We start from the raw sequence: 113,796 nt of genomic DNA on the forward strand, positions 1-113,796 counted from the left end.
TCATTGAGGTGGAGGGCGAGCTGATCAGCCGTCCCTACGTGGAGATCACCCTCAACCTGATGGAGCGCTTCGGCGTCTTCGTGCAGCGCGAGGGCTGGAGCCGTTTCATCGTGCCGGCGGGCCAGCGCTATACGTCGCCCGGCCGCATCGCGGTGGAGGGTGACGCGTCGACGGCCAGCTATTTCCTGGCTGCGGGTGCGCTGGGGGCCGGTCCTGTCCGCGTGGTCGGCGCCGGGCGCCGCAGCATTCAGGGCGACGTCAAGTTTGCCGAGGCGCTGGCGACGATGGGGGCGCAAATTGTCTGGGGCGAGGACTGGATCGAGGCGAGTGCGCCGGCATCTGGCCGCCTGAAGGCTTTTGACCTCGACCTGAATCACATCCCCGATGCGGCAATGACCCTGGCGGTCGCTGCACTGTTCGCAGATGGGCCCAGCGTACTGCGCAACATCGGCAGCTGGAGGGTCAAGGAGACCGACCGTATCGCTGCGATGGCGGCCGAACTGCGCAAGCTCGGCGCCACGGTCGAGGAGTATCCGGAAAGCATCAAAGTCATTCCGCCCGCGCAGCTCAAGCCGGCGGTGATCAACACCTACGACGACCATCGTGTGGCCATGTGCTTCTCGCTGGTAACGCTGGGTGGGCCCTATGTGCGCATCAACGAGCCGAAGTGCGTGAACAAGACCTTCCCGGCTTACTTCACGACCTTCGCGGGCATCGCGACGCCGGTTCCTGTGGTGGCCATCGATGGTCCGTCGGCCTCGGGCAAGGGGACCGTGGCGGCGCGGGTGGCTGAGGCGCTGGGCTTCGATCATCTGGACAGCGGGGCACTGTACCGGCTGGTGGCGCTGGCCGCTGCGCGGCAGGGCGTGGCGCTGGACGACGAGCACCGCCTGGAGAGTATCGCGGCGGCACTACCGGCCCGTTTTGACGGTGATCGCGTATTGTTGGGTGGTGATGACGTGACCGAAGCGATCCGCAGCGAGGAATGTTCGGCTGGTGCCTCCAAGGTGGCGGTGCTGCCAGCGGTGCGCGACGCGCTGTTCTGGCGCCAGCGGGCCTACCGCAAGGCGCCTGGTCTGGTGGCGGAAGGGCGTGACATGGGGTCGGTGGTTTTCCCCGATGCGGGCCTGAAGATCTTTTTGACCGCTTCCGCGGAGACGCGTGCGGAACGGCGCTATAAGCAGTTGATCGATAAAGGAATGGCTGCTAACATGACAGATCTGCTCAAAGACTTGCATGAACGTGACGCGCGGGATTCCCAGCGTGCCGTCGCGCCTTTGACGCGGGGCGAAGGCGTGGTGCTGCTCGATACTTCCGGAATGACTGCCCAGCAGGCTGTCGATTTCGTGATCGAGCGGGCCGTGTCTCATAACTGATTTTTTCGCTGTAAAGGATCTTCCCGAACCATGAGGGGCGGGAGGGTATGTTCAACCAGGAGCCGTTTCGCGACGGTTGTAAGGTTCTTTTTTCCAATATGTCCACTGCCACCCCTGTTTCCTTCGAGGAAAGCTTTGCCGCCCTGTTTGAGGAATCCCTCAATCGTCAGGAAATGCGTGCCGGCGAGGTGATCACCGCTGAAGTCGTGCGGATCGATCAGAACTTCGTTGTCGTCAATGCTGGCCTCAAGTCCGAGAGCTACATCCCCATCGACGAATTCCGCAGCGATCGCGGCGAAGTGACCGCTCAGGTCGGCGACTACGTTCAAGTCGCGATCGAGCAACTCGAAGACGGCTACGGTGAAACCCGCCTGTCCCGCGACAAGGCCAAGCGTATCGCCGCCTGGAACGACCTCGACAAGGCGCTCAACGACGCCATCCTGGTCAAGGGCGTGATCACTGGCAAGGTTAAGGGTGGTCTGACCGTCATGGTCAATGGCATCCGCGCCTTCCTGCCGGGTTCCCTGGTGGACATGCGTCCTGTCAAGGACACCACCCCGTTCGAAGGTAAGGAATTCGAATTCCGCGTCATCAAGCTGGATCGCAAGCGCAACAACGTCGTCGTTTCCCGTCGCGCCGTGCTTGAAGCTTCCATGGGTGAAGAGCGTCAGAAGCTCCTCGAGACCCTCAAGGAAGGTACCGTCGTCAAGGGTATCGTCAAGAACATCACCGACTACGGCGCATTCGTGGATCTGGGCGGTATCGATGGCCTGCTGCACATCACCGACCTGGCCTGGCGCCGTGTCCGTCACCCGTCGGAAGTCCTGTCCGTTGGCGACGAACTCGAAGCCAAGGTGCTCAAGTTCGACCAAGAGAAGAACCGTGTCTCTCTGGGTCTCAAGCAGCTCGGTGAAGATCCGTGGGTCGGCATCTCCCGTCGTTACCCGCAAGGCACCCGCCTGTTCGGTAAGGTCACCAACATCACCGACTACGGCGCATTCGTTGAAGTCGAGCAGGGTATCGAAGGCCTGGTGCACGTGTCCGAAATGGACTGGACCAACAAGAACATTCACCCGACCAAGGTTGTCCAGCTGGGCGACGAAGTCGAAGTGATGATCCTGGAAATCGACGAAGACCGTCGCCGTATCTCCCTGGGCATGAAGCAGTGCATGTCCAACCCGTGGGACGATTTCGCCATCAACCACAAGAAGGGCGACAAGGTCCGCGGCCAGATCAAGTCCCTGACTGATTTCGGTGTGTTCATCGGCCTGGAAGGCGGCATCGACGGCCTGGTTCACCTGTCCGACCTGTCCTGGTCCCTGACCGGCGAAGAAGCCGTTCGCCAGTACAAGAAGGGCGACGAAGTCGAGGCCGTGGTGCTGAACATCGACGTCGAGAAGGAGCGTATCTCCCTCGGCATCAAGCAGCTCGATGGGGATCCGTTCACCAACTTCATCGCCACCCACGACAAGAACACCCTCGTGACCGGCACCGTGAAGTCCGTGGATGCCCGTGGCGCCGTGATCGCCCTGAACAGCGATGTGGAAGGCTACCTGCGCGCGTCTGAGTTCTCCCGTGACCGCGTGGATGATCTGTCCCAACTGCTGAAGGTCGGTGAGTCCGTCGAGGCCCTGATCGTCAACGTCGATCGCAAGACCCGCGGCATCAACCTGTCCATCCGTGCCAAGGATCAGGTCGAGCAGAACGAAGCGATGAGCAAGCTGGCTTCTGATAGCGCGTCCGCCGCCAGCGGCACCACCAACCTCGGTGCGCTGCTGAAGGCCAAGCTCAACGAGCAGAAGTAAGCGGTTCGGGCATGACCAAGTCGGAGCTCATCGCCCGGCTGGCGGAGCGTTTTCCCCAGCTGGTTGCGAAGGACGCCGAGTTCGCGGTCAAGATGATTCTCGATGCGATGACTGACGCCTTGTCGCGGGGTGATCGCATCGAGATCCGCGGCTTTGGCAGCTTTGCCTTGAATTACCGCCCCCCGCGCGTTGGGCGCAATCCCAAGTCGGGTGAAAAGGTACAAGTGCCGGAGAAGTATGTTCCGCATTTCAAGGCAGGCAAGGAGTTGCGGGAGCGCGTTAACATGATGGGTTGATCCCGTCAGCGATGCGGTCTCGTCCGGTGGCCAGAAGCTCGAGCAGGAAGGCGGCGCAAGCCGCCTTCTTTTTTTTGTCTGCGTCGGGGATAATTTCGGCCATGCGTGCTCTCATATGGCTTATCAGGCTCTTTCTCTTCTTGGTGCTGTTTGGCTTTGCACTGAAGAACGACGAAGTGGTGGTCCTGAATTTCTTCTTTGGCGGACAGTGGCAAGCGCCCTTGGTGCTGGTCATCCTGCTCTTTGTTGTCATCGGCGTGCTGATCGGCCTGAGCGCAACGTTCGCGACCGTGTATCGCCAGCGTCGCGAGATCAGTCAGCTTCGCGGCAAGGTGGGTGCTAGTGGTATGCCGGAGGTGCGTAGCGGCGCCCCGGTGGTTAGCGGCCCTGATCTTCCCGAGAGCTACTAGTCCCTATGGAATTCGAACTTTGGTGGTTGCTGGCCTTCCCCCTGTTTTTTGCGCTGGGGTGGTTGGCGGCCCGCATTGACATCAAACATCTGGTCAAGGAGTCGCGGGTATTGCCGCGGACCTATCTGACCGGGCTCAACTTTTTGCTCAACGAGCAGCCGGACAAGGCGATCGATGCCTTCATCGAGGCGGTGAAGATCGACAATCAGACCGTCGAGCTGCATTTCGCGCTTGGCAGTCTGTTCCGCCGTCGCGGAGAGACCGACCGGGCCATCCGAATGCACCAGAACCTGGTCGATCGCGATGACCTGTCCGAGGATCAGCGTCTCCAGGCTCTCTCCGAGCTCGGTCTCGATTTTCTGAAGGCGGGCTTGCTCGACCGTGCGGAGGCTGTTTTCCTGCAGCTGCGCGGCAGCCGGGTGAACGATTTTGCGCTGAAGAACTTGTTGGACATCTACCAGCAGGAGAAAGACTGGCGCAAGGCGATCGACACGGCCAAGGCCTTGCCGGAGCATGAGAGTGTGCTGTGGGAAAAGGAGGTTTCGAACTTCCATTGCGAACTCGCCGCCGCTGATCTCGCCAATTCCCGCTTTGATGACGCGAAAGAGAGCCTGACGCGCGCGCTTGAAATGAGCCGGAAATCGGTGCGTGCGAGCATGTTGCTGGGCGATCTGCACGCGGCACAGGGGGATGACCGGGCGGCGCTTGATGCTTGGAAGCGGGTTGAGAGCCAGAATCCTGTTTATCTCGCGCTGGTTGCGGAGCGGATCATGGATGCCTATCGGCGTCTGGGTGAGCTGGAGCAGGGGATGCAGCTGCTGCGCAGCTACCTCGATCAATATCCATCCCTTGATTTGCTGGATGCCTTGTTTCAATGGGAGTTGCAGCAGGAAGGCCCGCAGGCTGCATATAACCTCGTGCGCGATGAACTGCGCCGTAACCCGACATTGTTGGGGCTCGACAAGTTGCTGGAGGCTGCGCTTCTCACTGCTCCGGTGGCGCAGCGGACCGACATTGAGCTGGTGAAAGGGTTGGTTCATGGTCATACACGACGGGTGGCGCGTTATCGCTGCGAAGCCTGCGGCTTCAAGGCCCGGCAGTTTTACTGGCGCTGTCCCGCCTGCGGTGGCTGGGAAACCTATCCTCCAAAGCGGACCGAGGAATTCGATCTGGCCCCATAGCTCCACTGAAGGGGCGCAGTTGGCACGTTTTCTGGATTCTTCATTGGAAATAAGCGTATGAAAATCACTGTAGTCGGTACTGGGTACGTAGGCTTGGTGTCGGGGGCCTGTCTGGCAGAGATGGGCAACGACGTGCTGTGCCTCGATCTGGATCCCGAGAAGATCCGGATTCTTGAGGAAGGCGGGATTCCCATTCATGAGCCGGGCCTGGATCAGGTCGTTGCGCGTAACGTGGCTGCGGGGCGTCTGCATTTCACGACGGATGTCCAGGCAGCGGTGCAGTTTGGCACCATCCAGTTCATAGCCGTCGGTACGCCGCCGGATGAGGACGGCTCCGCTGATCTGCAGTACGTTCTGTCTGCGGCTCGCGCAATCGGTCGGCATATGACCGACTACAAGGTGATCGTCGACAAGAGCACCGTGCCGGTTGGTACGGCGGACAAGGTCAAGGCGGCGGTGCAGGCTGAGCTCGATGCGCGTGGCGAGGCCATTCCGTACAGCATCGTGTCCAACCCGGAGTTCCTCAAGGAAGGTGCCGCGGTTGAAGACTTCATGCGCCCGGACCGCATCGTAGTCGGTGCGGAGGATGATCAGGCGATCTTCCTGATGAAGGCCTTGTACGCACCCTTCCAGCGCAACCACGAGAAGCTGCTGATCATGGATCTGCGCAGTGCGGAGCTGACCAAGTACGCCGCCAACGCGATGCTGGCCACCCGCATCAGTTTCATGAACGAACTGGCCTTGCTGGCTGAATCCCTCGGGGCCGACATCGAGCTGGTTCGTCAGGGTATCGGCAGCGATCCGCGTATCGGCTATCACTTCCTGTATGCGGGCTGTGGCTATGGCGGCTCCTGTTTCCCGAAGGACGTCAAGGCGCTCATCCGGACCGGTGCTGACGAAGGTCATGCGTTGCGTGTGTTGAACGCAGTGGAGGACGCCAACGACGCGCAGAAGCTCGTGCTGGTGAACAAGATCGTCGCCGAGTTTGGTGATGATCTGTCCGGCCGTAACTTCGCCATCTGGGGCCTGGCCTTCAAGCCGAATACCGACGACATGCGCGAGGCACCCAGTCGGGTGATCATCGCCGAATTGTTCCGCCGTGGTGCGACTGTAACGGCTTACGATCCGGTGGCAATGGCCGAGACGCGCCGGATTTTCGGCGATGAGCCGCGCCTGCGTTACGCCGAGCGCCCGATGCAGGCCCTCGACGAAGCGGATGCGCTGCTGATCGTGACGGAGTGGAAGGAGTTCCGCAGTCCCGACTTTGCGGTCATCAAGGAAAAGCTGAAGACGCCAATCATCTTCGATGGGCGTAACATCTTCGACCCGAAGCTGCCGCGTCAGGCCGGCCTCACTTACCTGAGCATCGGCCGGCCGTAAGTCTGGCGTAAAACTGACAAATTGTTTCGGGGGCTTCCGTCGGAAGCCCCTTTTTCATCCGGCGGAGCCAGGCGCACGTGGAGCTGAACGGATGGCTCAGGGTTTGCTTGTCTGGCTTGGGGCGGCATTCTGTATCATCGCTTCAATCCGGCATCCCATTGGACGGAATCATGGAATTCAAAACACTCGAGGACTACGTGGGGCAAACCCCGCTGGTCCGTCTCAAGCGCATCACCGCAGGGCAGAACAATGTCATTCTGGCCAAGCTGGAGGGTAACAACCCGGCGGGCTCGGTGAAGGACAGGCCGGCCATGTCGATGATTCTGCATGCTGAATTGCGCGGTGACATCCGCCCCGGCGATACGCTGATCGAAGCAACCAGCGGCAACACCGGCATCGCGCTGGCAATGGCGGCGGCTATTCGCGGCTACGGCATGATCCTGGTCATGCCGGAAAACCAGAGCATCGAGCGTCGGCAGACGATGCGGGCCTTCGGTGCCGAACTGGTACTGACTCCGAAGGAGGGTGGCATGGAGCTCGCCCGCGACGTGGCCGAAAAAATGCGCGACGAGGGGCGCGGCGTGATCCTCGACCAGTTCGCCAATCCGGACAATCCTCAAGCGCACATTGATGGCACCGGGCCGGAGATCTGGCAGCAGACCGGCGGAACGATCACCCACTTCATCAGCAGCATGGGCACCACCGGTACCATCATGGGCGTCTCCGCGTACTTGAAGGCGCAGAACCCGGCGATCCGGATCATTGGTTGCCAGCCGACCGAAGGTGCGCAGATTCCGGGGATTCGCAAGTGGCCCGAGGCTTACCTGCCGAAGATCTACGACAAGAGCAAGGTCGATCACCTGGAGTACGTGGCGCAGGCTGACGCCGAAGAAATGACCCGTCGCCTGGCACGGGAGGAGGGCATCTTCGCTGGCATTTCCTCCGGTGGCGCCATGCATGTCGCGCTGCGTCTGGCTGAACAGGTCGAGAATGCGGTCATCGTCTCGGTTGTCTGCGATCGGGGTGACCGTTATCTGTCCACCGGGGTATTCCCTGCCTGATGGCTGCTCTGGCTACCACCCTCGTCTTCGACATCGAGACGATCCCGGATGTCCAGGGGATTCGCGTCCTGCATGGGCTGCCCGCTGAACTTCCAGACGAGGAGGTGGCTGAGTTCGCGTTTCAGCAGCGGCGGGCGGCGAACGGCACGGACTTTCTGCCCCATCACTTGCAGCGGGTCGTCACGATTTCCTGCGCGTTGCGGGATGCAAGCCAGTTCCGGGTCTTTTCCCTGTCGGAGCCGGAGTGCACAGAAGGGCAGTTGATCCAGCGCTTCTTCGACGGCATCGAGCGCTTTACACCGCAGATCGTGTCGTGGAACGGCGGTGGCTTCGATCTGCCAGTGCTGCATTATCGAGGCATGCTGCATGGCATCGTCGCGCCGCGATATTGGGATCTTGGAGATGGGGACTTTCATGACTCCCGTGACTTCAAGTGGAACAACTACATCAGCCGCTACCACACCCGCCACCTGGATCTGATGGACCTGCTCGCGCTGTATCAACCGCGTGCGAATGCGCCGCTGGATGATCTGGCCAAGCTGATGGGGTTTCCGGGCAAACTTGGTATGGATGGTTCGGCGGTCTGGAGGGGGTACTGCGAAGGGCGCATCGGCGAGATTCGCGATTACTGCGAGACCGATGTGGTCAACACCTACCTGGTATTCCTGCGTTTCCAATTGATGCGCGGTGCGCTCGACAAGACGCAGTACGACGTGGAGATCGCCTTCGTGCGGGAGTCTCTCGGCCGTGTGGCGGCTCCCCGTTGGCAGCGCTTTCTGGCGGCATGGCCGCAGGTGGAAGAGGGAAAGTGAAAATAGTGTTGACAACTTCTGAAGTTCATCTATAATGCGGGCTTCTTAGGCGCGTAGCTCAGCTGGTTAGAGCACCACCTTGACATGGTGGGGGTCGTTGGTTCGAGTCCAATCGCGCCTACCAAACACCTAAGAGGAAAACGCAATGTTTCGAACTTGCAGTGCCCTTGACTAAATAGTGTCGAGTCAGCCTGTAAGGCGTTTTTCGGTAGAGAAAAAAGTGCGGCTCGGCCGCACTTTTTTTTTGCCCAGATTTTTCCTTTGAGCGAGCCACCATGCCCAACATCACCTTGCCCGACGGTTCTGTTCGCAGTTTTGAGCAGCCTGTAACCATTGCCCAGGTTGCTGCGTCGATTGGTACCGGCCTTGCCAAGGCAGCTCTTGCCGGCAAGATTGAAGGCAATCTGGTCGATACTTCCTGTTTGATCGAGTCCGATGTGGCGTTGTCGATCGTTACGGACAAGGATCCCGACGGTCTGGAGGTCATTCGCCACTCGACCGCCCATCTGCTGGCCTATGCGGTCAAGGAGCTGTTCCCGGAGGCGCAGGTGACCATCGGGCCTGTGATCGAAAACGGCTTCTACTACGATTTTTCCTACAAGCGCCCGTTCACTCCGGAAGATCTGGTGGCGATCGAGGCGCGCATGGCTGAGCTCGCCAAGCGTGATATTCCTGTCGAGCGCAGCGTGCTGCCGCGGGATGAGGCGGTGGCGTACTTCAAGTCCATCGGTGAGCACTACAAGGCTGAAATCATTGCGTCGATCCCGGAGGATCAGGATGTCTCCCTGTATCGGGAGGGTGATTTCACCGACCTGTGTCGTGGTCCTCACGTGCCGTCCACTGGCAAGTTGAAAGTCTTCAAGCTGATGAAGGTGGCTGGCGCCTACTGGCGCGGCGACTCCAAGAACGAGATGTTGCAGCGCATCTACGGTACCGCCTGGGCCAAGAAGGAAGACCAGGAGGCCTACCTGCACATGCTGGAAGAGGCCGAGAAGCGGGATCATCGCCGTCTGGGCAAGCAGCTCGATCTCTTTCATCTGCAGGAAGAGGCGCCGGGTCTGGTGTTCTGGCATCCCAATGGTTGGACGGTCTGGCAGGCGGTCGAGCAGTACATGCGTGCCGTCTATCGCAATAATGGCTATCAAGAGGTGCGCTGTCCGCAGATCCTGGATCGTTCGCTGTGGGAGAAGTCTGGTCACTGGGAGCACTACAAGGCCAATATGTTCACCACCGAATCGGAAAGTCGAGATTACGCGGTGAAACCGATGAACTGCCCGGGGCACATCCAGATCTTCAATTCCGATCTGCGCTCCTATCGCGAGTTGCCGCTCCGCTACGGCGAGTTCGGGGCCTGTCATCGCAACGAACCTTCCGGTGCGCTGCACGGCATCATGCGGGTGCGCGGCTTCACCCAGGATGATGGGCATATCTTCTGTACCGAAGATCAGATCGAGGCCGAAGTCACCGCCTTCAATGCCTTGGTTCGCAAGGTGTATGCGGATTTCGGCTTCAAGGATGTGGCCGTCAAGCTCGCCCTGCGTCCGGATAGCCGGGTGGGTTCGGACGAAGTGTGGGACAAGGCCGAGAGCGGCCTGCGTTCCGCGTTGCGTGCCAGTGGCCTGGAGTGGGATGAGTTGCCGGGCGAGGGTGCCTTCTATGGTCCGAAGATCGAGTTCCACATCAAGGACGCGATTGGTCGCTCCTGGCAGTGCGGTACGGTCCAGGTGGACTTTTCCATGCCGACTCGCCTGGGGGCTGAGTACGTGGGCGAGGATAACGGCCGCCATACGCCGGTGATGCTGCACCGGGCCATCCTGGGTTCGCTGGAGCGCTTCATCGGTATCCTGATCGAGAACTACGCGGGAGCCTTGCCCATGTGGCTGGCGCCGGTACAGGCGGTCGTGCTGAATATCTCCGAATCCCAGGTGGATTACGTCACGGATGTGGTCAATTCCCTGCGTGCTCGCGGCTTCCGCGTCGAAGCTGATTTGCGCAACGAGAAGATTACTTATAAAATACGCGAACATAGCGTGCGTAAGTTGCCGTACATCCTTGTCGTGGGCGATAAGGAAAAGGCAGCTAATGTAGTGGCCGTGCGCGCCCGAGGAAATCAAGACCTCGGTCAACTGACCCTAGATTCGGTTGTTGAGCGTTGGCAGTACGAGGTTTCCTCGTTTGCTGGCACGGCCTGATTTTTTTGTTTTCATAGGAGACTTGAACCATCGCTCAGGAAAAGAAGCTGCGCATCAACGGCGAAATTAGTGTGCCGGAAGTGCGCTTGACGGGTGAGGACGGTGAGCAGATCGGCATCGTTTCTCTGCGTGCTGCACTCGAAGCGGCGGAAGAGGCCGGTGTGGATCTGGTAGAGATCGCACCGATGGCCAAGCCGCCGGTGTGTCGCTTGATGGACTTCGGCAAGTACAAGTACGAAGAAGCCAAGCGCGCCCACGAGGCCAAGCAGAAGCAGAAGCAGATCCAGGTCAAGGAAGTCAAGCTGCGTCCGGGTACGGACGAGAACGATTACCAGATCAAGCTGCGTAACCTGATCAAGTTCCTGAACGATGGTGACAAGGCCAAGGTGACGCTCCGTTTCCGCGGTCGCGAAATGGCTCACCAGGAGTTCGGCATGCGCCAGCTCGAGCGTATCAAGGCCGACTTGGACGAAATCGCCCAAGTCGAACAGATGCCGAAGATGGAAGGGCGCCAGATGATCATGGTTATCGCGCCGAAAAAGAAGCACTGAGGATTTTCGGGGCCTTCGGGCTCCGGAGTACGGCGGACAACATAGTCCGCCGGAACAAGTGGTGACGGGTTGTTGAAGCGTTTCCGAAAGTCGGAAGCCACCTGGTGCCATGATATAAGTGGAGTACTTCATGCCCAAGATGAAGACCAAGAGCGGCGCCGCCAAGCGGTTCAAGATCCGCGCTTCCGGTAGCATCAAGCGTTCGCAGGCGTTCAAGCGCCACATCCTGACCAAGAAGACCACCAAGAGCAAGCGCCAGCTGCGCGGCATGACTGCCGTGCATGCTTCGGACGAAAAGTCCATCCGCGCAATGATGCCTTACGCTTGATTTAGGAGAACGCAATGCCCCGAGTTAAACGCGGTGTAACCGCTCGCGCCCGCCACAAGAAGGTCCTCGATCAAGCCAAGGGCTATCGCGGCCGTCGCAAGAACGTATATCGGATCGCCAAGCAGGCGGTGATGAAGGCCGGTCAGTACGCTTACCGTGACCGTCGTCAGCGCAAGCGTCAGTTCCGTGCCCTGTGGATCGCCCGTATCAATGCGGCCGCCCGTGAAGTTGGTCTGACCTACAGCCGCTTCATGAACGGTCTGAAGAAGGCCTCCATCGAAGTGGATCGCAAGGTTCTGGCCGACCTGGCCGTGTTCGACAAGCCCGCTTTTGCGGCGCTCGCCGAACAAGCCAAGGCCAAGCTCGCTGCGTAATCTTGCGTAGCACGAAAAAAGGAGGCCTAGCCTCCTTTTTTTTGTCCTGAACCCGGGATAAGACAGGAAAAATGGATCAACTCGATCAACTCGTCGCGCAGGCTGGCGTGGATTTCGCCGCCGCCGCGGACGGAGCAGCCCTGGAGGCCGCCAAGGCGCGCTACCTGGGCAAGGGCGGTTCTCTCACCGAACTGCTGAAGGGCCTCGGCAAACTCGATCCGGAAGCCCGCAAGACGGCCGGTGCCGAGATCAACAAGGCCAAGGCCGCCATCGAAGCGCAGCTCAACGCGCGCCGCGATGCGCTGCAACAGGCCGCGCTCGAAGCGCAATTGGCCGCCGAAGCACTGGATGTGAGCCTGCCTGGCCGTGGTGCCGGCATCGGTGGTCTCCACCCTGTGGTGCGTACGCTGGAGCGTGTCGAACAGCTGTTCCGCTCCATCGGCTTCGATGTGGCCGAAGGGCCGGAGATCGAGACCGATTTCTACAATTTCACGGCATTGAACACCCCGGCCAACCATCCGGCCCGTTCGATGCACGACACCTTCTATCTGGAAAACGGCGAGGGCGTGCTGCTGCGCACCCATACCAGTCCGGTCCAGATCCGCGCGATGCAGGCCCACGTCGAGGCCTACAAGGATCGCGACACGATGCCCGAGCTGCGCGTGATCGCGCCGGGCCGCGTCTACCGCGTCGACTCCGATGCCACCCACTCCCCGATGTTCCACCAGGTCGAAGGCCTGTGGGTGGGCGAGAGCGTCAGCTTTGCCGACCTGAAGGGCGTGGTCGCTGACTTCCTGCGCAGCTTCTTTGAAAGCGACGACCTGCAGGTGCGTTTCCGTCCGTCCTTCTTCCCGTTCACCGAGCCTTCCGCCGAGATCGACGTGGCCTTTATGAGCGGTGCGTTGAAGGGGCGCTGGCTGGAGATCGCCGGCTGCGGCATGGTCCATCCCAACGTTTTGCGCTTCGGTGGCATCGACCCCGAGCGTTACACCGGCTTTGCTTTCGGCATGGGGCCCGACCGGCTGACCATGCTGCGGTATGGCGTCAATGACCTTCGCCTGTTCTTCGAAGGCGATCTTCGTTTCCTCGGTCAATTCAGGTAAGCCATGCAATTCTCAGAACTCTGGTTGCGCAGCTTCGTCAGTCCGGACCTCGATTCGGACGCGCTTGGGCATTTGCTCACGATGGCGGGGCTGGAAGTGGAAGAGCAGGACGGCGTGGCCGCCCAGTTTTCCAAGGTGGTGGTCGCGCAGATCGTCGAGGCCGAAAAGCACCCCAACGCCGACAAGCTGCGTGTCTGCAAGGTGGATGCGGGGCAGGACGAGCTGCTCCAGATCGTCTGCGGTGCGCCGAATGCGGCCGCCGGCATCAAGATCCCGTGCGCGCTGGTGGGCGCCGACCTGGCCGGTTTCGGCATCAAGGCGGCCAAGCTGCGCGGCGTCGAGTCCTTCGGCATGCTGTGCTCCGCCAAGGAGTTGGGCATCTCCGAAGAGAGCAACGGTCTGCTGGTGCTGCCGGAGGATGCGCCTGTCGGTACCGACCTGCGCGAGTACCTCGACCTCAACGACACGCTGTTCACCATCAAGCTGACGCCGAACCGCGCCGATTGCCTGAGCCTGACCGGCATCGCCCGTGAAGTCGCAGCGCTGACCGGCAAGCCGCTCAGCCTGCCGGTGAGCGAGCCCGTGGTGCCCGTCCATGATGGTGTACGAGGCATCGTGCTCGACGCGCCGGAAGCCTGCTCGCGTTACGCCGGCCGGATCATCCGCGGTGTCGACGCCAAGGTTGCAACGCCCGACTGGATGAAGCAGCGCCTGGCCCGCAGCGGTATCCGCTCGATCAGCGCGCTGGTGGACGTTACCAATTACGTGATGCTCGAACTGGGCCAGCCGCTGCACGCCTTCGACGAGGCCAAGCTGAACGGCGCCATCCACGTGCGTTTCCCGCAGGCGGGCGAGCAGGTGCTGCTGCTCAACGGCCAGACCGTCACGCCGGCGGCCGACACCCTGCTGATCGCAGACGAGTCCCGCGCGCTGGCGCTGGCCGGCATCATGGGCGGCGAGGAAAGCGGCATTACGCTGGAAACCACCGATCTATTCCTGGAGAGCGCCTTCTTCGCCCCGGATGCGATCGCCGGGCGCGCGCGCGCCTATGGTTTCTCGTCGGATGCGTCCTACCGCTTCGAGCGCGGCGTCGACTTCGCATTGGCCGCTCAGGCCATCGAGCGGGCAACCCGCCTGATCGTGGATATCTGCGGTGGCTCTGCCGGTCCGGTGAACGAAGTCGTCGATGCGGCCAAGCTGCCCGCCCGTGCGCCGATCCGCCTGCGCGCCGCGCGCGTGCGTCGTGTGCTGGGTATCCAGCTGACGGCCGATCACGTCGCCGAAATGTTCATCCGCCTGAATCTCCAGGTAGCCCGTGACGGCGAGGATTTCGTTGTCACGCCGCCGTCCTACCGCTTCGACCTGGAGATTGAGGAGGATCTCATCGAGGAGATCGCGCGCCTGCACGGCTACGACAATATCCCGACCGTTGCCCCGAAGGGCCCGATCAGCATGTTGCCGCGCCCCGAGGCCCGTCGCGACACGATGACCGTCCGCCGCCTGATCGCCAGCCGCGAGTATCAGGAAGTCATCAACTTCGCCTTCGTCGAAGAGGCCTGGGAGAAGGACTTCAGCGGCAACGCCGACCCGGTCCGTCTGGCTAACCCCATCGCCAGCCAGATGAGCGTGATGCGCTCCAGTCTTATCGGCGGCCTGGTGTCCAACGTGGTGACCAACCGCAAGCGCCAGACAACTCGCGTCCGCGTCTTCGAGATCGGTCGCTGCTTCGCGAAGGATGCTGCCGGCAAGCCGGTTGAGGGCTACCACCAGCCGCTGCGCGTGGCCGCGCTGGCGGCGGGCCTGGCCAAGGCCGAGCAGTGGGGGGAGTCCAACCGGAACGTGGACTTCTACGACGTCAAGGCTGACCTGGAAGCGCTGCTGTTCCCGCGTGTCGCTGAGTTCGAGCGGGCTTCCCATCCTGCCCTGCACCCGGGCCGCTCCGCGCGCGTGCTGCTCGATGGCCGCGAAATCGGTTTCATCGGCGAACTGCACCCGATCTGGGTACAGCGTTACGAACTGGGCACTGCGCCGGTGGTCTTCGAGATCGAACTCGACGCACTGCTCGGTACCGTGACGCCGGCTTACAAGGAGTTGTCCCGCTTCCCGGCGGTGACTCGTGATCTGGCGCTGGTCGTCGAGCAGGATGTGACGGCGGCAAGTCTGCTGAAGGGCCTGCAGCAGGTGGCTCCGGTCATTGTGCAGCGCATCGAACTGTTCGATCAGTACCAGGGCAAAGGTATCGAGCCGAACCGGAAAAGCCTTGCTTTCCGTGTAGTTATGCAAGAAACTCAGCGGACTCTGGAGGACGCTGAAGTGGATGCCGCGATGACTGCCCTGACCCGCCATGCCGAAGAAAATCTCGGCGCGAAGTTGAGGGCCTGAGTCAACATGGGTATGACACTTACCAAGGCGGAACTCGCCGACATGCTGTTTGAACAGGTGGGACTCAACAAGCGCGAAGCCAAGGACATGGTCGAGTGCTTCTTTGAGGAAATCCGCCTGGCGCTGGAGCGTGGGGATTGCGTCAAACTCTCCGGCTTCGGCAACTTTCAGCTTCGCGAGAAACCGCAGCGTCCTGGTCGAAACCCCAAGACTGGTGAAGAGATCCCCATCACCGCCCGGCGTGTGGTGACTTTCCACGCCAGCCAGAAGCTCAAGGCCAATGTGGAGCAACTGAGTGATGTCGCAAAGTGAAGTTCCGGCGATAGCCGAATTGCCGCCGATTCCCGCCAAGCGCTACTTCACCATCGGTGAGGTCAGCGATCTGTGCGGGGTCAAGCCTCATGTGCTGCGTTACTGGGAGCAGGAGTTCACCCAGTTGCGGCCGGTCAAGCGGGGTGGCAATCGGCGCTACTATCAGCATCACGAAGTGCTGCTGATTCGCCGGATTCGCGAACTGTTGTACCGGGACGGCTTCACCATTTCTGGCGCGCGCAACCAACTCGGTGAGCTGGGGGCGCGTAAGCTCGAAGATGTGGAGGAAGCTGCCGGTTTGCGCGGGCAGTTGAGCGATATCCGTGCGGAGATCAAGTCCATTCTCGATGATCTGCGTCGCTGACGCGACGACGCCTTACACAGCTTTCAAACTCTCCCGGCGGTCCGTCATCCGGACCGCCTTTTTCTTGGGACTCTCCCCATGACTTATTGTGTCAGCATGCTGCTCGATGCGGGTATGGTTTTCCTGTCGGATTCCCGTACCAATGCGGGCGTCGACCACATTAATACCTTCCGCAAGATGTCCATTTTCCAGCGCCCCGGCGAGCGGGTGATGGTCCTGATGAGCTCGGGCAATCTGGCGATTACGCAGCAACTAGTGTCGATGCTGCGTGAGACGATGGCGGCCCAGGATGGGCGGGAAAACCTGTGGTCGGTGCCGAACATGTTCGAGGCGGCCCGGCACGTGGGCGACACGCTACGCGAGGTGCATCGGCGGGATGCAGACGCGCTGCAGAGCTTCGGCATCGATTTCACTGCGGCGCTTATTCTCGGCGGACAGATCGGCAATGAAGCACCGCGCCTGTTTCATGTCTACGCGGCTGGCAACTTCATCGAGGCTACGCCGGACACACCGTACTTCCAGATCGGCGAGTCCAAGTACGGCAAGCCGATTATCGACCGCGTCGTGAAAAGCCAGACCAGCCTGGACGAGGCGGCCAAGCTGGCGCTGATCTCCATGGATTCGACGATCCGCTCGAACCTTTCGGTGGGCGTGCCCCTCGATCTGGCCATCCTCAAGACCGACGAGCTCAAGATTTCGTCCCACGTCAGTATCGACGCGAAGAACGAATATTTCGCGATGATCCGCAACCGCTGGAGCGAGGCCCTTGGTCACGCCTTCGATGAGTTGCCCAACCCTGATTGGCTCAGCGGCGAAGCGGCCCCGAAGGGTGACGCTTAAGTTCGGTTCTCACCACCCCTGCGCCATGCGCCGGCCCTGTTCGCACTCGGTGCGGAACTGCAGGAACTGGCGCAGGCGGCGGGGATCGACTTTGCCGCTTTCGGCGGCCTCGCGTAGCGCGCAGCCCGGCTCGGCGTCGTGGCGGCAATCGCGGAAACGACACTCGCCGCGGTAAGGGCGAAACTCCCGGAAGCTGTCTTCGAGCTCTTCGGCGCTGAGGTGCACCAGGCCGAATGTCTGCATGCCGGGGCTGTCGATGATGCCGCCACCTTCTGGCAGCGCATAGAGGCGGGCGAAGGTGGTGGTGTGCTTGCCGGTATCCAGCACTTCGGAAATCTCGCGGGTTTCGGCCCGTGCTTCAGGTATCAGGGCATTGGTCAGCGTGGATTTTCCCATGCCGGACTGCCCCACCAGCAGGCTTGTTTCGCCGATCAGGCGGGCCCGCAGCAACTCCACGTCACTCAGCGCGGACAGTTCCAGAACAGGGTAGCCCAGAGCGACGAAGGGCGCCAGTTGCGCGCGAGCTGCCTCCAGGTTGGTGCTCAGGTCGGTCTTGTTCAGTACGATCAGTACCTTCAGATGCTGACTTTCCGCCGCGCAGATGCAGCGGGACAGGAATTCGTCCGAGAAACTGGGTTCTGTCGCTACCACCAGCGCGACCTGAGTTGCATTGGCGGCAATCAGCTTCTGGCGCCAGGCATCCGAGCGGTAGAGCAGGCTGCTGCGCTCAACCAGCTTCTCGATGACGCCCTGGCCCGGCCCGGTCGATGCGTACTGTACCCTGTCCCCGCAGGCGAACAGGCTCTTCTTGCCTCGCGGTACGCACAACAGGATCTCACCCGCTTCGGAGCGGACTTCATACTGTCGCCCGAAAGCGGCTACCAGCGTGCCGATGGCCTTCATCGCGCAGCCCCTTGCAGGTGAGCGATGCGGATCGCCGCCGGCGGGTGGGAGTCATAGACGCTGGAGTAGAGCGGGTCCGGTGTGAGGGTCGAGGCGTTGTCCCGGTACAGTTTGACCAGGGCGCTGACCAGTTCGGTGGCCGGCGCCTGGCTGGCCGCGTAGGCATCGGCCTGGAATTCATGGCGCCGCGACCACATGCTCATTAGCGGGGTCAGCGGGAAGGTGAAGATCGGCAGTACCAGCGCAAACAACACCAGCGTAGGGGCCGTGCCGTTCTCCTGCATTCCCAGCCCGTTGAAGAACCACTCCTGGCCGGCCAGGTGGCCGAGCAGTCCGAAGAAGACCAGGCTGCCGGCGCCGATGACGGCAAGGCGCTTCCACAGGTGGTGGTGGTGGTAATGGCCGAGTTCGTGGGCGAGCACGGCTTCCACCTCGGTGGGGGCGAGCTTTTCCAGCAGCGTGTCGAAGAAGACGATGCGCTTGGCGGCGCCGAAGCCCGTGAAGTAGGCATTGCCGTGGGCCGAGCGCTTGGAGCCGTCCATGACGAACAGGCCGGACAGGCGGAAGCCACAGCGTTCCATCAGGCCTTCGATGCGGGTCTTCAGCGGGCCATCCTCGAGGGGTTGGAATTTGTTGAAGAGCGGGGCGATGAAGGTCGGGTAGACCAGCAGCACGAGCAGGTTGAAGCCCAGCCAGAAGGCCCACACGTACAGCCACCACAGCGGGCCCATGGCCGCCATCAGCCACAGCACGAAGCTGATCAGCGGCAGGCCGATGACGGCGGACAGCACAATGCCCTTCAGGGTGTCGGCGACGAACAGCGCAGGGGTCAGCCGGTTGAAGCCGAAGCGGGCTTCGAGCCCGAAGCTGCGATAGACGGTGAGCGGTAGGTCCACCAGCCAGGAGACGGATGCCACCACCGCGATGAAGGCCACGCTGTGCTGAAGCGTGCCGGGCGTGAATACCGTGGCGCTCAGTGCGAACAGCGCCTGCAGGCCGCCGCCGACGGTCAGGCCCAGCAGCAGGGCGGCGGAGATCAGCAGATCGACGATGCCCAGCCTGACCCGGGCGACCGTGTAGTCAGCTGCTTTCTGATGAGCGTCGAGGGCAATGCTCGCCGCGAAGGCGGCCGGCACTGCGGCCCGATGGCCGGCCACATGGCGAATCTGCCGCTGGGCCAGCCACAGACGGGTGAGCAGGCCGGCGCCAAGGGCAAAGAGGAACAGGGCGGTGAAGCTGCTGGAGGTCATCGGTCGGGAAAAGACACCGGGGGAAGGCGCTGGAAGGCGTGACGGGAAGCGGCAAGCGCGTAAAATCGCGCCTTTACCGAAAAGCGAGCCGATTATGGCACAGGACCAGAATCACCTCATCTGGCTGGACATGGAAATGACCGGCCTGAATCCCGACAGCGACCGCATTATTGAAATGGCGATGGTCGTCACCAACAGCAATCTCGACGTGGTGGCGGAAGGCCCGGTCATTGCGGTCCGCCAGCCGGACGCCGTGCTCGACGGCATGGACGAGTGGAACAAGAACACCCACGGTCGTTCCGGCCTGATCGACCGGGTCAAGGCGTCCAGCATCGGGGAGGCGGAAGCCGAGGCGATCTACTTGGAGTTCATGAAGCAGTACATCCCGTCGCGCACCTCGCCGATGTGTGGCAACTCCATCGGTCAGGATCGCCGCTTCATGGCGCGCTACATGCCCAAGCTGGAAGACTGGTTCCATTACCGCAACCTGGATGTGTCCACCCTCAAGGAGCTGGTCCGCCGTTGGCGTCCGGATGTCTACAAGGGTCTCGAGAAGAAGGGCGCCCACCAGGCCCTGGCCGACATTCACGAATCGATCGCCGAACTGCGCTACTACCGCGAGCACTTCCTGAAGGTATGAGCGCCGTGCCTCGAGCCTTCGCCGACTGGTGGCGCCGCAATCGGCGGCGAGTGCTTGGGGTGCTGTTGCTGTGCGCATTCTTCTTCGCGCTTGGCTATTTCACTCCGCGGGTGGCCTCGCCGCTAATGTGCAAGGTCTACGGCTGACTGAGTTCCCGCGGCGCTTGCCGCGGGAGTGTCGATTTACGAAATCTGCTGCACGCCCTTGCCGATCAAGGTCAGGCCGGAAGCGATCAGGAACAGGTTCAGCAGCCTGGCAAAGCCCGCTCCGCCCAAGCGCTTGTCCACATGGCGGCCAAGCGCCATGCCCAGGTAAGCGGCTGGCAGCATCGCCAGCGCGGTGAGCAGCAGGCGGTCGTCGATGAGGCCGGCGGCCACGCACAAGGCGATCCGCCAGCCGGTGGACAGGGCGATCATGACCGCCTGGGTGGCGCGATAGGCTTCCCGTCCGGGCAGATGGGCCTGCAGGTAAGTGGCATAGACGAAACCGCCGCTGCCGAACAGCCCGCCCAATACCCCCCCGAATCCCCCGTACAGCCAGGCGGCACCTTGTCCAGGAGCCTCGGATCCGTGACGTCCGCGCAGTTCGCGCAAGCCGTAGCCGGCCACGAAAAGGCCGAGCAGCATCGCCAGGATGCCCAGCGGCAGATGGGCCAGCAGGCTCACGCCGACCAACTGGCCGGCCAGCATGCCGGGCACCAGGCGCATCAGGCTGCTCCGGTTGATGAGGTGGCGGGCCTGGTAGCCCCGCTGCAGCGAGCCCGCGGCGTCGAGCAGGGCCAGAAGGGGCACGATGCGGCTGACCGGCATCACCCAGGCCAGCGGTGTGCTGGCGATGAGTGCGGAACCGAAGCCGAGCAGCGCAAAGATGGCGTAGGCGACGACCAGAATCGCAAAAGCCGTCGCCAAGGCGGAAATATCGGCGGTGCTGAAGAGCAGGGTGGGCATCCAGTTTTCCATGATCTTTGTGCAAGGAGTCGACGTGTATGGAATTCTGGAATTGGTCGATGTATAACGCCAATATCAATTTTCTTCTCAAGTCATGATTTTCTGGAATGCTTAGCCTGCGTCAGATCCGCTACTTCCTGGCCGTTGCCGAAACCGGCAATCTTTCCCAAGCGTCAGTCGGGCTCTTCGTCGCGCAACCGGCGCTCAGCCGGCAGATCGCGCTAATGGAGGAGGAGCTGGGTTTTCCGCTGTTCGTCCGCGAGGCGCGCGGTGTAAGCCTTACGCCGGGCGGCGCGCTGTTCCGCGAGCGTATCGGGGATGTCACCCAGGCTATAGACGAAGCCGCGGAGGATGCGCGCTGCCTGGCCCGTGGGGAGTCGGGCGTGTTGCGGCTGCTGCATTCGAGCTCGATCCCCATCGGCGGTCCACTGCTGGCCAGCCTGCAGGCTTTTGCTGAAGCGGCGCCGGCGGCGCGGGTGGATCTGGACCGGGTTTCGTCAGAGATACAGGTGGCCGAGATCGCTGCCGGTCGTGCCGACATAGGTGTGGCGCGGATGCCGGTGCTGCGCAGGGATCCGGCCGTGCAGTTCGCTCCGCTGGCGAGGGAGCGGCTCGTCGTGGCGATCCCGGCCGCGCATCCTCTCGCCAACCGGCAGAGCCTTCGGCTCGCCGATCTGGCCGAGGTGCCCTTCGTGTCGGCGGTGCACCGGGAGCGAGGGGGGCTGGCCCGGCGGATGACGGACCTGTGCCTGCAGCGGGGCTTCGTGCCGCGGATGGGAAATGTCATTTCCCGCAAGACCTCGATGCTGAGTCTGGTGGCGGCCGGCTTCGGCATTGCGGTGATCCCGGAGGGCATGGTCGCCCTGGTGCCCGCCGGCGCACAGGTGCGGCCGCTTGATGACAGAGATGCGACCACCGACGCGGCGATCCTGCTGCCGCACGCGCCGTCACCGCTGGCCCGGCGCTTTGCGGCCCTGTGCGAGGAACGCTGGCAGCGGGCTCTGGTTTCGGGATAACCGTTCAGCTACCGCGCAGCCATTTGCGGCTGGTCTGGCTTTCGAGCAAGTCCTGCGGGGTGTTGAGCCCCTGAGCCTTGGCGCGGGCCAGCGCCACCTGGTGGAGCTGGGCGACGGCGAGGGCTTCCAGTACCGCGTCGTGACGGTCTGGCCGGTCGATGCCGAAGGCGCCGAGCCAGGCGTCCATGCTGGCCTGGCCGGCGATCCGTTCTGGGTACAGGCTGGGCATGATCACCATCAGGTCCAGCCATTCCAGCGCCGGTACACTGCCCAGGTTCTGTTCGAAACCCCGCTCGAGAATGCCTTGGTTGAACGGTGCGTTGTAGACCACCAGTGGTGCACGGGCGATGAAGTGCAGCAGCCCAAGCAGAGCTTCGGCTGGCGCGGTGAGCAGTTCGGCTCGGAAGCTCTCGGCCGGGTGTAGCAGCCCGCGGTTGATCGCCACTGCGCCGACGCCGATGAGGCGCTGCCCGCCGCCGTCCATCGGCCGGCTTTCCGCATTGACGACCACGTAGCGTGTCTCGAAATGGCTGCGTCCCAGTTCGGGGGGGCGGTGACGCGTGATCGTCGCCAGGCTGGCCTGTTGTTCGGGACTGAGGCCCGGTCCGCTGCTGGGCAGGAGTCGGGAGAGCCAGCTCATATTTGGTAGTCCAGCTTGAGTCGCAGTTGGATCTTGCGGGCCTGGCGGAAGGCTTCCTTGAGGATGCGCCGGTCCAGCTCGTTGAGGTCGTCCGGCTTCACCCGGTTGTCACCTGGCGCACCGTGGTCGGTGTCCAGGTGCTGGTGGCGCAGGCGCAGCAGCTGGATGAAATGGAAGCCGTCTGCCATCGCGGCGAGTTCCTCCGCCGGCATGCCGATCCGGCCGCCGCCCTGGCGCAGGCGCTGCACTGTGCTGGTGGCCTCGACGCCGGTGCGCAGGGCCAGCACGCGGGCGGCGTCGACGAACAGGCGGGCGCCGAATTTCTTCAGATCGATGGTGCCCGGATACTTGGGATCGTCGTCGGTGACGAAGTCGCGGATCTTGCCCAGTGGTGGCGACACGTCCAGCGCATTGGTGGCCATTGCCTTCAGGAAGGCCGGGTTGCCGCCGGTCATCGACAGCAGCCAGTGGCGCAGCCTGTAGGCAAGCTTCTCGTCGCCGAACAGCACGCGGAAGTCGAAGAAGATGGTGGCGTTGAGCAGGGCTTCCGGGTGCGGTTCGCGGATCCAGGTGCCGAAGCGCTCCCGCCATTCGTCGATGGTGAGGCACAGGTCCGGGTTGCTGGCCATGATGTTGCCGGTGCACAGCGGGAAGCCGCAGCTCGCCAGGTCGTTATTGACGTCGCGGGCGAACTCCAGCAGGCGCAGCTTGAGGGGTTCCTTGTCGGCCCATTCGGGCAGCACGTAGATGATCCCGTTGTCCTGGTCTGTTGATAGGGTTTGCTCGTGGCGGCCTTCGGAGCCGAAGGCCAGCCACGCGTACTCCACGCCGTAGAGGTCGTGACGGTCCAGGTTGAGTTCGATGATGCGGCGCGTCAGCGCATCGTTGAGGGCCGAGATGAACTGGGTCAGCTGCTCGGCGCCGATGCCCTGGGCCAGCAGGTTGAGGGCCAACTGGCGGATGTCCTGGCTTGCCCGCTGCAGGGCCTGTACATCAGCTGCGCTCTCTATGCTGGAACGGATCTGCCGCAGGCCGATGCGTTGCAGCGCGAACAGGTCGCGCTCGGAGATGACGCCCTTCAGCTTGTCTTCCGCATCCACCACGAGGATGTGGCGCACGCCGTGGGTGGCCATTTCGAGGGCGGCATCGTAGGCGCTGGCATTGCAGCCCAGGGTGTGGGGCGGAGCAGTCATCACGTCGGCGATCGGCCGGGCCAGATCGAAGCCAGGCAGCACGATGCGCTTCAGGATGTCGCTCTGGGTCAATACGCCGACGGGCTTGTCGTCGTCCCCGGCGACCGCCATGCAGCCGACGCCAGCCTCCACCATCTTTTCGAGGGCGGTGCGGGTGCTGAGTCCGGGCGGCACGAAGACCGGCGCCTTCTTGATCAGACTGGACAGTGGCGTGGTCATTGTCTGCTGCTCGGCAGCCCGTTGGGAGAACTGGATCTGCAACTGTTCCCGCGATTGATTGAGCAGGCTGGCGATGTAGCGCGTGCAGAACAGCTGGAAACTCGGGCTGATCTCCTGCAGGTGCAGGAAGTCGGCGGCCGGCAGCTGGAAACAGTAGGTGTCTTCCACCGCGAGGTAGCCGTTGGTGGACGGCCGCCCGGCGGATATGGCGCCGATCGGGAAGCCCTCGCCGGGCCCCAGGGTCAGCGTGGCATATTCGGTGACGGCAACACCCCCGACCTGACGGGCCTGTACCTTGCCCCGATACACGATGTAGAAGAAGCTCGGCGGACCGTCTTCCGGCATCAGGATTTCCGAATCGGCCGGGTAGAAGGCGGTGGCCAGGCGTTCTCCGAGGAAATGCAGGGCTTCGGCCTCCATCCGGTCGAAGGGCGGATGGCGCCGCAGGAAGTCGAGATTGGTGCGGATCAGGGTATCGGGAGCGGTAGTGACCATAAGCGGGACGCAAGGCACGGATCAAGCCCATGAATCTACCTCGCCCTTGCCCCCCGGTGATGATCTTGCGCAATAAATCGTTACTTTTGCACACGTGACGGTGCCGGGCCGCCGGACGGCGGGCTGGGCGCTGACCCGGCTACAATCGGGCCCGATTTGAGCCTGACTCCAAGGAGACCCCATGACTGTTCCGCTCTTGCCCGCCGTCGAGATCACAACGGCTCCCGAACCGACCCATGCGGTGATCTGGCTGCATGGCCTGGGTGCCGATGGCCACGACTTCGAACCGGTGGTGGACGAACTCGACGCCGACCGCTTGCCGCCGACCCGCTTCATCTTCCCGCACGCACCGGAGCGCGCAGTGACGATCAATGCCGGCTACATCATGCGAGCCTGGTACGACATTGTGTCGATGGACTTTTCCGAGCGACGGGAAGACCCGGTCGGCGTGCTGGAGTCGGCGGCCCAGGTGGAGGCCTTGATCGCCCGCGAGAACGCCCGCGGCATCCCCGACGAGTGCATCGTACTGGCTGGCTTTTCCCAGGGCGGGGCCATTGCGCTGCATACTGGCCTGCGCCATCCGCGACGGCTGGCGGGCATCCTGGCACTGTCTACGTATGTGCCACTGGCCGATAAGCTGGCGGCGGAAGCGGCCGAAGCTAACCGGGATGTGCCGATCTTCATGGCTCACGGGCAGCATGATCCAGTGATCCCCCATGCTTTTGGCAAGAAGTCCGGCGATCTGCTTGTCGCTGCCGGCTATCCGCTCGAGTGGTATGGCTATCGGATGGAGCACAGCCTGTGTCTCGATGAAATCAGGGATATCGAAAACTGGCTCGCCACCGTGTTGAAGGGCTGACGGGCCCACTGCGTGCAAGGGCTCAGGGCGGTGGCACCCAGGCGATTTGCGTGGTGTCCGCGATCCCGCCTCAGGGCGTTGACGGCACCAGCACTTCCTCGCAGACAGCCAGCCACGCCCGCGCAGCGTGAGAGAGGTAGCGGCGGGGCTTCCAAATCAGCGCCACGTCCCAGTCGATGCCGGGCGAGGCGAGGGGGCGCACCGCCAGTTCGTTGCCCACGTTGAGGCGGGCCAGCAGCGGTGCTGGCAGGAAGGTGGTGCCGAGGCCGGCCGCAGCCATTGCTACGAGGAAGTCCCATTGCCCACTCTGGGCGGCGATACGCGGCGTCAGGCGGGCTTCGTCGAAGGCGGCGCGCAGGCGGCGGGTCAGGGAGAAATCGTCGGGCAGCAGCACCAGCGGCTCGTCCTGCAGTGATGCGATGCGGACGTCAGCGCCCTGTGCCCAGCGCGCATGGCGCGGCCCGACGACCAGGATGGGGTAGCGCCCGTAATGGCGGCTGGTCAGTTCCAGCGCCGGGTCGGCCGGCAGGATGGTGACGCCGACCTCCAGTTCGCCGCTCGCCACCTGCTGTTCGATCACCTGACCGCCGTTTTCCTGCAGGGTCAGGCGCAGGCCAGGATAGCGCTCGCAGAAGGCCTTCACCACCGGCGAGAACAGCAGGTTGATCATCGGCGGCATGCCGACGGTAAGTTCGCCGCGGGTGAGGGCGGTCAGGTCGGCGACTTCCCGGGACAGCTCCTGCATGACGCCGAGGGCCTCCTGGCCGCGCGCGAACAGGATCCGCCCCACGTCGGTGAGGCGCAGCTGACGCCCTTCGCGGCTGAGCAGCGGCTGGCCGATCTCGTCTTCCAACTGTCGGATCATCTTGCTGACCGTCGATTGGGTAACGTGGAGCTTTTCGGCGGCCAGCGTGAAGCTGTTCTGGCGGACGGTTTCGATGAAATAGCGAAGCGCGCGCAGGTCCATTGGTCATGAAAAAAGCGACTGGTTTCAAGTAGTTTAAGTCATCCATTGACTTATTTCCGACTTCTATACTTCCACGCGAACTTGCCCGTCGAGGCGAGCCCAACAAGATTAGAAGGATCGGAGAAATAAGTATGTCCATGGACCGTATTCGCCTGCAGCGCCTGCGAGAGCGCATCATGTCGCCGGAAGAGGCCGCCCTGTTGTTCAAGGACGGCATGACCGTCGGCATGAGCGGCTTCACCCGTGCTGGTGACTGCAAGGCGGTGCCCTTTGCGCTGGCCGAGCGCGCCACCCGCGAGCCGCTGCAGATCACCCTGATGACCGGTGCGTCCTTGGGCAACGATATCGATAAGGTGCTGACCGAAACCAACGTCATCGCCCGTCGCATTCCTTTCCAGTCCGATCCGACCCTGCGCCGCAAGATCAACGCCGGCGAGGTTGCCTTCATCGACCAGCACCTGTCCGAGACCGTCGAGCAGCTGCGCTCCGGCCAGATCGCGCCGGTGGACATCGCCGTCGTCGAGGCGACCGCCATCACCGAGAACGGCGGCATCGTGCCAACCACCTCGGTAGGCAATTCCGCCAGCTTCGCGGTGCTGGCCAAGAAGATTATCGTCGAGATCAATGTGAAGATGCCGGAGGGCCTCGAAGGCCTGCACGACATCTACATCCCGACCTACCGTCCGCATCGCCTGCCGATTCCGCTGATCTCTCCGGAGCAGCGAATCGGCCTGCCATACATCCCGGTCGACCCTGAGAAAATCGTCGCCATCGTGCTGACCGAGAAGGCCGACAGCCCGTCCAACGTGCTGCCGCCGGACCACGAGACCAATGCCATTGCCGGCCACCTGAACGAGTTCCTCTACCGCGAGGTGAAGGCCGGCCGTCTGTCGCCGTCCCTGCAGCCGCTGCAGGCCGGTATCGGCACCATCGCCAACGCGGTGCTGCACGGCATGCTGGATTCCCCGTTCCGTGATCTCAAGATGTACTCCGAAGTGCTGCAGGACAGTACCGTCGAGCTCCTCGACGACGGCCGTCTGACCTTCGCGTCGGCATCCAGCATCACCCTGTCGAAGAGTGCCTACGAGCGTGTGCTGGGCGACATCGAGCGCTACAAGCAGCGTTTGGTGCTGCGTCCGCAGGAGATCAGCAACCACCCGGAAGTCATCCGGCGCCTGGGCCTGATCACCATCAATACGGCGCTGGAGTGCGACATCTACGGCAATGTGAACTCCACCCACGTGGGCGGTACGCACATGATGAACGGCATCGGCGGCTCCGGCGACTTCGCCCGCAACGCGCACCTTTCGGTGTTCGTCACCAAGTCCATCGCCAAGGACGGCAAGATCTCCAGCATCGTCCCAATGGTGTCCCATGTGGATCACACCGAGCACGACACTGACATCATCGTCACCGAGCACGGCTTGGCCGACCTGCGGGGCCTGGCGCCCCGCGAGCGGGCCCGCCAGGTCATCGACAACTGCACCGACCCGCTGTACCGCGACGCGTTGCGCGACTACTTCCTGCGCGCCACCAAGCGCGGCGGTCACACACCGCATCTGCTGCAGGAGGCTTTTGCCTGGCACCTGCGCTACGAGCAGAGCGGTTCGATGCTCGACAAGCAGCCGGAGCCAGCCTTCGCCTGATTGTCTTACCCCAAACCGGAGCGCGCGCAGGCCGCGCTCCCGGCTCCTTCGGCCGTCGATAATGCCCTTCGATCCGAAGTCCAGGTAGTAACGCCTGCATCTCCCCCAAGGCCAGCCCGCATTCCGCGTCCCTCTCCCCGCGGAATGCGGTGTTGGTTTTTTTGCGTCTACTCAGTTGCTTTGATCGTAAGGATCATTTGTGGCGTGATTCAAGAATGGCTTCCGTGAAATTCTGCGCAGTCGGACGCGTGCAAATCGCTGCCGGACGGAATTTGTTTCTTAAGAATTTTTTAGGGTGGTCGTTATACACAGGGAAGAAGCACCGGTGCTTCAAAAGGTGAGGGTGGCAGTGTTGCTACCCTCAGCCATTCGCAAGCCGATGTGCGCATGACAAATAACCCTAAGGGGAACGATCGTGGTTTCAACCGTAACGGGCATGACGACTGCGCAGATTGGTGCGCTGACGACCATTCAAATTGTGGCGTTGACGACGGCCGACATACAGGCTTTGACGACCACTCAGGTCGCTGCGTTTACGACAGTTCAGATTCCTGCGTTTGAAACGCGGGACCTCGCAGTCCTGTCCACGACTCAGATCTCGCAGGGGATGACGACGGACCAGGTAGTCGCCCTGACGACCACCCAGGTGCAGGCGTTGACGACGGCAGGTGTGGCGGCGCTGACGACCACGCAGGTCGCAGCGATGGAAACCACGGACGTGGCGGCCCTCAAGACCAGCCAGGTTGCGGCCCTGACGACGGCGCAAGTGCAGAGCGGTCTGACGACGGCCCAAGTGGCGGTGTTGACCTCGGCCCAAGTGGCAGCCCTGACGACCGCGCAAGTGCAGAGCGGCCTGACGACGGCCCAAGTAGTGGCGCTGACGACTTCGCAGGTGCAGGCGCTGACGACGGCCGGCGTGGCGGCGCTGACGACCACGCAGGTCGCGGCGATGGAGACCACGGACGTCGCGGCCCTCAAGACCAGCCAGGTGGCGGCGCTGACGACGGCCCAGGTGCAGAGCGGCCTGACGACGGCCCAAGTGGTGGCGCTGACGACGGCACAGGTGCAGGCGCTGACGACAGCCGGCGTAGTCGCGCTGACGACCACACAGGTCGCAGCGATGGAGACCACGGACGTGGCGGCCCTCAGGACCAGCCAGGTGGCGGCGCTGACGACGGCCCAGGTGCAGAGCGGTCTGACGACGGCCCAGGTGGCGGTGCTGACCTCGGCCCAGGTGGCAGCCCTGACGACCGCGCAAGTGCAGAGCGGCCTGACGACGGCCCAAGTGGTGGCGCTGACGACTTCGCAGGTGCAGGCACTGACGACGGCGGGCGTGGCGGCACTGACGACCACGCAGATTGCGGCGATGGAAACCACGGACGTCGCGGCCCTCAAGACCAGCCAGGTGGCGGCCCTGACGACGGCCCAGGTGCAGAGCGGCCTGACGACGGCCCAAGTGGTGGCGCTGACGACGGCGCAGGTGCAGGCGCTGACGACGGCCGGCGTAGTCGCACTGACGACGACGCAGGTCGCAGCGATGGAAACCACGGACGTGGCGGCCCTCAGGACCAGCCAGGTGGCGGCGCTGACGACGGCCCAGGTGCAGAGCGGCCTGACGACCGCCCAGGTGGCGGTGCTGACCTCGGCCCAGGTGGCAGCCCTGACGACCGCGCAAGTGCAGAGCGGCCTGACGACGGCCCAAGTGGTGGCCTTGACGACTTCGCAAGTGCAGGCACTGACGACGGCCGGCGTGGCGGCACTGACGACCACGCAGGTTGCGGCGATGGAAACCACGGACGTCGCGGCCCTCAAGACCAGCCAGGTGGCGGCCCTGACGACCGCGCAAGTGCAGAGTGGTCTGACGACCGCCCAGGTGGCGGTGCTGACCTCGGCCCAGGTGGCAGCCCTGACGACGGCCCAAGTGCAGAGCGGCCTGACGACGGCCCAAGTGGTGGCACTGACGACTTCGCAGGTGCAGGCGCTGACGACGGCCGGCGTGGCGGCACTGACGACCACGCAGGTTGCGGCGATGGAAACCACGGACGTCGCGGCCCTCAAGACCAGCCAGGTGGCGGCGCTGACGACGGCCCAGGTGCAGAGCGGCCTGACGACCGCCCAAGTGGTGGCGCTGACGACGGCACAGGTGCAGGCGCTGACGACAGCCGGCGTAGTCGCGCTGACGACCACACAGGTCGCAGCGATGGAGACCACGGACGTCGCGGCCCTCAAGACCAGCCAGGTGGCAGCCCTGACGACGGCCCAAGTGCAGAGTGGTCTGACGACGGCCCAGGTGGCGGCCCTGACCTCGGCCCAGGTGGCAGCCCTGACGACGGCTCAAGTGCAGAGCGGCCTGACGACGGCCCAAGTGGTGGCACTGACGACTTCGCAAGTGCAGGCACTGACGACGGCGGGCGTGGCGGCACTGACGACCACGCAGGTTGCGGCGATGGAAACCACGGACGTCGCGGCCCTCAAGACCAGCCAGGTGGCGGCCCTGACGACGGCGCAAGTGCAGAGCGGCCTGACGACGGCCCAAGTGGTGGCGCTGACGACGGCGCAGGTTCAGGCGCTGACGACGGCCGGCGTAGTCGCACTGACGACCACGCAGGTCGCAGCGATGGAGACCACGGACGTCGCGGCCCTCAGGACCAGCCAGGTGGCGGCGCTGACGACGGCCCAGGTGCAGAGCGGCCTGACGACCGCCCAGGTGGCGGTGCTGACCTCGGCCCAGGTGGCAGCCCTGACGACCGCGCAAGTGCAGAGCGGCCTGACGACGGCCCAAGTGGTGGCGCTGACGACTTCGCAGGTGCAGGCACTGACGACGGCGGGCGTGGCGGCACTGACGACCACGCAGATTGCGGCGATGGAAACCACGGACGTCGCGGCCCTCAAGACCAGCCAGGTGGCGGCCCTGACGACGGCGCAAGTGCAGAGCGGTCTGACGACGGCTGAAGTGGTGGCCTTGACGACTTCGCAGGTTCAGGCGCTGACGACGGCCGGCGTAGTCGCACTGACGACCACACAGGTTGCGGCGATGGAAACCACGGACGTGGCGGCCCTCAGGACCAGCCAGGTGGCGGCCCTGACAACCGCGCAAGTGCAGAGCGGCCTGACGACGGCCCAGGTGGCGGTGCTGACCTCGGCCCAGGTGGCAGCCCTGACGACCGCGCAAGTGCAGAGCGGCCTGACGACGGCCCAAGTGGTGGCACTGACGACTTCGCAGGTGCAGGCGCTGACGACGGCCGGCGTGGCAGCGCTGACGACCACGCAGGTTGCGGCGATGGAGACCACGGACGTCGCGGCCCTCAAGACCAGCCAGGTGGCAGCCCTGACGACCGCGCAAGTGCAGAGCGGCCTGACGACGGCCCAGGTGGCAGTGCTGACCTCGGCCCAGGTGGCAGCCCTGACGACGGCCCAAGTGCAGAGCGGCCTGACGACGGCCCAAGTGGTGGCACTGACGACTTCGCAGGTGCAGGCGCTGACGACGGCCGGCGTGGCGGCACTGACGACCACGCAGGTCGCGGCGATGGAGACCACGGACGTTGCGGCCCTCAAGACCAGCCAGGTGGCAGCCCTGACGACGGCCCAGGTGCAGAGCGGCCTGACGACGGCCCAAGTGGTGGCGCTGACGACGGCGCAGGTGCAGGCGCTGACGACGGCCGGCGTAGTCGCACTGACGACGACGCAGGTCGCAGCGATGGAAACCACGGACGTGGCGGCCCTCAGGACCAGCCAGGTGGCGGCGCTGACGACGGCCCAGGTGCAGAGCGGCCTGACGACCGCCCAGGTGGCGGTGCTGACCTCGGCCCAGGTGGCAGCCCTGACGACCGCGCAAGTGCAGAGCGGCCTGACGACGGCCCAAGTGGTGGCCTTGACGACTTCGCAAGTGCAGGCACTGACGACGGCCGGCGTGGCGGCACTGACGACCACGCAGGTTGCGGCGATGGAAACCACGGACGTCGCGGCCCTCAAGACCAGCCAGGTGGCGGCCCTGACGACCGCGCAAGTGCAGAGTGGTCTGACGACCGCCCAGGTGGCGGTGCTGACCTCGGCCCAGGTGGCAGCCCTGACGACGGCCCAAGTGCAGAGCGGCCTGACGACGGCCCAAGTGGTGGCACTGACGACTTCGCAGGTGCAGGCGCTGACGACGGCCGGCGTGGCGGCACTGACGACCACGCAGGTTGCGGCGATGGAAACCACGGACGTCGCGGCCCTCAAGACCAGCCAGGTGGCGGCGCTGACGACGGCCCAGGTGCAGAGCGGCCTGACGACCGCCCAAGTGGTGGCGCTGACGACGGCACAGGTGCAGGCGCTGACGACAGCCGGCGTAGTCGCGCTGACGACCACACAGGTCGCAGCGATGGAGACCACGGACGTCGCGGCCCTCAAGACCAGCCAGGTGGCAGCCCTGACGACGGCCCAAGTGCAGAGTGGTCTGACGACGGCCCAGGTGGCGGCCCTGACCTCGGCCCAGGTGGCAGCCCTGACGACGGCTCAAGTGCAGAGCGGCCTGACGACGGCCCAAGTGGTGGCACTGACGACTTCGCAAGTGCAGGCACTGACGACGGCGGGCGTGGCGGCACTGACGACCACGCAGGTTGCGGCGATGGAAACCACGGACGTCGCGGCCCTCAAGACCAGCCAGGTGGCGGCCCTGACGACGGCGCAAGTGCAGAGCGGCCTGACGACGGCCCAAGTGGTGGCGCTGACGACGGCGCAGGTTCAGGCGCTGACGACGGCCGGCGTAGTCGCACTGACGACCACGCAGGTCGCAGCGATGGAGACCACGGACGTCGCGGCCCTCAGGACCAGCCAGGTGGCGGCGCTGACGACGGCCCAGGTGCAGAGCGGCCTGACGACCGCCCAGGTGGCGGTGCTGACCTCGGCCCAGGTGGCAGCCCTGACGACCGCGCAAGTGCAGAGCGGCCTGACGACGGCCCAAGTGGTGGCGCTGACGACTTCGCAGGTGCAGGCACTGACGACGGCGGGCGTGGCGGCACTGACGACCACGCAGATTGCGGCGATGGAAACCACGGACGTCGCGGCCCTCAAGACCAGCCAGGTGGCGGCCCTGACGACGGCGCAAGTGCAGAGCGGTCTGACGACGGCTGAAGTGGTGGCCTTGACGACTTCGCAGGTTCAGGCGCTGACGACGGCCGGCGTAGTCGCACTGACGACCACACAGGTTGCGGCGATGGAAACCACGGACGTGGCGGCCCTCAGGACCAGCCAGGTGGCGGCCCTGACAACCGCGCAAGTGCAGAGCGGCCTGACGACGGCCCAGGTGGCGGTGCTGACCTCGGCCCAGGTGGCAGCCCTGACGACCGCGCAAGTGCAGAGCGGCCTGACGACGGCCCAAGTGGTGGCACTGACGACTTCGCAGGTGCAGGCGCTGACGACGGCCGGCGTGGCAGCGCTGACGACCACGCAGGTTGCGGCGATGGAGACCACGGACGTCGCGGCCCTCAAGACCAGCCAGGTGGCAGCCCTGACGACCGCGCAAGTGCAGAGCGGCCTGACGACGGCCCAGGTGGCAGTGCTGACCTCGGCCCAGGTGGCAGCCCTGACGACGGCCCAAGTGCAGAGCGGCCTGACGACGGCCCAAGTGGTGGCACTGACGACTTCGCAGGTGCAGGCGCTGACGACGGCCGGCGTGGCGGCACTGACGACCACGCAGGTCGCGGCGATGGAGACCACGGACGTTGCGGCCCTCAAGACCAGCCAGGTGGCAGCCCTGACGACGGCCCAGGTGCAGAGCGGCCTGACGACGGCCCAAGTGGTGGCGCTGACGACGGCACAGGTGCAGGCGCTGACGACAGCCGGCGTAGTCGCGCTGACGACCACACAGGTCGCAGCGATGGAAACCACGGACGTCGCGGTCCTCAAGACCAGCCAGGTGGCGGCCCTGACGACCGCGCAAGTGCAGAGCGGTCTGACGACCGCCCAAGTGGCGGTGCTGACCTCGGCCCAGGTGGCAGCCCTAACAACCACGCAAGTGCAGAGCGGCCTGACGACGGCCCAAGTGGTGGCACTGACGACTTCGCAAGTGCAGGCGCTGACGACGGCCGGCGTGGCGGCACTGACGACCACGCAGGTTGCGGCGATGGAGACCACGGACGTGGCGGCCCTCAAGACCAGCCAGGTGGCGGCCCTGACGACGGCGCAAGTGCAGAGCGGTCTGACGACGGCTGAAGTGGTGGCTTTGACGACTTCGCAGGTTCAGGCGCTGACGACGGCCGGCGTAGTCGCACTGACGACCACACAGGTTGCGGCGATGGAGACCACGGACGTCGCGGCCCTCAGGACCAGTCAGGTGGCGGCCCTGACAACCGCGCAAGTGCAGAGCGGCCTGACGACGGCCCAAGTGGTGGCACTGACGACTTCGCAGGTACAGGCCCTGACGACTGCAAGTGTGGCGGCATTCACCACTGCTCAGCTTGTTGTTCTGGAAACGACGGATCTGGTTGCGCTGAAGACCAGCCAGATTGTTGCCCTGACGACGGCGCAGGTGCAGGGTGGTCTGACGACGACCCAGGTCGCTGCACTGACGACCACGCAGGTTGAGGCGCTGACAAGTACGCAGGTTGCTGCCTTGACCACGACCCAGATCTCCCATTTGAAGCTGGGAACGCCCTTGGTCCTTGACTTGAATGGTGATGGCGTCACGACGCAGAGCATATCGTCCGGTGTTTCTTTCGATCTCTTCGCGACCGGCCAGAAGGTTCAGACCGGTTGGGTTGCAGGCGGAGACGGTTTGCTCGTTCTCGATCGCAATCATGACAGTGTTGTCAATGATGGCAGTGAGCTTTTCGGTAGTGCGACGAGACTGGCTGACGGCAGTACTGCGGCAAATGGCTATGAAGCACTTGCGGCTCTGGATACGAATGGCGACGGATCGATTTCCAGTGCCGATACCGGCTTCTCGGATTTGAAGGTATGGGTCGATGGGAATTCGGACGGCATCAGTCAGGTGGATGAACTGCACAGTCTGGATTCGCTCGGTATCGTCAAGTTGAATCTGGATGCGACGGCCTCCTCCGACAAGAACAACGGGAACATCGTTGGCTTGATCTCCAGCTATGAAACGTCTGCTGGCGTCACTCGTGAGATGGCTGACGTCTGGTTTGTCGCCGACAAGAACGGGGCAACTTCCAGTTCTGGAACGACCGCAGAACCTTCAACGGGCAACGATCTACAGTCGAAGGTGGGTGGTCTGGTTGGTGCGATCGCGTCCTTCAATGCCGCGCAGGCTGGTGGGCAAAATGCCGAGTCCGGTGGTTTGGGCTTCGCGTCTGGCACGACAGCAAGTTCTGTGAGTGGTGTCGTGACCGTCTTGAACCAGTTCGATGCAAATGGGCGGCCGTTGGCCGGTCAGCCGGGAGTCCAGGGCGTGGCGACAAAGCTTGGCACTTCCGAGCTGGTTGGTATCGCCCAGAATTCGAATGGAATTCTGACGAACGGCAAGTGATTTAACTCAAGCCAATCCGGGGCGACAAGGTCGGAAGGCCGTGTCGCCCCTTTTTTCTGTTTGGAAAATATTTCGCCGATCTCTCGGCGTGGATACCATTACAGATCAAGTCTAATTTGATGGTGAGCCCCATGGTGTCAGAGTCCGGTATTCACGACGAACTGCTAAGCTTGATTTCCACTGCGCTTGAGCTTCAAAGGCAGGGCGTGCTCGACAAGGCTGAGGCTGCTTTCAGAGAGGTCTTGCGAGTCAAGCCGGATGAACCCGTTTCCCTCTATTCGCTGGGGGTGATTCTGTACGGCAGGGGGGAGTTGAAGGGAGCGCTCGAGCTGTTCGGCCGTTGCACCAGCACTTCTCCCGGATTTGCTGACGGCTGGTTCGGTTATGCAAATGCCCTGCAATCGTCCGGGGAGCGGGAACAGGCGCTGGCAGCCTATGACAAGGCAATCGAGGTACGGCCTGAATATATCGGGGCGTTGATCAATAGCGGCGTGCTGCTGCGTGATATGTACAAGCACCGTGATGCCTTGAGCCGCTTCAACCAGGCACTGGAAATTGAGCCTGACAACCCGAGCGCCCTGGGCAATAGCGCCATTTTATTGACCGAATTCCGGGAGAGCGCTCGAGCCATTTCCCAACTTGAGCGTCTGGTGGCACATCATCCGGACTACGATTACGCTTTCGGGCTGCTTGCCTACGAACGGCTTCATATCGGTGACTGGACTGATTTCGAGAGCCTGCGCCAGCGCATTCTTGCGGGAATCCGGGAGGGAAAGCGGGTCTGCAAATCCCTGGCCTTCATGGCTCTCTCCGATTCGGCCAAGGATCAATTCGAATGTACGAAAATCTTTGCCAGTCACTTCTGCCCGCCAGCACAACAGCCGCTATGGAGCGGAGAGGACTACAAGCATAGGAAATTGCGCATTGCCTATGTGTCTCCCGATCTCCGTGAGCATCCCGTCGGGCATTTGATGTGTGGGATTTTCGAATGCCATGACAAGACGCGGGTCGAGACCATCGCCATTTCTTTGGGGGTGGATGACGGGAGTAGCCTGCGTGCTCGAATGTTGAATGCGTTCGATCATTTCATCGATGCGCGGGGGATGTCCTCTCGAAAGATCGCAGAGAAAATGCGCGAGATGGAGGTCGATATCGCCATCGACCTGGCGGGCTATACGTCGGATTCGCGCATCGATATTTTCTCGTGGAGACCGGCGCCGGTTCATATCAATTTCCTCGGCTATCCGGGGACCCTGGCCGTCGACTACATGGACTACATCCTGGCGGATCGTCATGTGATCCCTCAGGAAAATCAACAGTTCTTCAGCGAAAAGGTACTTTATCTCCCCGACTCTTATCTGCCGACCGACCGCAACCTGAAAGTCGCCGAGGCGACGCCCAGTCGTGAATCCTGCGGCCTGCCGCCCGAGGGCGTTGTCTATTGCTCTTTCAGTCATGATTACAAGATCTCGCCGCCCTTGTGGAAGGTCTGGATGTCCTTGCTGCAGAAGACGCCGGGAAGTGTCTTGTGGCTTGTCGCGCGCAACGAATTGACTCGGGCCAATTTCCGCCGTTCTGCCCAGGAGTTCGGGATTGAGCCGGAGCGTCTGGTGTTCGCCGAGCGTGTGCCGCGCATCGAAGACCATCTTGCGCGCTATCGGCTTGCAGACCTGTTCCTCGACACCTGGCCTTACAACGCGCATACGACGGCCGCAGATGCTTTGTATGCCGGCCTGCCCGTCATCACCTACATGGGGGACGGCTTTCCGTCCCGAGTCGCAGGCAGCCTGTTGCATGCCATCGGTTTGTCCGAGCTGGCAACGGACTCCTGGGAAAACTACGAGGCGCTGGCGCTTAAGCTGGTTTCGAATCGTGCGTCGCTCTCTGAATTGAAGGCGCGCCTGCTCGCCAACAAGACCACGCACCCGCTTTTCGATACCCCACGCTTCTGCCGCAATCTCGAGTCCGTCCTGTTTTCGGTGGCACGTACCAGCGTCGTCGGCGGGCAGGACGAAGCTGTGCGTGATGTGGATGCCGCCGCCTCGTCCGTCGAGCATTCCGTCAGTCGTCTGCTGCAGGACTTTGCCGGGCAGCATGTCGCCCCGCTGGAGGCCCGACTGACCTGCAGGGAGCGCACGCTGGCGGAAATCGCTCGAGTGCTTGGTGGCGGTAATGTTGCGGATGATGGCCCCGCGGGCCGAATTGCGCAGCTATTGCGCAAGGAAGGGATCCTGCCGGGCAAGGAAGCAGCTCCGAGCGCCGTCGAGCGCCTCTACACGGCGCACGTGGACTTCGATCGCGTGAACACGCAGAACGAGAAGGAGTTTGAGCTCTTCCAGCGCACGGATATCGTCGGGTGGTGGAGAATGAAGCGCTTTCTCGAGCCCGTATTCAAGTGTCTTTCCCATACCAAGAAGGATCGTTGGATGACGGTTGGCGATCCTTTCGGAGCCGATGCGTACCACATGACTCGAGAAGGATTCGAGTCTGTGCTCCCGACGAGTATCGGCGATCATTTGCTGAAGCAGGCCAAGCAGCGGGGGCTCATTTCTGACTACCGGGTCGAAAACGCCGAGGCCTTGACGCTTGAAGACAATTCAGTCGATTACGTGCTCTGCAAGGAGGCGTACCATCATTTCCCGCGCCCAATGCTGGCTCTCTATGAAATGCTGCGGGTGGCGCGTAAAGGGGTGGTACTGATCGAGCCTCAGGACCCTGTAATCGACAGTCCGATTCATCTGGGCGACCTGCCGGCCGGCTACGAGGCTTCGGGCAATTATGTGTATACCCTGTCCCGCCGGGAACTGCACAAGGTCGCCTTGGGGCTGGATTTGCCGGCCGTCGCAACGCGTGGCCTGTACGACATGTGGTATGACGGCGCCAGTGAAATCCCGGCCCAGGAAGACAATCCCAGGTTCGTCGAGTACCGACGGCAGGTCGAGGAGGCCGAACTCCTTTGCTCCCGGCAGCAGCAGAAATATAATTATCTGCTCGCGATCATCTATAAAGAGCGGCCGGATATCGATCTGGCGCAATTCCCGGAAGGCTGGTCGATCACGTCCTTTCCCGGCAATCCCTATATTTCGAGAAAATGATCATGAGTACACAGTCTTTTTTTCATGCTCGGAGGGGCACGCATGACACGGTCGCTTGATCTGGGATGTGGTCCTCAGCCGAAGAATCCATTCAATGCCGAGGAGCTGTATGGGATCGACGTGCTTGAGGACCTCGAATCCAACATCCGTTGTGCAGACCTCGTCGTCGAGCCAATCCCGTTCGAGGACGAGTTCTTCGAGTATGTGACTGCTCATGACTTCATCGAGCATGTGCCGCGCTTGATCTATGCGCCAGCGCGCAGAAACTCCTTCATCGAGCTGATGAATGAGGTCTACCGTGTTCTGAAGGTCGGTGGGTTGTTCCTTTCGCTAACTCCTGCCTACCCGAATGGTGTTGCCTTCAGGGATCCGACGCACGTGAACATCATCACGGACGAGACTTTCCCCCTCTATTTCGACGACGTGAACCGTTGGGCTGCGACTTACGGCTTCAAGGGGGCGTTCAACATCCGCATCCAGGAGTGGAGAGGTCCGCATTTGCTGACAGTCATGCAGAAAGTGCCTCTTCCGCCTGTGGCCTGAATTTCCTGCGCATGGGCGGAGCGGGCGTGCTCAATTTCCGGGAGGGCGATCATGGTGAACGATGACTCATTCGTAATTCGCAAGGCCCTGAAGGTCAGAGGCAAGAGCCTTGCCTTTCGGAATGCTGCCGTTGGAGATGCGGAGTTCATTCTTTCTCTGCGTACTGATGAGGACAGATCCCGGTACTTGAGCTATACGTCCCCGGATCTGCGCGCTCAGCAGGACTGGCTGGCGAAGTATGCGGAGGCGTCCGATCAGGCGTATTTCATCATCGAGAGCCTGGCCGGCGAGCCCTTGGGGACCGTAAGGCTGTACGATCCCAAAGGCGACAGCTTTTGCTGGGGAAGCTGGATTCTCAAGCGTGACCGGCCTTCGTGGGCAGCCATGGAGTCGGCCTTGATGGTGTACTCATATGCCGTCGATCATCTCGGCTTCCATCGTTCCCACTTCGATGTCCGCAAGGGAAACGAGAAGGTCTGGACGTTCCATGAACGCTTTGGCGCGGTTCGGGTTGCCGAGAACGAATTGGACTACTTTTACGAGTTGGGCCTGGACGCCATTCGGGCTTCGCTGGCGAAGTATCGCAAGTATCTGCCTGAGTCGGTGAGCGTGGAGTGGCTGAATACCGTTTCAAATTGAGAGATTCCTCTCGCCGAAGATGGAGTTCATATGCCTTTGAATGACTGCCGGATCCTGGAGTTGCCCAAGATCCACGACCCGCGGGGTAACCTCACTTTCATTGAGGGAGATATCCACGTTCCCTTCAGTATTCAGCGGGTTTACTATCTGTACGACGTTCCGGGTGGTGCCGATCGGGGAGCACATGCGCACCGGAATCTTCATCAGTTCATCGTGGCCATGTCGGGCAGCTTCGACGTGGTGCTCGATGACGGTGTGGATCAGCGGCGCTTTCACTTGAACCGTTCGTATTTTGGCCTTTATGTCTGTCCGATGATGTGGCGGTATCTGGATAATTTTTCATCCGGCGCCGTTTGCATGGTGCTTGCCTCGTCGAGGTACAGCGAGGCTGATTACATCCGGGATTACGATGAATTCATGGCGGCGGCGAAGGTGCTGCGCTCATGATCCCGTTTCTGGATCTACAGGGGCTCAACAAATCCCTGTCAGCCGAATTCCAGGCCGGGCTGGCCCGGGTGCTGAGTTCCGGTCAGTTCATTCTCGGCCCGGAAGTGGAGGCTTTCGAATCCGAGTTCGCCGCCTATTGTCAGGCCAGGTATTGTGTTGGGGTGGCTAATGGCCTGGATGCGCTGCATCTGATCCTGCGGGCTTACGATATCGGGCCCGGTGACGAGGTCATCGTGCCGGCCAACACCTTCATTGCAACCTGGCTGGCGGTTTCCTATTCCGGCGCGCGTCTGGTGCCGGTGGATGTTGTGGCGACGACCGGCAATATCGACCCCACTGCCGTGGAGGCCGCAATAACCCCCCGCACACGCGCCATCATGCCCGTTCATTTATATGGGCAAACTGCCGAGATGGATCGGCTGATGGCCATTGCGGAGCGGCACGCGCTGAAAGTCATCGAGGATGCCGCGCAGGCGCATGGTGCCGTCCATCATGGGCGCAGGGCAGGGGCCTTGGGGCACGCTGCGGGCTTCAGCTTTTATCCTGGTAAGAATCTCGGGGCGCTGGGGGACGGCGGTGCCATTACGACGTCTGATCCCGCATTGGCGGAGCGTTTGCGTATGCTGCGGAATTACGGGGCGCAGCGCAAATACCACAACGAGGTCCAGGGCTTCAATTCCCGTCTGGATGAGTTGCAGGCCGCCTTCCTGCGCGTGAAGCTGGCGCGCCTGGACGAGTGGAATGCGTCGCGTGCGCATGTGGCTGAACGATATTTGGCCGGGCTTGGCGACGCAGACGTCGTGCTGCCCACAGTCTTGCCCGGCAATGTGTCCAGCTGGCATCTCTTCGTGGTGCGTAGCGAGTGCCGGGATCTCCTTCAGTCCAGGCTGGTCGAGGCTGGTGTACAGACAGGCATCCATTATCCGGTCCCGCCCCATTTGCAACCGGCCTATGCGGACCTGGGACATGCCGTTGGCAGTTTTCCCGTGACCGAGATGCTGCATCGACAGGTATTGAGCCTGCCCATGGGGCCGAACCTCAGCGATGAGCAGGTGAGTCGGGTCGTTGCGGCGGTGTCCTCTGTCCATAACTGATGCGTTGATCCGATGAATACGTCCAAGAATCCCCACGAGCTGATCACTGAACTGGCGGCGCTGAACAAGGGTATTCATGAAATCCTGCAGGATTCCTATTTCGACTCTTTCGCGCTGCTCAAGCGTGGCCAGGTCGAAAAGAAGATTGCCAGCGGCTTGTTCGGTAACTTGAAGCGCATCTATCTGGGCGAGCACCTGAAGAGATGTCAGCCGTTGGTGGAGGGGCGCGAGTACGTTCCACTGCCTGCAGACTTTCTCACCAGCCCGGACTTGAAGTTCCCGGCCGGCAGCATGCTGTTCCTGACGAACAATGATGTCGGGACCGACCTTTCCCGCTACATGGACTTCTATAACCGCAATCCGGACGTATTGGCGGTAATCTGGGATTGGGATTCCCAGCACTGGATCCAGATGAGTGCGATGCTGGCCATGAGTTGCGACTTTTACATACCGGCTTCTTCCGAGAATGTGTTCCAGTTGTCGCATTTCAATCCATGCACGATTGGGCCCGTTTTCGTGGGGGTTCATCAATGGTCCCGGCGGTTTGTCGTCGACAATTTCGACACCTTGCTCGCCCCGCGCAGTGACGAGCCTTTCGGGCCTCACGCCTTTTATGGAAGCTATGAACGGCGGAATCGGGCGGTTGTCACCGTAGGCAATACGTTTCCGAGTGTCGGTTTTGTCACCAACGATTACAAAGGGCGTTCCGATCTGGATAACCTGCGGGAATGGTCCGCACACAAGACGCACTGGATCGCGCCCGTGCTCGGAGGCGTTCCGATCCGTGTCTACAATGCGCTGATGGCGGGCGGCATTCCTATCGTACCTTCTTTCTACCGCGCACTTCCCGAGGTTGCGCTGCTCGGGGATGTTCCGCTCTATTACGAGGTATCGGATCTGATCAGCCCACGTGAAGTGAATGCGCAGGCTGTCGCCAAATTCGATGCGGCGGGAGAAAGCGGCCTCATTCAACGGATTGCGTCAGCGCTGGATCGGCACCATGTGGACAGTCGGTGTGAGCAGATCCTCGCAACGCTGGAGCGTTTTATTGCCGCAATTGCGAGTGGCGATCGCAACTTCGAAGCGGGCTACCTCGGCCTTAAGGTTTGACGGTTCCCGGTCGCTCTTCAGATGGCAATGCAAAAGACGGTCATTCTAGTTCCGATATACAAGGCTCAACTCGATCGCTTCGAGCGCTACTCGCTGGACGTGTCTCTGGCGACGCTGGGAGGGCGCCATCCCGTGCTTTTCATCGGGCCGGAGGGGCTGGACATTTCTGCATATCAGGTGCGCTATGCTGGAATGCAGTATATGCCATTTCCCGAGGAGTCCTTTGCGTCGATTCCCGGGTATAACCGCCTGTTGCTCAGTCCCGATTTCTATCGGCGCTTTCTCAATTACGAGTTCATGCTGATTCTGCAGACAGATGCGATCCTGCTGCGGGATGAACTGGATTTGTGGGCAGCCCGACCGTTCGATTACGTTGGTGCCCCCTGGCCGGAAGGTGTCGAGCTCTGGGTGAATGCAGGTGTCTTCGAGGGGGATAGGGGCAAGCGCACCCGGGCCCATGTGGGGAATGGGGGGTTATCATTGCGGCGGGTCAGGCCTTGCCTGGCCTTGCTGGAAGAGTTTCAGGATGTGGTCGGGGTCTTTGATCGCACGGGCTCGAGCGAGGATCTGTTTTTCTCCATCATGGGTGGTTTGTCTACGGACTTCATACTGCCCAACGAGATCATGGCTTCGCATTTCTCGCTCGAACTGAGTCCTTCTTTCTATTTCGCCGTGAATGGCGGCAGGGTGCCAATGGGTGGGCATGCATGGTGGAAGTACGAGCCGGTATTCTGGCATCGCTTCCTCCCGGATGCGCCGCGTTAGGTGTGGATGGTGGCAACCGTCACCGCCTGTCTGGAGTCGTTGTAATGTTTAAGCCCGTACCGTGTGCGGTCCGGGCTCCTTGTCTGCAGGTTCCGAATATATGAACGCTCCTCTGGTGCCCAGGGTTTATGTCGCAGGCCACCGTGGCATGGTGGGAGGCGCCATCGTGCGCGAATTGTTGGCTCAGGGGTGGGCGCCTGAGCAGATCGTGACCCGGACTCATGCCGAGTTGGATCTGACCGATCAGGCCGCGGTGCGTGCCTTTTTCGAGTCGGAAAAACCGGAAATGGTTTACCTGGCCGCGGCCAGGGTGGGGGGCATCCATGCCAACAATACATATCCGGCGGAGTTCATTTATCAGAATCTCATGATCGAGGCGAACGTGATCGATTCCGCATTCCGGAGCGGCACAAAGCGCTTGTTGTTTCTTGGATCGAGTTGCATCTATCCCAAACATGCATCCCAGCCGATGGCGGAGGATGCTCTACTGACGGGGGCACTGGAGCCGACCAATGAACCTTATGCGGTCGCCAAGATTGCCGGCATCAAGTTGTGCGAGAGCTATAACCGTCAGTATGGCGACAGTCATGGCCTGGATTACAGGAGCGTGATGCCGACCAACCTGTATGGGCCGGGCGACAATTACCATCCCGAGAACTCCCATGTGATTCCTGCGCTCATCCGCCGTTTTCATGAAGCGAAGGTCGGAGGGCTGCCGGCCGTACTCATCTGGGGAACCGGTACGCCCAGGCGTGAATTTCTGTATGTGGACGATCTGGCCGCGGCCTGTGTCCACGTCATGGAGACGCCTTCCCACGACTATGTGCAGCACGTTCAACCGATGCGCGGCCATCTCAACGTGGGAAGCGGCGAGGAGGTGAGCATTCGTGATCTGGCGCTTACGGTCGCCCGCGTTGTCGGCTACCACGGTGACATCCGTTTCGATGTGGAGAAGCCGGATGGAGCTCCCCGCAAACTGATGGACAGCGGCCGCTTGCAGGCGCTGGGGTGGCAGCCGAAGGTGGATCTACTGTCCGGGCTTGAATTTGCCTATGAAGACTTTTTGAAGAGTTGCACATGACAAACAAGGTTGCGCTTATCTCCGGCATAACGGGGCAGGACGGCTCTTATCTGGCCGAGTTTCTCCTCGATAAGGGATATACGGTACATGGCATCAAGCGGCGGGCCAGCTTGTTTCATACGCAGCGGGTGGACCATATCTATCAGGATCCCCACGTCAGCAACGCCCGTTTCCGGCTGCATTACGGTGATCTGAGCGATACCAGCAACCTGATCCGCATCATTCAGGAGACGCGCCCGGACGAAATCTACAACCTGGGCGCGATGAGCCATGTGGCGGTGAGCTTCGAAAGTCCGGAATACACGGCGGACGTGGATGCCATTGGCACATTGCGCATCCTCGAGGCCATCCGCATCCTGGGGCTGGAGAAGAAGACCCGCTTCTATCAGGCTTCGACGAGCGAGCTGTATGGCCTGGTCCAGGAGATGCCGCAGCGGGAGACCACGCCGTTCTATCCCCGCAGCCCCTATGCAGTGGCCAAGCTCTACGCCTACTGGATTACGGTGAATTACCGGGAGGCTTATGGCATCTACGCCTGCAATGGAATCCTGTTCAACCATGAAAGCCCGCGGCGCGGCGAGACGTTCGTAACCCGCAAGATCACCCGCGGATTGGCCAATATCGGGCAGGGGCTCGAGCAGTGCCTGTACATGGGCAACATGGATGCACTGCGTGATTGGGGCCATGCCAAGGATTACGTGCGGATGCAGTGGCTGATGCTGCAGCAGGAGCAGCCCGAAGATTTCGTGATCGCGACGGGCAAGCAGTACAGCGTCCGCCAGTTCATTCAGTGGAGCGCCGAGGAATTGGGGGTAAGGCTTCGTTTTGAAGGAAGTGGCGTGGACGAGGTCGCCGTCGTGGAGAGTGTCGAAGGTGACAAGGCCCCGGAAATGAAGCCCGGGCAGATCATTGTCAGAGTGGATCCCCGTTATTTCCGTCCGACCGAGGTGGAGACGCTGCTGGGGGATCCAACGAAAGCCAAGGACACGCTCGGCTGGGAGCCCGAGATTACCGTGCAGGAGATGTGTGCCGAGATGGTGGCGGGGGATCTCGCCGACGCCCAACGCAATGCACTGTTGAAGAAGCACGGCTATCACGTGAATGTGAGTGTTGAATAAGGTGCATCGTTCGGCTGTAAGCCTGTTGATGGTGGCGGTGTTGAGTGCGTGTGCGGTCAAGCGTCCGCATTACGATCTGCCGGCCGTGCCCTTGCCGGCGGAATACCGCAATTCGGTGCCGGTAACGGCGGGGGATGGGGGGCTGCCCGTGCCGGCGGCTGGTACGCAGCCGCTCGACGTGGCCAGTTGGTGGCGTTCCTTCGGCAATTCGGAGCTCGATCGTCTGATGGACCGGGCGCTTGCGAACAACCCGGATATCCGCATCGCCACATTACGCATCGCGCAGGCCAAGGCCCGCGCGGATCAGGGCCGGGCCGGCCGGTTGCCGTCCGTGACGGCGCAGGCGTTGACCGCCAAGCAGGCGCCGGGAGGGACCGTAGGTTCGGTTCCGGTGGGGGGCGACGTGCATCAGTCGCAGCGCTCCTATCAGGCGGGCGTGCAGGGGCAATGGCGTGTCGACCTGTGGGGCGAGATGGGGGCCTTGGCCGAGTCGGCGGAGTTTCAACTGTGGCGTGCTGCGTTCGAACGCGACAATGTGCAACGGACGCTTGTCGCCAGTCTGGCCTCGAGCTATATCGAGTTCGTTTCGCTGAATGATCGACTGGGGCTGGCGCTGGAGACCGAGGCCGCATTGAAATCGACGCTGGTGACGGTGGAAAGGCGCGTTGCCGTGGGCGACGCGACTCTTGGCGAACTGGAACAGCAGCGTGCGGCGATCTTTTCGCTGCGGGCTACGATCCCGGCCTTGGAGCAGCAGCGTGAAGAGGCGCTCAACTCGGTGGCTTTCCTGGTCGGAACGGTCCCGGCAACGCTTGCGCTGTCGTCTGCGGGGCTGGATTCGCTGGCGGTGCCCACGATCAATGCCGGTCTGCCGTCGGCGTTGCTGTTGCGACGCCCCGATGTGAGGGCCGTGGAGGCCCGCTTGCTGTCCGCAGATGCGGATATCGATGTGGCACGCGCGCGTCTGTTTCCTACGCTCGATCTGTCGGCGCAGATCGGCTACAGCAGCTTGTTTCTGTCCCAGATGTTTCAGCCGCAGACATTGTTCTGGAACATGGTGGCCAGTACGTCTGCGAGTATTTTCGATGGTGGGCGCCGCGCCAAGGAAGAGGACTTTTCGCAAGCCATTCATGAGGAATTGGTCGAGACGTATATTCGAACGATTCACCAGGCATTGCGTGAAGTCGAAAGCGGGCTGGCGGGCATTCGATTGCTGGAGAGGCGCGTGCTTGCCCAGCGCGAGGCGGCAGAGGCGGCGCGCCGGGCATGGGAGATCAGTCTCAAAGTCTATGCCGCCGGCGGCCTGGACTATCTCGGTCTGCTGGATGTGGAACGAACCTACCACCGGCATCTGGATGAGCTTTTGCGGATGCGCATGGAGCGCTACCGGGCCTACATCAATTTGTTCCAGGCCTTGGGGGGAGGAGGTGTGTCTGAGCCTATGCCTCCGGGCAATGATGGGTCGCTTGCGGCTCAGGCGTCGCTGCAAGAGCGCTCCGCTACAGGGTTGTCGAGCGCTCCTCCAGGAATCGTGTGGGAGAATGCCGCCGGCCGTTCCATGGAGGCGGTGTGGCGGGTGGAGTTGCCGGCGCTCTATCTTCAGTTGACGGTTCCTGCCGTGTGGCGGGATCTGCGTTCACGCTATTCCGCGCAGCTTGAAAACCGCGAGCTGCATCCGGTACAGGTCGGGCGCGTCGAGATGTCGAAGGATACCCAGGAGGCTTGGTACCGTCTGTATGTTGCGCCGTTTGCGCTTGCCTCCGACGCCGAGGCATTTTGCCGTACCTTGCAGGCGGACCAGCAGCGTTGCCGCGTGCTTCCGCTCCAGAAGCCATGAGCCTTCTTCCGGCATGAGCCGCCATTCCCGATAGAACTATGTTTTCCTGTTTCCTCGAAGAGTAATGGACGCCAAATTCCCTCATGCGGCGATTCAGTGCCTGACCGCGATCGCCCAGCACCATGGCATCCAGATCCATCCTGAGCGGGTGATCCACGAGTACGCCCTGGCTGACGAAGAGCCGGCCGACAGCCTGTTGCTGCATATCGCATCCGAGATCGGCCTGAAGGCGCGGTCCGACCGGCTCTCCTGGGACGGCCTGTGCGCGCAACAGGGGGTTTTCCCGTTGCTGGCGCGTTTTCAGGATGGTGTGTCAGTGATCGTTGTCGGGGTCCAGCCGGGCGAAGGGGGTACCCGGGTGGCGGTGGTCGATCCGCTGGCGGCTACCGCCGGTGTGCAGCTCTATGAGCGTGAGGCATTTTGTGCCCGCTGGCAGGGGGCCGTTGTTTTTCTCAAGCGCAGTTATGCGTTGAGTGATCCGCACCAGCCCTTCGGACTCCGCTGGTTCATTCCCGAGATCCTCAAGCAGAAGACCGCTTTCCGGGACATGGCGCTGGCCGCCGTTGCGATGCATGTCCTCGCCTTGGCGGCCCCGATGTTCTTCCAGCTGGTCATCGACAAGGTCTTGGTGCACCGGACCATGTCCACGCTGTCGGTACTGGCGGCGGGGGTTGTCATTGCGCTGGTCTTCGATGCCGTGTTCGGTTACGTGCGCCAACTGCTGATGTTGGCGGCGACCAACAAGATCGACATGCGTCTGACCCGACGGACTTTCGGGCACCTGTTGTCGCTTCCTATCGATTATTTCGAGACGACGACGGCCGGCGTCATCACGCGGCACATGCAGCAGCTCGAGAGCATCCGGCACTTCCTGACGGGGCGCCTGTTCTTCACGGCGCTCGATACGACGGCGTTGCTGATCTTCCTGCCCCTGCTGTTTGCTTACTCGTTCAAACTGGCCTTGATCGTGCTGGGCTTCACGCTGGTGCTGGCCGGCATCATCGCGGCGTTGCTGCCGACATATCGGCGGCGTCTGGACGCGTTGTACAGCGCGGAGGGCAAACGCCAGGCCTTGCTCGTGGAGACGATTCACGGCATGCGTACCGTGAAGGCGCTGGCCATCGAGCCGATGCAGCGCCGCATGTGGGATCAGCTGTCGGCCGAGGCCATCACGACCCATTTCCGGGTCGGCCAGATATCCATTTCCGGCGGCACGATCACCGACTTTCTCGGCAAGCTGTTGCCGGTCACGATCATCGTCGTCGGCGCGCAGGACGTATTCGATCAGACCATCACCGCCGGTGTGTTGATCGCTTTCCAGATGCTCTCCGGCCGTGTGGTGCAGCCCCTGATCCAGATCGTCGGGCTGATCAACGAATACCAGCAGACGGCGCTGTCCGTGCGAATGCTGGGCGAGGTCATGAACCGTCCGTCGGAAGGGCGGCTGGGCGCAGGTGGCGTGCGTCCGCAACTGAAGGGTGACATCGCCTTCGAGGACGTGACCTTCCGTTACCCGGGGGCCAGCATCAATGCGCTCGACCGTGCCCGCTTCCGTATCCCGGCCGGGGCCGTGGTCGGCGTGGTGGGGCGCAGCGGATCCGGCAAGACGACGCTCACCAAGCTGATCCAGGGGCTGTATCCAGTGCAGGAAGGGCTCGTGCGCTTCGATGGCCTGGATGCCCGGGAGATCGATCTGGCTCACCTGCGTGGACAGATCGGCGTCGTGCTGCAGGAGAATTTCCTGTTCCGGGGTACGGTGCGCGACAACATCGCGATGACCAAGCCCGACGCTTCCTTCGAAGAGATCGTTGCCGCCGCCGTCGCGGCCGGTGCCGACGAGTTCATCGAGCGCTTGCCGCAGGGATACGACACCCTGCTCGAGGAGAACGCGTCCAACCTCAGCGGTGGTCAGAAGCAGCGCCTCTCCATTGCCCGTTCCCTGCTGCCCAAACCGCGCATTCTCATCCTTGACGAGGCGGCCAGCGCCCTCGATCCCGAGAGCGAGGCCATCTTCATCCGCAATCTCTCGCAGATCGTCGTCGGACGTACGGTGATCATGATCTCCCACCGGCTGTCCACCCTCGTGAACGCCGATGCCATCCTGGTGATGCATCAAGGGCGTCTGACAGATTGCGGCCGCCATGAGGAGCTGCTGGCACGTTGTGCGACCTATCAGCAACTTTGGAATCAACAGACAAGCCACCTATGAGCTGGATGCGCAAGAAACAGGCTGGCTCGGAAGAGGCCGCCGTCGATTTTCTACCCGATGCGGACGAGGTCGAGCAGCGGCCGCTTCCCAGAAGTGCCCGTATCACGCTGCACGCGCTGCTCGCGGCGCTGCTGTGCTTCGTCGTGTGGGCGGCAGTTTCCGAAGTCGACCTGGTGGTGGTCGCCCGCGGTCGCCTCGTGACGCCGTTGCCCAACATCGTGGTGCAACCCCTGGAGACGTCGATCATCCAGCAAATCAACGTGCGCCAAGGACAGATCGTCAGGAAGGGTGAGCCGCTGGCGACCCTGGATCCGACCTTCACCGCCGCGGACGAAGCCGAATTGCGGACCCGTCTGCACAGCCTGAACAATCAGCTGGAACAACTGGAGGGCAGCCTCTCCGGGCGCAAGGTCGGAAAGCTCGAAGGCGCTGACGCGGACAGCCGGCTTCAGGTCGACCTCTCGGGCGAGCGGCAGGCGAGTTATGGCGCTCAAGTTCGCAAGCTGCGCGAAACGATCGAACAGATCCGCGCGGCAATGGAGACGAATCGCCGTGATCAGCAGGTCCTGGCATCGCGGGTCAAGGTGCTGAAGGACATGGCAGCCATGCAGGAGCAGCTCGTCGCGGAGAAGTACGCAGTACGCTCGCGTCTGCTCGACGCTCAGGACAGATTGCTGGAGGCAGAACGGAGCCTGCAGCTTGCCACCAACAAGGATGCCGAGTTGAAAAGGGAGCTGGCGGCCCAGGAGGCGGAGAAGGCCTCCTTTGAAACAGGATGGCGCCAGAAACTGATGGAAGAGGTCCTGGCCGTTTCACGCGAGCGGGATGCCGTCGCCGAACAATTGCAGAAGGCCGGCAAGCGCCACAAGATGGTCGTGCTGTCCTCTCCTTCGGATGCCGTGGTGCTGGAGATTGCCAAGCTGTCCCAGGGATCGGTCGCCAAGGAGGCCGAACCGCTGTTTACCCTGGTGCCCCTAGGTGCCGCGCTGGAGGCCGAGGTGGAGGTGGACTCCATGGATGTGGGTTATCTGAAGGTGGGCGATACGGCACATCTGAAGTTCGACGCCTATCCGTTCCAGCGCCATGGAACGGTGCCGGCTCAGTTGCGGACCATCAGCGAAGATGCCTTCCGCAAGGAAGCAACGGGCTCTGCCACGGCGTTTTATACCAGTCGGCTGCGTCTCGACGGCGGGCAGCTCAAGAGGATGCCCGAGCATGCCCGACTGCTGCCGGGCATGACGCTGAGCGCCGAAATCGTGGTCGGTAAGCGCAGCGTCATGTCCTATCTGGTGTGGCCGCTGGTCAAGGCGCTCGACGAGTCGATTCGCGAACCCTAGCCGCGCCCTGGCCGGGCATCAGGGGCGCACCGTAACTTTGGGGGCCCCGGAATGAACCCGTCCGATGACTGCGGCTTCCACGAAGCCGCCTTCACGGAAAGTCGTGAGCACCGTATCGACGGCCTCGGGTGAGCAGGCCACCAGCAGGCCGCCGCTAGTCTGCGCGTCGGCCATCACGCTGCGTTGCCATTCTTCCACGCCGTCGACAAACAGCACGTCGCCGCCGCAGCTCGCCAGGTTGCGGGCGATGGCGCCGGGGCCGATGCCTTGTTTCGCAAACGGGATCGCCGCCGGTATGACGGGTAGGGCGCCAGCGTCCACCGTTGCACCCAGGCCGGCGCCACGGCACACCTCCAGCAGATGGCCGAGCAGGCCGAAGCCGGTGACGTCGGTCAGCGCATGCACGCCGGGCAGCTTGGCCAGTGCCGGGCCGACCTTGTTGAGGCGGGTGGTGGTGGCGATCATCTGGGCGTAGCCGTCGGCGTCGAGCACGCCCTTCTTCATCGCCGAGCCGAGGATGCCGACGCCGAGGGGCTTGCCGAGCACCAGCAGGTCGCCCTCGCGGGCGTCCCGGTTGCGCTTGATCACGTCCGGATGGGCGATGCCGAGGGCCACCAGCCCATAGATTGGCTCCGGCGAATCGATGCTGTGGCCGCCCGCGACGGGGATGCCTGCATCTGCACAGACCGCCGCGCCGCCTTCGAGGATGCGTCCGATCGCCGCCAGCGGAAGCTTGTTCACCGGCATGCCGACGATGGCCAGCGCCATGATCGGCGTGCCGCCCATCGCGTAGACGTCCGACAGGGCGTTGGTGGCGGCGATGCGCCCGAAATCGTAGGGGTCGTCCACGATCGGCATGAAGAAATCGGTGGTAGCGATCAGGGCCTGCTCGTCGTTGAGACGCCACACTGCGGCGTCGTCGGCCGTTTCTGTGCCCACCAGCAGGTTGGCGAAGGGCTGGGCGGCCGGCATGTGGGCGAGCATCTCGCTCAGTACGGCGGGCGCGATTTTGCAGCCGCATCCGCCGCCGTGAGACAATTCGGTGAGTCGCAGGGGGGCTTCGGTCATCTCTGTTTCCTGTCTTTTCCAGTATTTCCAACGTGTCCCATCCCGCCCCATTCTCCGCCAGTCTCGATCGTCTCGAAGAGTTCGACGAGATCATCGATGTCCGCTCTCCGGCCGAATACGCCGAAGACCATATCCCAGGGGCCATCAATTGCCCGGTGCTGGATGACGAGGAGCGGATCCGTGTCGGCACGCTCTACAAGCAGGTCTCGCCCTTCGAGGCGCGGAAGGTGGGGGCGGCACTGGTGTCGCGCAATATCGCGCAGCACATCGAGACGCATTTTCTCAATAAGCCGAAGGGCTGGAAACCTCTGATTTACTGCTGGCGCGGTGGTCAGCGCAGTGGCGCGATGACGCTGGTGCTGGGGCAGGTCGGCTGGGGCGCGCGGCGCCTTGACGGCGGCTACAAGAGTTTCCGTCTGCGTGTGCTGGAAGACTTGGGGAGTCTCCCCGAGCGGTTGGGTTTCCGCATCCTGTGCGGTCCAACGGGCAGCGGCAAGACGGCGCTGCTGGAGGCACTGGCAACGACGGGGGAGCAGGTCCTCGATCTGGAGGCGCTGGCCAGGCACAAGGGGTCTGTACTTGGCGCCGAGCCTAACAGCGAGCAGCCCGGTCAGAAGGCATTCGAGACGGCCCTGTGGACGCAGCTACGGACTTTCGATCCGGCACGGCCGGTGTGGGCCGAGTCGGAAAGCCGGCGTGTCGGCCGGCTGCATGTTCCGCCTGAACTCTTCGAACGTCTGCGTGACGGCGATTGCGTGCGTATCGAAGCTGCACTGACGGCGCGGGTGGATCACCTGCTGGATCGCTACACCAGCCTGATCGCGGATCCCGCCGATTTCAACGCCAAGCTGGAACGTCTGGTGGGCCAGCACGGGCACAAGCAGGTCGGCGAATGGCAGGCGCTGGTGACGGCCGGTGAATGGCGGCAGCTGGCCGAAAAGCTGATCGTCGATCACTACGATCCAGCCTACCGGCGTGGCGGCGAGGGCTTGTACCGGCGGGCCGAGCAGGCCCGCGTGCTGCCGGTGAGCACGCTGGATCAGGGCACTCTGGTCAGCGTGGCCTGCAGTCTAAGGGACGGGGCCGCTCAGGCGGACGCCTGAACGGCGGGTTCAGGATTCCAGGCGGACAGCGATTTCGGCCAGCGTCGCCTCGAGGGCCGTGGCCAGCTCTTCGGCGAGCGTCAGCGCCTCGGGCTGGGACTGGCGGGAAGCCTGTTCGGCGCGTAGTGCCAGGGCCATCAGCGCGTTGGCCATGATGTTGCCGGACGAGCTCTTGAGCGGATGGGCAATGGGCGCGATCGCGCCGATGTCACCGCTGGCTGCGGCTGCGCGCAGCGTTGCCACCGTCGGGGTCTGGCTCTGGATGAACACGCCGAGCAGGCGGCGGATGAAGTCGGCCTTGCCCGGAAAGCGCGAGTCCAGTGCCTGCCAGTCTATCGTGCCAGCCGGGCGCTCCAGGGTGAGCCGGCGGATCAGCGTCACCAGGGCTTCGGGGTCGATGGGTTTGCTGATCTGGGCTGCCATGCCAGCGGCACGGCAGCGTGCCTGTTCCTCGGCGCCGGAATTGGCGGTCTGGCCGATGATGGGCAAGTCCGGTGAGTGGGCATGGATGCGCCGGGCCGCTTCATAGCCGTCCATCTCGGGCATCTGGATGTCCATCAGCACCAGCTGGAAGGCCTTGGGGCCGGCTTCGGAGACGCGGTCCACCGCGGCGCGCCCGGTGCCGACGATCTCCACCTGGGCGCCCTCGTAGCGCAGGACGTCGTCCAATACGATCTGGTTGATCTCGTCGTCCTCCGCGGCGAGAACCGTGATGCCCGTCAGACGGGGCGTGGCGGAAATGTCTTGGCTTGTCTCGTTCATCGGATTTTTCTCCCCGTAGCCGGGTCCCCGTTATTTTTGTGGAAACCCCTTACGGGGCGTGGCGGGATGAGCCGGAGCAAGCAGCCCATCCCGCGTACAGCGTACTACTTATAGGACTTCCGCCGCGTGGTCCGCAAGCCGCGAGCGCTCGCCGCGCTGCAGCGTGATGTGGCCGGAGTGCGGCCAGCCCTTGAAACGGTCCACCACATAGGTCAGGCCTGATGAGCCTTCGGTGAGGTAGGGTGTGTCGATCTGCGCGATGTTGCCCAGGCACACTACCTTGGTACCGGGGCCGGCACGGGTGATCAGGGTCTTCATCTGCTTGGGCGTCAGGTTCTGCGCCTCGTCGATGATCAGGAACTTGTTGATGAAGGTGCGCCCGCGCATGAAGTTCAGCGACTTGATCTTGATGCGGCTTCGGATCAGGTCGCGGGTGGCCGCGCGGCCCCACTCGCCGCCCTCGCCGGTGGTGCCGTTGAGCACGTCCAGGTTGTCTTCCAGCGCACCCATCCACGGCGCCATCTTCTCTTCTTCGGTGCCCGGCAGGAAGCCGATGTCCTCGCCCACCGGCACGGTGACGCGGGTCATGATGATCTCGGAGTAGCGCTTGGATTCCAGCACCTGGGTCAGGCTGGCGGCCAGCGTCAGCAACGTCTTGCCGGTGCCGGCCTGGCCGAGCAGGGTGACGAAGTCGATCTCCGGGTTCATCAGCAGGTTGAGGGCGAAGTTCTGCTCCCGGTTGCGGGCCGTGATGCCCCACACGTTGTTCTTCTGGTGGGAGTAATCGATGAGCGTCTCGAGGGTGACGGTCTTGCCGGCCTTGTCCTTGACCCAGGCCTGCAGCGGCTGTTCGCCCTCCTGATAGACGAACTCGTTGATCAGCATGTCCGGTGCGTCCGGGCCCTTGATCTTGTAGTAGGTCCGGCTTTCCTGCTTCCACGACTCCATGTCCTTGCCGTTGGCTTCCCAGAAGGCGGCGTCGATCTCCTTGGTGCCGGTGTACAGCAGGTCGGTGTCTTCGAGGACCTTGTCGTTGAAGTAGTCCTGCGCTTCCAGGCCCAGTGCGCGGGCCTTGATGCGCATGTTGATGTCCTTCGAGACGAGGATCACCGAACGCTTCCGGTCGAACTTCTCGAACAGGTACATCACCACTGCGAGGATCTGGTTGTCGCCCTTGGAGGTGGGCAGCGCGGCCGGCAGCTGGCTGTTGATGGCCTCCGTCTGCAGGAACAGGCGGCCGCTGGCCAGCTCGCTGGAGGGGCCGAGCAGGCTGATGCCGGCTTCGATGCCTTCCGGGCAGCTCTGCACGATCTCATCGAGGGTGCGGCTGGCCTGACGGGCATTGCGGGCGACTTCGGACATGCCCTTCTTGTTGGAGTCAAGCTCCTCGAGAGTCATCATCGGCACGAAGATGTCGTGCTCTTCGAAGCGATAAAGGCTCGTCGGGTCGTGCATCAGCACGTTGGTATCGAGGACGAAAAGCTTGGTAGCGGGGGTCTTGGACTTCGCAGGGCGTCGGGTAGCCATGATGTCGGTCTTCTCGTCGGTCGTGGAAGGGGATGGAGCAGTCCTGCCTTACAAGGTTTTCACGTAGTCAAGCACCTCCTGAGCGTGGCCGGGGACCTTGACGCCGCGCCATTCGCGACGCAGCACACCGTCGGCGTCGATGACGAAAGTGCTGCGTTCGATCCCGCGCACCTGTTTCCCATACATGTTTTTCAGCTTCATGACGCCGAACAGCGCACAGGCGGTCTCGTCCGGATCGGAGACCAGATCGAAGGGCAGGGCCTGCTTGGCGCGGAAGTTGTCGTGGGACTTGAGGCCGTCCCGCGAGATGCCCAGCACGACGGCGCCGGCAGCGAGAAATTCGGGATGCAGGTCGCGGAACTGCTGGCTCTCGGTGGTGCAGCCGGGCGTGCTGTCCTTCGGGTAGAAATACAGCACCACCTTGTTGCCCTTCAGCGCGGAAAGGGTGAGCGTCTGCCCGCCGGTGGCTGGCAGGCTGAAGTCGGGTGCGGCCTGGTCAAGCATGGTTTCTCCGGAAATTGACTATTCCGGCGTCAGCCTAATCCCAAGATGCAGGCCTGGCAATGCATCCAGGCATATGAACGGTATTCACTCCGGATCGAACAGAAGCGCCGCGGCCACGTTACGATGTTCCGCTACCAGGATGTTGTAGGTCCGGCAGGCGGAGCCCAGGTCCATCACTTCCAGCCCGATGCGGGCGTCGATCAGCGGGCGCATCAGGCGCGGCTGCGGAAAGCGCTGCTTCATGCCGGTGCCGAGGATCAGGATCTCGCAACCCAGTGCGGCCAGGCGCTGGAAGGCGGCTTCGTCGAGCGCATCGAAACCGCCGGTGTGCCAGTCGGTTTCGATGCGCTCGGGCATTACGATCACGCTGGATTCGTAGCGGGTATCGGACACCATCACGTGGCGGGCGTCGTAGCGGGCGATGGTGTTGTATTGCTCGCTCTTGTCGAGGTGGAGTTTCATGGCTGGCTTCTCTGCAGTGGGCACTCTTACTGATTGATTGGACGCGGATTTGCCCGGTCCGGGTGGCTTGGGTAACATTATAGCTTTGCGTCGCCGGGTACCCGACCGGGTTTCACCACCGATCGTCCCTGACGGGGCCATGACCATGAGCCGCCAAGCCAAATTGCGGGTTGTCAATGAGCAGCCCGTGCTCACCAGTAAGGAAACGGAAACCGCCGTGCAACCAATCCGCAAGTCCGACAAGCTCGCCAACGTCTGTTACGACATCCGCGGCCCCGTGCTGCAAAAGGCGAAGCAGATGGAGGACGAGGGCCACAAGATCATCAAGTTGAACATCGGCAACCTGGCCGCGTTCGGCTTCGACTCCCCCGAAGAGATCCAGCTCGACATGATCCGCAACCTGCCCAACGCCGCAGGCTACTCGGACTCCAAGGGGATCTTCTCGGCCCGCAAGGCGATCATGCATTACACCCAGCAGAAGCGCATCAAGGGTGTGACGCTGGAAGACATCTACGTCGGCAACGGCGTTTCCGAACTGATCGTGATGGCCATGAACGCGCTGCTCAACAGCGGCGACGAAGTGCTCGTCCCGGCTCCCGACTACCCGCTGTGGACCGCCGCGGTAAGCCTGTCCGGCGGTACGCCGGTGCACTACATCTGCGACGAGGCCAACGAGTGGCTGCCCGATCTGGCCGACATCCGCGCCAAGATCACCCCGCACACCCGTGCCATCGTCCTGATCAACCCGAACAACCCGACCGGCGCCGTCTACCCGGACGAAACCCTCAAGGCCATCGTCCAGATCGCCCGCGAGCACGGCCTGATCATCTATGCCGACGAGGTCTACGACAAGGTGCTGTACGACGGTGTCGAGCACACCTCCATCGCCTCCCTGTCGGAAGACGTGCTGACCGTCACCTTCAACGGCCTGTCCAAGAACTACCGTTCCTGCGGCTACCGCGCCGGCTGGCTGGTGGTATCCGGCGACAAGCGTCCGGCGGCCGACTACATCGAAGGCCTCAACATGCTGGCCTCGATGCGCCTGTGCGCCAACGTGCCCGGCCAGCATGCGATCCAGACCGCCCTCGGCGGCTACCAGAGCATCGAAGACCTGGTTTCCCCCGGCGGCCGCATGCGTCGCCAGCGCGACCTGGCCCACGAGCTGATCACCGCCATCCCGGGTGTCAGCTGCGTCAAGCCGAAGGCCACGCTGTACATGTTCCCGCGCCTCGACCCCAAGATCTACCCGATCGAGGACGACCAGCAGTTCATCGCCGAACTGCTGGAGGCCGAACGCGTACTGCTCGTCCAGGGCACCGGCTTCAACTGGCCGAACCCGGATCACTTCCGTCTGGTCTTCCTGCCCCACGAAGAAGACCTGAAACTCGCCATCGCCCGCATCGCCCGCTTCCTGGAAAGCTACCGCAAGCGGCACGGCACCTGATTTCACCCCTAGACCCTTACCTTCACCAGACACATGAAACCCATCAATGTTGGCCTCCTGGGCATCGGCACCGTAGGCGGTGGCACCTTTACCGTTCTCAAGCGCAACGAAGAAGAAATTACCCGCCGTGCCGGCCGGCCGATCCGCATTACCGCGGTGGCCGACAAGAACCTGGAACTGGCGAAGAGCGTGGCGGGCGCCGACGTGCGCATCACCGACGACGCTTTCTCGGTGGTCACCGACCCCGAGATCGACATCGTCGTCGAGCTGATCGGCGGTTACGGCGTCGCCAAGGAACTGGTGCTGAAGGCCATCGAGAACGGCAAGCACGTGGTCACCGCCAACAAGGCGCTGCTGGCCGTGCATGGCAACGAGATCTTCGCCGCAGCCCAGAAGAAGGGCGTGATGGTGGCCTTCGAAGCCGCCGTCGCCGGTGGCATCCCCATCATCAAGGCGCTGCGCGAAGGCCTCTCCGCCAACCGCATCCAGTGGCTGGCCGGCATCATCAACGGCACCACCAACTTCATCCTGTCCGAGATGCGCGACAAGGGCCTGCCCTTTGCCGACGTGCTGAAGGAAGCCCAGCGCCTCGGCTACGCCGAAGCCGATCCCACCTTCGACATCGAAGGCGTGGACGCCGCCCACAAGGCGACCCTGATGGCCTCCATCGCCTTCGGCGTGCCGGTCCAGTTCGACAAGGCCTACGTGGAAGGCATCACCAAGCTCGAAGCGGCCGACATCAAGTACGCCGAGCAACTGGGCTATCGCATCAAGCTGCTGGGCATCGCCCGCCGCCGTCCGCAGGGCATCGAGCTGCGCGTGCACCCCACGCTGATCCCCGAGAAGCGCCTCATCGCCAACGTGGAAGGCGCCATGAACGCCGTGCTGGTGCAGGGCGACGCCGTCGGCGCCACGCTGTACTACGGCAAGGGCGCCGGTGCCGAGCCGACCGCCAGCGCCGTGATCGCCGACCTGGTGGACGTCACCCGCCTGCACACCGCCGACCCGGAACACCGCGTGCCGCACCTGGCCTTCCAGCCGGATCAGATCACCGACGTGCCGGTGCTGCCGATCGACGAAGTCGAGACCAGCTACTACCTGCGTCTGCGCGTGCTCGACAAGCCGGGCGTGCTGGCCGACATCACCCGCATCCTGGCCGACCAGTCGATCTCCATCGACGCCATGCTGCAGCGTGAGCCGGAAGAGGGCGAGTCCCAGACCGACATCATCATCCTGACCCACCTGACCATCGAGAAGAACGTGGACACCGCCATCGCCAAGATCGAGAGCCTCGACTCCGTGACCGGCAAGGTGATTCGTCTGCGTCTCGAGAACCTCTGATCGGGTTCCGCGTCCCACCAAGAAAAAGCCACGCACTGTCGTGGCTTTTTTTTCGCCTGCGACAGGTGATCGAGCCTGCAGAAAGTCCTGTCTCGGCGAATTCATCCGCCTGCTGTCGGTCCAACCTGCTGGGATGATTGTCGCGCGTGGCGGACTATGCTGAGTACTCGGGCCGCGGCGAGGGTTGATCGATATCGGGGCCAGGACCAGAAGGAGGAGCTTGATGGATATCAGCGCATCGGTTGGGGCGTGGGAGCGCGGCGCCCAGAACCACAAGGACGATGTGATCACCGTCCAGACCCTGCTGACCGCCGCCGCCAGATGGTTGGTCAAGCCGGTCGTCGACCCCAAGGGTATCGACGGCGGCATTGCCCGGCCGCCGAAGGAATCCGCGACTGTGGCGGCGATCAAGGCCTTCCAGTTCCTGTCCGGACTGGCACCCAGCGGGCTGATCGCTGTGCAGAGCCAGGACTGGCAGCACCTGCTGCTGGCCGCTGCTGCGGGCCTCGATGGCGGCAGCACCACCGCCGACGAAGCGTATTTCCCGCTGCCGATCCTGCCCAGGGCGGACTGGATCCAGCCGCCGCGCGCCTATGGCTCGAACCGCAGCAGCGGCGCCCGCGCCCACGCTGGCTGCGATCTGTATGTGCCCATCGGCACCACCGTCCATGCGGTCTGTGCCGGCGTGGTGGTGTGCGATCCCTATGCCTTCTACGCGGAAACCGAGGCGCTGGAGATCGACCACGGTGACTTCCTCATCCGCTATGGCGAGGTCCAGCCCGGCTCGCCCCAGCGCAGGGGCGACCGGGTCGCCGCCGGCCAGTTCATCGCCAAGGTCGGGCACCTGGTCGGCGTCAGCGTGCCGAGCGCCATGCTGCACCTGGAGATGTACGCGGGGACCGCCAGCGGCCGCCTGACCGTGGGGGAGGACGAATCCGCCCGACGCGCGGATGGCATCCCCTTCCTGCGTAGAGCCGATCTCATCGACCCGACCCCCTATCTGGACAAATGGAAGCTGCACCTGCCCAAGGCATGACATATCGAACCCTGTTGTGCGGCGGCCTGGCCGCCTTGTTGACGATCTCTGTTCCAACCCACGCCGCCACGCCGTGCAAGGCCGGTCCGCCGGCCGGCACCAGCGTATTGACCGGTGATTTCGACGGTGATGGCACGCTCGACCGCCTGTGGGTGCGCCGCCAGTCCCGTCGCGAAATCCCGGCGCTGGCCTGGGACCCGTGGAATGCACGCCTGCGTCGCAATGCCGGTGTGGCCTTCATGCTGGTGGTGGATCGCCACGCCGGCTGCACGCTGATCCAGAACCGCCGCTTCTTCTCCACCCCGATCTGGCAGGAGAGCCCAGCGCCGCTGCAGGCGCTGCCCCAGGACGCCCCGCAGGCCGAGTCGTGGCGTGCCTTTGCACCGCGCTGGCGGGGCGACGGCATCCTGCTCGGCAGCGAAGCCGGCATCGACATGCTGCTGTACTGGGACGGGCGGCGCTTCCGCGTCGTCCATTCCAACGACACGCCATAGCAGGACAACGCGCATATTTCTTGGCACTTCGATGCGCCTCGTCTAATTTTGGATGACACCGGCCTAGCGTGCCGGCACCAACCGGACGAGGGCGAGATGGCGACACGATTCAAGTACGAGAACGATTTCCTGGTGGGCGGCCCGGCGGCGGGCAGCGTGACGCCGAGCTTCCAGCTGCGCGAGTACGCCAGGCCGGATGGCAGCGTGCATATCCACCGGGAGCTGGTCGGTTCCGTGCAGGTGCTGCGCGACGCCATCGGCATGCCGCTCAAGATCGCCTCGGTGCTGCCGGTGGATGGCATCGGGCAGGGGCTGGACGGGCGCTTCGTGTGGGTGAGCAGCGCCAAGCCCGAAGAGCTGTTCAAGTCCGCCTCCCGCCTAGCCCAGGAGGGGCATTTCCAGCGCGTCGAGCAGGAAGGCAAGCTGGTTTACCTGGAGATGCCCGATCCCGCCGCACTACCGGCGGTACGCCCGGAACTCGCCATCGCCAACGCGCTGCGCGTCACCGCTGCCTTCGAAACCAGCGGCGATCCCTTCCAGCAGGTCACCGGCAATTTCGACGGTGCCGGCCTGTCCTTCGGGCCGCTGCAGGTCAATCTCAAGACCGGCACGCTGCAGGAGCTTTTCAAGCGCTTTGCGGTGCGCGACGAGGCGGCCCTCAAGGCCTGTTTCGGCGCGCTGTGGCCCCAATGGCAGGCCATGCTCAAGCTGCCCAGCATTGCCAAGCAGGTGGCCTGGGCCGACGCCTTGTCCCGCGGCGGGCGCAAGACCGACTTCGACCCGGCCTGGAAAGCCGCGCTGCAGGCAGCCGGCCGCGTCCCGGCCTTCTATACCGAGACCCTGCAGTACGCCTATGACGTGTATGGCCGCAAGCTGATCGCCGCGCTGTCATGGCTGCACGGCCTCAACCCGATCCGTATCGACAACGTGCGCTGCCTGGCGGCGCTGTACGACCTGTGCGTGCAGCAAGGCAGCCTCGACAAGGCCCGCGACGCCATCCGCGCCCGCGTCGACAAAGAGAAGCCCACCGACCAGTTCCAGCTCACCCGCATCGCGGTGGAGGAGCGCGGCAAGACCGCGCTGCCCCCGTGGCGGGCCGACTGTGTCAGCCGCCGCCTGTGCATCCTCGACCGGGAACCGGTGCCGATCACCCTCAACGGCAAATCGGCGGAGCGCGTCAATCCGCAGCTCTACCTGCTGCGCAACGCACCGGTGAGCCGCATCGAGCAATACCTGTTGTAGTCTGCCCGCGGTGGGCGGCGCCTAGTGGTGGTGCCCGCCGCTGTTCAGGCCCTTGATCACGTCCCGTGTCACCTCGCCGAAGGCCAGCACCTTGCCGCCCTGGGCCTTGGCGAAGGCGTCTGCCGCCTCGCGCGTGGTGAAGGCCGGCAGGTTGGGATCGTTCATCGGGCCGGTAGCCTTCGAGCCGAGCACGAAGAAGGCCTTCTTCGCATCCACCGGCGTCTTGCGCTCGTAATCCGCCACGTAGATCGCACCGATGTCCGCCGGCTTGTGCTGCTTGTCGAACAACACCATGTTGTTGAGGAAGCGGAACAGATCCACCGGCGAATCGAAATGGCTGGCGCTCTGGTCGTTGAAGACGATCTGCGCCGCCCACTGGGGCGTGCGCGCCGGATACATGCCACACACCGGGCAGCGTGCCGCGCGGGGGATTGCCTGAGCGGCAAGATCGACGGCGAAGGCCGGCATCGACAGGGCCAGCGCCAGCAGCGGGGCGGCGAGGCGGACGGGGGACAGACGAGCAAACATGACGAAGCTCCTGAAGGCTTAAGGGGCGGGCCGGCGTTCGAGCAGCGGATCGGCGAGCACCGCATCGAGCACCGCACACAGGTTGTCCCACGGTGCTGCGCCGCAGATCGTCAGCGGGTCGTGCTGCAGATTGCCGTCGGCGGCGTGCAGGTGGTTGGGCCAGGTAGCCAGATCCTTGTGCACCGGCGCAGTGTCGATGCGCAGCTCCGCCTCGCCCCAGGCCCACGCGATGGCATAGGCGTCGGGGGCAGCGATGCGCGCCTCCATCACCACGCCGTTGTCCAGGCGCAGGATCAGCGCATCCAGCTTGATCTCTGGCGCCGATTCCAGATGGGTGCCGAAGTTCTCTTCCACGCGGGCGGCCAGTTCCAGATGCAGGTTCATTGTTCCTGGGCTTCCTTAACGAGGGCTGCCAGCTCCGCGCGCACCTGGTTGTGCAGCCCGTTGAGAATGCGCACCGACAGATAGTGTTCATAGCCCGGATGCTCGGGCAGTTCGCCGTCAACGATGCAGGCCAGCGCCTGCTCCGCATCCGCGGCGCCGAGGCGGGCCAGCATGTCGTCGCGGGCGGCGCGCACCTCGTACATCAGACGCGACACGCGCTGGATCTCCAGCGCCTGCTCGGCGGGAACCTTGTCGTAGAAATTATCCATCGGGCTTACATCCTTTGATCGTGCAGCGCGCCGCCGTCCAGTCGGGCCATGTCGGGGGTGACTTCCGAGAACGCGACGACCTTGCCGCCCTCGGCGGCGGCGAACTTCTGCGCCCCCTCGCGGGTACCGAAAGAGGGCAGCGTCGGACCCATCGCGGCGCGCTTCTTCGATCCCACCACATAGAAGGCGACCTTGGCGTCGATCCACGCGCCCTTCGGCTCCTCCCAAGTCGTCTTGTCCAGGTCCTGCACGTAGATCGCGGCCACCTTGCGGGCCTGTTCCGGCTTCAGGTAAATGGAGAACATCTCCATCGTGTCGCAGAAGAACTCCGGCTCCGGCTGGCCGGCGAAGTGGATCTGCGCCTTGGGGCCGGGGTAGTCGCCGAGCAGCATGCCGTCGAGGGCGCAGTAGGTGTCCTTGCCGATCTCCGTCGGGGCGACCTTGCTATCGGCGCTCTGGCCGCAGGCCGTCAACAGACCGCAGGCCAGCAGCATGGCGGCGAGGCGCGGTAGCGCGCGGGAGGGGGAAGGGCGTTTCATCGTTCGAATCTCCAGATGGCTACCATCAGCGGGCCGGCGATCCACGCCAGCATCACGCCGCCCAGGGTGGCCGGATTGCTCAGGGCTTCGGGGAATACGGTGGCGAGGCCGTACAGCGTGCGCACCTCGTCCAGGCTGAACACGTTGAGCACGCGGAACACATCCGCCGGGTTGAGCAGCAGCAGGTAGGGGAAGACCGTGCCGCCGTAGTCGCCGGCGGTGACCACCAGCGCGCCGAGGATCAGCAGATCGAACACCAGCACGAAGAAGAACCACGTGCCGATGGCCATGCCCGAGGCCCGCGTGCGGTCGCTGGCGAACACCGACAGCATCACCGCCAGACTCAGGAAGGCGAAGCCGAGCAGGATCGCCGAGGCCATGAAGCCGGCGTAGTGGAACAGCGCATTGAGGTCCAGCTGCGGCGACAGGATCACCCCCACCGCGCCAAAGCCGGCGATGGTCGAGAAAGCCAGTGCGCCGGCCAACCCGGCGTACTTGCCGAGGATCAGCTCCTTGCGGGTGATCGGCAGCGTCAGCAGCAGGTCGAGAGAGCCTCGTTCCCGCTCGCCGACGATGGCGTCGAAACCGAGGATCAAGGCGATCAGCGGGATCAGGTAGATCACCAGGCTGACCAGCGAGGCAATGGTCACATCGATGGAGTGGAAACCCACGGTGCCCTGCTGGGCCGCGCCGAAATAGGCGATCACCAGCGCGAACACGGTAAACACCACGGCCACGGCGAGCACCCAGCGGTTGCGGATGCGGTCCCAGAATTCCTTGCCGGCGACGATGCCGATCTGTCTGAAGTCGATGGAGAACATGGTTCAGGTCCGGTAGCCGAAGAACACGTCCTCGAGGGACGGCTCGCGCACATGGAGGTCGCGCAGCGTTTCGCCGAGGGTGGCGAGGCGGGCGAGGGCGGGCATCTTGGCTTCGCGGGGCAGGCGGATATGCAGGCTGTGGCCCGAATCGTCGATACCGTCGATGGCGAGGCCTTCCAGCACCCGCGCCACCTGCTCGCGCAGGCCGGCGCCGCCTGCGATCTCCAGCGTCAGCGGCAGGTTCATTGCCTCGCGCAGGGATTGCACCGTACCGGTCGCGCGGATCACTCCGCCTTCCATGATCGCCAGCCGATCCACGCGCTCCTGGATCTCGGCGAGGATGTGGGAGGTGAGCACCATCGTCACCCCCTCGTCGCGCAGCTCCCGCAGGATGCGGTAGAAGTCGCGGATCGCTCCCGGATCGAGGCCGGTGGTCGGCTCGTCGAGGAACAGCAGGCGCGGCTTGCCGAGCAGGGCCTGCGCAAAGCCGAGGCGCTGGCGCATCCCCTTCGAATATTCCCGCACGCGCCGGCCGGCAGCGTGGGCGAGGCCCACCTTCTCAAGCAGCGTGGCGCAGCTGCCGCGCGGCACCGTCTTCAGGTCGGCAAAGAAATACAGGGTCTCGATGCCGGTCAGGTTGTCGTAGAGGACGACGTTCTCCGGCAGGTAGCCGATCTTGCGGCGCGTGTCCCGAAAGCGCGGCCCGGTCACGGATTCGCCGTCCAGGCGGATCTCGCCGCGGGTTACGGGGATCAGCCCGAGCATCATCTTGAACAGCGTGCTCTTGCCGGCGCCGTTATGGCCGATCAGGCCGAACAGCTCGCCAGGGGCGATGGAAAGGTCGACACCCTTCACCGCCTGAATGGAGCCGAAGTCCTTGGTTACGCCGCGGGCTTCAACGATAGTGCTTGCCAAGCCAGTTTCTCCAATCCGTATGTTCGGGGCGCATGCGTGGGTTCTTGTCCACGATGCTGGGGGCGCGCAGCAGCGGAAACTGCTGGGCGATCAGGCGCAAGGTCTGGATGGCCGGGCTGGCGAGCAGCAGCTTGACCATCGGATGGCGCCACGACAGGCGGTCCACCATGTCGTTGGCCTCATAAGGCACGTCGCCGTGGCCGTCGCCGTTGCGGTCCCAGCCCACGTAGTTGCTCCAGTGGTTGCCCACCTTGCCACCCCAGGGCTCGTCCTTGGTGGCCACGTACTTGATCTGTTCCCGGTTGGAGATGAAGTCGTTGCCCTCCACCGTGTTGCGTACCGAGCCCGCCCACAGATGCACGCCCACCTGGTTATCCACCACCAGGTTGTTGCGCAGGGTGTTGTACTCCGCGTCGTAGATGAAGAAGCCGCGCGCATTGCCGGCCACGATGTTGTTCTCCACCACCGAATCCTGAATCGTCCGCAGCATGATGCCGTGGTCCGAATTGCCCCAGGCCTTGTTGTTGCGCACGATGAGGTTGCGCACCTCCATCAGCGCCAGGCCGCCGCGGTTGAGGTAGCTCTCGTTGTCCTCCCACAGGTTGTAGTGGGAGTTCATGTAGTGGGTGCCGTAGCGGCTGTGGTGCATCTTGTTGCCACGGAAGACCGCGTGGTTGCTGATGTCCACATAGATCGCATCGCGCACGAAGCTGATGTGGTTGCCGATGATCTGCGCCCCGGCGCTGTTGTAGAGCTCGATGCCGTTGCCGCGCTGGGCGGAATCCACGTCCCGCTTGCCGGTGATGATGTTGTATTCCACCCGCACGTCGCGGGCTTTTTCGATCCACAGCCCGAACAGCGTGTAGCTGAAGTCGCAATGGGCGACCCGCGCCCGGTCGGAGCCCGGCTGGATATACACACCCGCGTTCTGGGCGCCCAGGTCGGCGCCGGAGTTCGAGATGATGAAACCCTCGATACTCACATCGGTGGCCACCACCCGGATCGTGTCGCCGTGGCCGCCGCCGTCCAGGGTCGGGCGATTTGTGCCGATCAGCTTTATGGGTTTGTCGATGCGCAGGTTTTCCGCGTAGGTGCCGCGGGCTACGTGCACCGTGTCACCAGCTGCTGCGCGGTTGAGCGCGGCCTGGATCGACTCGCCCGGCTTCACCAGCCAGTCGGCCCCATGGGCCGCCAGCGCCGGCAGGGCCAGCAAAGTGGCAAGGCCACTGCGGACGACAGAACGAAGGGTGATGCGAGAAAGCAGCATGGACAGGCTGGAGGCGACAGACGGGAAGTGACAATGGCCGCCAGTCTGCGGCGGAATGTCGCAGGCGGCCTTGATGTAGGTGAAGTCGGCGACCGTATGGCCTATTGCAGGAGCAGATCGCCGATCTCTCTGATGCAGCGTTCCGCGCCAACTACTGCTTTGTCGGTGCAGGCGGCGAACTGTCCGCCCCGCTGGAGCTGGCTGCGCTCGATGAGGCAACCACCACGCTGCGGGGCGCCGTCGGCGGTGCGGGGCAGCGATTGTTCGCCCCCGGTTCCAGCGCCGGCAGCAGCAGCGGACCCATCGACTTCAGGATCTGCACCGGCAGCGCCGACGTGAAGTGATAGCGGGCGGCATCGGGGCCGATGACGTAGGCCGTCAGCGTCCCGAAATGGCGGGGGCCAAGATAGAACACGAACGTCGCCGTCCGGTTCAGCGCAACCCCACGGACAGCGCCGCGGCCGAGCACGATGCGGTTGTCGCCGGTGCCTGTTTTACCGCCGACACTCAGCGTGCTGCCGTCGGCAAGCTTGAAGGCGCCGGCCAGGCGCCGTGCCGTACCGCCTTCCACCACTTCAGACAGCGCACTGCGCAGCGCGGCGGCCACCTCCGGCGCCATCACCCGTTCGCCCTGTTCGCCGCCGCTGGCAAAGCGGGTCTCATAGGGGGTGCCGATGGCAAAGTTCAGGCTGTCGATGCGCAGCGTAGGCTGGCGGATGCCGTCGTTCTCGATGATGCCCATCAGCTCGGCCAGCGCCGCCGGGCGGTCACCCGAGCTGCCGAGGGCGGTGGCCAGCGAGGGCACGAGATGGCCGAAGGGGTAGCCAAGGCGGGCCCAGCGGCGGTGGATGTCGAGAAAGGCCTCGACCTCCAGCATCGTGAAAATGCGCGAATCCTGCGCGCCCTTGAAGCGGGTGCGGAACAGCCAGCGATAGACAGCCTGGCGCTCGGCGGTACTGGCTTCGACCAGCTCGGTCCAGCTGGCTTCCGGCTTGGCTGAAAGATAGCTCACCAGCCACAGCTCGAGCGGATGGACGCGGGCGACATAGGCGCGGTCGGTCAGGTCATAGGCCTCCGGTGCCGTGCGCGTGTACAACTTGCCGATCTGTTCGGCGCTCAGCTTGCTGCCTTCCAGGCGCTGCTGCAGGAAGGTGCCAAGGGCTTCCGGCGAAGCCTGCGGCGACAGATAGCGGAAGACCGCGGAGAGGCGCTCGGCACTGGGATGCAGGCCGTCGAGGAAATCGTCCTGGATCTCGGTGGCCTTCTTGCCGCGGTACTTGTGCCAGAAGCGGCGCAGGAAGACCTGCCCCTCCTTGTCGGCAAAGCGGGCCAGATAGTCCGCGCGGCGAGGGTCGTCGGCCTGCTGCAGCAACTGCGCCGTGCTGCCCGACACCTGGTACATGGCGTGGCGCACGACATCGCGCATGAGGCGGACGAAGGGCAGGTTGATCGAACCCTGCAAGGCCTCGCGCACGGTGGGCATGCGGCCGTTGTCCTCCTTGCGGAAATTGTTGAAGGTATGCACGCCGCCGCCCGTAAAAAAGCTCTCGCCCGGGCTGGCCGAGTAATTGCGGGCCAGGGCCGCCTGCAGCATGGCCGGCAGGCTGCGGTCGCTGGCGTGGGCCAGGTAATCGATGGCCCATTGGCCGATGCGGTCGTGCGGGTCCACCTGCAGCTTGCGCAACTCGGCCGGCGTCTTGGCCACGTGTTGCTGATGCAACTCGGCGACGATCTCGAGATAGGTGGTCAGCACGCGCAGCTTGGCGGTGGAGCCGAGTTCGAGCTTGCTGCCTTCGTTGATGTCGAGGGGCTGGTCAGTGGTGTCGGTCTGCACGCGCACGCGATTGCTGCCCGGCGTGCCTTCGACCAGGTTGAAGCTGTAGCGTATCGCGTCCAGCTTGCCGGCCTCGAGCATGTGCTCGCCGATCAGGCCCTGCTGGCGGGCGAACTCCGGCTCGACGAGGCGCCCGAGGAAGGCGCTGACGCGCTGCTGCAGTGCGCCGTCGAGGGTGGTGGCCACATCCGCATCGTAGCGGTCCAGTTCATACAGCGACGCGTCGAGGAGGCCCGCCAGGCGGTTGCGGATCGCCGTCGCGCCCTTGCCGGCATCGGCCGGCAGCAGCGCCGGGTTGGCCATCATGTCGCGGAACTTGAGCGGCTCGGCCAGCGCCGCATCGCGCAGCGCAGGGCCGATCATGCCGTTCTCGGCAAACAGCCGGATGTAGCTCGCCGAGAGCTGGCCAAGGCTCTCGCGGCCCTTGGGGGCGAGATAGTAGGTCGGCCGGCGGTGGGCGATCATCAACGCCACCACCTGGCGCAGCGCACGACCCTGGGCAGCGAGGCGCGGGCCGCTGTCCTCAGGCGCGGCGAGCAACGCATTGACCTCGTTGAAGTCGGCGGCGAACCACACCCACAAGCCATCGCCGAGGCCGTTGACCTCGCCGAAGCCGGGCGCCGCCGACAGCGGCACCGTGTTCAGATAGTCCACCAGCAGGTCACGGCGCTGGGGCAGGGTCTGCTCGCCGTCCCGGTAGGCGCGCACGCTGGCCGAAACCATCTGGCGGAGCTTCTCGCTACCGTTCGGCGTCACGCCATCCGGCGAATGGCGGAACTTCTCGATCTGCGTGGCCAGCGTGCTGCCGCCCGGCGCGTCGAAGTCTTCATTGACCAGACGGCCGACGCGGCCGAGCACGGCGCGGCCGAAGCGCACCCAGTCCACCGCCGGGTTCATCAAGGGGCGGGCATCGTCGAGCAGATCGCGGTTTTCGATGAAGGTCAGGGCCTGGGCGACGCGCGGCGGCACCGCCGCGAAGTCCGCATAAGCCCGGAAGGGATAGCGGAAGCGATACAGCGTGTCGTTGCGGCAATCGGTAACCGTGAGGCCGGCCGAAGTCTTCTCCCGGTAGGGCGGGAAGTAACCGCGATTGGTGTAATCGAGCAGCGCGTTCGAGAAGTGCGCCTGCCGTGTCAGCTTGAAGCCATGCGCAGCAAGGCGGGTGCCGATCTTGGGCAACTCGCTGTAGCCCATGCGCTCATCGAAGGGGCCGTGGGCCGGGGTGCGGATGGCGTCACTGCTGCCGTCGACCACCGCATAGCTGAGGTCGGCGGCGTAGCGCGCCAGGTAATGCGCCTGCAGGCGCGAAGTCTTCACCTCGTCGGCAACGAGCACGCCGCCACCGACAACAATGACCACCAGCAGCCCGCCGAGGGGCCAACGCAGGCGGCGCAGCACGCTTGTGGGCTGGTCTTCTTGCACTTGGGATTCGTTGTCTGACCTCACCGCGCCAGTATAGGGGGATCACGCGGCGCGCGGCCAGATCGATGGACTTGAATGTCATCGATCTTCCCATGCTTGTGTTGCGGAACTGCGCTGGAGCCGGCTCATCCTTGCGGAGCACGGTCCGGCGGGCCCGCGTCAGCCCGGCAGTACGTCCGCAATCGCCGCTGGCAGGTCGGCCATGCACTCCACCAGCGGATGCCGGCAATACTTCTGGAACTCCGCCGCCCGCGTGAAACCCCAGGCCACGCCCAGGAAAGCCATGCCCACCGCCGCCGCGGCCTCCGCATCGCGGATCTCGTCGCCCACGTACACCACCTGCTGCGGCTTCAGCCGGCTCGACCACAACAACTCCTGCAGCTTGAAGCGCTTGCCGAACAGGGACGCACCGCAATGCACCTGCGCAAACAGCGCCAGCGTCTCCCCGCCCAGCACCGCCCGCACCGCCTCGCGGGAGTTGGACGTCACCAGCGCCAGCGCCGTGCCCTGGTCCGCAATCGCCCGCAAGGCCTCCGCCGTGCCCGGATAGGGCTGCACCATGTCGATATGCGCCAGCACCCGCTGCCGCATGTCCACCGCAATCGCCGGCACCTTCCAGAACGGAATCCCCAGGTAATCCATCAACTGCCGCCCCGACATCTTGCGCGGCTCTTCCGTTGCATCCGGCGCAATACCGCGAAAACCATGCCGCTTGGCCACCTCGTTGAGAGACACAAGAAAAGCATCGAAGGAATCGGCAAGCGTGCCGTCGAAATCGAATACTGCGAGGCGCTGCGACATGATCAAGAAAGCCGGAACAGACGAAAGTGAAAGGCGCTCGGTCGATGTTGACCGAGTATGCCGAAGGAATGGTGGGCGCAGACTACGCGAAGCCGCGTGCACGGTAAAGAGCGCCGCGCCCCCACTCGATGTTGCCGCCCGCGCACAGAACAACGCCGCGTCCACATCGAATGTAGACGGCGCATGCATCGATGCGTTCGCCGCCGCATTGGATACCAGCCTGCCCAAGGTGCCGTGTTCACCTGTCAACAAAGCATGTGCACGCCGCAACATCGAATGCGACGCCGTCCACATTCAATGCGCACACGACAACATCGACTGTGCACCGCGCAACATGAAATATGCTGTTGAGTTATAAAAAATAGGCATTTAACATAGTCGTAACAAGCCTCGCATTCCCTTCCAAACCACACGCAGGAGGACTCATGGCAAACCCGCTGTTCAAACGGCTCCCCAGTCAGGTAACGCTGGCCGACCTCGAAACCTACCGCGCCTTCAAGGCCATCCCCGACTACAAGCCGGCCAACACCGACTACAGCTTCGATGTCGTCACCGCCCTGTTCAACAAGCTGCAGAGCGCCCTCGACGCCGAACTGCACAGCCAGAACACTTACGCTGCAGCCCGCGACGCAGCCGTCGCCATCCAGCACGAATTCCATGCCGCCATCCTCGGCGTGAAAAACCAGTTCAAAGCGCAATACGGCGTGGACTCGGACCAGGTCGCAGCGCTGGGGCTGAAGAAGAAGTCGGAGCGGAAGTCGCGGGCGAGGGCGGGGAAGGCGGAGGAGGCGACGACATAGAAGAGGATGTAGTCGCCGACTGATGGTCGGTTATATGCTTGAAAGCGAAGGCCCGGCTGAAGCTGGGCCTTTTCACGTTGAGAGACCTCTGCCGTCAGAAGTGAACTTCCGCACTGCCCAATATGGTCAGCCGTCATAGCGCTCATTCGTCATTCCGTGGGAGCCTCCTCGCATCACAAACTATAAGGGGGGATGTCATGGAGTTCATCGAAACGCTCAACGCACTCGCCACCAAGATCCGCCAGCAAGCTGCCGCGATTCAGACGGAGGAGGCCACCAAGAACGCGTTTTGATGCCTTTCATCTGCACGGTGCTCGGATACGACGTATTTGACCCTACCGAAATGACCCCGGAATTGGTTAGAGGTAGCGATCTGACTACTCAGGTCAATTGGATGGGAGGGCTGCTTGTCGGCTGATCCGGTCGTTGGCTAGTCGTTCATTGTCGGGCCGCAGTTGGTCGGCAAACTGTCCTTCAGTGCTTGTAGGCGCAAACGTCAGCTTCCGATGCCAGCGAACTCACACATTCGACCCAATCCCGTTTTTCGGTCCTTCAGGGTACCAATCGCAGGTTTCAGATTGCTGCTGTCGCTCGAGGTGAGTGCTCAATGCAAACCGCTCAGCCATAACGGCCGTTAGCCTGATGCGCTTAGTCAGGCGGCCGAACGACATACGATTAGTCTTATGATAATGTGATTCGATAGAGGGTGCTTATCACGCTGAGATGGCGACGAGATATGGATACTGAAGATTCAGAGAATGGCCTTGAAAGCCTGCGCGAAAATGATGAAGAGCTTGATCGATATATAGGTTTAGTTCCGATTCCCGATTGCAGCAATGGGGCGCACCATCGAAGCAAGCTTTTATTTCTACGGTTCGAAGAAGACGTCCCGAGAGACGATGCATTCATCGAGCATCTACTCGACTCCATAATCGCATACGCCATTCCTAAGAAGAAGCGTCAAGCTGCGCTTGCGCGCTCTAACGAGTCACGAACGCATACGGATACTCGTCCTCTAGCACGTTTGCATCGTGAAGCACGCAGGCTATTTCTAGAGTATGACCCTAACAATACGGGCCGCTTTGGAGAGGTTGGTGAACTTATTGCTTACTGTGTTGCTGAGCGCCACTTAGGGGCCGCGCAGATTGCCGCGAAGCTCTCACTGAAAACAAATAGCAATATGCCGGTTCATGGCATAGACGGAATTCATGCCAAATTCGCAGACGGAGTTATGAATGTCTTTTGGCTCGAATCTAAACTGGCTCAAAGCGCCAATGATGGGGCCAAAGAGTTCGCAATTTCTACATCTGCATTCGTATCTAATCGTGCGCAGTACCTGCGAGAGCTGACGATAGTTACTGACTTCAGCAACCTCGACGCTTTACCGCAAGAGCAAAAAAACGTTTTGTTGAGTTACTTCGATATGTACGATTCAGAATCAGTACTGCAGAAGCGCGACAGACACGTCGGGTTTATTTGCTATGAAGAGAAGCTATATTCCAAAGGAATTCCTATTGACGACAGTAAGCCGCCGTCAATACATGAAGAGCACTTCATTGAGCTTTATGCGAAACAGCACAAGCATCATGACGAAGCTCTGCTTAAGCATTTGAATAGTAACAATGTCAAGTCCACGAAATTACAAGCGTTTTTCATAGCAGTGCCCTCCGTGGATGGTTTGCGTCAGAAGTTCGGCGAGGCTCTAAAATGATAACATTTGCAGAGCAGCTTTCGTCGCGGATACTGGCTCACCATCAATTCTGGAATGACCTCGATTCAGTCAGTGCTCGCGGTCTAATGTCGGAAATCGTTGCTCCTGCCGACAACTCCAACGAAGACGGTGATGTCTTTCCCGAGGCCACAGAACGATTAGTTTACTCAGCGTCAGTATTTGCGCAGACGAATTCAGATAGTCACCGTTCACTCGCCCAGCGCATTGCTCTATACAGTTCTTTGGTTTCTCGCAATCCTTTAGTACTGGAGGCATCGACTCGCATTCTTGCGAGCATCGGCAATTTTCCAGGCGTAGCTCAACTGGAGCGACGGCCGGAAAAGCTTCGCCCGTCATTGAGCACGTCGTTAACAAATTGCCTGTTGCGCGAGATAAACACAGAAGAAATAGGCGGAGCCAAGGTCCCGCTAACTGATTTTCAGCGAAGCGTTTGGGAGTTGTTACCTACTGGTCAGAACGTCGCAGTCACCGCGCCTACTTCTGCCGGAAAATCGTTTGTTGTTCTTGCTCAACTTTGCGAACGAGCAGAGCACGAAAAGGGCTTTTACGGCATTTATGTAGCGCCTACAAGAGCTCTTATTGCTGAAGTGAACGAGAAGTTAAACATTAGACTTACCCACGTCTCAGACAAAGTACGCGTTTCTACAATCCCCACACTCGACAGTGAAAACCGTCCTGGGCAAGTATTTGTGCTTACGCAAGAGCGGCTTATGGTGTTGTTAAGCATCACTTCAATCCGATTTGACATGATTATTGTCGATGAGGCGCAATCCATCGGCGATGACATTCGCGGGATGATTCTGCAGGATTGTCTTGAACAATGCCGGGCTCGGAATCCTGCTGCACAGTTTGTGTTCTTGGCTCCAGGCGCTACAGGCTTCGATACTGTAGGGAATTCTATCGGTATCGAAAAAATAAATGTTAAGAGTACTATACTATCTCCAGTTCTCCAAAATCGTATAGTTGTTACTCCTGATGCCGCGAATCCAAATCACCTCCTTCTGAAACTCCTGGATGTAAGGAAGGCGGTAGAACTTGGCCGCGTCATTGGCAGCCGCGGATTTCTTAACGAAAGGACTGTATTAGCCGCCGTGGCGCTTGAGCTTGGAAGCAAAGGCGCATCGCTAGTCTACGGAACTGGGCCTTCACAGACAGAGAAAATAGCGCTCCAACTCGCTTCAGATAGACCGAGGGATCCAACGCCAGCGTTAATTGAACTATCCAAGTTCATAAAAGACCATGTTCATCCAAGATACAGCCTCGCAGAGCGAGTGCTACATGGTGTCGCATTCCATTACGGGAAAATGCCTAGCCTGCTTCGGGAAAGTATTGAATCGGCGTTTAAGAGCGACGACATAAAATACTTAGTTTGTACGACGACGTTGTTCCAGGGGATTAACCTTCCAGCTAGAAACGTTTTTATCGATACGCCGACGCGTGGGCGCGACGGGAAGTTGGACGCTGCTGCTCTTTGGAACTTTGCCGGGCGAGCAGGCCGACTGAATCACGACATCGTTGGTAACGTGTTTTTGGTGAATTACGAAAAGTGGGCCGAAAAGCCGCTAAGCAGCACACAGCCTTTTTCCCTTCAGCCAGCCTTCGGAGCGACCGTGGCGGGAAAATACGCTGACGTGCTCCAAGTTCTAGAAAGAGGCCTTGAAAGTGACATTTCGAAGGTACCATCTGACGCAAAAGCGGCGGCCGGACTGATGATGTCTAGAGCTGCTAATGGCTCGTTGTCGCAATTCTTTGGTAGGTTTGATACGCCTCTTGACAGCGAGGCTCGCGAGGTCTTAATTCAAGCGGCTGAAAAAATCGTCGAAAAATTAGCCCTTCCATCAGAGATTTTGGAGGTCAATTGGACTGTAAATCCGTTTGGCCAAGCCCGTCTTCTCGCAAGGTTTCGAGTACTCATTGCTGCGGGGCGTGCGCACGAGCTTCTTCCGCAACATCCATCAGGTGACGTGTACGACAGTTACGTGCAGGTCTTCGCTCGGATTAACAAATATATACTCGGATTCAGTTTCGCCGGGTTTAACAAGAAACTCGCGACGATTGGCCTGGCTTGGATGCGCGGCGCTCCGCTTCCCGTTCTTATTGGAAAGAGTATAGAGCTCGCTCAGAAAAATAGGAAAACAAATCGCGAAGTTAACGTGGACACCCATGTAAGAAGCACATTTGAATTTGTAGAGGACAAGTTGCGATTCGAGTATGTGCAACTTGGAAAAGCATACGTGGACCTTCTACGATTTGCCCTGCGCGAACGGAAATTAGAGGTTGAAGCTAACTCTGTATTTGATTTTCCCCTTGCTTTGGAGTTAGGTGTGTCGTCAGTAGCTGGTCAAGCATTTATAGAGCTCGGTCTGTCACGAGTCACTGCGTCGTTGCTGCAAGATCTAATGCCGGATTCGAATCCGACGCTTGCACGTGCGAAATCATGGCTTGCTTCTCTGAGAACGGAGGACCTGAAGCTTTCGAAAATCATTTCGCAGGAACTTGTGCAGAAGGGGCTTGTCACTCCATCAATTTAAAGAAAATGCAACAAAGGACTCAAGCGCCCAATCAGGACGTGTCCGGAATTTTGTGTATGGCGGTCGTTGTGCGTCACATAATGAAAGGTCCACTTTGGCCGAGGTCCAGCCGCTGATCCGACGGGCTCTTCCTCGGCCAAAGCAGTCGGTGGGGGCGTGGAGAGCTGACGACGGTTTTCGACCCATAGCTGAAGTTGGGATTTGCGCTGATGTTCAATCCGCCATTCGTCTATCCTGGGAGGCTAAAGCAAGGTATAGGTCTGATAAGCGCCATAGCAGAACGGCTGCCGCCGCAAGTTGTCGATTTGGGATAGCAACTCATGCGAGATTTGCGTCCCCGGCGGGAATGCGCGAAGCAGCAGAGCCGGAAGCTCTTCGCTAGGAAGATCGACAAGTTTAGCTAACGCAGTGCTCATAGCGCTCGAAGGGTGAGCTTCGCGCAGCCCCGGCGCGAAAAGAGTTGTGAGCAGAAGATTGAATCGGTCGAGAATTGCCCATGACGCAGCTAGCACTTCCGACTGACCATTCAACAGAAAAACGACCGGGAATCCCATAAGCTCATGTGCACGGAACGTCTTTTGGTAGTTGCGATTGACGAGACTACCGCTATGGCAGGTGCCCAAAACCACGATGCGATGAGGCCAGCGAAAGGTCGCGCTTTGGAGTTGCATCAGGCTCATGATGCTCGTCGTGCCATGTCCTGCCATGTCCGCGAAAAACGGATCCCTGAACAAGCCAACGGAGGTGCCGTGATGGGACAAGACGAGAGCATCGGTCGACGCCATGCGATGCGCAAACTCATCCCACCCCGGATTCTCTATCAGGGTTCCGACCGCCTTGACACCTGTGAAGAACCCTTCAACATCTGTCCGGGCATATTGAAGGCCTGAGCCGTTTTCCACAATGCCCAGGCAGGCAGCCGGCGCGCGGGCTACGCGCTTGGCGGGATGAAGCGCTATGCATGTGCGCACGTCGAACTCTCCAGCAGCCATGCGTGCGCGAATCCCAGGATGTCCCACCAACACCAGATTAATCGGCGTCAGATCCATCCCATCCGGAATAAAAATCACGCCCTTGCAGTTCACCTCCGCAAGTTCGTCCAGTACGGGGGCGAGTGCATCGAGCAACGCCTTCTCGTACTCACCTACAGCGTGAGCGAGCGCCTGGGCTTTTCCTGGCGCTTGACGATGCTGTACCAAGGCCGAATGGAAGCCACGCGATTGCGCCTCAGGAAGCTCGCACAGGACATACCGGTTTCCGAGGATCAGCAAAATTTTGTGATCAGCAGTGAGCATGTTCACGAGGATGGCGTAACCTTCGTTTAGCCGCTCATAAATGGTAGCTGCGCTGCGCTCGGAGGTCGCATCCTGAAAGGGCCGGCTGACGCAATGAAGAGCACTAACCTTGTCCGCGTACTCGGCGATGTCGCGCCATGGATCGGGCTTCGAGATCGCCGACATCGGGTCGTCATACTTCTCTAGGAAGCCAAACAGGTGTGGTGATCCTTCACCAGCGAGACGATCCACCAAACGATTCAGCTCATCCCTTTCTTGAGGGGATAGCTTCAAGGCTAGTGCAGCAGCCCACTCTAAGAAGTGAAGCCAATCCGCCACCCGGTTTGCCCTTGTTGCGGCGATCACGGGGACAACATCCGTGGCGCTGCCGGTAACGGGGAGTCTTGCTAGTAGCCACTCGATTCGTCGGATGTAGCGATCGCGGAGTCCGCGGCGGTAATGCAGCTTCTCGACAAGGACGACGGCGGCATCAAGATGCAGAACCGAACGATGCAGGCAGGCAACGGCCTCAGCAGGATCTGATCTCGCGATGGCATTTTTCGATGCAATGAGCTCCAACTCAAGAAGATACTCGGGGTCGACGTTCTCGCACGACGACATCAGTGCCCGTGCAACGGACATCTGTTCTTCGGAAAGACCAAGCTCGCCGAGCTCGCGAAGGCATGCGGACAGGTTCACCAGCGCCATGGGCCGCGCAGCATCGCATGGTGGCATGGTCACAAGCACTTCCTCATAAGCGATCCGCGCTAGTTGATGGTGTCCGGTCTGAAATAGCAAAGTCGCGCGATTGAGGGCCAGATGCGTGGGGACGGGGGTGCCCAGCTCGGAATACATCTGCACCAACGTCGGCCAGATCTGCTCAGCGTATGCATGATCCTCCTCAATTAGGCATGTGGCATAAATTGCGGTAACGGTGTCCGCATATGGCTGGAGCAGGTGGTGTTCGCGCGCTAGCTCTTCAGCCTGACCCAACGAGTGGTAAGCAGGCTGAAACGCGCCAAAATCAGCGAAGAGGTACGCTACTGTAATGAGGTTCTTGATTGCCTTGTCGATCTCTCCGAGGTGCGTATACAACCGAACTACCTCGTAGAGGACGTTGGGCACATGGTCAGCTTTGGCGTTGCCGGGCAGCAAACGGCCAACGTTTTCCGCCGCCGAAAGTGCCGCAAGATCGACGCCCTCCGCGATAGCTAAGTCCACGAGTTGCTCAAGATATAGCCTGACCCGCTCGGTATCTCCGGAAATGCAACTCGCGCACACCGCAGTGTTCAAAGCATAGGCCAACGGCCATGGACGGTTCTCCCTCGATAGCACTTCGACGGCAATGTACGCACAGGCCCTGGCATCTTCGGAGTCACCTGACACCTTTTGGAGTGCATCGTCGATTTCATCCAATTCGAAATCCGATTCGGGGTCGTCAAGGAGTGCTCGAAAGTGGTGTTCGAAGGTCGCAGGATTGAACTCGATCATCGGAGAGAATTAGTCGGGTAGTTCATGGCTAGTCAAGACAGCTACTTCACAATCCGTTGAGCATGACAAGGCATGCTCTTTGTGATCCGCGTTACATTGCCATGATAACAACATGCTTTACATGTGTTGCAGTAGTGCGCTGCTGGGTGTCTGATGGCAGCTACCGGTCGATACCGGCGACTTAGATTAGAAGCACCGAATGGCTGCAACGGCCGACAAGCAGACGCGCAGTCAGGTATCACGTCGGTAAGAACCACCATCAGATGGCAGGCACTGCTTTCCGTCCCTGCCATCCCAAACCTCTACACCCGTTCCCTTCCTCCCCGCTCATCCACACCCGCAAACCCGCGCCCCTCAATCCTCCCCATCAACTCCCTGGCTTCGTCCGCGATCATTCCGCAGGCCCACAGGTAATGTTCCTGGTTTTCCGCATTCATGCGCCGGAACACGTCGCCGGCGTTGCCACGGGTCATGGCGAGCAGGGCTTGGAGCTGGGCGAGGCGGGCGCTGAGTTGGTCGACGAGGGCGAGCGTGTCCACGCTGTCTGCCAGCACATAGAGGGGCGCGGAGGGGGCAGGGAAGTTCATCGGGGCGTTCATGCTGCGGCCCTCCGTGCGCAGGGTGTCGTGTTCGCGGGGTGGGCTGCGGGGTGTTGCGAGGCGATGCATGTGCGTGCTTGTGCGCACTGCCGGGCGTGACGAGTCATGGCGTGTTGCTCCTTGATTGCGGTCTGAATCTCCGCTATCCACTTCTCACGGTGGGCGGCGGAACCGTGCGGGGGTGAGAAACCGGAATCAAGGAACCGGCCAGCCTTGCGGCTGCCCCACACGGCCCGCCATTGAGTAGACGCGACCATGCTCCGACAAGAAAAAGCCGCGTCAAACGCGGCCTTCATCGGCCTTGATTCAATCGGGTTCTCACGCCCGATCACCACTGTTTAGGTGACGTGGTGAGTATCGGCGCGGGCAGGGGAGGGCGTCAAGGGAATGACGTCGTATTTGGATGCCAGGCTTGCGACGGCAGTCGTTTCCGGATCCTAAGGCACCAATCCGGCGTCTCGTAGCAAAGGCTCCTCATACACGGAATCTTCTGCTGGATAGCGCAGGCCCGGAAGATTGTGCGCTTTGGCATGCGCCCAAATGATGCTTTCTCCGGCAGGAAGGGTGTCTGGTGCTTGTGCGTACAGCGGATCTTGAAATGCGGTGTTCGCAGAGATGATTGTCCAGCCGTGAGCCGTCAGCGCTGCAACTACCTCTGGCAAGGCTTCGGCATTGATCTGGTTGGTGTGGAGGAGCATGACATGGGCCGGGCTTCTGCCGAGGACTTCGCGGGCGAGACCGTCGTAATAAGCTGCTCGGTCGAGCAGATGGCGGATATAGCGCTGTTTCACGCGTTCCGCCTTGCCGGCATCGCCCGCCTTCAGATGCGCGGCATAAACGAGGTTGTAGTACCAGTCGCTTGCGTCGATGGATACCGGGGCGCTTTTGTAGCCATTGCGGGCCATCCAGGCCCTCAAACCATCACGCTTGGTGAGGGTGTCGCCTTCCTTCAGATAGGGGAACCGCAGCATCGGCACGAAGCTGGGTAAGTCTCTGACCATCGCGTCCGCGGCCTGGACGTCGGAAATGAACCATTCCAGCGACACTTTCGGATCGGCCAGGCTGCGGTGACTGGCTGTATGGTTCCCGACCAGATGCCCTGCCTGTGCCCATGCCGCCACCAACTCAAGTCCTTCAACACCGCCCATGCGCGCCAGTGAGGGGAACAGGGCGGATTGGATTTTGTGTTCATGCAAGGCGGCCAGCATCTGCGCATTCCACTGCGCCGCCCTGGGCTGCGCAGTGGGATTGAAACCGTCGTCGAAGGTCAGCGCGAGTGTCTGCGCGGAGCTCCACGGGGCCCATAGGAAGAGAACAAGAACAAGGATCAGTCGGAAGGAGGAAAGACGGGAAACCATGTCGGGAAGCAAGGCGCGCGATGTTACCGGGAGCGACAGGATACGGGGGCGGAGATCAGTAGTCTCTTTCCACCTTGCAAATCCGGATCTTGGATTCACGAAACCAGAGTTGCTCTTTCTGCTGCAGCAGTCTGTGTTCCGGATGCTCCTTCCAGGCCCGGATGGCTTCAAGGGAATCCCAGTAGGACACGGAAATCCCCATGCCCGCTCTGACACCTTCGTATCCGAGGAAGCCTGGCTGTTTCATGGCTAAAGACAAGGCGTATTGCGCTGCTTCGGCGTATCCATCGGCTTCGTCGTGTAGAAACGACGTGAAAATTACCGCGTAGTACGGGGGCCTCGGCGTGGTGGCAATCTGGTTCATGGGGGCTGCTCCTTTCATGGGTGATGGCGATTAACGTGTCTGGCAAAGGCTCATCAGGATCGCCCAGCGCCAGACATTCATCGGATTCAGGTAGGCGCAGAACGCCAACCCGATGCCGACTGTCAGCAAGCTGATCAGGATGAGCCGGTATTTCATGCATGGGCTCCCGATAGCGCGGGCCGTTGAATCTCGCCATCCTGGATCGGGTAATGCAGGGCTGCGGACAGCAGGCCAATGGCGATGCTCAGTTGCCAGACCAGGTCATAGGAGCGCGTCGTGTCGAAGACGTATCCGCCCAGCCATACGCCGAGAAACGATCCAAGCTGGTGGCCGAAGAAGACAAAGCCGAACAGCGTTGTGAGATACCGGATGCCAAATATCTGGGAAAGGAGGCCGTTGGTCAGTGGCACCGTACCCAACCAGATGAAGCCCATCACGGCGCAAAACGCGTACAGGGTGAATTGGCTGAGGGGCAGGAGGTAGAACGCTGCAATGGCCAGGGACCGCAGTACGTAGATCCAGAAAAGCACATATTTCCGGCGGAATCGGTTGCCCATCAATCCGCACACGTAGGTGCCGGTGACGTTGGCCAGGGCGATCACGGCGAGACCGATTACCGCCGCGGATTGGCTCATGCCCTTGTCGCGCAGATAGGATGGCAGGTGGTTGGCGATAAAGGCCAGGTGAAAGCCACATGCGAAGAAGCCGATGATCAGCAGCCAGAATCCCTGATGGGAAAACGCCTCGACGAGTGCGTCCCGCAGGCTTTGCTGCTGGCTGCCTGTTTGTGTCGGAACGTCGGCAAGCGGCAAGGCCAGCGGCAGCACCACCAGGCAGGCAAGCGCGAGCGCGATGAACGAACCGCTCCAGGTAAAGGTGTCGATGAGTATCTGTGAGACCGGAACCAGAAAGAATTGCCCCAGTCCGCCAGCGGCGCCGGCAAGCCCCAACGCCCAGCCGCGGCGCTCCGGTGGGACCAGGCGACTCAAGGCGCCGTAGATGACGCCGAATGACGTGCAGGCGAGAGCAATACCGACGAGGACGCCGGCGCTGAGGGTGAAGACAAGTTGCGTCGGGCCATACGCCATGCCGACCAGTCCGCAGGCGTAGCAGATCATTCCGACCATGACGACGCGACGCGAGCCGAAGCGGTCGGCGACCATGCCGACGAACGGCTGCATGATGCCCCAGACAAGATTCTGCAATGCGATCGCAAAGCTGAACGTTTCGCGGTTCCAGCCGTGATCCATGGTGATCGGCACCATGAAGATCCCGAAAGCGTGACGTATCCCCAGGGACAAGCCCATCACGATGCCGCCGGCCAGCACGAACGCCAGGGGTTCCTGCCACCAATGTCTATCCGGTTGAGTGTTGATGTGCATCACCATGCCCTATCCACGGTTTGTCTGTTCCCAAATGCATGATTCATGAAGCTGCTTGGGTAGGATTAGAATCCGTCACAGTTGGGCTCTCAAGCGATATTCGGGAATTCGTTACATTCCAAAAGGGAATGAATTATGGTTACCAGCACGCCGGTGCGCATTCCATCCCTTGACCTGTTGAAGGGTTTCGTTGCGGTGGGGCGGCATCTGAGCATCACGGTTGCAGCCAATGAGCTGCACCTCACCCAGTCCGCCGTCAGCCGGCAGATCCTGGCCCTTGAGGACGCGCTTGAGTGCAAGCTCTTCCTGCGCAGTCATCGTTCTCTCAGCTTTACGCCGGAAGGCGAGCGTCTGTTCCGGAAAGTCGATCCATCGCTGCGGCGATTGCAGGAGGCTTTCGAAACCCTAAGGCCGGCGGAGCGCCCCGTTACGGTGACAGCGAGCATTGGCGTGGCAACGCTGTGGCTGTTGCCCCGCATAGGAAGGTTTCAGGAGCGCTATCCCGACATCGATCTGCGCGTGCTGGCATTGAATCGGGTGGCGGACCTGAAGCGGGAAGGCATTGATCTGGGGATTCGCTACTGCCGTCCTGAAGATGCGCCACCTGGGGCGACGCTGCTCTTCGAAGAGTCCATCGGCGTCGTCGCGAATCCTGTGCTCGGGATTGAGCGAATCCATTCAGCGGATGATTTCCAGAAGCTGGTGTTGCTGGAATATGAAGATCCCCAGCGCCCCTGGCTTACCTGGAAGTCATGGCTGGGTGAGCATGGCTGGCCGGATGCCCGCCCTCGCAGCGTGGTGCGTTTCAATCAATACGACCAGGTGATTCTGGCGGCCATGAGCGGTCAGGGCATCGCATTGGGGAGAGTTCCGCTCATCAGTGATCAAATCGAAAAGAAACTGCTCGGATATGTCGAAACCCCGGCGTTGTCCCGCCCATGTCGATATGGCTACTGGCTGATCCAACCCGAAACGATGCCGCGCCCGGTCGTTGAGGTTGTGACCCGTTGGATAGAGGAAGAGGCCGGCAGTCAAGAGCTTATGAGGAGGCGCTAACAGGAAGCTTCAGCGGGCTGGTGGCAATCTTCCCGGACATTGCTCAGCGCCCGTCTCAGGTCCTGCGCAAGCGTCTGGAGTTCCGAGATTTTCCGGTCGACAACCGCAATCTTGTCGGCAAGCACTGAGCGCTTCTGCTCCGGTTTCAGGGTGTGATTGGCCCACGCGTCCAGCAGCTCGTGGATTTCTTCGAGCGAAAAGCCCAGCGTTTTGCCTTGCTTGATCAGGCCCAGCCGTCGAACGGCGGTGGCGTCGTAACGGCGATAGCCATGGCGTCCTTCCTGGCCGCGCTCCGGCTTGATGAGGCCCAGGCGCTCATAGAAGCGGATGGCATCGCGTGTCATTCCTGTCTGTTCGGCCAGTTCCCCGATCCGCATCGTCAAATCCTCCTGCCCAGTGATCCGTGTCTTGACCTTGGACTTTACACCACTGTTTACAGTCGCGTTTTGAGTGGATCTCGGGAGAGAACATGACGCAGGAAAAGACCGCATTCGTCACCGGCGCTACGGGCTTGCTGGGCAACAATCTTGTGCGCCTCTTGCTCGCAGAGGGGTATCGGGTCAAAGCACTGGTGCGATCGCAGCAGAAGGCTTCCGAACAGTTCGCGGGCTTGGTGGATGACCGTCTGGAGTGGGTGCTTGGGGATCTCGCTTGTGCGAAGGGTTTTGCTCCGGCCTTGCAGGGCTGTGATGTACTTTTTCATACCGCGGCCTACTTCCGGGAGAGCTACAAGGGCGGCCGCCATCTGGACGCCTTGCGCAAGACCAATGTCGAAGGTACTCAAGCCTTGCTGAACGAGGCTTATGCCGCAGGTATTCGGCGCGTGGTCCATATCAGCTCCATCGCCGTGTTGCGCCTCAATCAGGCCGGAGTGACGGACGAGACCATGCCTTTGGCAAAAGACGCGGCGCCGGATGACTATTACTGCAGCAAGATCGAAGCCGACGAGGCGGTATTCGCTTTTCTCGACAGCCACCCGGACATGCACATTTCCCTCGTCCTGCCCGGCTGGATGCACGGCCCTGGCGATCTTGGGCCAACTTCGGCAGGGCAGTTCGTTCAGGATTATCTGCGTCGAAAGATTCCGGGGGTGGCCGATGCGGCCTTCTCGGTGGTGGATGCCCGGGATGTGGCTCAGGTCGCCCTGGCGTCGAGCCGAACAGGGAGACGAGGCGAGCGCTATCTGGCCGGAGGTCATCCGGTCAGCATGTCCAGGCTCTTGCAGGCGATGGAAACCGTAACCGGCATTCCCGCACCACGCCGCAAGCTCCCCCGCATGATGCTGTATGCCATCGCCTTGCTGCAGGAGACCTATGCCCGACTGACCGGCAAGCCGGTGTTGCTCAGTCTGGCGACGGTCAACAACATGGCCAAGGACTACGGGCGGCGATTCTCTGCGGACAAGATTCGCAGGGAGTTCGGCTTGGGTTTCAGGCCCATGGAAGAAACGTTGGCGGATGAAGTAAGGTGGCACCGTCAGCGATTGGCTGAATCGTCATCGCTGCCCTAAGTAGTAATTTGCGAGCGTGTCATTTCAGGATGGCTCCTCGGCCTTATGGAGCGCTTTGCGTAAGGTCGATCACACTCCCTTCCTTTTCGATCATCCCCATTTCCTTCAACACCTCCTGGGCCGAGCGGAAGGCGTCGATGGCGAGGGGGAAGCCGCAATAGACGGTGGCGTGCAGCAGCGTTTCCTGGATTTCCTTGACGCTGGCGCCATTATTGATGGCGCCGCGTACATGGCCTTTGAGTTCGGTGCTCCGGCCGAGGGCGGTCAGCATCGACAGGGTGAGCAGGCTGCGGGTCTTCATATCGAGTCCGTCACGGCACCAGGTCGTGCCCCAGGCGTTGCGGGTGACGAGTTCCTGGAGGGGGGCGGTGAAGGCGTCCGCGTTGGCGAATGCTTTGTCGACGAAGGCTTCGCCCATCACTTGTTTGCGCTTTTGCAGTCCCTGTTCGAATTGTGCGTCGCGGGTCATGGTGGACACTCCAGGTGGAAATGGCGGTGAGCTTATCTGCTGGAATTCCAGATTGGCAATATCGGCGATGCCATGAGCAGGCGTGCGGGTGCGGCAGATGTTGACCCAAGAAGCCCTAAAATCAGGCGTAGGGGGCGTGCCCGTTTATCGATCGGTACGTTCCCGTCGGTCAGGTACCAATGGGTTGCAACATTGTGATCGGATAACTGTCGAACAGCCTCAGCATTCTTCATCCTTATAAACCGGATCATCCTGGATGCTGTGTGTTTCTCTCCACTAACATGTAAATACTTTGACAGGTGGGAGCATGCCGGATCAACTCAATCTACTAGGCAAGCGGGTACTGATTACCCACTCCGATACCTTCATGGGACCGACGCTATGCGAAGTGTTCGCAGAACATGGTGCCACGGTAATACCAAGTACTGCTACTTTGATCGGTGAGGATGAACCTGCCGCAATCTTCGCTGCTGCGGGCCATGTGGATATTCTTTTGGCCAATTTATCGATTCCGGCGCCAAATACCCCTGCCATTGAGGCCTCTGAGGAGGAGTGGAGGGCGACGTTTGCAGCGTTGGTGGATCCGCTTCCCCGGCTCTTTCGGGTTGCCCTGCCACCCATGATCGAGCGGCAAGCAGGAAAAATACTGGTCATGGGGAGCGCATCTGCTCTGCGGGGTATGAGGCGTGCATCCACCTATAGTGCTGCCCGAGGTGCGCAGCTTGCCTATGTGCAGTCAGTAGGCGCCGAGATGGCCGCATACAACATTCAGATCAACGCCATTGCCCAGAACTTCGTAGACAACCCAACCTATTTTCCTGCGGACGTGCAATCCAACCCGCGTTTTCAGGAACGACTCAAGAGAGAGGTTCCGCTCGGCCGTCTGGTCTCCGCAAGAGAGGATGCAGAATTTGCCGCCTATCTTTGCAGCGCACAGGCCAATTGTTTCGTGGGGCAGGTATTCCCTGTCTGTGGTGGTTGGGTGCAACGATAATCTCATTGCCCGAGATCACCGTTTCAATATCTGGATCGGCGTAGCGCCGTTTCGTCCGCGATCATTCCGCAGGCCCGCCGCTCGTGTTCCTGGTTTGCCGCATCCATGCGCCGGAACACGTTGGCGGCGTCGCCGCTGTCTGGGCAATTTGCCTGATAAACAGAGAGGGATTTCCACGCTCCCCGGTTTGAGCCTGGCGGACGGCCATTGACTCTCTAGAATCGAGTTCGAGCGATGTCGAGCTTATTCAAATAACCTGGAGACACACCATGTCTGCTTTCATGTACTTCGGCGGCCTCCTGAGGATGCTGGCGGTCATTCCGAAATGGCTGGAGACTCCGCTCCCATGAGCCGGAAATCCACACGTGATGTCCTGCTCGTAAATGGCTTTCGGGTACTGCAGGCACTTTGCCTCGCGGTGCTCTGTGCCGCGTCCCCTTTGTTGCAGGCGCAAACCAGCGAGGAACTGCTCGGCGCTGCGGGTAAGGACGCCGACTGGCTCACCTATGGCCACGGGTACGCGAATCAACGCTACTCGGGACTGACGCAGATTCATCGCGGCAACGTGTCCCGTCTGGTGCCGAAATGGATCTACCAGACCGGCGTGGAGGGCACGTTTCAAACCAACCCCATCGTACTCGACGGGGTGGTGTATCTGACCACGCCCCGCAATCACATCGTGGCGCTGGATGGCAGCACGGGTGAGGTGCGTTGGAAATACACGCACAAGATGGCGACGGACGTTCTGTGCTGCGGCGCCCACAACCGCGGTCTGGCGGCAGGCTACGGGCGGCTTTACGAGATCACTGCCGACGGCCGGCTGATTGCGGTCGACCGCAACAGCGGCAAGCTGGTTTGGGATGTGCCGGTGGTGGACCCCGCTACCGGTGCACCGGATGCCCCACGGCAAGTACAGAACATGGGCGATCTTCCCAAGGAAGAAACGTCGCAGTGGTCACGCTTTGCGGGGAATATGGCGCCCCTTGTTTACGATGGGCTGGTCATCGTTGGCACCACCGGGGCCGGATACTCCAATGTCTTCCGGGATGAGGATGACACGGCGAGAGCCGCCTTTGGTCGCTCCGGCCCACGCAGCGGAATGCGCGCCTTCATCTCGGCCTACGAGGCAGATTCGGGGCGTCTGGTCTGGCGTTGGTATTCGACTAAGGACCATGGCTGGGAGGGGAGTTTTGTCAGCCAAACGTCGATGGGCGATGCGCTGGATCGGGATCTGGATGCTGAACGTGCGAATGCGGAGAGGTTTCGCGATGCCTGGAAACGGGGAGGCGGCTCCATCAGTTCCTCGCCCGCGCTCGATCCGGAACTGGGCTTGCTCTACTTCGGTACCGGTAACGCCGCTCCCTACGCCGACTTGTACCGACCCGGTGACAATCTCTACACGTCATCGCTGGTTGCGCTGGATGTGCGGACGGGCCAACTGCGCTGGTTCCATCAGGTAACCCCGCACGATGTCTGGGGCTACGACCTGGCCTCGTCGCCGATGCTGCTGGATGTTCCGACGAGCGGAGGGAAGGTGCCCGGCATCGCCTTGGTGACAAAGTCGGGCTGGATGTATTTTTTCAACCGGATCACGGGCGAAGTCATCCGGCGTTCGGACGGCTTTGTGCCTCAGACCAGCCTCTTCAAGCGCGCCAAGGATGCCCAGGGGGTGATTGCGGTGCCGGGTGAGGCGGGCGGTGCGAACTGGCCACCCATTGCTTTCAGCGGCGAGACGGGGTGGGCGTACGTCGGCGGCAGCCATTATCCGAGCCGCTTCACGTTGGAGCTCGACGAGAAGGGCAATAAGGTCAATGTGCTCAGCTTTCCAAAGGGCGTGGAAACCTATGGGACGCTCAGTGCGATCGATCCGGCGACTGGCAAGCTCGCATGGCAGGAGCGCATCAGCCGACCATTCTCCGGCGGCGTGACGACCACTGCGGGCGGACTGGTGTTCATGGGAGAGGCGGACGGGCACTTCACGGCGCGAGACTCCAGGACCGGCAAACTGTTGTGGCGCTTCCAGACAGGGGCAGGCGTCAATGCACCGCCCGTCGTCTATGAACGCGATGGGAAGGAATATCTCGTCGTTGCGGCAGGTGGGAACAAGCTGTTCGACATCGCTTCGGGTAATGCGGTGATCGCGTTCGGGCTGCCCGAAGAGCGGTGCGAGTGAAGTTCCAGAATGATCTTGCCTCCCATTTCTTTTACCCAAAGCTGATCGCGGTCGTGCGGTGAAGGTCGGGTACTCGGTACTTATAGTTCCCGATCAATTGGCAGCAAGGACAGGAATGTGGCCTCGATGCGCTGCCACGTATTTCTGGCGGGTTCGACGGTGTAGTCGACGCTCTTCTTGTCTTCCTCCGTGTGCCAGACGAGGTTTGGGTTTCCATTGTCGTAAGGAGGCGGGCGCAAACTGACCGTATAGGCATTGGCGGGTTGCGTCATTGCTTCGAAGCGGGCAACAACCTGTTGGGCCAGGGTGGGGCTGTCGATGATCAGGCCAATTTCTGTGTTGAGATGCATGGACCGTTGATCAAAGTTCATCGACCCGATGAACAAGCGTTGTCGGTCGAACACGAACAATTTCGCGTGCAGGGAGTAATTGCCATTTCGTGGCGTGGTTGCAGTCTGGCCATTGACCTTTGCGTTGCCGGGACGCGCGCGTATTTCGTAAAGCTGGACGCCGTTTGTCAGCAACGGCACGCGATAGGCCATGTAGCCAGCCTGCGCCAGCAGCACGGATGACGATTCCAGTGAGTTGGTCAGGATGCGGATGTTCACGCCGCGTTTGCGCAGCGTGCTGAACAAGCGCATTCCCTCGTGTCCAGGTATCAGGTACGGCGTGACCATCAGCAGTTCCGAATCCACTGTGGCTACTTCGCTGGCAACGGCTCGCTGCATCAGGCGGCCGACCATGGCTCCGCTTTCCACCCGCTTCTTGTCGGGGCTGTCGTAGATCACTTGGGCGGGTGCCCAGGTCAATGGCAGGCGCCCGGAGAGTATTCCGCCAAACGGTTCGCCGTTGGCGACGCGATTCAAATAGCCGATGCTGTCGGAAGGCGGCGGGCGATGTTGCTCCCGCATGGCCTGACGCCGTTCGCGCAGGAGGCGCTGAGAGCTTGTTTCCTTGGACAGGGCTGCCATCGGGATGGCGAGGGGACTATTCCAGAACTCGTCGAAGGTGGCGGAGAGCTTCCTGGAGAGTGGGCCGGCGACAAATACGTCGTCGTCGGCAAACTGGGTGTCTGGATCGATCTGAAAGTACTGGTCGCCAATATTGCGCCCGCCGATCAGGGCAATGGCGTTGTCGACGACCAGCAGCTTGTTGTGCATCCGATAGTCGAGCCGGGAGGCGTTGAACATGAATTCGAGCCCACGCAAGGACTGGATGTTTCCGCGGTAGGCGAATGGATTGAAGAGCCGGATCTGGATGGCGGGATGTTCTTCCAGTGCGGCAATCTGCTCGTCGCCGGCCTCTGTTTCACCGTCGTCGATCAGGATGCGCACCCGCACGCCGCGATCTGCTGCGCGAAGGACCGCATCGGTCAGCAGTCGGCCGGTTTCATCACCACGAAAAATGAAGTACTGCAGGTCAAGCGTGCGTTCCGCCGCGTTGATCATCTGCATCCGGACCAGAAAGCCATCGGCGCCAACCGGAATGATGCGGAACCCGGAATTTCCGTCATGTTGGCGTGCGGCGACGGAAAACTGCTTTCCCAGGCGGGTTTCTTCCGGCTGAGGCAGTGCGGATGAAACGTCGCGCGGGAAATCCGAACCCGGTGGCAGTGTTGTACACCCCGCCAGCAGAACGATGATGGCGGTAAGCAGGGATGGGAAAAGGCGTGCTGCCCGGCGAGCACTGTTCATGAGCAATACACCGCACATGCATCGGTCTGCTGTCGGGCAAGAGCACTGTCGGTGCTGTCACCCGTGCCGTCGGCCGACGGCTAGATGTCTGTTCTCGTTATAGCTGAAGAAACAGCATTCTCCGGCCGTATGTCTGGGAACAGGGCTGCCGATTGCAGCCGCTTGGTGAGGACCCGCATGACAAAGGCGGCAAACTCGGGGGTGTCCCGGATGATCGCGTAGAAGGCCTGCTCGTTGATCTCGATGAACTCGCAGTGGGTTCGGGCTATCACCGTCACCGGGCGTGGCCCGGGTGTGAGGAGGCTGGTTTCTCCGATTAGGGTGCCGGGGAGAAGGACTTCGACGAGATGTTCCTGAGTGCAGGCTTCGGCCCGCCCGTCGATCAGCAGGTACATCGAATTGCCCCACGTTCCTTCGCGGAAGAGGCTGCGGCCGTTGGCGATCCGGAACGAGGGGTAGGCCCTGGAAAAGCGCATGAGTTCGATGGGGCTGAGGCATACGCTGTCCCGCGAGTAGGGGATGCTTGCGGGCAGCGGATCGTCGGCCTGCTCACTTGCATGAGTGGGCGCCTGACTGTCAGGTTTCAGTAGGCTCAAGATCCACATGGCTCGAGCCTAGAACTTTTGTGTGACCGTTTTGCTGCAGGTCGGTGGCAGTAATTGTTACGGTGGAGCGTCCTTGTCCCGATGTGGTGCGCGGCCGCCATGAAGCCGTCGCATATGCATCCTCACGGATGTTGTATCAGGAGCGGCAGGCCAGCCACTTCAGCAGGACGGCATACAGCTTCTCCGGGACCATCGGTTTGGTGATGAAGTCATTCATGCCCGCCGCAAAGCAGGCGCGACGGTCTTCAACGAAGGCATTGGCGGTCATTGAGAGGATGGGCGTGTGTGCTCTGCCAGGCAATGCGCGGATGATCCGGGTTGCTTCAAGGCCGTCCATCTCTGGCATTTGTATGTCCATCAGAATCAGGGCGTAATCCATTTGCTGCACGAGGCGCACGGCTTCCCGTCCGTTGGAGGCTACATCCAGGACCAAGCCTGTATTTCGTAACAGCTCCAGGGAGACCTCTTGGTTGATGAGGTCGTCCTCCACCAGCAGAATCCGGGCTCCAGCATGTTTGCTCCGCAGGACATCTTCTGCCGTTTCCTGAGCTTCCGGAACAGCGATGGTGTGATCGGTGTGCGCTTTTTCGAGTCTGGCGGTCAGCCAGAACGTGCTGCCTTGTCCTGGCGTGCTTTCCACACCTACTTCGCCGTCCATGAGCTCGGCAATGTGGCGCGTGATGGTAAGGCCGAGCCCGGTTCCGCCGAATTTGCGTGTCATCGAGCTGTCGGCCTGCTGGAAGGGCATGAAAAGGTTGGCGCTTTGCTCCTCCGTCATGCCCAGGCCTGTATCGCTCACTTCGAAGCGCAGCAGGTAGTCGTGGTCCGTCGCCTCCAGCATGTGGGCCTTTAACGAAATGCTGCCGCGCTGCGTAAACTTGACGGCATTACCCAGGTAATTGACCAAGGCCTGACTGAGGCGGGTAGGGTCTCCGCGCAATGCCCGCGGCACATTTGCCATGTCGATGTGCAAGGACAGGCCTTTGGCATTGATGGGGTTTTCCACGACGGCAATGACATCGTGCAGCAGGTTGTCCAGGCTGAAGTCCGTATGCTCGATGATCAGCTTGCCGGATTCGATTTTGGACAGATCAAGGATGTCATTGATGATGCTCAGCAGGTGCTCGCCCGAGGTCGCAATCTTTTCGAGTTGCCTTGCCTGCACTTCGGTGACGCCGCCGCGGCGCAGGATATGGGCCATGCCGAGAATGCTGTTCATGGGCGTCCGGATTTCATGGCTCATGTTGGCCAGGAAGGTGCTCTTGGCGCGATTGGCGGCCTCTGCTGCATCGCGTGCCGCTGCTAGTTGTTCAAGGTTTCGGCGATTTTCGAGAAGAGTGGCAACTGCCTGGATGAAATTGTCGAGAAATGGCTCATATGCCTCATAAATCCGCGGGTCGGACAGGACCAGACGGACGTATCCAAAGGAGGCACGCGGTGTGCGGATTGAAAGACTGGCGCCTATCCTTCCATCCACACGGGCAAGGTCGGCATTCTGCTCTTCGGCGAGGTCAGGGGTATCTGGAAAGTGGACCAGGCAGTCCGCGATTCCGGGGACATCCAGGAGCGCAAGACGCAAGAAGCCCGCGATGTGCCGATCAGGCAGCATTTCCATAGTCGGCTGTATGACAAGCAGGCGGCCCAGTGCTTGCGCTGTCGGATGCGGGAACGTCATGAGCAGGCCACCATCAGCACGAGGGATCGCTTTCTGCCACGATGTAGTATGGGTTTTTGACGACCCGGCCATCCACGATCATCATCGGATGAACCTTGAGAAGTCGGTAGAGCGTCTCTCCGTCAAACAGGCGGGCGTCGTACTGACAGATGGCGGTTACCGGCACTTTCCGGAGGAGTTGATTGATGCGGGATTCATACTCGATCAGCAGTTCCGATCCCGGATGACCCCGAAGCGCCCAGTTCATTTCGCCGGTGACGCGTAATCCCTTGAAACCTTCATGAAGGCTTTGCCCCCATGCCGACTCCAAGCTACCCAGCATGCGGTCAGGGCTGAAGGTGCCGTCCGGGCAGTAGGTTTCTTCGGCTGTCCGCAATATGCACTGGCGACCGTCGGGGTCGGGAAGCGCAACGCCCAGTTTCCGTAGCTGTGTCCGCAGTTCATCCGGCGTCATCGTGTCCACGAAGTACGCAACTTGTTCGTCGCTCTCCAGACCGCTCTGGATGTACTTGGCGAGGACCTGGCGCCGTTCATTGTCATCGTTGAAGATGAAGCACATGTGGGTGCCCTCGAGGAAGGGCCGGGGGTCGAAGCCCAGTGAGGTCATACGCCGAGTGGTACTGGAGGGTGTTGGCATCAAGAACTCCGCCCCAGTTGGGGCAATGATCTGACAAGCGTCAAACGCTATCGGGAAAACGTTGATGGGGATGCGGAGGCATCGGTTCGGTTAGCCAAAACTATTACTATAGTAATAGATCCCCCGGGAACTCTGAGTGACAAAGCCAAGGCACAGGATCGCTGTACAGGTCTGCGGGATTGTCGTTCCCTGGGTGGCGTAGCGGCCTGATAACATCTGTGGCGGGCGCGATCGCACGGAACACGGTATCCCGGCGTTCGATGGGCCCGGACAGATTCACCGCCCACGTCAATTATTGTCTTTGCCAGGATGTCAGCCAGTCTGAAAGGATGTTCGTTCATCGTCGCCGATGCCAATTCGCAGATACGGTCGATATTGGCGACGATGGTGGCCCACGAGGGCGCGCGCGTGCTGGCCAGCCTGCGCACGCCCGCGGAGGCGTTGGCAACGGTTGGGCGCCTCAAGCCCGACATCGCGATATTCGATCTGCACCTCCTTGAGCCGTCGATGCCCGACGCGCTTCGTGCCGTGATCGCGGATAACCCAGAGACCGCCGTTGTGGTAATGGGACTGGACGATCAACGGGAGGCGGCAAGGATGGCGATGGACTGCGGGGCGTTCGGCTACATGCGCAAGCCTTTGAACGAGGCAAACATACTGGCTTCGTTACTTCAGGTGAAGGCCATTCTGGCGTGCCGAAAGGGTGTGCAGGCTGTGCCCAGGCGCAAGGGCCCGGAACATCGCGCAGTCATCGTCGACTGCGATGCGCTGGCGCGGGGCCTCTTGCGCATCATCCTCGAAGAGAACGGTTTCGAGGTGGTGGCCGAGGCGGCTTCGGGCTTCGAAGGGCTGATGGCCGTCGAGCGCCATGAGGCGGATTTCGTCTGTCTGGCGGTCGATCTACCGGAGATCGACGGTTTGAATACCGTCGCCTGCCTGCGCGCGGTTCACCCCACTCTGCCCGTCCTCATGGTGACAGCCCATGCGGACCGGGAAACGGTCAGTGCGGCTATCCGGAGCGGCGTTCAGGATTACGTCATCAAGCCCTTCGATGCGGAGCGGGTGATTGCCGCCGTCAGGAAAGCCTTGGCTTGACCGGGCGGCTTGGTGGCATTGTTTCGCTGTCGCCCAGACTGACCACTGGATATCTTTGGGGGCTCAGTCCCGGGGGGCCTTGTCCGTGTCTTGCTCTTCATGGGGGCTGAACACGACAAAGCAGCCTTTTCCAGCATCCTTGGCCTGATACATCGCTTCATCAGCACTCTTGACCAATTCTGCTGCATGCGTCCCGGCTTCCGGGAAGTTTGCGATCCCCACGGAGGCGCCAATTTTTACGGGGCAACCGCGGATGTCGTTCAGACTGGCGATGTCGGATACGATTTGCGCTGCCAGCAGTGGGGCGTTGTTCAAGGAGCGAACGTCCTCCAGCAGGATGAGAAACTCGTCCCCACCCAGTCGAGCCAAGGTGTCGGAGCCCCGGCGAACACGTTTTCCGATGCACCGGGCCACTTCCTGCAAGAGCAGATCCCCGATCTCATGACCAAACTGGTCGTTTACGGCCTTGAAGCCGTCGAGGTCGAACAGCATGACTGACAAGGTGGTACCACTTCGTCGTGAGCGCTCCAGCGCGTGATTCAGGCGGTCCATGATCAGCGCCCGATTCGCAAGTCCGGTGAGTGCGTCGTGGAAGGCCAGGTGACGCAGGTGCTCCTCGTTTCGGTAGCGGTCCGTTATGTCGGAGAATATTCCTACGTAGCGCGTGCCAACCTCGTCACTGACGACTGTGTTGATGTTCAGGTGTTCGAGATAGGTGGTGCCGCTCTTGTGTCGATTCCATAGCTCGCCACTCCAGCTTCCGTGGGCGTGCAGGCTGCGCCAGAGGCGTCGATAGAAGTCGGGGCCGTGGCGCTCCGATTTCAGCATGCGTGGAGTCTGACCGATCACTTCTTTGGAGGTGTAACCGGTAATGGCCTCGAAGGCGGGGTTGACGGCCAATATCACACACTGATCGTCGGTCACCATTGCGCCTTCGCTGGTGTGCTCAACAATACTTGCGGCGAGGCGTATCTCTTCGGTGCGCTCCTCGACTCTTCGCTCCAGGCTCGAAGCCAGTTGGCGCATTTCATTCTTGCTGGCCTCGAGTTGCTCGGCAAGTCGAGTCGTCTCCTGTGTAGATCGTTTGCGATGAGCGCCGCTTGCCGACATGAAGTAGACGACAAGAAGGAATGAGCCCAATGGAACGAGTAACAGGAGGCCGCTGTTCAGCGCCTGTCCGAGCCACACATCCGCGTAGCCATCGGACGACACATCCGCACTGATGAGAAAGGGGAGTCCGTCGATCTTGCGCACGGATTGCAGATGCACTACGCCGTCGGTGCGGCGGTAGGGCGGGAAGGTCGTTGCGGCCACGCCCGACGTGACAAACTCGTGCAGTGCCGATGGGAGCTGCGCATCACCGACCTGCTCCGCGGGCAGGTTGCCGCCAGGATGCCGTGCGATGAGCGCGCCCGACGATCTGTCCCTCAAGGTGGCAACACCGTGCTCACCCAACTGCTGGCTTGAAAGAAGCTCTTCAAAGTAGCTGAGCGGTACGGTAATGGAGACCACGCCACCAAAGCGGCCGTCAGCTCTATCGTATCGACGGAGAAAGCCCAGCACCCATCGCTTGGATATCTGGTCCAGATAGGGGGGCGTGATGACTGTGGCGCCATTGGTCGCCGCGCGCATCTTTGCGAGGGTAGGGCGATCCACATAAGTTGTCGTGCTCGCTTGAACCCCCACTCCGTTCCCCCAGCGGACGATGCCTTCTGCGTCGGTAATGTGAATCCCGTCCAGTTCAGGCAACCGCTCCAGCTGCGCCTGAATGATGGGAGACAGCATGTCAGCGCTCAGGCTCGAGGATGCGTCCAACAGGGCAATCCGCGAGACGACGGCGTCCAGGCTCAAATCGACCAGCCTTGCGGTGGACGATATGCTTGAGTCGATGGCACGAATGGCATTCTCAGCAATTCCTTCTGCGTGGGACTCGTGACGCTTGGTGGCCTCCTTTGCGATATTTACAGAAAGAAAGGCAACACCCGCCAGGAGCGGTAGTAGAAGAAGCGCGAGGGGGCGCCAGAATGTCTGCCTCCAGTAAGGCAGCGTCAAGTGACGTTGCTCGGTCAATTGACGGCTTTCGGGCTTTCGGATTCAGTTGCTGAATTCGAAAGCCCTGGCGTGAGTTGGAAGGCGGAAAGCATCGGCGCAGGAGCAGTCACGACGGCTTACGGCGAGAGCTTCAATGCGTTCTCGGCACCTGAAGTGTTCCCAGCGGGGCGCACCAGGGCAGTGATGGTCGAGGACAATTCACCAAAGTCGATCGGCCAGGCCAGGCTCCCGTCGACGATCTTCGCTTCAGGTGGTGCCATGCCACCCTCGCGGTTCCCCGCCAGCAGAATCTTGCAGGACCAGCGTTGCTTCAGATTGGCGACTTGCTCCAGCAGATCGTCGCTTCCCAGGAAGGCTCCAATGCTGACGATCAGGATGTCCATGGGTTCGTCTTTTGACAGGGAGTGGAGGCTCTTCAAGCTATCCAGGCCAAGGGCCCGATGACCAAGGATGCCCAGGCCGGCAACGATGGCCTGCCGCGATAAGCTTGCAGGTTCAACGACGATAAGCCGGCACGAACTGACTTTTGGCGGCTTTGTTCTGTGAGCCTGGTCAGGGTCGGAACTGTGCATGCCCGACGGACTCTGGCTTGGAATCAAGTCCAGACTCCGCACCAGATCCAGTACCGAGGAGACGTTCATCTTTCGGAAGATCTGAGTGCGATGAGTCTTGACGGTATTCACTGTCGTGCCAAGGAGTTCGGCGATTTGTTTGTTCTTGTTGCCGAGAATCATCAACTGGCAAACGTCCCTCTGACGCGGAGTCAGGGTATCCAGGCGTGCGCGTACATTTTCTGCGTCGTGGTGAGCGGCGGGGTTATTCGCTCCTGAAAACATGAGTGTGGTCGGCCGGTGGTGGAATACAAATTCGTCCAATATCTGGACAAGTTCGCCGTCGAATTTGATTTCCGTCTTTTCGATCTCCAGCAATTCCTTGGTCAGTGGGCGGTCGTATTCGACTGTATGGTCGCCGAGCCACTCTGAAAGTACCCGCCTCAACTTTACTGCCGTGGTAATGGGATCTATTTGCTCCCCTTCACTGGCAATAAGGCTGAGCTTTCTCAAAATATCGCTGTGAGCCTGTGTGTGGAGCTCGATATGGCGCAGGCAGACGGGTGTCGACGGCAATAAGGCCATCAGGCTTTCCTCATAGATGGCATGGCCGACGAGAAACGCCATCATCTCCCCGGCAAGGCTGGCAAGGGCGCTGATACAGGGCTGGCAAGACTGCCGGTGCCGGCACTCTTCACCGCAAGGGCCTTCGCCTTTTGGGCAGAAGGAATTCAATTTGTCTGCCAGGACCGCAAGCAGGGAGTGCTGGTGATCAATCTCGAAGTGTCCGGTAAGGAAAACTGTCATCTAAAGCCCGCGTGCAATGCCTTTGTGCGCATTCAAAAAATGAAGGAATTGCCGCATTGTCGCAGATAAGTTTCGCATGCTCACTCACCCCAAGGGGTGAAGCCCAGCGTCTCCAAAACCCCGGATGGCGACTGCTTTCAGCAGGTGGAAGGGGTTTGAAAAACCTATATTTCGAAGGGTTTTTCAACGCCTGGCGGTAGTCGTCCCGGCTGTACTTTCTGTCGGGCGTTGATAGGCGCTGCGCGTTGCTTTTCGAGAGCGTGGGGGAACTGACGTAGTAGGTCCGACAACTATTCTGGTAGTAAGAGCGTCGTGCCGGGGATAAAAGAGCAGATGAACTTGGCCCGGTTGTCGACATCAAGGAGGAGCAGCAATGTCTTCCTCTACCTGGCAGGTCAGCGGAACCTATTTTGAAGCCTGCACCTGCACGTCCATGTGTCCCTGCGTCACCCGCTCTGGCTGTATTGGCAAGCCGCATGCCGTGGGCTGGGATTGAATCCGCCCTGGCGCCGTGCTTTATTCGCCAGAATCGCAGAGGGCGTGCGCTCGAAGGGCTGGATCTGTTCGGTCCGACACTTCAGGTGGCCGCTGCGGGGTGAGCCGGGCCGGGCGCCCGCGCCTACCGATCCGGCAGCTGTACCTTAAGCACGCGTTGGGCGGGAGCGATGAGAGTGTGTTGCGAAAATGGGCCGAGAACCCGTCATGACAGTTCGTGGGGGTGGAGAACTCCTGGTCAAGACCATCTATCTCGAGGCAGTCGTCTCAATGAAGGCGATTGCGCCCAAGATGCAGGACATGAAGGGCTTGCCCGAACCCCACACCGCTATCGTCGACCTGGGCTATGGGCTATGGGCTATCGGGCAGGGCCGAACTCGGTCGAGTATATGGACCGCCTGTCCACGCCGTTCCACACGATGGAAAATGGCGCTTGGGTCAAGCGCCGCGGCTTTCTTGACGGTCATGCTGCCGATTTTGGTAGTGCGGGTCGCCATCAGGTTTGCCGTTTCGATACGCCTGACCAGGCGAGCCTGCCGGCTATTACGGGCGCTGTGACTGTGGATGCGCGGATCGGCTTTGATGATCGCAAGGCCACGGCCTTGTTGCATCTGCTGGTATGCAGCGGCGTGTGGTGGGCCCTGTTGCACCGGATGTTCGATGGTACGCGGCGCGCGCTTCTCTATAACCCCGGAGCCGGTGCCGATCACCGCATCCGGATTGCGGTTGAGGCAAGGGGGCCGATGGTCGATCCTCTCGGGCAAACCCATCTCACTGCGCTTGGTGTCGTATGGCAGATCGAGAACTTGCTGGCACCCGCCGGGCCTGCGCCCGGTATCTATCTTGGGGAAGCGCTTGTTGATCCGGCACATGCCCGCCGACAACTTGAAGAGGAAAACGTAAGCGTAGACGAGTGCTCTTTCTCGTAGCTCGGCCCAGAACCCAAGCGGGCAGAGGCTTGGAGGGGCCGTGGTTCTCTAGGTGAGTCCGATGGCTGCCAGGGCCGTCGAATTGTCGGTCGATAAGGCTTCGTTGCAGTGATGGGGTAACACCATGTCTTTTGTGGGGTCCGCGATGGCGAGGGCACGAATGACGGCCGCGTGCGTCCGGACATTCCCGAAAACCGTCGCAAAGGATACGTCGGCAGCATCCCGACCGGTGCCGAAGCGCACGAACCCCATCGGAATGCCGGTGCCAGAAGGGTCGAAGATGTACCAGCGGTAACCCAGGTATACCTCGACGTAGGCCTGGAAGTCGGACGGACCCAGGGTCGGATCGGCTCCGTAATCGGTGCCGGTGGCAAAGCGCGCCGGGATGTTGAGGGCGCGGCACAGGGCGATCATCAGGTGTGCGAAGTCGCGACAGACGCCGACGCGTTGAATCAGCGTGTCGACTGCCGAGGTGTTGGTGTTCGAGCTGTTTAGGGCAAAGGTGAGGTGTTGCTTTACCCATTCCTGTATGCCCTGCACCCGGCTATATCCTTGTGCCAGTCCTCCGAATTCCTTGTTGGCGAGTCTGATCAGCCGGTCTGACTGGCAGTAGCGACTTGGATAGATATAGCCGATGACTTCCGGCGGCATATCCCGTACGGCCACTTCGGCGATTTTTATCGGATCGGCAAAGTGGTGGGTGAGGTCGATGGTTGCGGTGTAGCTGAGATTCAAGGAACCTGGATCGGCATGGACCTGCATGTAGCGATTGCCGCTCATGGGCGCCGTATACATCCGCAGCGGGATTGATTGGCTCAACGTCAGGTTTTCTGCCGAAACTCGCTGGCTTGGCGTCTGCGCCGCATGTATGTTGAATATGAAGTCGGCGCCTGCTCCGTCGATTTCATACTTCAGGTCAATCTGCAATTCGATCCGGATCATGGGCTTGGCGAACTTTCGCTGGTGGATCAGGGCATGCATGGCGGCCGGAGTTGCGATCCGCTATGCGTGACGGAGAGGATAGGCAAGGCGAGGCCGGCACTCTGTGCGCTGGCGCGCATAGCGACGGGCCCGGTCTATGTGCGCGAGCCGACAAGTGCGCCGGTGGGCTTGGCCTGATAATCGGTTTTTGTGGTTGCAACGCCCCGAGGGACATCAAATGGCAAGGCGCACCCGAAAAACGGCGTGGAGTCGATCGTTCCAGAGCGTGTTGAAGACGATGACCCGGACGGCAGTACGCGTCGGCACCAAGGCGATGAAGGAAGGCTTGCGTGCCGCTCCGCTGGCGGTCAGGCGTATGTCGGCCGGGAAGGCGATGGCGCCGTCAGCCAATTGGACGAAAGGGATCGCCGTCGGTGCGGCGGGGCCTCGCCGCTATTGGCTCTATAAGCCGCCCGGCGTGAGGCGCAACGAGAGCCTGCCGTTGCTGGTCATGCTGCATGGCTGTGGACAGGATGCAGAGGCGCTAGCGGCCACCAGCCGGATGAACACGGTCGCGGCCCGCGGACGTTTTTTCGTGCTTTATCCCGAGCAAGATCGCCTGTCGAACGTGCAGGGGTGCTGGAACTGGTATGACACGCGCACGGGGCGGGCGCAGGCCGAAGCGAATTCAATCAGTGCGGCCATCGAGCAGGTTTGCCAGTCGCACGCGGTCGACCGTGGCCGGATTGCCTTGGCGGGCATCTCCGCCGGGGCGGGTATGGCGGTGCTGCTGGCGACTCAGCATCCGGAGCGCTTTCGGGCCGTTGCCATGCATTCGGGAATTGCGCCGGGCGTGGCGAATTCATCGGCCAGTGCCATCAAGGCCATGTTTGGTCAAAGCGTGGCGACGTCGCCGTTGCCGGCCGTTGCCCCCGATGTGCGACTCCCGGCCTTGCTGGTCATCCACGGGGCGACAGACCGCGTCGTGGCTCCGTCCAACGGTGCGGAAGCGGCCATGCGTTGGGGGGAGCGGGTCGGCGCCAGGGCGAGCAAGCCGCGCCGGGTTCAGCGCGGTGCGCGTTACGCAGCGACGATCACCGATTATCGAAAAGGCGGCCGGCTGATTGCGACGCTGTGTGCCGTCGAGCAACTCGGGCACGCCTGGAGCGGCGGTGCCGTAGGGCATCCGTACTGCGATCCGAGAGGTCCGGACGCTTCACGAATGATCTGGTCCTTCGTCGCCAGGCAATTTGCGCGAGCGGCTCACTTAAATCCCTATTGCTGAAGCAGTTTTCTTGATCCATGCGTTGACATATCCTAGAAGTGTATTGAGTGCGGCGCCTGTGGGCGCCGCTTCCGCCCCATTTCCGAAGAGTCCGCCCATGGGTTCCTTGATCTCTCCGCAAGACTTGCCGACCTGGGTGCCGGGGCGGGTGTTGTCGGCCAGCGATGGGCTGGGGTGGAAGGATGTCGGCCATCGGGCCTATCTGTATACCGGGCTCGATGTGGCAATTCCGCCGATGGATCATTTCATGGTGGTCCGTTATCGCACCGGGCAGACGCCGATGGATCGGCGTGTGGAGGGGCGGTGGACGCGGCGGCAGTGTGCGCCGGGGGAGTTCTCTCTGCTGACCCGGTCGGAGCCGTCCCACTGGCATTGGACGGAGTGCATCGAGGTGTCCCACACCTATCTGGCGGATGCCTTGATGCAGCGGGTGGCGGCGGATATCACCGAGCGGGCGGTGGCGGATATCCGGCTGCACGATGTGTTGCAGGCGCGGGACCCGGTGGTGATGGGCATCGTCGATGCGATCACCGCGGAGGCGGAGCGGAAGGGCTTTGGCGGCAGCCTGTACGTGGAGGCGTTGTCGATCCAGCTGGCGGTGCATCTGTTCCGGCATTACGCGTGCATCCAGTTTCGTGACGAGGTGCCGGCGGGGCCGTTGTCACCGGCGCGCATGCGGCGGCTGAACGAGTTTCTGGATACCCATTTGCAGGACAGCATCTCCATTGAGCAGATGGCGGCGATGCTGGGGCTGGGGGTGTGGACCTTCTCGAAGCATTTCCGTGCGACGACGGGGGCTTCGCCTTACGACTACGTGACGCGGCGGCGGCTGGAGCGGGCGGTGCATCTGCTCACGGCGGGGGAGCTGGCGATCAAGGAGGTGGCCCTGGATTGCGGTTTCTCCGACCAGGCGCACCTGACGCGGGTGATGCGGGCACGGCTGGGTACGACGCCGGCACGCATGCGCAAGGAGGGCGGCGGTTAGGCCGTTCGCTACTACAGTGGGGCAAAAAGGGGCGCAACGGCATGGCCGCTGCGCCCGAAAGGCGCGTCCTGAAGAGCGGGGCGCCTGCACTTGCAGCCGCTCAGGGCTGCCTGGGCATCACCTTCCGGAGGTGATCGCTTGCGCCAGCAGCTCCTTCAGGTGGCGGTCCACTTCGGCGATGCAGTTGGCGTCGGTGCCGAACAGGGCGAGGTGGCCGTCGATGCTGTTGAGCGGCCGGAACTCGCTGTTGGGAATGAGCTGCTGCTCGGCCAGGCAGTCGGTGGGCGGAAAGAACATGTCGTGGCTGATCGGCATCACGAAGGTTTTCGCCTGGATGCGGCCGAGGGCTTCGGCAAGGTTGCCGCCGGTGTGGCGGCTCACGTCGCCGCGCTGCCATTTCCAGGCCATGCACAGCAGGTTGTTCGGGTCCATCGGGCCGAAGTAGCCGTTCATGAACTGCTCGATGAAGCTCTGCATGTTGTCGAAGCCGAGCACCCGGTGGCGGCCGCAGCGGAAGAACTCGGTGCTCCAGCCCATCACCGTCCACAGCTTGGCGTGCCGTTGCAGGCCGGCGGCCACGTCGGCGGACGAGGCGTAGCGGCCGTCGGCAAAGCCCGGATCGGTGGTGATGGCCTCCATCAGCGTGTCGGCAAACACGAAGTCGTGCTCGGTGTTGCGTGCCGTGCCGGCAATCGGCGCGGCGCGTTCGACCATCTCCGGGTAGCGCACCGCCCACTCGTAGGTCTGCTGGGCCCCCATCGAGCCGCCGACCACCAGCGCCAGCCGTTCGATGCCGAAATGCCGGGTGAGCAGCCGGTGCTGGGCGCGCACGTCGTCGCCGATGCGCACGCGGGGAAAGCGTGGCCCGGCGATGTCGGCCGGCGCGTTGCTGGGCGACAGGGACAGGCCGCTGCCGATCTGGTTGACGACGATGATGAAGTAGCGCTCGGGGTCGAGGGCGTGGCCCGGGCCGATGTAGACCTGCTCCATGATCTTGCTGGTGCCGGAATACCAGGTCGGCACCAGGATGGCGTTGTCCCGCGCTTCGTTGAGGCGGCCGTGGGTGGCCACGGCGAGCTTGCACTCTTCGAGTACGCCGCCTTCTTCGAGTTCGAGGCGGCCGATGTCGATGAGCTTGAACGGGCCGTGGTTTTCCTGGGTGTAGTAGGTATTCATGGTCTTGTCTCCTCCTTGGGGGCGATGGTTCAGCGCATCGCGAAGCCGGGGTAGCCCTGGCTGGCGAGCTCGTCGCACTTGCTGTTGTAGTTGCCGACGCCGCCAATGTAGGAAATCAGCCGGCGCGGTTTGCCTTCGACGTTGGAGCCCATGTACCAGGAGTCGGTCTTGACGACGAGGGTGGCGGCAGCGGTTTCGTCGTGGTGCTGCACCCAGGCGTCCTCGAAGTCCTGGGTGGCTTCGATGATCTGCTTGCCGTTCTTGCGGGCGTAGGCGATGCAGTCGGTGATCCAGTCCACCTGTTGCTGCAGGCAGGTGGTCATGTTGCACAGGGCGGCGGAGGGGGCGAGGGGCGCGCCGGTGGTGAACAGGTTGGGGTAGCCATGCACCTGCAGGCCCATCGAGGTGCGGATTTCCTGGCTCCATTGTTCCTTGAGGGAACGCCCGCCGCGGCCGCGGATGTCGATGCGGCTCAGCGCGCCGGAGCCGGCGTCGAAACCGAGGGCCAGGATGATGACGTCCACCTCATGCACGGTGCCGTCGGCGGTCTGGATGCCTTCCGGCACGATGCGCTCGATGGGCGCCTTGCGGCAGTCCACGCCTTCCACATTGGGCTGCAGATAGACCTCCAGGTACTTGTTCTCCAGCGGCACGCGGTGGGTGCCGAAGCCGTAGTCCTGCGGGATCAGCAGATCGCACAGGTCGGTGCGGTGCTGCAGGCGGTCGCGCATCTTGGCGCGCACGAACTTCGATACTTCCTCGCTGACGGCCTCGTCGGTGAACATCTCGGGGAAGGAGGCCAGCCACAGGGCGAGGGAGCCGTCGTTCCAGTTGCGTTCCAGGATGGCGGTGCGCTCTTCGGGGGTCTTCTCGTCCCACGGGCCCGCGTCGAAGTCGTAATCGAAGCCGGCGAAGGTGGTACGCACGCGCTGCTTGGTCTCATGGAAGCGCTCGCCCCATTTCTGCCAGTCCTGTTTCGAGTACTTGGGGTTCTGCATCGGGATGATGTATTGGGGCGTGCGCACGAAGACCTTCATCGAGCCCACTTCGGGGGCGATGGTCTGGATCACCTGGATGCCGGTGGCGCCGGTGCCGACTACGGCGACCCGCTTGCCCTTCAGATCCACCGGTTCCTTCGGCCACAGGCCGGTGATGAGTACCTCGCCCTTGAAACTGGACTGGCCGGGGAAGCGGTCGACGATGGGCGCTGATAGCATGCCGCAGCAGGCGAGCAGGTATTGGGCGGTGACCGTTTCGCCGTCGGCGGTGGTGATGCGCCACAGGTCTTCCGCTTCGTCGAAATGGGCCGAGGCGATGCGGGTGTTGAACTGGATGTCCTTCTTCAGGTCGAGGCTGTCGGCCACGTGATTGAGCCAGCGCTCGGTCTCCGGCTGCGCGGGGAAGCGCTCGGAGGGCTGCCACGATTTGTACAGCTCTTCGGAGAACCAGTACTGGTAGATCTCGGCCTGGGAGTCGAAGCGGGCGCCGGGGTAGCGGTTCCAGTACCAGGTACCGCCGACGCCGCTGCCGGTTTCATAGGCGCGCACTTTCAGGCCCATCTCGCGCAGGCGATGCAGTTGATACAGGCCGGCGACGCCGGCGCCGATCACCAGCGCGTCGAGATGTTCGGTTTGGGGCTGCTGGGTGGCAGGGCTCTGCGGGGTGTATTGCGTGCTCATTTCTTGTCTCCGTTGCCTCGTTGTTGTGCGAATGGCCACTGGCCGGTTTCCGGCGCGAGTGGCGACACGGTGTGCCTCGCGAAGGGCGTGGTCGTCGTGTCGGAGACAAATCTATGAGCGATGGGCCAGGGCTTTCTTGTCGATCCTTGGCGAAGTTTTGAATAAAACGGGAAAGGCGCTAATCAGCGGTTGGCGTGTCGGTTTTGTGGCGGGCGGATCTGGTCCTGGAGGCGTCCGACCGTAACGCGGCTTCAAAGGCTCGGCGCGCCCACTGGGCGGCTTCGTGGACGTCTTCGAGTATTGATTCCGGTGCCTGGTAGTAGGAGAGGCCGACGGTCTTGCCGCTGCGCACGTACTGGAACCGGCCGAGGCCCAGGGCTTCGAAGTCCGCTACGTTTTGCGCATCGGCCTTCAGGTACAGGATTTCGTCATGAACCAGGCCGAACATGAGTCCGTCGCGGAAAATGCCGTAGCCGGAGAACATCCGCTTGAGACTGACCGGCCCGAAGAGCCGGAAGACGTCCGACAGGTGTTGTGCGAATTCTCGGGTCATGGTGTAGCCTGCGTGAAGGAGAGCGGGTGTTCTCATCATTCGGCGGCGTCGCCCATGCCGGCGTTACCGTAAATGTCTTTGATTTAAAAAGAAATGCATTGAATTGATTGGTTTTTCTTTTAATTCTATTTTTCTTTTGAATGCACCGGAATTGAGGATGGACGCTTATTTGCGAACCAAGTTGGTGCAAATGGAAATATATATGGCGTTATTCATTAAGTACGGTTGAATCTATATAACGCTATTTTCTATCATTTTTTCGTGATGTGCATTTTTGCATGCACGCCTGATATGCACTGGGTTCCGCCTGTCGAAAGTGGTTCCGCCTGTTTCCTTCTGAATCACGCAGGGAAATTGCGGTTTCGATGGGGGCGCTGCAGTGGATCGATACGATGAAAGGACTCACATGACGAATACGACGGCGGAGCTCGAAGAGCTTCTCATGCAGCGTTCGCTGACCGACCCGCAGCTTCTGGCGGCGGCGGAGCAGGCGCCGGAATTCCGCATCCTGCCGGATGCATCGGTGATCAAGATCGGCGGCCAGAGCGTCATCGACCGCGGTCGTTCCGCGGTCTACCCGCTGGTGGAAGAGATCGTGGCGGCGCGCAAGGCGCACAAGCTGCTGATCGGCACCGGCGCCGGGACCCGCGCACGGCATCTGTACTCGATCGCTGCCGGCCTCAACCTGCCGGCCGGTGTGCTGGCGCAGCTCGGCGCGTCGGTGGCCGACCAGAATGCCGCCATGCTGGGCCAGCTACTGGCGCAGCACGGCATCTCCATGGTCGATAGCGCCGGCATGTCGGCGGTGCCGCTGTTCCTGGCCGAGGTGCACGGCGTCGTCTTCAGTGGCATGCCGCCGTACAAGTTGTGGATTCGTCCGGGTGCCGAGGGCGTGATTCCGCCTTACCGCACCGACGCGGGCTGCTTCCTGGTGGCCGAGCAGTTCGGCTGCAAGTCGATGATCTACGTGAAGGACGAGGATGGGCTGTACACCGCCAATCCGAAGACGTCAAAGGACGCCAAGTTCATCCCGAAGATTTCGGTGGATGAGATGAAGGCGGCCGGGCTGCACGACTCCATCCTCGAGTTCCCGGTGCTCGATCTGCTGAAGGACGCCCGTTACGTCCGCCAGGTGCAGGTTGTGAACGGCCTCGTCCCCGGCAATCTGACCCGCGCGCTCGCAGGCGAGCACGTCGGCACCCTCATCACCGCGAGCTGAGAACCACTGCCATGGCTGAAACTACCAATACCATCAAGCACGTTGCCTCGCCGCTGGCGCGTCAGACCCTTCTCGACGGCGATCTCGTCCGTCCCGTCGCGGGCGTGCGCCCGATCCGCCTGCTGCCGTGGCTGCAGGTCGTCAAGATCGGTGGCCGCGCGATCATGGACCGCGGTGCCGAGGCGATCCTGCCGATCGTCGAGGAGCTGCGCAAGGTGCTGCCCGAGCACCGTCTGCTGATCCTCACCGGCGCCGGCATCCGTGCCCGCCACCTGTACGGCGTGGGCCTCGATCTGGGCCTGCCGGTCGGCTCCCTGGCACCGCTGGCGGCCAGCGAGGCTGGCCAGAACGGCCATATCCTGGCGTCGCTGTTGGCCCCGGAAGGCGTTTCCTACGTGGAGCATCCGACCATCGCGAGCCAGCTGGCGATCCACCTTGCCGCCGCCCGCGCGGTGGTGGGCAGTGCCTTCCCCCCGTACCATCATCACGAATTCCCGGGTTCGCGCATTCCGGTGCACCGCGCCGACACCGGTGCCTTCCTGCTGGCCGACGCGCTCGGTGCCGCGGGGCTGACCATCGTCGAGGACGTGGATGGCGTCTACACCACCGACCCGAACGGGGCCGACGGGGCGAAGGCCGAGCTGCTTGGTGAGACGAGCGCTGCCGATCTCGCCAAGCAGGAAACCCTGCCTTTCGACCGCGCCTTGCTCGACGTGATGGCGAACGCCCGTCACCTGGAGCGTGTGCAGGTCGTCAATGGCCTGGTGCCGGGTCGTCTCACCGCCGCTCTGCGCGGCGAGCACGTGGGGACCATCGTCCACACCGGCCTGCGTCCGCTGTAAGCGCAGACCTGTAGAGGTGCGAAAGTGCCCCCGCCAGCCTGGTGCTGGCGGGGGCGCTGTTGTTTCAGCGGTCGATCGGTACGAGGATGACCGGCACGTCGGCCTTCATCGTGACCTTGTGGGCCACGGAGCCGAGGATGAGTTCGCCGATGGCGCTGTGGCCGCGGGAGCCCATGACGATCATGTCCGCCAGCACGTGCTTGGCCATGTCGAGGATGCAGCGGGCCGGGTCGCCCTCGACGGCGCGGATGCTGGTCAGCACCTTGTCCACGTCCATTTCCGGGTGGGCTTCGGTGAAGACCTCGATGCGCTGCCGCAGCAGGTCCTCGTCCTTGCTCTGGCCGGCGGCGCGCATCGCGTCGAATTTCTCCTCGGACATGAATTCCATGTAGGGCAGGCCGGTGGCCGGCAGCGACACGGTCATCGCGTGGAGCTTGGCGTCGAATCTCGCCGCCATCCCCACCGCGTGGCGGAAGACCGCCGGGGAGCGTGGCGTCAGGTCCGACGCGTAGAGGATCGATTTGATCTGGTAAGCCATGTCTGCCTCCTGGATGTTTGTTGTGTGCGCCCGAGTCTAGGGGCTTGGCGGCACCGCGGTGTCGTCGGAAGCTGATGTGCACTATTAGCGTTGGGATATGTCCGGACATGGATTTGTGTTGCGCGGGGCTCTGCGCGTCATCCAATGGCATCGAATCTGCTTGATGGCGACATGCACGGGGCAAAGCCCCTGTTTTTGTCGCAAATCTTCCATGGAGACCTGCATCGTGCCTACATTGGCCGAGAATACGACACACATCGATCTGGCAATTGCCAAGCCCAAGGGCCTGAGCCTGACGCAACTGGGGGTGCCGCTGCTGGAGGGCACGGTGATCAAGAAGGGCAAGCTGCCCGAGTTCCTGCAGCTGTTCGAGGATGGTACGGCCGGGCGCCGTTACCAGAACATCCGCATCACCGCGGCCAAGGCCCTGGAAGGGGCGGTCGAGACGGCCCGCGTGATCGTGCAGTTTGAAGTCTTCGGTGACGAGAACGTGCCGCTGGCCGACAACAGCGGCTTTGGCGTCACCCTGTGCGCCGCTGGCGAGGCGGTGCTGGAGCTGCCGCAGACCGCGGCCTTCCTGCCTTACGCGGCGTGCTGGTATGAGAACCAGTTCTTTTACGAGGTGCCGCCGGCCTTGTTCGACAGCGTGGACGGGCTGCGCTTCACGCTGAAGGCGGATCAGGTCCGGCCGCTCTGAGCGGCACGGGGGCGGGCCGACGATGAGGCGGCCCGCCGCGGCTTACTGGCGTGGGCCGATGCGCACCGCCAGCGCGTCGGCGCTGGCGCCGATGTCCTGCACGCGCTGGCGCATCAGCGCCAGCATCTCCCATAGCAGTTGTTCCGGCGCCGCTTCGACGACGCCTTCGCCGATCAGCCAGCAGGCCAGCGTGCCTTCGTCGCGCCCCAGGGCCCGGGCGGTTTCCCGCTGCCAGTCGCTGCCGTAGAGCTTGCGGGCGCAGTCGCGGAACAGTTTGCGGGCCTGCTCGTCGGTGATCTGGCCGGGGCTGCCGTCGGGGTCGGCTTCTGGTGCGCAGGGCGTGTCCTGCATCGCTTCGGCCAGGCGGCTGAGTTCCGGCAACACCGAGCGGACCAGCTCCAGCCCGCCCAGCGGCACGATCCAGCAGCGTTGCCGCGCGCTCCAGCGGGTCTTGGGTACCCAGCGCAGCAGGCGTTCTATCGTGTCGGTGTATTCCGCCTTGATGATGATGGCCTCATCCGTGGCATAGACCCATGGGTTGGCCGGCAGGGGATGGCTGCTCAGGCGCGCGAGGGCTTCGTCCTTGCTTAGCATTCTTGTTGCTCCGTTCTCTTGTTCGGGGATGAATCGATCAGGAGCGGATAGCAACGAGAGTGCCAGTGCAGCTGGGAGGCCCGTCGGGCCCTAGTCCGGTGACGGGGCCAGCTGTGCCTGCGGCTGAGCTTGCCGCCATTTCTGCAGGACCTGGTAGAAATCCGTGGGGTTGAAGGGCTTGCTGAGGTAGTCGTCCATGCCTGCGTCCAGGCAACGCTGCCGGTCTTCGGCAAAGGCATTGGCGGTGAGCGCGACGATGGGCGTGTGCCGGTGCAGCTCGGACTTGCGCAGCGCCCGTGCGGCGCTCGGGCCGTCCATGTTGGGCATCTGCATGTCCATCAGGATCAGGTCGTAACGGGTGTCGCGGGCCATGTCCAGGGCGATGAGGCCGTCGTCGGCGACGTCTACGCGGATCCCCACGTCGAGCAGCAGTTCGCGGGTGATCTCCTGGTTCACCAGGTCGTCCTCGACCAGCAGAACGTGCGCGCCGTCGAGGGTGTTGGAGGCGGGCGTTCTCCGGGCCTGTGCTTGTTGCGGCGCCTGCCGCAGTCGGGCGGGGTTGTTGCCAGCCTGGGCGCGGGGGAGGCACAGCGAGAAGGAGAAGCAACTGCCCACGCCCACTACGCTGTCGACCTGCAGCTGTCCGCCCATCAGCTGGATCAGCTGTTGGGTGATCGACAGGCCGAGGCCGGAGCCGCCGTATTTGCGCGTGGTCAACCCATCGGCCTGCTCGAAGGGCGAGAACAGGCGGGGAAGCTGGTCGGCGGCGATGCCAATGCCGCTGTCCTCAACCTTGAAGCCCACCTGCACGTCCGCCGGTGTCTGCGCCTCGATGGCGACGGACAGGCGCACGGCACCGTTTTCGGTGAACTTGATCCCGTTGCCGATCAGGTTGATCAGCACCTGTTGCAGGCGCAGGGGGTCGAAGATCAGTGTCAGCCCGTCGAGCTCCGGCGCGATGGACAGCTCGAAATGCAGGTCCTTTTCTGCGGCCTTGTCGGTGAGCACGTTATCGACGGTATGCAGGACGCTGGCCAGATCGCCGGGCGTGGCGTCGAGGGTCAGGCGTTCGGCCTCGATCCTGGACAGATCGAGGATGTCATTGAGCAGACCCAGCAGATGCTTGGCGGCGCTGGAGATCCGGTCGACCCGGTGGCGCTGCACGGGGCTGAGATTGCTGTGCGCGAGCATGTGCGAGAAGCCGATGATGGCGTTCATCGGCGTGCGGATCTCGTGGCTCATGTTGCTCAGGAAAGTGCTCTTGGCGCGGTTGGCCGTTTCGGCGGCTTCTTTGGCGATGGACAGCGCCGTCGTGCGTTCGGCGACAAGCTCTTCCAGGTGTTCGCGGTGACGGGCCAGTTCGGCGTCGCGCTGTACTTCCTCGGCGATGTCCTCAACGAGGGACCAGATGTAGCGGGCGCCATCGGCACTCTTGATGGTCACGCCGTTGAGCCGGATGGCCGCCAGGCTGCCGTCCTTGCGCCGGTATTCCTTTTCGTAGGGGCCGTAATGGCCGGTGCGTTCGAGGGATTCCAGCTGCTGCATTTCCGCCGCCTGATACTTGGTGGGCGTCAGCTCCCAGTAGTCGATGGTCTTCAGTTCGGATTCCGAGTAGCCGCAGATGCTCCGGAAGGACTCGTTGAACTCGATGAAATGACCGTCCATGTCGGTCAGGGCAATGCCGACCGGCGACATGGCGAAGAGCCCGCGCAGCTTCTCGTCGGTTTCCGCTACGCGCTCCTGGGCTTGGTGCCGTTCGATGGCGGCACCGATCCAGCGGCTGAGGAGCAGCATGAACTCTTCGTCCCGCCCGTCGAACTCGCGGGAGTAGGGCGACGGGGAGCTGAAATTTACCGTTCCGTAGAGGCGGCCGGCCACATAGACGGGCGAGCCGATGTAGGCTTCCAGCTTGAAGCGCGGGTAACAGGGATGTTTGGCGTAGGCCGAGTTGCCCATGTGGGCAATGCTGAGCACACCTTCGCCGCGCGACAGCGTGATCGCGCAGTAGGTGTCGGCATAGGGGAACTCCTGGCCATCCTGCAGCGTATCGGGCGGGGAGACCTGGGAAACCACCTTGTAGAGGTCACCGTCGATCCGGCTGATGATGCCGACGTCGAGCCCGAACTGGGTGACGCCGATGCGCAGCACGGCCCGCAGTTCATCCTCCAGGGCGTCGTAGTGGAGGACGCCCAGTTCGTTGAGGGCCCTCAGGCCGGCCAGCTGTCGCTGTCGCGCCTGGTCGTTGGCACGTTGCTCGTTGATGTCTTCCAGGATCCAGATGCTGTCATGTTCGGAAGGGGCTCCCACCAGCGGCCGGCCGGACAGTCGGATCCACAGGGGAGCGCCGCTGCGATGCCGCATGCGGAGTTCCAGCGTGTGCTGCAGCCCCTTGGCCAGTGCCGGGTAGGATGCATCGCCGAGCGCGGTGTGGTCGCCGTCGTTCAGGTAGAAGCGCCGCGTCGGCTGGTTTTCCATTTCGCTGCGCGTGTAGCCGAAGATCTCGCCCATCTTCCGGTTGGCCCACAGCACCTTGCGGTCCTTGATCAGGGAGATGCCGACGCCCGCGTTGTCGAGAATGTCGGCCAGCTCTTCGTGGCGCACGGTGGCGTTGAGCAGATCGATGTTCATGCGCTGCTCACGCCGCTCGACCTCGATCAGGCTGGTGTGCATGTCGTGGAGTTCGCGTACGAATGTCTTAGGGGCGGGAACGGCCTCGCCGCGCTGCAGTGCGCGCGGTGCTTCGGCGAGCGCCGCAATCTGCCGGGTCAGCGCGCGGGCGAGCCACAGGGCGCCGAGGCCGGCCACGGCGGCACAGCCGATGCCGGCCAGCAGCAGGTTGCGCAGAGGGGTATAGAACGTGGCGTTGAAGGCGTCCACCGGGGCGCCGACGATGACGCGCCAGCCCCAGTCCGACACGTGGGTGACCGAGGTGCTGACCTGTACGCCGTCGAGGGTGGAGCTTTCGAAGATGCCGCGCTTCCCTTGGTTCAAGGCCTGCTGCAGCGTCGTGGAGATCTTCTTGCCGATGAACTCGTCCGGCGCCCGAGAACGGGCCAGCACGAGGCCTTGCTCGTCGACGATGACGCCGGTCCAGTCGCCGGGAAAACGTTGGTCGAACAGCAGCCTGTTGAAGGACTCGGCCGAGAGATTCATGCGCAGGCCGTAAGCCGGCTGGCCCTGCACGACGACCGGTACGCCCAGGGCGGTTTCGAAGCGACCGGAGGCTGGGTTCCGCAGTGCGCCGGACACGACCGGCCGGCCGGTCGAGAAGACGCGCTTCATGTCGCCTTGATCTTCCACCGGCTGCATCATCCGGCTGCCGAGGGGCTCGGACGTGGAGAACAGGGTCTGGCCGTCCGCAGCGAACAGGGTGATCGACACGGCATCCGGGTTCAGGTCCATCACCCGCCGCGCGTGTTCGTAGATGCCCTTCAGGTCCCGGTTTTGCGCGGAGGCGGAGGTGGCGATGCCGTTGAGTTGCCCGAGCGCCATCTTGAGGCGCTCGTTGGCGGCGCTGGCGGCGGCCTCGGTGCGCTGCTGCAGCCCGACCTCCATGGCAGTGCGGCGGGCGGAATTGATCTCGGAAATCGTGTAGGCAGAGAACAGGAAGAAGGGGATCACGCCGAGGGAGGCCAGCACGAGCAGCCAGGCCCGCATGCCGAGGCGGGGAAAGTGAAGTCTAGACATGATTGTCGATGCGGAATGCGAGCCCCTGGCGTTCGGCATTGAGTGGGACCTGCCCGTTCTTGCAGGCGATCTCGGCGGCGAGCAGCAGAGCCCGATCGTCCGGATGCACGCGGGCGCAGAAGGCTTCCGGATTGACGTAGCGCTCGTCCTTGGGAAAGCCGCGAATCTCGAAAACCTTGTCCGACCAGAACCACTTGTCGCTGGCGGACTCCCATCGATAGAGGCCGATGTTGGAGACGCGCAGGGCTTTTTCGTACCAGTTGCTGAGTTGCTGCAGGCGTGCCAGCTCGGCGCTGGATGCTGTCGTCTGGGCGATGGGCTCGGGTTGGAGGTCGGTTGAGGCATGCATGGTCTGTTGTCGGTTCTTGCTGGGCTGACCAGACTTTGTATTATCACCATGTTGGCAGTGACTATTGTCATTTACATCACGGCTTTCGTTATGTTTGCGGAGATTGGTGCCCGTTATCTGCCGCAGGGTGTGTCGCCTTTGCCACAGCCCTGCCATCGCCGCGTCGATGGTGCAAGAATGCGGTTGTAGACAACGGGAGGAGCAGGCCATGAGTCACAAGCATCGGAACGTGCTGGAAGCGATCTTTCGTGATCCGCTCAGCAGCAACATTCAGTGGCGTGAAGTGGAGTCCCTGTTGAATCACCTGGGGGCGGCGGTCGAGCCGAATCACGGCGCACGCTTCCGCATCGTGCTGAACCGGCACGAGTTCTTCATCCATCACCCGCACCACGGCAACGAGTTCACCAAACAGGAGGTCAAGCACCTGCGCGAGGCACTGGCCGGCGCGGGGGTCACGCTATCGGCTTACGAGGAACTGGAGCGCAAGACCTGATTCCCTGATTCGATCTTTTTTTGGGGCGGCTTACTCGTAGAGCAGGAAGGCCGCCCGTCGGACGAGATAGGACGATAGTGCGTCCTGCCCGGCGGCGGCGATGGCCGACGGTGGCGTGCCGGCACGGATCGCATCGAGGCTGGCGCGGTTGCCCAGGTTGCCGAGGATCCTGTCCAGCGTGAAGTGGCTGGGGTAGAGGCGGTACAGGCTCGCCGCGAGGGCGATGCCGAGGGTTGGTGTGTTGATGGCGTCCCGGTCGTCGATGATGACGCGCACGCCCTGGCAGGTTTCGTCGGTGTAAGGGCCCGCCACCGGTTGAAAGCGGGTGGCCCTGAAGTGCGCGCCGGCCAGCTGCAAGGTATTCAGTTCGGCCGCCAGTTGCGGGCCGTCGATCCACGGGGCGCCGATTACCTCGAAAGGCATTGGTGTGCCGCGGCCGACGGAAACTTCGGCGCCC

Annotated in this window: 101 protein-coding genes, 1 tRNA gene and 1 pseudogene (2 of these 103 running past the window's edge); 60 read left to right on the forward strand and 43 right to left on the reverse strand. The window is 62.0% G+C overall.

Translation table 11 applies throughout. The annotated features are described in order from the left end of the window. The 18 genes from AC1PPK_RS12955 to AC1PPK_RS13040 form a co-directional block, all read left to right on the forward strand. Positions 1-1,376, forward strand: the 3' portion of a protein-coding gene (locus tag AC1PPK_RS12955; protein WP_481113471.1) for a bifunctional 3-phosphoshikimate 1-carboxyvinyltransferase/cytidylate kinase. Its footprint begins 583 nt before the window's first position; the window shows 1,376 of its 1,959 coding nt (coding positions 584-1,959); its start codon lies beyond the left edge, outside the window; the stop codon is at positions 1,374-1,376. A 98-nt stretch (positions 1,377-1,474) separates the two neighbouring features. Next, positions 1,475-3,181, forward strand: coding sequence for a 30S ribosomal protein S1 (gene rpsA, locus AC1PPK_RS12960; RefSeq protein WP_481113472.1), 1,707 nt, complete (start codon positions 1,475-1,477; stop codon positions 3,179-3,181). An 11-nt stretch (positions 3,182-3,192) separates the two neighbouring features. Continuing rightward, the gene (locus AC1PPK_RS12965) at positions 3,193-3,477 is read left to right on the forward strand and encodes an integration host factor subunit beta (protein WP_481113473.1); all 285 of its coding nucleotides are present in this window, start codon (positions 3,193-3,195) and stop codon (positions 3,475-3,477) included. A gap of 101 nt (positions 3,478-3,578) precedes the next feature. Next, the gene (locus tag AC1PPK_RS12970; protein WP_481113474.1) at positions 3,579-3,887 is read left to right on the forward strand and encodes a lipopolysaccharide assembly protein LapA domain-containing protein; all 309 of its coding nucleotides are present in this window, start codon (positions 3,579-3,581) and stop codon (positions 3,885-3,887) included. A gap of 5 nt (positions 3,888-3,892) precedes the next feature. After that, positions 3,893-5,068, forward strand: a complete 1,176-nt coding sequence (gene lapB, locus AC1PPK_RS12975; protein WP_481113475.1) for a lipopolysaccharide assembly protein LapB — start codon at positions 3,893-3,895, stop codon at positions 5,066-5,068. Between the two features lie 57 nt (positions 5,069-5,125). After that, a complete protein-coding gene (locus tag AC1PPK_RS12980) occupies positions 5,126-6,448 on the forward strand; it encodes a UDP-glucose dehydrogenase family protein (RefSeq protein WP_481113476.1) in 1,323 nt (440 codons plus the stop codon). Between the two features lie 170 nt (positions 6,449-6,618). Then, positions 6,619-7,509, forward strand: a complete 891-nt coding sequence (gene cysM / locus AC1PPK_RS12985; RefSeq protein WP_481113477.1) for a cysteine synthase CysM — start codon at positions 6,619-6,621, stop codon at positions 7,507-7,509. Further along, the gene (locus AC1PPK_RS12990) at positions 7,509-8,321 is read left to right on the forward strand and encodes a 3'-5' exonuclease (protein ID WP_481113478.1); all 813 of its coding nucleotides are present in this window, start codon (positions 7,509-7,511) and stop codon (positions 8,319-8,321) included. The genes cysM and AC1PPK_RS12990 overlap by 1 nt, the downstream gene beginning before the upstream one ends. Before the next feature lie 47 nt (positions 8,322-8,368). Continuing rightward, a tRNA-Val gene (locus tag AC1PPK_RS12995) sits at positions 8,369-8,445 on the forward strand. Between the two features lie 151 nt (positions 8,446-8,596). Further along, on the forward strand, positions 8,597-10,513 hold the full coding sequence (thrS, locus tag AC1PPK_RS13000) for a threonine--tRNA ligase (RefSeq protein WP_481113479.1): 1,917 nt from the start codon (positions 8,597-8,599) through the stop codon (positions 10,511-10,513). A 47-nt stretch (positions 10,514-10,560) separates the two neighbouring features. Then, positions 10,561-11,064 (forward strand): translation initiation factor IF-3, encoded by a 504-nt coding sequence (gene infC / locus AC1PPK_RS13005; protein WP_254050880.1) that lies wholly within the window; start codon positions 10,561-10,563, stop codon positions 11,062-11,064. A 130-nt stretch (positions 11,065-11,194) separates the two neighbouring features. After that, positions 11,195-11,392 carry a 50S ribosomal protein L35 gene (rpmI, locus tag AC1PPK_RS13010; protein ID WP_481113480.1) on the forward strand — a complete coding sequence of 66 codons (198 nt, stop codon included), beginning with the start codon at positions 11,195-11,197 and terminating at the stop codon, positions 11,390-11,392. A 14-nt stretch (positions 11,393-11,406) separates the two neighbouring features. Beyond that, entirely contained in the window at positions 11,407-11,766 is a 360-nt protein-coding gene (rplT, locus tag AC1PPK_RS13015) for a 50S ribosomal protein L20 (protein ID WP_079434014.1), read from the forward strand. Positions 11,767-11,837: 71 nt separating this feature from the next. After that, complete coding sequence (gene pheS / locus AC1PPK_RS13020; protein WP_481113481.1) at positions 11,838-12,869, forward strand: phenylalanine--tRNA ligase subunit alpha; 1,032 nt, start codon at positions 11,838-11,840, stop codon at positions 12,867-12,869. 3 nt (positions 12,870-12,872) lie between these two features. After that, positions 12,873-15,251: a phenylalanine--tRNA ligase subunit beta gene (pheT, locus tag AC1PPK_RS13025; protein WP_481113482.1), complete on the forward strand. Its 2,379-nt coding sequence runs from the start codon at positions 12,873-12,875 to the stop codon at positions 15,249-15,251. Between the two features lie 6 nt (positions 15,252-15,257). Continuing rightward, positions 15,258-15,563, forward strand: a complete 306-nt coding sequence (locus AC1PPK_RS13030) for an integration host factor subunit alpha (protein WP_173862649.1) — start codon at positions 15,258-15,260, stop codon at positions 15,561-15,563. After that, positions 15,550-15,927, forward strand: a complete 378-nt coding sequence (locus AC1PPK_RS13035) for a MerR family transcriptional regulator (protein WP_481113483.1) — start codon at positions 15,550-15,552, stop codon at positions 15,925-15,927. The genes AC1PPK_RS13030 and AC1PPK_RS13035 overlap by 14 nt, the downstream gene beginning before the upstream one ends. A 78-nt stretch (positions 15,928-16,005) precedes the next feature. After that, a complete protein-coding gene (locus AC1PPK_RS13040) occupies positions 16,006-16,767 on the forward strand; it encodes a proteasome-type protease (protein ID WP_481113484.1) in 762 nt (253 codons plus the stop codon). A 9-nt stretch (positions 16,768-16,776) separates the two neighbouring features. On the opposite strand, the gene rsgA is transcribed toward AC1PPK_RS13040, so the two are convergent. Both rsgA and AC1PPK_RS13050 read right to left on the reverse strand, forming a co-directional pair. Continuing rightward, entirely contained in the window at positions 16,777-17,670 is an 894-nt protein-coding gene (rsgA, locus tag AC1PPK_RS13045; protein ID WP_481113485.1) for a ribosome small subunit-dependent GTPase A, read from the reverse strand. Beyond that, positions 17,667-18,920: a M48 family metallopeptidase gene (locus tag AC1PPK_RS13050; protein WP_481113486.1), complete on the reverse strand. Its 1,254-nt coding sequence runs from the start codon at positions 18,918-18,920 to the stop codon at positions 17,667-17,669. Before AC1PPK_RS13050 ends, rsgA begins: the two co-directional genes overlap by 4 nt. 94 nt (positions 18,921-19,014) lie before the next feature. Here AC1PPK_RS13050 and orn point away from each other — a divergent pair, with 94 nt between their 5' ends. Then, positions 19,015-19,560 (forward strand): oligoribonuclease, encoded by a 546-nt coding sequence (gene orn, locus AC1PPK_RS13055; RefSeq protein ID WP_481113487.1) that lies wholly within the window; start codon positions 19,015-19,017, stop codon positions 19,558-19,560. Then, the gene (locus AC1PPK_RS13060) at positions 19,557-19,706 is read left to right on the forward strand and encodes a hypothetical protein (RefSeq protein ID WP_481113488.1); all 150 of its coding nucleotides are present in this window, start codon (positions 19,557-19,559) and stop codon (positions 19,704-19,706) included. Before orn ends, AC1PPK_RS13060 begins: the two co-directional genes overlap by 4 nt. A gap of 36 nt (positions 19,707-19,742) precedes the next feature. Here AC1PPK_RS13060 and AC1PPK_RS13065 read toward each other — a convergent pair whose 3' ends face one another. Next, positions 19,743-20,507 carry a TSUP family transporter gene (locus AC1PPK_RS13065; protein ID WP_481113489.1) on the reverse strand — a complete coding sequence of 255 codons (765 nt, stop codon included), beginning with the start codon at positions 20,505-20,507 and terminating at the stop codon, positions 19,743-19,745. A 107-nt stretch (positions 20,508-20,614) separates the two neighbouring features. On the opposite strand from AC1PPK_RS13065, the gene AC1PPK_RS13070 reads away from it, so the two are divergent. Next, on the forward strand, positions 20,615-21,523 hold the full coding sequence (locus tag AC1PPK_RS13070; protein WP_481113490.1) for a LysR substrate-binding domain-containing protein: 909 nt from the start codon (positions 20,615-20,617) through the stop codon (positions 21,521-21,523). 4 nt (positions 21,524-21,527) lie between these two features. Here AC1PPK_RS13070 and AC1PPK_RS13075 read toward each other — a convergent pair whose 3' ends face one another. Beyond that, positions 21,528-22,163 (reverse strand): 3'-5' exonuclease, encoded by a 636-nt coding sequence (locus tag AC1PPK_RS13075; protein WP_481113491.1) that lies wholly within the window; start codon positions 22,161-22,163, stop codon positions 21,528-21,530. Then, a complete protein-coding gene (locus AC1PPK_RS13080) occupies positions 22,160-24,070 on the reverse strand; it encodes a DUF294 nucleotidyltransferase-like domain-containing protein (protein WP_481113492.1) in 1,911 nt (636 codons plus the stop codon). The genes AC1PPK_RS13075 and AC1PPK_RS13080 overlap by 4 nt, the downstream gene beginning before the upstream one ends. A 181-nt stretch (positions 24,071-24,251) precedes the next feature. Between AC1PPK_RS13080 and AC1PPK_RS13085 the strand changes: the two genes are divergently transcribed. Further along, positions 24,252-24,929 carry an alpha/beta hydrolase gene (locus tag AC1PPK_RS13085; RefSeq protein ID WP_481113493.1) on the forward strand — a complete coding sequence of 226 codons (678 nt, stop codon included), beginning with the start codon at positions 24,252-24,254 and terminating at the stop codon, positions 24,927-24,929. A gap of 70 nt (positions 24,930-24,999) precedes the next feature. On the opposite strand, the gene AC1PPK_RS13090 is transcribed toward AC1PPK_RS13085, so the two are convergent. Next, the gene (locus AC1PPK_RS13090) at positions 25,000-25,896 is read right to left on the reverse strand and encodes a LysR substrate-binding domain-containing protein (RefSeq protein ID WP_481113494.1); all 897 of its coding nucleotides are present in this window, start codon (positions 25,894-25,896) and stop codon (positions 25,000-25,002) included. Between the two features lie 131 nt (positions 25,897-26,027). Between AC1PPK_RS13090 and AC1PPK_RS13095 the strand changes: the two genes are divergently transcribed. The 14 genes from AC1PPK_RS13095 (at position 26,028) to AC1PPK_RS13160 (ending at position 50,285) form a co-directional block, all read left to right on the forward strand. Then, positions 26,028-27,542, forward strand: coding sequence for an acetyl-CoA hydrolase/transferase family protein (locus tag AC1PPK_RS13095; protein WP_481113495.1), 1,515 nt, complete (start codon positions 26,028-26,030; stop codon positions 27,540-27,542). A gap of 436 nt (positions 27,543-27,978) precedes the next feature. After that, the gene (locus AC1PPK_RS13100; RefSeq protein ID WP_481113496.1) at positions 27,979-35,010 is read left to right on the forward strand and encodes a beta strand repeat-containing protein; all 7,032 of its coding nucleotides are present in this window, start codon (positions 27,979-27,981) and stop codon (positions 35,008-35,010) included. Positions 35,011-35,141: 131 nt separating this feature from the next. Next, positions 35,142-38,105 carry an O-linked N-acetylglucosamine transferase family protein gene (locus AC1PPK_RS13105; protein WP_481113497.1) on the forward strand — a complete coding sequence of 988 codons (2,964 nt, stop codon included), beginning with the start codon at positions 35,142-35,144 and terminating at the stop codon, positions 38,103-38,105. A gap of 42 nt (positions 38,106-38,147) precedes the next feature. Beyond that, positions 38,148-38,648 (forward strand): methyltransferase domain-containing protein, encoded by a 501-nt coding sequence (locus AC1PPK_RS13110; protein WP_481113498.1) that lies wholly within the window; start codon positions 38,148-38,150, stop codon positions 38,646-38,648. A 51-nt stretch (positions 38,649-38,699) separates the two neighbouring features. Next, positions 38,700-39,287, forward strand: a complete 588-nt coding sequence (locus tag AC1PPK_RS13115; protein ID WP_481113499.1) for a GNAT family N-acetyltransferase — start codon at positions 38,700-38,702, stop codon at positions 39,285-39,287. A gap of 30 nt (positions 39,288-39,317) precedes the next feature. Then, positions 39,318-39,734 (forward strand): sugar 3,4-ketoisomerase, encoded by a 417-nt coding sequence (locus tag AC1PPK_RS13120; RefSeq protein ID WP_481113500.1) that lies wholly within the window; start codon positions 39,318-39,320, stop codon positions 39,732-39,734. Beyond that, positions 39,731-40,828 carry a DegT/DnrJ/EryC1/StrS family aminotransferase gene (locus AC1PPK_RS13125; RefSeq protein WP_481113501.1) on the forward strand — a complete coding sequence of 366 codons (1,098 nt, stop codon included), beginning with the start codon at positions 39,731-39,733 and terminating at the stop codon, positions 40,826-40,828. Before AC1PPK_RS13120 ends, AC1PPK_RS13125 begins: the two co-directional genes overlap by 4 nt. A gap of 12 nt (positions 40,829-40,840) precedes the next feature. After that, entirely contained in the window at positions 40,841-41,938 is a 1,098-nt protein-coding gene (locus AC1PPK_RS13130) for a hypothetical protein (protein ID WP_481113502.1), read from the forward strand. A gap of 27 nt (positions 41,939-41,965) precedes the next feature. Then, positions 41,966-42,703: a DUF5672 family protein gene (locus tag AC1PPK_RS13135; RefSeq protein ID WP_481113503.1), complete on the forward strand. Its 738-nt coding sequence runs from the start codon at positions 41,966-41,968 to the stop codon at positions 42,701-42,703. A gap of 100 nt (positions 42,704-42,803) precedes the next feature. Beyond that, the gene (fcl, locus tag AC1PPK_RS13140; RefSeq protein ID WP_481113504.1) at positions 42,804-43,784 is read left to right on the forward strand and encodes a GDP-L-fucose synthase; all 981 of its coding nucleotides are present in this window, start codon (positions 42,804-42,806) and stop codon (positions 43,782-43,784) included. Continuing rightward, positions 43,781-44,902, forward strand: coding sequence for a GDP-mannose 4,6-dehydratase (gene gmd, locus AC1PPK_RS13145; protein WP_481113505.1), 1,122 nt, complete (start codon positions 43,781-43,783; stop codon positions 44,900-44,902). The genes fcl and gmd overlap by 4 nt, the downstream gene beginning before the upstream one ends. After that, positions 44,892-46,739: an efflux transporter outer membrane subunit gene (locus AC1PPK_RS13150; RefSeq protein ID WP_481113506.1), complete on the forward strand. Its 1,848-nt coding sequence runs from the start codon at positions 44,892-44,894 to the stop codon at positions 46,737-46,739. The genes gmd and AC1PPK_RS13150 overlap by 11 nt, the downstream gene beginning before the upstream one ends. Before the next feature lie 64 nt (positions 46,740-46,803). Further along, positions 46,804-48,948, forward strand: coding sequence for a peptidase domain-containing ABC transporter (locus tag AC1PPK_RS13155; protein WP_481113507.1), 2,145 nt, complete (start codon positions 46,804-46,806; stop codon positions 48,946-48,948). A 5-nt stretch (positions 48,949-48,953) separates the two neighbouring features. Next, positions 48,954-50,285: an HlyD family type I secretion periplasmic adaptor subunit gene (locus AC1PPK_RS13160; RefSeq protein ID WP_481113508.1), complete on the forward strand. Its 1,332-nt coding sequence runs from the start codon at positions 48,954-48,956 to the stop codon at positions 50,283-50,285. Positions 50,286-50,303: 18 nt separating this feature from the next. On the opposite strand, the gene selD is transcribed toward AC1PPK_RS13160, so the two are convergent. Next, positions 50,304-51,353 (reverse strand): selenide, water dikinase SelD, encoded by a 1,050-nt coding sequence (selD, locus tag AC1PPK_RS13165; RefSeq protein ID WP_481113509.1) that lies wholly within the window; start codon positions 51,351-51,353, stop codon positions 50,304-50,306. A 32-nt stretch (positions 51,354-51,385) separates the two neighbouring features. Between selD and mnmH the strand changes: the two genes are divergently transcribed. Next, positions 51,386-52,456, forward strand: a complete 1,071-nt coding sequence (gene mnmH, locus AC1PPK_RS13170) for a tRNA 2-selenouridine(34) synthase MnmH (RefSeq protein WP_481113510.1) — start codon at positions 51,386-51,388, stop codon at positions 52,454-52,456. 9 nt (positions 52,457-52,465) lie between these two features. Here the strand turns inward: mnmH and AC1PPK_RS13175 are convergent, their stop codons facing one another. The 4 genes from AC1PPK_RS13175 to AC1PPK_RS13190 all read right to left on the reverse strand — a co-directional run bounded on the left by AC1PPK_RS13175 (position 52,466) and on the right by AC1PPK_RS13190 (position 55,711). Further along, positions 52,466-53,218, reverse strand: coding sequence for a response regulator (locus tag AC1PPK_RS13175; protein ID WP_481113511.1), 753 nt, complete (start codon positions 53,216-53,218; stop codon positions 52,466-52,468). 108 nt (positions 53,219-53,326) lie between these two features. Next, positions 53,327-54,745, reverse strand: coding sequence for a PhoH family protein (locus tag AC1PPK_RS13180; protein WP_481113512.1), 1,419 nt, complete (start codon positions 54,743-54,745; stop codon positions 53,327-53,329). Positions 54,746-54,793: 48 nt separating this feature from the next. Continuing rightward, the gene (locus tag AC1PPK_RS13185; protein ID WP_481113513.1) at positions 54,794-55,249 is read right to left on the reverse strand and encodes a peroxiredoxin; all 456 of its coding nucleotides are present in this window, start codon (positions 55,247-55,249) and stop codon (positions 54,794-54,796) included. Positions 55,250-55,333: 84 nt separating this feature from the next. Then, positions 55,334-55,711: an Mth938-like domain-containing protein gene (locus tag AC1PPK_RS13190; protein WP_481113514.1), complete on the reverse strand. Its 378-nt coding sequence runs from the start codon at positions 55,709-55,711 to the stop codon at positions 55,334-55,336. A gap of 145 nt (positions 55,712-55,856) precedes the next feature. On the opposite strand from AC1PPK_RS13190, the gene AC1PPK_RS13195 reads away from it, so the two are divergent. The 5 genes from AC1PPK_RS13195 (at position 55,857) to AC1PPK_RS13215 (ending at position 61,268) form a co-directional block, all read left to right on the forward strand. Then, positions 55,857-57,155, forward strand: a complete 1,299-nt coding sequence (locus AC1PPK_RS13195) for a pyridoxal phosphate-dependent aminotransferase (protein ID WP_481113515.1) — start codon at positions 55,857-55,859, stop codon at positions 57,153-57,155. Positions 57,156-57,188: 33 nt separating this feature from the next. Continuing rightward, a complete protein-coding gene (locus AC1PPK_RS13200; RefSeq protein ID WP_481113516.1) occupies positions 57,189-58,496 on the forward strand; it encodes a homoserine dehydrogenase in 1,308 nt (435 codons plus the stop codon). Positions 58,497-58,719: 223 nt separating this feature from the next. After that, positions 58,720-59,532: a M23 family metallopeptidase gene (locus tag AC1PPK_RS13205; RefSeq protein ID WP_481113517.1), complete on the forward strand. Its 813-nt coding sequence runs from the start codon at positions 58,720-58,722 to the stop codon at positions 59,530-59,532. Next, positions 59,529-60,026 carry a hypothetical protein gene (locus AC1PPK_RS13210; RefSeq protein WP_481113518.1) on the forward strand — a complete coding sequence of 166 codons (498 nt, stop codon included), beginning with the start codon at positions 59,529-59,531 and terminating at the stop codon, positions 60,024-60,026. Before AC1PPK_RS13205 ends, AC1PPK_RS13210 begins: the two co-directional genes overlap by 4 nt. A 96-nt stretch (positions 60,027-60,122) precedes the next feature. Next, positions 60,123-61,268, forward strand: a complete 1,146-nt coding sequence (locus AC1PPK_RS13215) for a hypothetical protein (protein ID WP_481113519.1) — start codon at positions 60,123-60,125, stop codon at positions 61,266-61,268. Between the two features lie 21 nt (positions 61,269-61,289). On the opposite strand, the gene AC1PPK_RS13220 is transcribed toward AC1PPK_RS13215, so the two are convergent. From AC1PPK_RS13220 to AC1PPK_RS13260, 9 genes are all read right to left on the reverse strand, one after another. After that, the gene (locus AC1PPK_RS13220; RefSeq protein ID WP_481113520.1) at positions 61,290-61,796 is read right to left on the reverse strand and encodes a nitrous oxide reductase accessory protein NosL; all 507 of its coding nucleotides are present in this window, start codon (positions 61,794-61,796) and stop codon (positions 61,290-61,292) included. Positions 61,797-61,814: 18 nt separating this feature from the next. After that, the gene (locus AC1PPK_RS13225; RefSeq protein WP_481113521.1) at positions 61,815-62,180 is read right to left on the reverse strand and encodes a hypothetical protein; all 366 of its coding nucleotides are present in this window, start codon (positions 62,178-62,180) and stop codon (positions 61,815-61,817) included. After that, complete coding sequence (locus AC1PPK_RS13230; RefSeq protein WP_481113522.1) at positions 62,177-62,449, reverse strand: hypothetical protein; 273 nt, start codon at positions 62,447-62,449, stop codon at positions 62,177-62,179. The genes AC1PPK_RS13225 and AC1PPK_RS13230 overlap by 4 nt, the downstream gene beginning before the upstream one ends. A gap of 5 nt (positions 62,450-62,454) precedes the next feature. Continuing rightward, on the reverse strand, positions 62,455-62,988 hold the full coding sequence (locus tag AC1PPK_RS13235) for a nitrous oxide reductase accessory protein NosL (RefSeq protein ID WP_481113523.1): 534 nt from the start codon (positions 62,986-62,988) through the stop codon (positions 62,455-62,457). Beyond that, positions 62,985-63,800 carry an ABC transporter permease gene (locus AC1PPK_RS13240; protein ID WP_481118214.1) on the reverse strand — a complete coding sequence of 272 codons (816 nt, stop codon included), beginning with the start codon at positions 63,798-63,800 and terminating at the stop codon, positions 62,985-62,987. Before AC1PPK_RS13240 ends, AC1PPK_RS13235 begins: the two co-directional genes overlap by 4 nt. A 12-nt stretch (positions 63,801-63,812) precedes the next feature. After that, positions 63,813-64,724: an ABC transporter ATP-binding protein gene (locus AC1PPK_RS13245; RefSeq protein ID WP_481113524.1), complete on the reverse strand. Its 912-nt coding sequence runs from the start codon at positions 64,722-64,724 to the stop codon at positions 63,813-63,815. After that, positions 64,705-65,991, reverse strand: a complete 1,287-nt coding sequence (locus tag AC1PPK_RS13250) for a nitrous oxide reductase family maturation protein NosD (RefSeq protein ID WP_481113525.1) — start codon at positions 65,989-65,991, stop codon at positions 64,705-64,707. Before AC1PPK_RS13250 ends, AC1PPK_RS13245 begins: the two co-directional genes overlap by 20 nt. A gap of 151 nt (positions 65,992-66,142) precedes the next feature. Beyond that, on the reverse strand, positions 66,143-69,247 hold the full coding sequence (locus AC1PPK_RS13255) for a transglycosylase domain-containing protein (RefSeq protein WP_481113526.1): 3,105 nt from the start codon (positions 69,245-69,247) through the stop codon (positions 66,143-66,145). Between the two features lie 159 nt (positions 69,248-69,406). Continuing rightward, the gene (locus AC1PPK_RS13260; RefSeq protein WP_481113527.1) at positions 69,407-70,048 is read right to left on the reverse strand and encodes an HAD hydrolase-like protein; all 642 of its coding nucleotides are present in this window, start codon (positions 70,046-70,048) and stop codon (positions 69,407-69,409) included. Here AC1PPK_RS13260 and AC1PPK_RS13265 point away from each other — a divergent pair. The 4 genes from AC1PPK_RS13265 (at position 70,047) to AC1PPK_RS13280 (ending at position 75,111) form a co-directional block, all read left to right on the forward strand. Continuing rightward, a complete protein-coding gene (locus AC1PPK_RS13265; protein WP_481113528.1) occupies positions 70,047-70,406 on the forward strand; it encodes a hypothetical protein in 360 nt (119 codons plus the stop codon). The two genes, AC1PPK_RS13260 and AC1PPK_RS13265, sit on opposite strands and share 2 nt — an antisense overlap. A 67-nt stretch (positions 70,407-70,473) precedes the next feature. Then, on the forward strand, positions 70,474-70,848 hold the full coding sequence (locus tag AC1PPK_RS13270) for a hypothetical protein (RefSeq protein WP_481113529.1): 375 nt from the start codon (positions 70,474-70,476) through the stop codon (positions 70,846-70,848). A gap of 736 nt (positions 70,849-71,584) precedes the next feature. Further along, a complete protein-coding gene (locus tag AC1PPK_RS13275) occupies positions 71,585-72,559 on the forward strand; it encodes a HamA C-terminal domain-containing protein (RefSeq protein WP_481113530.1) in 975 nt (324 codons plus the stop codon). A gap of 86 nt (positions 72,560-72,645) precedes the next feature. Beyond that, entirely contained in the window at positions 72,646-75,111 is a 2,466-nt protein-coding gene (locus AC1PPK_RS13280; protein WP_481113531.1) for a DEAD/DEAH box helicase, read from the forward strand. A 242-nt stretch (positions 75,112-75,353) separates the two neighbouring features. Here AC1PPK_RS13280 and AC1PPK_RS13285 read toward each other — a convergent pair whose 3' ends face one another. From AC1PPK_RS13285 to AC1PPK_RS13310, 6 genes are all read right to left on the reverse strand, one after another. Next, positions 75,354-77,876, reverse strand: a complete 2,523-nt coding sequence (locus AC1PPK_RS13285) for a tetratricopeptide repeat protein (protein ID WP_481113532.1) — start codon at positions 77,874-77,876, stop codon at positions 75,354-75,356. 302 nt (positions 77,877-78,178) lie between these two features. After that, a complete protein-coding gene (locus tag AC1PPK_RS13290) occupies positions 78,179-78,475 on the reverse strand; it encodes a hypothetical protein (RefSeq protein WP_481113533.1) in 297 nt (98 codons plus the stop codon). Between the two features lie 437 nt (positions 78,476-78,912). After that, entirely contained in the window at positions 78,913-79,833 is a 921-nt protein-coding gene (locus AC1PPK_RS13295) for a polysaccharide deacetylase family protein (protein ID WP_481113534.1), read from the reverse strand. A 55-nt stretch (positions 79,834-79,888) separates the two neighbouring features. Then, positions 79,889-80,197 (reverse strand): antibiotic biosynthesis monooxygenase family protein, encoded by a 309-nt coding sequence (locus AC1PPK_RS13300; RefSeq protein ID WP_481113535.1) that lies wholly within the window; start codon positions 80,195-80,197, stop codon positions 79,889-79,891. 30 nt (positions 80,198-80,227) lie between these two features. Then, a complete protein-coding gene (locus AC1PPK_RS13305) occupies positions 80,228-80,353 on the reverse strand; it encodes a hypothetical protein (protein ID WP_481113536.1) in 126 nt (41 codons plus the stop codon). After that, positions 80,350-81,585, reverse strand: a complete 1,236-nt coding sequence (locus AC1PPK_RS13310) for an MFS transporter (protein WP_481113537.1) — start codon at positions 81,583-81,585, stop codon at positions 80,350-80,352. The genes AC1PPK_RS13305 and AC1PPK_RS13310 overlap by 4 nt, the downstream gene beginning before the upstream one ends. A 129-nt stretch (positions 81,586-81,714) precedes the next feature. On the opposite strand from AC1PPK_RS13310, the gene AC1PPK_RS13315 reads away from it, so the two are divergent. Next, on the forward strand, positions 81,715-82,635 hold the full coding sequence (locus tag AC1PPK_RS13315; RefSeq protein ID WP_481113538.1) for a LysR substrate-binding domain-containing protein: 921 nt from the start codon (positions 81,715-81,717) through the stop codon (positions 82,633-82,635). Here the strand turns inward: AC1PPK_RS13315 and AC1PPK_RS13320 are convergent. Further along, complete coding sequence (locus AC1PPK_RS13320) at positions 82,632-83,012, reverse strand: MerR family transcriptional regulator (protein ID WP_481113539.1); 381 nt, start codon at positions 83,010-83,012, stop codon at positions 82,632-82,634. The two genes, AC1PPK_RS13315 and AC1PPK_RS13320, sit on opposite strands and share 4 nt — an antisense overlap. Positions 83,013-83,104: 92 nt before the next feature. On the opposite strand from AC1PPK_RS13320, the gene AC1PPK_RS13325 reads away from it, so the two are divergent. Continuing rightward, on the forward strand, positions 83,105-84,145 hold the full coding sequence (locus tag AC1PPK_RS13325; RefSeq protein ID WP_481113540.1) for an SDR family oxidoreductase: 1,041 nt from the start codon (positions 83,105-83,107) through the stop codon (positions 84,143-84,145). A gap of 43 nt (positions 84,146-84,188) precedes the next feature. Here the strand turns inward: AC1PPK_RS13325 and AC1PPK_RS13330 are convergent, their stop codons facing one another. Next, positions 84,189-84,614 (reverse strand): carboxymuconolactone decarboxylase family protein, encoded by a 426-nt coding sequence (locus AC1PPK_RS13330; RefSeq protein WP_481113541.1) that lies wholly within the window; start codon positions 84,612-84,614, stop codon positions 84,189-84,191. Between the two features lie 307 nt (positions 84,615-84,921). Between AC1PPK_RS13330 and AC1PPK_RS13335 the strand changes: the two genes are divergently transcribed. Both AC1PPK_RS13335 and AC1PPK_RS13340 read left to right on the forward strand, forming a co-directional pair. Further along, on the forward strand, positions 84,922-85,608 hold the full coding sequence (locus AC1PPK_RS13335) for an SDR family oxidoreductase (RefSeq protein ID WP_481113542.1): 687 nt from the start codon (positions 84,922-84,924) through the stop codon (positions 85,606-85,608). Positions 85,609-85,954: 346 nt separating this feature from the next. Beyond that, positions 85,955-87,781, forward strand: a complete 1,827-nt coding sequence (locus AC1PPK_RS13340; protein WP_481113543.1) for an outer membrane protein assembly factor BamB family protein — start codon at positions 85,955-85,957, stop codon at positions 87,779-87,781. Positions 87,782-87,861: 80 nt separating this feature from the next. Here AC1PPK_RS13340 and AC1PPK_RS13345 read toward each other — a convergent pair whose 3' ends face one another. The 4 genes from AC1PPK_RS13345 to AC1PPK_RS13360 all read right to left on the reverse strand — a co-directional run bounded on the left by AC1PPK_RS13345 (position 87,862) and on the right by AC1PPK_RS13360 (position 92,314). Continuing rightward, complete coding sequence (locus AC1PPK_RS13345; protein WP_481113544.1) at positions 87,862-89,475, reverse strand: phospholipase D-like domain-containing protein; 1,614 nt, start codon at positions 89,473-89,475, stop codon at positions 87,862-87,864. Between the two features lie 80 nt (positions 89,476-89,555). Further along, positions 89,556-90,080 carry a Crp/Fnr family transcriptional regulator gene (locus AC1PPK_RS13350; RefSeq protein WP_481113545.1) on the reverse strand — a complete coding sequence of 175 codons (525 nt, stop codon included), beginning with the start codon at positions 90,078-90,080 and terminating at the stop codon, positions 89,556-89,558. Between the two features lie 136 nt (positions 90,081-90,216). Next, positions 90,217-91,755 (reverse strand): response regulator, encoded by a 1,539-nt coding sequence (locus AC1PPK_RS13355; RefSeq protein WP_481113546.1) that lies wholly within the window; start codon positions 91,753-91,755, stop codon positions 90,217-90,219. Positions 91,756-91,768: 13 nt separating this feature from the next. Continuing rightward, the gene (locus AC1PPK_RS13360) at positions 91,769-92,314 is read right to left on the reverse strand and encodes an MEDS domain-containing protein (RefSeq protein WP_481113547.1); all 546 of its coding nucleotides are present in this window, start codon (positions 92,312-92,314) and stop codon (positions 91,769-91,771) included. 387 nt (positions 92,315-92,701) lie between these two features. Here AC1PPK_RS13360 and AC1PPK_RS13365 point away from each other — a divergent pair, with 387 nt between their 5' ends. Continuing rightward, positions 92,702-93,487 (forward strand): response regulator, encoded by a 786-nt coding sequence (locus AC1PPK_RS13365; protein WP_481113548.1) that lies wholly within the window; start codon positions 92,702-92,704, stop codon positions 93,485-93,487. Positions 93,488-93,550: 63 nt separating this feature from the next. Here AC1PPK_RS13365 and AC1PPK_RS13370 read toward each other — a convergent pair whose 3' ends face one another. Continuing rightward, positions 93,551-95,557 (reverse strand): diguanylate cyclase domain-containing protein, encoded by a 2,007-nt coding sequence (locus tag AC1PPK_RS13370; RefSeq protein ID WP_481113549.1) that lies wholly within the window; start codon positions 95,555-95,557, stop codon positions 93,551-93,553. A gap of 98 nt (positions 95,558-95,655) precedes the next feature. Beyond that, positions 95,656-96,720: a LuxR C-terminal-related transcriptional regulator gene (locus AC1PPK_RS13375; RefSeq protein ID WP_481113550.1), complete on the reverse strand. Its 1,065-nt coding sequence runs from the start codon at positions 96,718-96,720 to the stop codon at positions 95,656-95,658. Here AC1PPK_RS13375 and AC1PPK_RS13380 point away from each other — a divergent pair. The 3 genes and pseudogenes from AC1PPK_RS13380 to AC1PPK_RS13390 all read left to right on the forward strand — a co-directional run bounded on the left by AC1PPK_RS13380 (position 96,697) and on the right by AC1PPK_RS13390 (position 98,321). Continuing rightward, the gene (locus AC1PPK_RS13380) at positions 96,697-96,966 is read left to right on the forward strand and encodes a hypothetical protein (protein WP_481113551.1); all 270 of its coding nucleotides are present in this window, start codon (positions 96,697-96,699) and stop codon (positions 96,964-96,966) included. The genes AC1PPK_RS13375 and AC1PPK_RS13380 overlap by 24 nt on opposite strands. Positions 96,967-97,314: 348 nt before the next feature. Next, positions 97,315-97,594: pseudogene (locus AC1PPK_RS13385) on the forward strand (IS5/IS1182 family transposase); the annotation flags it as partial. Between the two features lie 187 nt (positions 97,595-97,781). Then, the gene (locus AC1PPK_RS13390; protein WP_481113552.1) at positions 97,782-98,321 is read left to right on the forward strand and encodes a hypothetical protein; all 540 of its coding nucleotides are present in this window, start codon (positions 97,782-97,784) and stop codon (positions 98,319-98,321) included. A gap of 48 nt (positions 98,322-98,369) precedes the next feature. Here AC1PPK_RS13390 and AC1PPK_RS13395 read toward each other — a convergent pair whose 3' ends face one another. Beyond that, positions 98,370-99,302, reverse strand: a complete 933-nt coding sequence (locus tag AC1PPK_RS13395) for a transglutaminase-like domain-containing protein (protein ID WP_481113553.1) — start codon at positions 99,300-99,302, stop codon at positions 98,370-98,372. Positions 99,303-99,540: 238 nt separating this feature from the next. Between AC1PPK_RS13395 and AC1PPK_RS13400 the strand changes: the two genes are divergently transcribed. Then, a complete protein-coding gene (locus AC1PPK_RS13400) occupies positions 99,541-100,527 on the forward strand; it encodes an extracellular catalytic domain type 1 short-chain-length polyhydroxyalkanoate depolymerase (protein WP_481118215.1) in 987 nt (328 codons plus the stop codon). Positions 100,528-100,624: 97 nt separating this feature from the next. Continuing rightward, the gene (locus AC1PPK_RS13405; protein WP_481113554.1) at positions 100,625-101,512 is read left to right on the forward strand and encodes a helix-turn-helix domain-containing protein; all 888 of its coding nucleotides are present in this window, start codon (positions 100,625-100,627) and stop codon (positions 101,510-101,512) included. A 117-nt stretch (positions 101,513-101,629) separates the two neighbouring features. Here AC1PPK_RS13405 and AC1PPK_RS13410 read toward each other — a convergent pair whose 3' ends face one another. The 3 genes from AC1PPK_RS13410 to AC1PPK_RS13420 form a co-directional block, all read right to left on the reverse strand. Next, positions 101,630-102,688, reverse strand: a complete 1,059-nt coding sequence (locus AC1PPK_RS13410) for an alpha/beta fold hydrolase (protein WP_481113555.1) — start codon at positions 102,686-102,688, stop codon at positions 101,630-101,632. Between the two features lie 29 nt (positions 102,689-102,717). Beyond that, the gene (locus AC1PPK_RS13415; protein WP_481113556.1) at positions 102,718-104,367 is read right to left on the reverse strand and encodes a flavin-containing monooxygenase; all 1,650 of its coding nucleotides are present in this window, start codon (positions 104,365-104,367) and stop codon (positions 102,718-102,720) included. Positions 104,368-104,545: 178 nt separating this feature from the next. Beyond that, the gene (locus tag AC1PPK_RS13420) at positions 104,546-104,920 is read right to left on the reverse strand and encodes a TfoX/Sxy family protein (protein ID WP_481113557.1); all 375 of its coding nucleotides are present in this window, start codon (positions 104,918-104,920) and stop codon (positions 104,546-104,548) included. Between the two features lie 406 nt (positions 104,921-105,326). Between AC1PPK_RS13420 and AC1PPK_RS13425 the strand changes: the two genes are divergently transcribed. Together AC1PPK_RS13425 and AC1PPK_RS13430 are read left to right on the forward strand one after the other, a co-directional pair. Then, the gene (locus AC1PPK_RS13425) at positions 105,327-106,139 is read left to right on the forward strand and encodes an amino acid kinase family protein (RefSeq protein WP_481113558.1); all 813 of its coding nucleotides are present in this window, start codon (positions 105,327-105,329) and stop codon (positions 106,137-106,139) included. 11 nt (positions 106,140-106,150) lie between these two features. After that, a complete protein-coding gene (locus tag AC1PPK_RS13430; RefSeq protein ID WP_481113559.1) occupies positions 106,151-106,981 on the forward strand; it encodes an amino acid kinase family protein in 831 nt (276 codons plus the stop codon). A 64-nt stretch (positions 106,982-107,045) separates the two neighbouring features. On the opposite strand, the gene AC1PPK_RS13435 is transcribed toward AC1PPK_RS13430, so the two are convergent. Further along, positions 107,046-107,519, reverse strand: a complete 474-nt coding sequence (locus AC1PPK_RS13435; protein ID WP_481113560.1) for a universal stress protein — start codon at positions 107,517-107,519, stop codon at positions 107,046-107,048. Positions 107,520-107,730: 211 nt separating this feature from the next. Here AC1PPK_RS13435 and AC1PPK_RS13440 point away from each other — a divergent pair, with 211 nt between their 5' ends. Beyond that, on the forward strand, positions 107,731-108,216 hold the full coding sequence (locus tag AC1PPK_RS13440; protein ID WP_481113561.1) for a hypothetical protein: 486 nt from the start codon (positions 107,731-107,733) through the stop codon (positions 108,214-108,216). Between the two features lie 42 nt (positions 108,217-108,258). Here AC1PPK_RS13440 and AC1PPK_RS13445 read toward each other — a convergent pair whose 3' ends face one another. The 3 genes from AC1PPK_RS13445 to AC1PPK_RS13455 all read right to left on the reverse strand — a co-directional run bounded on the left by AC1PPK_RS13445 (position 108,259) and on the right by AC1PPK_RS13455 (position 112,846). Further along, positions 108,259-108,810, reverse strand: coding sequence for a hypothetical protein (locus tag AC1PPK_RS13445; protein WP_481113562.1), 552 nt, complete (start codon positions 108,808-108,810; stop codon positions 108,259-108,261). Between the two features lie 90 nt (positions 108,811-108,900). Beyond that, positions 108,901-112,497, reverse strand: a complete 3,597-nt coding sequence (locus tag AC1PPK_RS13450) for a response regulator (RefSeq protein ID WP_481113563.1) — start codon at positions 112,495-112,497, stop codon at positions 108,901-108,903. Further along, complete coding sequence (locus AC1PPK_RS13455) at positions 112,490-112,846, reverse strand: PAS domain-containing protein (RefSeq protein ID WP_481113564.1); 357 nt, start codon at positions 112,844-112,846, stop codon at positions 112,490-112,492. Before AC1PPK_RS13455 ends, AC1PPK_RS13450 begins: the two co-directional genes overlap by 8 nt. A 208-nt stretch (positions 112,847-113,054) precedes the next feature. Between AC1PPK_RS13455 and AC1PPK_RS13460 the strand changes: the two genes are divergently transcribed. Then, entirely contained in the window at positions 113,055-113,339 is a 285-nt protein-coding gene (locus AC1PPK_RS13460; protein ID WP_481113565.1) for a type II toxin-antitoxin system HicA family toxin, read from the forward strand. 30 nt (positions 113,340-113,369) lie between these two features. Here AC1PPK_RS13460 and AC1PPK_RS13465 read toward each other — a convergent pair whose 3' ends face one another. After that, a protein-coding gene (locus tag AC1PPK_RS13465; protein ID WP_481113566.1) for an exo-beta-N-acetylmuramidase NamZ domain-containing protein crosses the window boundary here: on the reverse strand, positions 113,370-113,796 show its 3' end. It continues 1,952 nt past the right edge of the window; 427 of the gene's 2,379 nt are visible here — the last part of the coding sequence; its start codon lies off the right edge, out of view; it ends in the stop codon at positions 113,370-113,372.

The sequence above is a fragment of the Zoogloea sp. JDB1 genome (assembly GCF_056724025.1).

Bases quoted from the DNA above. Each gene is read 5' to 3' on its own strand.
- AC1PPK_RS13425 (WP_481113558.1), top strand. From the start codon at position 105,327: ATGACGAATACGACGGCGGAGCTCGAAGAGCTTCTCATGCAGCGTTCG.
- AC1PPK_RS13435 (WP_481113560.1), bottom strand. From the start codon at position 107,519: ATGGCTTACCAGATCAAATCGATCCTCTACGCGTCGGACCTGACGCCA.
- AC1PPK_RS13290 (WP_481113533.1), bottom strand. From the start codon at position 78,475: ATGAACGCCCCGATGAACTTCCCTGCCCCCTCCGCGCCCCTCTATGTG.
- AC1PPK_RS13030 (WP_173862649.1), top strand. From the start codon at position 15,258: ATGGGTATGACACTTACCAAGGCGGAACTCGCCGACATGCTGTTTGAA.
- AC1PPK_RS13135 (WP_481113503.1), top strand. From the start codon at position 41,966: ATGCAAAAGACGGTCATTCTAGTTCCGATATACAAGGCTCAACTCGAT.
- AC1PPK_RS13200 (WP_481113516.1), top strand. From the start codon at position 57,189: ATGAAACCCATCAATGTTGGCCTCCTGGGCATCGGCACCGTAGGCGGT.
- AC1PPK_RS13270 (WP_481113529.1), top strand. From the start codon at position 70,474: ATGGCAAACCCGCTGTTCAAACGGCTCCCCAGTCAGGTAACGCTGGCC.
- AC1PPK_RS13430 (WP_481113559.1), top strand. From the start codon at position 106,151: ATGGCTGAAACTACCAATACCATCAAGCACGTTGCCTCGCCGCTGGCG.
- AC1PPK_RS13395 (WP_481113553.1), bottom strand. From the start codon at position 99,302: ATGCATGCCCTGATCCACCAGCGAAAGTTCGCCAAGCCCATGATCCGG.
- AC1PPK_RS13180 (WP_481113512.1), bottom strand. From the start codon at position 54,745: ATGGCTACCCGACGCCCTGCGAAGTCCAAGACCCCCGCTACCAAGCTT.
- AC1PPK_RS13065 (WP_481113489.1), bottom strand. From the start codon at position 20,507: ATGCCCACCCTGCTCTTCAGCACCGCCGATATTTCCGCCTTGGCGACG.
- AC1PPK_RS13105 (WP_481113497.1), top strand. From the start codon at position 35,142: ATGGTGTCAGAGTCCGGTATTCACGACGAACTGCTAAGCTTGATTTCC.
- AC1PPK_RS13420 (WP_481113557.1), bottom strand. From the start codon at position 104,920: ATGACCCGAGAATTCGCACAACACCTGTCGGACGTCTTCCGGCTCTTC.
- lapB (WP_481113475.1), top strand. From the start codon at position 3,893: ATGGAATTCGAACTTTGGTGGTTGCTGGCCTTCCCCCTGTTTTTTGCG.
- AC1PPK_RS13275 (WP_481113530.1), top strand. From the start codon at position 71,585: ATGGATACTGAAGATTCAGAGAATGGCCTTGAAAGCCTGCGCGAAAAT.
- rpsA (WP_481113472.1), top strand. From the start codon at position 1,475: ATGTCCACTGCCACCCCTGTTTCCTTCGAGGAAAGCTTTGCCGCCCTG.
- gmd (WP_481113505.1), top strand. From the start codon at position 43,781: ATGACAAACAAGGTTGCGCTTATCTCCGGCATAACGGGGCAGGACGGC.
- AC1PPK_RS13175 (WP_481113511.1), bottom strand. From the start codon at position 53,218: ATGAACGAGACAAGCCAAGACATTTCCGCCACGCCCCGTCTGACGGGC.
- pheS (WP_481113481.1), top strand. From the start codon at position 11,838: ATGGATCAACTCGATCAACTCGTCGCGCAGGCTGGCGTGGATTTCGCC.
- AC1PPK_RS13380 (WP_481113551.1), top strand. From the start codon at position 96,697: ATGGCCGACGAGAAACGCCATCATCTCCCCGGCAAGGCTGGCAAGGGC.
- AC1PPK_RS13300 (WP_481113535.1), bottom strand. From the start codon at position 80,197: ATGAACCAGATTGCCACCACGCCGAGGCCCCCGTACTACGCGGTAATT.
- AC1PPK_RS13085 (WP_481113493.1), top strand. From the start codon at position 24,252: ATGACTGTTCCGCTCTTGCCCGCCGTCGAGATCACAACGGCTCCCGAA.
- AC1PPK_RS13460 (WP_481113565.1), top strand. From the start codon at position 113,055: ATGAGTCACAAGCATCGGAACGTGCTGGAAGCGATCTTTCGTGATCCG.
- AC1PPK_RS13040 (WP_481113484.1), top strand. From the start codon at position 16,006: ATGACTTATTGTGTCAGCATGCTGCTCGATGCGGGTATGGTTTTCCTG.
- AC1PPK_RS13060 (WP_481113488.1), top strand. From the start codon at position 19,557: ATGAGCGCCGTGCCTCGAGCCTTCGCCGACTGGTGGCGCCGCAATCGG.
- orn (WP_481113487.1), top strand. From the start codon at position 19,015: ATGGCACAGGACCAGAATCACCTCATCTGGCTGGACATGGAAATGACC.
- AC1PPK_RS13415 (WP_481113556.1), bottom strand. From the start codon at position 104,367: ATGAGCACGCAATACACCCCGCAGAGCCCTGCCACCCAGCAGCCCCAA.
- AC1PPK_RS13285 (WP_481113532.1), bottom strand. From the start codon at position 77,876: ATGATCGAGTTCAATCCTGCGACCTTCGAACACCACTTTCGAGCACTC.
- AC1PPK_RS13410 (WP_481113555.1), bottom strand. From the start codon at position 102,688: ATGAATACCTACTACACCCAGGAAAACCACGGCCCGTTCAAGCTCATC.
- thrS (WP_481113479.1), top strand. From the start codon at position 8,597: ATGCCCAACATCACCTTGCCCGACGGTTCTGTTCGCAGTTTTGAGCAG.
- AC1PPK_RS13035 (WP_481113483.1), top strand. From the start codon at position 15,550: ATGTCGCAAAGTGAAGTTCCGGCGATAGCCGAATTGCCGCCGATTCCC.
- AC1PPK_RS12980 (WP_481113476.1), top strand. From the start codon at position 5,126: ATGAAAATCACTGTAGTCGGTACTGGGTACGTAGGCTTGGTGTCGGGG.
- AC1PPK_RS13195 (WP_481113515.1), top strand. From the start codon at position 55,857: ATGAGCCGCCAAGCCAAATTGCGGGTTGTCAATGAGCAGCCCGTGCTC.
- fcl (WP_481113504.1), top strand. From the start codon at position 42,804: ATGAACGCTCCTCTGGTGCCCAGGGTTTATGTCGCAGGCCACCGTGGC.
- AC1PPK_RS13120 (WP_481113500.1), top strand. From the start codon at position 39,318: ATGCCTTTGAATGACTGCCGGATCCTGGAGTTGCCCAAGATCCACGAC.
- AC1PPK_RS13350 (WP_481113545.1), bottom strand. From the start codon at position 90,080: ATGTGGATCTTGAGCCTACTGAAACCTGACAGTCAGGCGCCCACTCAT.
- AC1PPK_RS13340 (WP_481113543.1), top strand. From the start codon at position 85,955: ATGAGCCGGAAATCCACACGTGATGTCCTGCTCGTAAATGGCTTTCGG.
- AC1PPK_RS13315 (WP_481113538.1), top strand. From the start codon at position 81,715: ATGGTTACCAGCACGCCGGTGCGCATTCCATCCCTTGACCTGTTGAAG.
- AC1PPK_RS13125 (WP_481113501.1), top strand. From the start codon at position 39,731: ATGATCCCGTTTCTGGATCTACAGGGGCTCAACAAATCCCTGTCAGCC.
- AC1PPK_RS13450 (WP_481113563.1), bottom strand. From the start codon at position 112,497: ATGTCTAGACTTCACTTTCCCCGCCTCGGCATGCGGGCCTGGCTGCTC.
- AC1PPK_RS13375 (WP_481113550.1), bottom strand. From the start codon at position 96,720: ATGATGGCGTTTCTCGTCGGCCATGCCATCTATGAGGAAAGCCTGATG.
- AC1PPK_RS13115 (WP_481113499.1), top strand. From the start codon at position 38,700: ATGGTGAACGATGACTCATTCGTAATTCGCAAGGCCCTGAAGGTCAGA.
- AC1PPK_RS13360 (WP_481113547.1), bottom strand. From the start codon at position 92,314: ATGTGCTTCATCTTCAACGATGACAATGAACGGCGCCAGGTCCTCGCC.
- AC1PPK_RS13070 (WP_481113490.1), top strand. From the start codon at position 20,615: ATGCTTAGCCTGCGTCAGATCCGCTACTTCCTGGCCGTTGCCGAAACC.
- cysM (WP_481113477.1), top strand. From the start codon at position 6,619: ATGGAATTCAAAACACTCGAGGACTACGTGGGGCAAACCCCGCTGGTC.
- AC1PPK_RS13260 (WP_481113527.1), bottom strand. From the start codon at position 70,048: ATGTCGCAGCGCCTCGCAGTATTCGATTTCGACGGCACGCTTGCCGAT.
- AC1PPK_RS13080 (WP_481113492.1), bottom strand. From the start codon at position 24,070: ATGGTCACTACCGCTCCCGATACCCTGATCCGCACCAATCTCGACTTC.
- AC1PPK_RS13445 (WP_481113562.1), bottom strand. From the start codon at position 108,810: ATGCTAAGCAAGGACGAAGCCCTCGCGCGCCTGAGCAGCCATCCCCTG.
- AC1PPK_RS12965 (WP_481113473.1), top strand. From the start codon at position 3,193: ATGACCAAGTCGGAGCTCATCGCCCGGCTGGCGGAGCGTTTTCCCCAG.
- AC1PPK_RS13185 (WP_481113513.1), bottom strand. From the start codon at position 55,249: ATGCTTGACCAGGCCGCACCCGACTTCAGCCTGCCAGCCACCGGCGGG.
- AC1PPK_RS13440 (WP_481113561.1), top strand. From the start codon at position 107,731: ATGGAGACCTGCATCGTGCCTACATTGGCCGAGAATACGACACACATC.
- AC1PPK_RS12990 (WP_481113478.1), top strand. From the start codon at position 7,509: ATGGCTGCTCTGGCTACCACCCTCGTCTTCGACATCGAGACGATCCCG.
- AC1PPK_RS13190 (WP_481113514.1), bottom strand. From the start codon at position 55,711: ATGAAACTCCACCTCGACAAGAGCGAGCAATACAACACCATCGCCCGC.
- AC1PPK_RS13075 (WP_481113491.1), bottom strand. From the start codon at position 22,163: ATGAGCTGGCTCTCCCGACTCCTGCCCAGCAGCGGACCGGGCCTCAGT.
- AC1PPK_RS13320 (WP_481113539.1), bottom strand. From the start codon at position 83,012: ATGCGGATCGGGGAACTGGCCGAACAGACAGGAATGACACGCGATGCC.
- AC1PPK_RS13390 (WP_481113552.1), top strand. From the start codon at position 97,782: ATGGACCGCCTGTCCACGCCGTTCCACACGATGGAAAATGGCGCTTGG.
- AC1PPK_RS13405 (WP_481113554.1), top strand. From the start codon at position 100,625: ATGGGTTCCTTGATCTCTCCGCAAGACTTGCCGACCTGGGTGCCGGGG.
- AC1PPK_RS13455 (WP_481113564.1), bottom strand. From the start codon at position 112,846: ATGCATGCCTCAACCGACCTCCAACCCGAGCCCATCGCCCAGACGACA.
- AC1PPK_RS13310 (WP_481113537.1), bottom strand. From the start codon at position 81,585: ATGGTGATGCACATCAACACTCAACCGGATAGACATTGGTGGCAGGAA.
- AC1PPK_RS13210 (WP_481113518.1), top strand. From the start codon at position 59,529: ATGACATATCGAACCCTGTTGTGCGGCGGCCTGGCCGCCTTGTTGACG.
- AC1PPK_RS13365 (WP_481113548.1), top strand. From the start codon at position 92,702: ATGTCAGCCAGTCTGAAAGGATGTTCGTTCATCGTCGCCGATGCCAAT.
- AC1PPK_RS13250 (WP_481113525.1), bottom strand. From the start codon at position 65,991: ATGCTGCTTTCTCGCATCACCCTTCGTTCTGTCGTCCGCAGTGGCCTT.
- AC1PPK_RS13100 (WP_481113496.1), top strand. From the start codon at position 27,979: ATGACGACTGCGCAGATTGGTGCGCTGACGACCATTCAAATTGTGGCG.
- AC1PPK_RS13090 (WP_481113494.1), bottom strand. From the start codon at position 25,896: ATGGACCTGCGCGCGCTTCGCTATTTCATCGAAACCGTCCGCCAGAAC.
- AC1PPK_RS13225 (WP_481113521.1), bottom strand. From the start codon at position 62,180: ATGAACCTGCATCTGGAACTGGCCGCCCGCGTGGAAGAGAACTTCGGC.
- AC1PPK_RS12970 (WP_481113474.1), top strand. From the start codon at position 3,579: ATGCGTGCTCTCATATGGCTTATCAGGCTCTTTCTCTTCTTGGTGCTG.
- AC1PPK_RS13050 (WP_481113486.1), bottom strand. From the start codon at position 18,920: ATGACCTCCAGCAGCTTCACCGCCCTGTTCCTCTTTGCCCTTGGCGCC.
- selD (WP_481113509.1), bottom strand. From the start codon at position 51,353: ATGACCGAAGCCCCCCTGCGACTCACCGAATTGTCTCACGGCGGCGGA.
- AC1PPK_RS13265 (WP_481113528.1), top strand. From the start codon at position 70,047: ATGATCAAGAAAGCCGGAACAGACGAAAGTGAAAGGCGCTCGGTCGAT.
- AC1PPK_RS13400 (WP_481118215.1), top strand. From the start codon at position 99,541: ATGACCCGGACGGCAGTACGCGTCGGCACCAAGGCGATGAAGGAAGGC.
- AC1PPK_RS13130 (WP_481113502.1), top strand. From the start codon at position 40,841: ATGAATACGTCCAAGAATCCCCACGAGCTGATCACTGAACTGGCGGCG.
- AC1PPK_RS13205 (WP_481113517.1), top strand. From the start codon at position 58,720: ATGGATATCAGCGCATCGGTTGGGGCGTGGGAGCGCGGCGCCCAGAAC.
- AC1PPK_RS13215 (WP_481113519.1), top strand. From the start codon at position 60,123: ATGGCGACACGATTCAAGTACGAGAACGATTTCCTGGTGGGCGGCCCG.
- AC1PPK_RS13335 (WP_481113542.1), top strand. From the start codon at position 84,922: ATGCCGGATCAACTCAATCTACTAGGCAAGCGGGTACTGATTACCCAC.
- AC1PPK_RS13355 (WP_481113546.1), bottom strand. From the start codon at position 91,755: ATGACGTTCCCGCATCCGACAGCGCAAGCACTGGGCCGCCTGCTTGTC.
- AC1PPK_RS13305 (WP_481113536.1), bottom strand. From the start codon at position 80,353: ATGAAATACCGGCTCATCCTGATCAGCTTGCTGACAGTCGGCATCGGG.
- AC1PPK_RS13110 (WP_481113498.1), top strand. From the start codon at position 38,148: ATGACACGGTCGCTTGATCTGGGATGTGGTCCTCAGCCGAAGAATCCA.
- AC1PPK_RS13230 (WP_481113522.1), bottom strand. From the start codon at position 62,449: ATGGATAATTTCTACGACAAGGTTCCCGCCGAGCAGGCGCTGGAGATC.
- AC1PPK_RS13345 (WP_481113544.1), bottom strand. From the start codon at position 89,475: ATGAACAGTGCTCGCCGGGCAGCACGCCTTTTCCCATCCCTGCTTACC.
- rplT (WP_079434014.1), top strand. From the start codon at position 11,407: ATGCCCCGAGTTAAACGCGGTGTAACCGCTCGCGCCCGCCACAAGAAG.
- AC1PPK_RS13280 (WP_481113531.1), top strand. From the start codon at position 72,646: ATGTCGGAAATCGTTGCTCCTGCCGACAACTCCAACGAAGACGGTGAT.
- pheT (WP_481113482.1), top strand. From the start codon at position 12,873: ATGCAATTCTCAGAACTCTGGTTGCGCAGCTTCGTCAGTCCGGACCTC.
- AC1PPK_RS13325 (WP_481113540.1), top strand. From the start codon at position 83,105: ATGACGCAGGAAAAGACCGCATTCGTCACCGGCGCTACGGGCTTGCTG.
- rsgA (WP_481113485.1), bottom strand. From the start codon at position 17,670: ATGAAGGCCATCGGCACGCTGGTAGCCGCTTTCGGGCGACAGTATGAA.
- AC1PPK_RS13155 (WP_481113507.1), top strand. From the start codon at position 46,804: ATGGACGCCAAATTCCCTCATGCGGCGATTCAGTGCCTGACCGCGATC.
- rpmI (WP_481113480.1), top strand. From the start codon at position 11,195: ATGCCCAAGATGAAGACCAAGAGCGGCGCCGCCAAGCGGTTCAAGATC.
- AC1PPK_RS13160 (WP_481113508.1), top strand. From the start codon at position 48,954: ATGCGCAAGAAACAGGCTGGCTCGGAAGAGGCCGCCGTCGATTTTCTA.
- AC1PPK_RS13095 (WP_481113495.1), top strand. From the start codon at position 26,028: ATGTCCATGGACCGTATTCGCCTGCAGCGCCTGCGAGAGCGCATCATG.
- AC1PPK_RS13220 (WP_481113520.1), bottom strand. From the start codon at position 61,796: ATGTTTGCTCGTCTGTCCCCCGTCCGCCTCGCCGCCCCGCTGCTGGCG.
- AC1PPK_RS13330 (WP_481113541.1), bottom strand. From the start codon at position 84,614: ATGACCCGCGACGCACAATTCGAACAGGGACTGCAAAAGCGCAAACAA.
- AC1PPK_RS13295 (WP_481113534.1), bottom strand. From the start codon at position 79,833: ATGGTTTCCCGTCTTTCCTCCTTCCGACTGATCCTTGTTCTTGTTCTC.
- AC1PPK_RS13235 (WP_481113523.1), bottom strand. From the start codon at position 62,988: ATGAAACGCCCTTCCCCCTCCCGCGCGCTACCGCGCCTCGCCGCCATG.